This is a genomic window from Dyella sp. SYSU CM1112, assembly GCF_058216415.1.
This window is the reverse complement of sequence record NZ_JBZEGI010000014.1, coordinates 1-115343: the sequence shown is the minus strand read 5'-3', so window position 1 is coordinate 115343 and position 115343 is coordinate 1. Positions and strand designations below refer to the sequence as shown.

Sequence of the window (115343 nt, the reverse complement as noted above, 5' to 3'; positions counted from 1 at the left end):
TACCTGTCTTGTCGACCAAGCGCTCTGTCGTTCCAAAGAAAAACCACTCGATTTCCCTGGCGGTTTCCTTGATAGCGCGAAGGATCTGCCTGACATCGCCCTGGTGATTCATGCCCCCCATATAGGCGACACGTAGCCGCTCTCCCGGCTGGCGTGATCTTGGCTCGCAAAAATCGACTTCACTCACCCTGTTGCGAAGTATCCGCACGTCCTTGACATCGGGTGCGAATACCTTGATCTGTTCGGCCAAATAAGGATTAGTCGTCACAACGTGGCCGGCCAATGCGAGGTTAATACGCAGAGCCTTGCGTTGTTCGCCCGACATGCGGAAGCACGACTGCTCCGGCCCATGCCAGAGCAAGTCATCGATATCCATCACTATGTAAAATCCGGCGTCCCGGTATGCTTTCATCCACTGAACCTGATGCGGCTCATATTGACGCTGCGTTACGATGGCCAGGCAGCGCTCACCCGTTTGCGCCTCGCGTTTCCTGACCCAATCCGGGTTGCCGGGAATCTGGCTATTCATCCAAAGGCCCTTTCCCTTTTGGAAAAAAACACCGGAAGGCACGGCCATGCGGTAATACCCGCAAGCGTCGCGCCCTGCCGGTGCAACCCAGAGATATTCCCTGGTTGTGCCCGCCGGGTGGCCATCTGGCACGCAAGGCTTTTCCACGTTACGCATGCTCCTTTCTCTTATCCGCAATGCCGCAGCGCCTGCGTATCCTCACTGTGATGCTCAGGCCCATTGGCATGCCGCCCGCATCTTCATCTTCCGAGCTGTCGCAGCCACGTCTAGCGTTTTCTGGGCGACCTGGTGTTACGCATGGATGTTTTTTTTCTGCCTAGTGACGCCGTCACCTGCTGCGGTGGACTGCCACCCACAGGAAGCGGCGGAACCGTATCCAGGGGAATGGATCCATCCTCACCAAGAATGAATGAGTAGACCGGTTTGTCAATGGCGATCCCTCCGCCGGTAACATAGTAATCGGCCATGAACGTGCCCATCGTGCCGTCCCTGGATTCGTCATAGCCGTGGAAGTTGCTTACGTCGAAATGAAAAACGTGCAGTTTTTCGCTGGCAAGTCCGATCGTATAAGGATCGGATGTCACCCTATGCCCAAACGTGGTCGCCGTACCAGGCACAAAAGCATTGAGATAAAGATTCAATACAATGATCTGACCTGGTTTCAGGCTAACGCCTTCATGAGGATTATTGGCGATAAGAACGGTTACGTCCAACCCGTCTTTCACTGCATTCCAATCGATTTTGTCCGTGTCGATAATAGGTGGCAGGAAGTAACGGTATTTATCCGGATCAGGATACGGGCCGAACTCACCTTCGACAAGAAGACCAAACGCGTTGGAATGGGTAATCGCTATCCCATTAGAATTCGATGTGAATACCCAGATATAGTTGTCTGCGTTCGGACCTGTAGCAAGCGTCGTATCAATATTGATGGTCTCGTTTCTTTGCAGAATGGACATGGATGAGTCCTTGGCCAACGTATAATTTATGCCCTGCGCCCCCTTATGCTGAGTAATGATGCAAGCCGGCTGGAACAGGAGATTTGTTGGCACTGTGCGAAGATAGAGACCCAGCGCACTATTCTTGTAACTGTTGAGATCAAGCACGCCATTGGGTGCATCCGGAACCACCAGACTGCCGAGCGACCCGCCCGTACCCGGCTCAGGCATGTTCAAAATATAAAAATAGCGCTGACGTGGTGGAAAACCGGACACCGAAAACGATGCGTTGATCCAGTTCTGTGCGTTGATTGCGCTTGAAATAAAAGCAAACGCGCACCTTCCATCTTCGTCTGGATAAACTTCGTACGCCTTCGAGCCATCCTCTACCTCGGTGCCATCGGCGCCGACGGGCTGGTCTTCGACAAGTACGTAAGTGGTTACAGGCTCCAATGGCTTTGATGCAGCACCAAATGGCACACCATTGAACACCTGGGCGGCACTCGGATAAAGCACGCGAACCGAGGCGGGGAAGCTCACTACTTCGTCCGGATAATTGCGTGCGCGGAGCTGAAAATTGAAATCGGCTACCTGATTGTCAGGCGCGGGCTTGGATCCATCCCATACATTTACCAATCGACGCAAGGAAAAATACTCCCCATCGTCGATGTCCCGCGATGTGTAGTACGGTGCACTATCCGGAATCTCCTTGGTGTCGACAAGTATCGTGCCCTGATACAGTTCCGCTTTAATCCGGAAGGTCTGCGAAGACGCAGGGTCTGTTTCACCATCGATGCTGCATTCAACCCATGCCGTCCTTTTTAGATTGCCATTCACAAAACCGGTATATAACGGCGCCGGGTTTTCAGGTCGCGACACCGATAACGCTATGTCCGGGGACGATGGGGTTGCATCGATAGAGAATTGCACCGCCCAGTCTCGCGTGTCGTCGACGCCTACTACCGTAGCTTCAATAATGAAGTAACCCCGCTCTCCGGCAGGCAGCAGCCTTCCCGCAAAAGGGACAATGGAAAGCTGCTGTCCCACGAAATGATAAACACTGATATCGGAAATCGCGCCCGGCATAAGCTGTCCCTCAAGTTCCAAGAGCCATAACGTTGCCAGGCATGCCTCCACCCACGGGAGATCTTTGCCTGGGTTCAGGCTTTTTGACAGGAGTCAAAAAGCTCCAGCGGCCTGGCAAATGCCAGGCCGCTTCCAGCTCGCCAGTTAGGCGGCTTGCTCGGCATTCTCACGCATTAACCATCGCCCGGAATGGTATTAAGGAGGAGACTTCCATTTGCCCCAAGCACCTTCGAGTAAACGTTGAGGTTTGATTTAAGTTGATAATCCGCGAAGAAGTATCCCGGATCACCACGAGTGGAAAATGCATAATTGATCAGGAGATGCTGACCGATATGGAAGACATACTGCAAGTCACCCGATTGAATGACGTAATCCATCGGGAACACATTTCCCTTGGGTTGGTCCGTTCCAGGAACATAACCATCCAGATAGATATTCAATAATACCGTATCGCCCGCTTTAAAAATTTGAGGGTCGAACGTGACCGTGACATCCAGGCCGTTCCTTACCGAATACCAATCGATGGTACCGGAAACGGGAATCGTCGGCGCGTCATAGGTACGAATGACATTCGGCAACGGCCTTGGTACAAAAGTACCTTCTGTAGTGAGGGGCCACGCGTAACTGTATTTAAAGGCGGTGCCCAAGGTATTGGCCCGCTCTACGAGGCGAATATAGTTCTCACTTCCTAACAATGCTGTTAATGGCACAGGGACGCTATTCAGATACGTCGACATGACATTCGGACCAGCCCCAAGGCTCATAGCGCCATCGGCTGTCTGAACGATAATAACCCCAGCATTGGACTGGTCGCCTTCAAGAATATCTGGTTTTTGGACGTAAACATAACTATCGGGATACGTATTTAAAACGATATTACTGCTGCTGACGTTAAGAGTTCCCAGCGTTCCTCCTGATCCAACGCCCAAGGGTTTGAAGAACAGAAAATCAGCACCGCTGCGATCATTGGATGCAAAATTTACCGAGAACACACCACCTTCGGCTGTCATCCATATACTCACTTTCATTTGTCCCGGCGATATCGTGTAGGTCACTTGACCCGAGGCAGCATTCGTTTCCGCCGTATAAACCACGCCCATTTCTTGCGTCGTGAGTTGGGTACCGTCCTGCCCAAGGAAGTTAACGTCATTCGCCTGGGAGAAAAGCGCCGCGGGTACCCGCGTCAACTGGGCGACAGTGGTATCGGCATAGACAATCGGCAAGGTAGGTGGATTTTGATCTGCTTCGTTGATGGGATTAATTACACGCAGATAGGTCTGGCACTGAATTTTCTGGCCGTAATCGGATGCCTGCGTCACTTCATAGAAATACTTGACCGATTGATTGGCGGGCGGAGGATTAGAGGTGCCATCCCAGGCGTTCTTCAGTATCTCGCTGGAAGGACTCATGGACGTGCTGTAGATCTTCGAGCCGTACGCTGCCGTGGTGCTCAAAGGCGCGCCTACGTTCACATTATTTTTCTTCAACTGTGCGGTGATCTTGAAAGATTGGGTCCCGGTCGTTTCGCCCACAATAATGCAGTCGGAATAATAAGCGACAATGTCCGAATCGCTGATTGTGTCATGCCCGGAGACGGGTGACCCGCCTCTGTTCTGGACCAGCGCTACGGTTGGCGTTCCCGACACGGGCGTAATGGAATATTCAACGCTATAGGTGTTCAGCGGATCCGTATCTGCGTTAGTGAGTGTAACTTGCACGTAGATGGGAACATTGTCATCGGTATCACTGGTTGCCGCGGGTAGTTGCACCATCCCGCCACCGGTAAGGCTAAATTCCTGAAGCAGAGGAAATCCAGCAACCTCCGGATAGACCTGTATGGTTACAAGCGCATTGTTAGGCATTTCTGATCTCCCATCCCTAATGAATAATTCGGATAAAAGGGAGACCTCACTGAAGACCAATCAGTGGCTCCCGTAAGGCATGTTAGTCCTTGGTTCATTGCGGTTATAGGCTGAAATCCGGGATTAATGCTCTCATCGATCAGGCGCATGAGCCGGCCTCAATGATCGTAGCGTGGCCTGCCCATACACACACCACGGTAGCTAGTGAAACCGGCAAGCTTGCGCTTGTGATACGCAAAACGCATGACATGCATGGCGAATACATCTCTCCCCACGACAAGTCGTCCGGTTTGATCGCCGCGCTCAAGATTTCATGTTTATTCCGGCAACGATAAGGCACCGGGCATGAGGCTGGCGCTGGCGCTGTTGCTCTAGCGCATCGGGATGAAGTGGCGACTGATGTCCGCGATGGATGTTAGAAGCGAAAATAGTCAAACTCGCCAATCGCGCTCGCGCTGGTGACCGTGCCCGGTCCGGCTTTCTTCGATTGGCTCCAGGGCTCTTCCCTGGCTTTCACGGCATGCGCGCCGGTCTTTCCGTGCAGGGACATGCGCGGGCTACTACGCAAAAACGGTCAATAACGGCGCAAGGGTGCTGGACGATGATGGGAAAATCCATGCGTCGCTCGCACGGCATCTCTACCCTATAGCGCCATATTGTTGATGCGGGGCGCCATGATCCGCTTTCCATCCGCGCAGTGGCCCGCTGCTTCTCACGGACGTCCTGAGCGAGCTACTCATACGTCATGCTGAATTCGATAGCTCCCACGATGCCGCCCGCCTGGACACTGCCCACGTGTGCCACGGCCACCCATAAAGGCAGCCCTGCCTTTCCGCCGTTTACCGCCACAGTCTTGAGGCTCTTCTGATCACCATTGGCGTGAATGAGCCCGCTGTCATCCTGACTGCTGCTCAGCGCGATAGCGATGCCCTGGGCGGTGCCTGTCTGCTGAAAGTAGTTCAGGTCGCCGGGCGCCGGGTTGGCCTTGAAGGAAAAAGTAGCTGAACTGATGCTGTTGCCGCAGCCATCCAGCTCCAGGGTTACCGGTTTCGCCTTGTCCCAGTCGACAGCTCCCATGGGCAGGTTCGCAATGCTGGACGACAGCGCATCCAGGGACACTGGCTTGGGATCGATTGTAATCTGGCAAGTGGCCTCGGTAAGGCTGAAGAACAGGTGCATGTGCACCGGCGTGCCTTCATTGGGAGAAAGCTGCTGTGCATGGAGGCCTGGCATGCCTAGCAGCAGGACTCCCAGCCCAATGCACCCGCGCATGGCGCGGCGAAAAAGCGTGCGTTTCATGGCGCGTGGCTCCGATCAGTAATAGAAATTTTCGACGGTGATATCGGCATGCCCGGCTCCGCTTTGCAGCGGGCTGTTGTCGGGGTGCACCAGCCTGGCCTTGAAGGGATATAGGGCGCCCGCTCCGCTTTTCACCGGCATATCGAGGGAGTCGTTGGGTTTGATCTGGATGGGCGCGGGGGTCGTGCCGTTCCAGTCCAATTCCACGCCCAGGCCGGTGGAGGTGACGTTGTCTTTTTCATACGTTGCGAACAGGCTTGGATCACCCGGGTAGCTGTTGCCCTGGAAGGTGAGCCGCATATTGCTGACGTTGCAGCTTCTGTCCGCGACCAGGTTGACATCGTAGTAGGCCGATGCGGTACCCGCGGTAGCGAAATCCGAGGGCGCATGGTTGCCGAGGCTTTGGAACACGTCCGGCACGAAACCGCAGGTCGGCGTAACGAAGGCCAGTGGTGAGTCGAACTGTATCGAAATATGTCTGAAGGCCGCGTCCGCCGCCAAGTTGGTCTGGCCGAACCGGATGCCTTGGCCACCCAGAAAATAATAATTGTCGCCATCAACCAGGTTTGCACTGGTGCCAGGGGCGACCGGGGCGACAAGGTAGGGACGCACCCAGAGCTGGGCATAAAGTTTTACTGGAGAGATGCCACTCAGGGTGGGCTTCCAGGCCGTGGTATTGAGGCAGGTTTGCGTAGTGGCGGCGGTCGGCGGATTATTGTTGGCGCTCAGGGTCAGCGCCAGGGCAACCGCTACAGGGCTGTTCCCACCGCCGCCGCCATACTGCTGTACATATTCGAGACTCGCGGTACGGCCATTGCAACCCGCCTCTGCAGCAGAAAGGGTTGCCGCCACAGCTGATGCAAGCTGCATTTGTGTGTAGATAGGGCCCACTGGGCACTGGCCAATATTCACTGTCGCACTCTGCTGCCACGGCCCCAGAGGTATGGGCGCCCCCACACTGGGATTGGCGACCACCGCGGTAGCCCGTGTGAATACGGTTACCTTCAAGGGAATGTTTAAGTTGGCTGCGCATGTTGCCGCCGCCTTCGCCGTATGCACGCCGCATCCCATCAGGAACAGCACGCACAGGAGTTTCATCCACGTTTTCATGCCATCACCTCTCGTTGATCAATTGGGGGCTTGATAAGCGCGCGCCGAAACGCGGCTTTCATTTGCATTTTTGTCCCGCGACTGCGCTTGCGGAACCACTGAAGCCTGCTTCGGCACTTGGGGTGGCGCGTCCTTTTCGGCCATCATGCCGCCACCGATACATGTTGCATGCATGCGTACATAACCCGGTTTGCCGTTTGCCTTGGGTAGCGTGTAATCAATGCTGCAGCGCTGGTTATCGTTGCTGCCCCAGACCACAGTCAACTGACCATGATCGGGGAGATCGTTGGCGACAATCTGGCTATCCTGTCCCACCGCCGCCACACTTTGGCCCTGGGCATCGAGCACGTTTGCCGCAAACGGCAGAGGCTTGCCGTTATCGCGGGTCACGTCCATCAATACAGGACGGCCACTGTCCGTACGGTAGTTCAACAGCACCACGGCGCCAGCACGCGGCACGGCATATTCCTTGGTGTCTTTCAATTCCACGCCGAAAGGCAGGCCGGACGGATCCAACGTGAAGGAATCGATGCGATAGGGCCGCACATAGGGCACCACCGCATAGCCATGGCTATCCACCTTGACGGTACCGCCCATTTCATTGACGGATGCACCCTTCGCATGCGGCGCATGGATAAGGGCGACGCCATCACCCGTCAATTGCTGGGTAAAGGTGACGCCGCCGGAATGAATCACCAGGCCACCCGTCGCATGCAAGCCGAGCGTGCTGGAGCCGCCGCTCTGCCCCCAGGTAGCGCCAATGCTGCCATCACTGCCCTGATACGAAGCATTGAGACTGTAGTTGTTGGCGCCTTGCGACAGCGATGGCGACGCCGATACGCCATAATTGAATTGGTTATTACTGCCAAGACTGCCATACAGCGCAGCCTGCAATGTTTTTCCGTATTGGCTGTCATTGGTGAATTGCGTGCTGAGCGACATCGGATGCCGGTTGCTGCCAAGCGGCACGGAGATCTGCACCATGAACTGGGTATCGGCGCGGCCCCGCCCTTGCCATGTCTGCGATGGCCAACCGGATGGCGAGAAGGCATTCGCAAATGCATTGCCGGCGCCAGGAATATCGTAAGTGCGCTGGGCTGAAATCGAATATGAAATCGATTTGTACGAATTGCTGTAACCCAGGCTGTAAGTGATGTCTTTGCTTATATTCCAGTATTGGGTGTCCGAACCGGAGAGGTAGATCGAACCCCAATTGCCACCTAGCGGCTGATTGATATCAAGGTTGAGACTGCTGCGTTGCCGGGCGATACCGGCATAATTGCCTTGCTGCCATGCGCTACGCATCATCATGGCATCGTTTAGCCCCAGGTATCCGCCAGTGGAATACCGGTAGGCCGCCAACGAAACATAGGTGTTGGACGGCTCGAAGGTCTTGCTGTAGCCGAGGCGGAAACTGCTGCCCTGCATGCTTAGTCCAGACAGACTGGTATGGGCATGGGTGATGTCGAAGGTGATTGCACCGGCGCGCGTGTTCAAGGCGGTACCTACCAGCGCAGCTTCGTAGCCCGTTGCAGCCGTCACCCCGGCATAGCCGGTCAGCATGTTGCTGAAACCATGCTGCCAGGTGGCTTGAAGAATCTTGGGCGCATGCCGGAATGGCATGCCGATTACCTGGCCTGCACCGATGCGATAGCGTGTGATGCCTGGACGCAGCGATTCGGGCGTCACGGCAAACGGTACTAAGCGTGTTCGGGTGGTGCCGTCGGCTTCTGTCACGGTAACGGTCAAATTTCCGGAAGAACCGGTGGCCGCCAGGTCACTGATCACGAACGGGCCCGGCGGGACATTCTTCTGGTAAATGATCTGGCCGTTCTGGCGCACCGTGACCAAGGCATTGCTCGCAGCCGTGCCGCGAATGACAGGTGCGAAACCCATCTGCGAATCCGGCAACATGCGATCGTCGGACGCCAGGGACACGCCGCGAAACTGCACGCTGTCAAACATGTCGCCCGGCGTATAGGTATCGCCCAGCGTCAACTGCGCACGCAGCGGCGTGACATCATGCTGGAGATAGGCGTTGGCACTGTGATACGTGACATGTCGCCCTGTACTCCATTGCACGCTCCCTTGCTGGCGAAGCCGCCAGCCACCTATGTTGAGACCTGTGTTCAACCCCAGGAATGCATTGGTGCTATCCACGCCGCGGCTGCGCGAGGTGAAGGAATCGAAGTTGTAGGAGGCCATGCCGGCCGTGATGCCATTGCTCCATTGCGAGGGATCGGCCCAGTTGAGATCCTGATGCCGTACGTAAGCCTGCGGAATCGTGACATTGAGCTGCTGCTGCGAAGAGTCGTACGTGACCGTTGCGCCGGGCACCAAAGAGCCGATGTCATCGCACACCATGCCGGCGGCAAGACGCTCTGCCGTGTTGATGGGCAAGCCGGCAGCGGTTTTCACCTGCGCGAGCGAAGACCAGTCCACGCCCATGTGCGTCAACAAATCCTTGGTGTAGCAAGGTATCGCAGAGCCGCCCTTCAGGGGCACGCGAAACGTCACGTCCGCATCGCCCTGCCAGCCTTGCTCCACAGAAATGGTGACGTGATGAACGCCCGGAAAGACCACGTCACCATGATCGAAGCGCGTGATATCCAGATGAGAGCCTGCGCTGCCGGCCAGGAAGGATGGGTCGAATTGCACATCCGCGGGTGCGCCACCCGCAGCTGCCGCCATGGCACGATGAGTGCCCAAGGCCAGCATGAGGGCCACAGACACCGCCTTGAGGCGCAACGTCGATGCGTGTGCTGGGCTTGTTTTGCGCGCACTATGCATCTGGCGAGGTTGTTGAATTGTGCTCATGGTCAGATCTCAGGCAAAAGATCCCTGTGCCAGCCAAGAGCCAGCTGCGTAGTCGTGCTTGAGGTGGCAAGCGCGGCTAAGGCGCTTGCCGATCAGGGAAATTGAAAAACCGGTGTGGCGTTATGGCGTGACGTATTGCTTGAGGGCCACCGTACCGCCGTAATCATTGATGGCGTTGGCGTCCACTTCTATCGGACCCGCCGGAAAATGACTGGCGTCTTTTATCTGGAAGCGATAATGGTCACGCGGCGCCACCATGCCACCGCCGCATGGATAATCCTTGCCATTCGCATGCAAGGTCACCTTGGCGAAGGATACGTAGTACTGCGAGGGGTTACTTACTTCAAGCGCCTCGCCCTTGTCGGTAGGAACCACCGACCAATGCAGGCCCTTCATGGCATCCTGCACCGAGCCCTGCAGGCCCGTGGGCCGGTAGAACACCTTGATCCGCGTGCGGAAAGCAAACTGCAGGTAGTTCTTGTCCGTATGATTTTTGGGCTTGGGTGGAATGTCGAGCAAATTGAAATAAAACACGCTTTCACGGTCGGAAGGCAGTGGCTGAGTACCTGTGAACGCAAGACGCAGCACGTAACCTTTGCCAGCCTCAATGCGCGCCACTGAGCGGGATAGCGTGAAAGGCACCTTGATGGTGTCGGGGCTCGCATCGGGATTGCCATTGTCGAGCCAGGCTTGCACCAGCGCCGGTTCGGCGCCGCGATTGGTCAATTGCACGGACACATCGGGCTTACCGCTCGGATAAATAATACGGGTTCCCGCAATGACGACATTGGCACTGGCCGAGAAACTGGTCACGGCCGCTACAGTCAAGGCTAGTGATAAAGCGATCGAACGGACTAAACGCGTATTCATGCTCTTCTCCTGCGCTCCTTGATGAGGTGTTCCATGGCATCAGCCATGGAACACCGTGGCGTCGACGGATTACTGGTAGTACAGGTCGTACGTGATGGAGGAATCCACCTCACTGGGACCAACGTTGCCAGCGCCGGACTCGACATAGGCCACCTTGTAGTCGAGCGTAGCGGCATTACCGGTAATGGTCTCGGCCGTTTCGTTGTAGGCGGCGTTGCCGAGATCAATGAGCGCATCGCCGTTCTGTCCGTCCAGCAGTGCGTAGCCCAGATTGGCAAGCCCACCATTGGCAGTGTTCTTCAGGAAGTTGGTGCCAGTCTTAATGTTGGCGCTTTGGCGATCGAAGTGTGCGGCGACCGACGTCGCACTAGCCAGGCAAGCGCTCAACTTAATCGACACATCGCCCTGCTTCGTGGGCAGAGGGGTGCCTTGGGTAACCGTGAAATCCGTCACAAACGCATCCGGCATCTGAATCGTTGCATCGCCAGTACCGTCACCATTGACATTGACGGTGCACGTTTCCGTACGCACCTGACCGTCGATGGTAATGGTGCCGCCGGGATCCGTGTTTGCTGCCATCACCGAAGCCGAAGCCATGGCACCCACCACCAGGGAAAGCACGGCACCAGCAAGAATTGAACGTTTCATCTTCATTTCCTTGTTTGCTGAATAAAGAATTGGCAAGAAAGACTGAGACACACTCCGCCTCGGAAAGCACCAAACCTGCTTTTGAAGCCGGCACACGGATCTCAACGTGATTGATGAAAGCCGCCGTGGCACGGATAGCCATGTCATAACGGCCATGCCCACGAGTGTGCGAGATGTGCAGCGGAAGGGATGCCGAGGTGCGCTTACGCAGGGGGCACCGGCAAAGCCCCTTGCCTTGCACGCCGGAAAGTATGGGAGGCTTGCCGCAGCGGTCCAATTGGATTTGTCTCAAATGGAAAGTTGTAGCTCAAACCTTGATGAAGAGCAGAGAACCAAAGCAGCAATCATGGCTGCCGCTCTCACATAGGTGAAAATAGTGTGATTTTCCGGGAAGACGAACACGCGCCACAGGAATGGCTGACCCGGACTCTCGTTAAGGAATATGCGGGGCAGCCACACATCAGCCTGCAAAAGCGCGTCGTACCCCTATGCAAGCCAGGCCAGCAGAGCAGCCGCTATACGTGAGCGCTCAACAGGCTGAACCACACGATGATGCTTGATATCCGCTTACAGCACGTCAGATCGCCCCAGGCGAAAAAGTCGCCCTGATGATCGTGTAGCGGTCGCAAGTGTGTCGGGCCGAGCACTAGCCGCTAAACATGCTGGACTGTCGCTATTCGGCTGAATGGCTTATGCGAACGGTAGAACCTGAGACTTGACACAGGCGATTGACGATGTGCGTTGAGATCGACTCAGCCAGCGGTATCCAGGGCCGACCAGCCCATGTCAAGCCGGCCAGAGTTTTTGAGGAAGGCTCTTCGCGGTTTGCAAACAGAAACGACGCACAGCCTGTTGCGCAAAGCTCAGTACAGCTTCGTCACCATGTATAACGCACGCCAACCTGGCCACTCGCAGCGTTGCGCCTTGTATAGGCTGTATTGCCTATCGCCCGTTGATAACTCAACCCACCATATACTGCAAAATGCTTTTTCAGTTGCCCAGTGATGCCGGCGCCCAACTCTACCCGGCTGGCCTGTGCTAATAGCGGAACACCTTGTACGCCGCCATATACTGTCTCTGCGCGTCCACCCCAATCGCGCCACACGTTCGCAACCACATACGGCTCCCAGTGCTCCCCATCCTGCGTCTGCAGGTTCCAGCGGCCACGCAATCCGACACGGCCGCTTCCAGCGTGACTACTGCCCAACGCCACGTCGCCCAAACCGTCGTTCATATCGCTGAAACGCACTTGCTGCCAAATCCCTTGAAGCTGGGGTTCCAGCGCGAAATTGCTACCCAATTGAGGAAGCGAGAACGGATAACCAAATTGGAGGGACTCGAGGAAACCTTCGCCTTTGACGGGTAATCTTGCATCCACCGTGCTGGCCGTGCCGTTGTAAACACTTGCCTGCATGGCAGCATCCACGTACCAGTCGCCGGGGCCGTAATGCGTCCAATACGCTCCCACTGATGTCTGGTGTAACACCAGCGAGCCCGTGGAAGTCATGGTATAAGCCGTCGCGCTGTTATTAGTCACCAAGCCGCGCACATTAATGTCGGCATTGGTATAGGACATGTAACCGCCCCATCGCTCGCTATAGCCAGGGGACCACTCACCCTGCCAGATATCCGCACCCACCTGAAGCCCGGACAGATTGCCGTTCGCACCAGGTTCCGCATAATCCTCATAGCGATTATTCACATTGGTGGCATATAAGCGTGCCCAGGCTGAAGGACCGTGATCGGTCTCCACGGGGCCGGATGCCATTGGCCCACTGTCGCCCCAACGTTCTTGCATCGTACCCAGCGACAGCATGCTCATTTGCTGTGCAATCGGTTGTACCACGCTATATGTCGCGACCTCCGGGCCAAGGATGGGGTATTGGCCCGGCGGCAACACGCTCGGCGGCGGCGCGTCGGGCAGATTGCCCGTACCTGGAATGAACTGCGGCGTTGGAGTGGGTGCAGGCGTGGGAGTTGGTGCGGGTGTAGGCGTGGGAGTTGGTGCAGGCGTTGGAGTGGGCGTGGAAACTTGGAACTCGTCGCGCAAATACCAGCTATCCGTATTTGTACCGTCTTTCGACCCGCGGAATAGCCGATAGTCTATGGCGCCTTCGCGAACTTCCGATGCCAGACTGAACGCATCGGGAGTGGTAACCGCTCCATTGATTGCCGACACCACCAATATGCCGTTGCCGGAGGTTGGCTGGAACTGTCCGGCGGAGGTGGCATGGACCATTACGCTAGTGTGGCCGCTGACCGCACCGCCATCTACCGTAAGCAAGCTGCTATATGAATTATCCGTTCCAAAAAACGTGTTGAGCGCCAGTATGCCTCCCTGCCCTACGTAATTGCCGCGAATGGTCAAGTTGCCATAACTCGTGTCGCCTTCGACGGCATGACCGGGCGAGAGCGTTCCTTCATTGGTGACGTTGCCTTGAATGACGCCAAAACCGGAAAGCACGGCGCCAGGGCTGATCGTGGTGTTGGATTTAATGTTGCCGTCGACGATCAACGTGCCCTGGGACACATCGGTTGCGCCGGTATAGGTTTGCGCGCCGTCTAATTGCAATGCGCCGCCGCCGTCCTTGATCAAGCCGCCGCTACCCGAGATGGTACCGCTGTAAGTCGTTTCGCCGGATTGATCGACCGTCAAGATGCCGGACCCCAGCGAAACCGCGCCAGCACCCGACAATCCACCCACCGTAATATCGAAGTTGCTCAGATCCGCTGTCGCACCTGCAACGATGTTGAGTGTGCCTGTTCCGAAAGCGCTCTGTCCTCCCGCTGCCACGGTGCCGGACTCGATGTTCAATCCGCCTGAAAAGGTACTGGCACCAGCTAGCGTGAGCGTGCCATCGCCGATCTTGGCGAGAGCACCGCTGCCGCTGAAAGGCGACGTAGCCGTGACGTCGAAGTTCTGGGTATCCAGGGTAAGCCCGCCGGATTCAATATTAAGTTGTGTGCCGGAGAACCCTGTGACGAAGGCAGAATTGCCGGCTATTGCGCGCAGGGTGCCATGATCGAAATCCACTTGTGCTGAACCGTCACCGCGAGTTAACGACAATGTCTCCAGCGTGCTGTCGCTAAGAGTGAGCTGCCCCGTCGCACCAGAGGCGCCTGCCACGGATATTCCTCCCTGCGCATCCACCGTCGCTCCATTTTGGATCGTCAGTGTCCCGTCGCCGCCGGCGGAAAAACCCATCGTAAGCAGACCAGCGATACTCCATTCGGAACCGCTTCCAGAGACAAGCGCACTGGCCATCCCATTCTCACCAACGTGGGCGGATGCCTCGCTTGTCATGGTGCCGCCATTCAATAGGTTCAACGCGCTATTGTTGGTGCCTATGATGGTATCGCCATGCACCACGACGGTTCCGCCATCCGTAACGGTGAGCGTGCCTGTTCCCTGAGTACCGACAATAAGACCAGTACTGCTGAAGCCATTGGCATTCATAATCCATGTCGATCCCGCGCCGGTGACGGTAGCGTCGCCACGCGACGTGGCATACGTGTCAGCCAACCTGACGTAATCGCTACTGGTAAGCGTGCTGCCATTCTGAATAGTCAAGCTTCCCTGCGAACGATCGCCGTTTCCAAGAAAGAGACGGGCGCTTACGGCACTCACAGGACCCGTAACACCAATAACCGTGGGATTTGGCGTCGTCGTGAGAATACTTACGTTAAAGCCTGACGGTACAGAAAAATTATTCCAGTTACGACTATTCATCCAATCGTCACTTGTCGCCCCCGTCCAGGTCTGCGCCACAGCAGAAGATGGAAGCAAGGTTGCGAAAGTCTGCGCCACGACCAAAGTGATCATCCAAGATAAAGGCCTGCAAGCCAGAGGCCTGGTCCGTGCAGGCATGGTTTTGAACGCTGTTGCCCTGGACTTTCGCAATTTTCTGCGCACGGATTGCGCCCCGTTTGATGTGAGTAAATCTAATAAGCGTGGAAATGGCCACATTGCCGCGGACAAACGGGCCAGCCACTACCGGTTTCAGCCATCGCGGTACTGTATTTCGCCATTACGACAGTCAGAGCCATCTCGGCATGCATTGCCTGAACCTAGAACTCTCATCTTCAAGCATCCTTGAACGTTCACAACTTGATGCCTTGATGTCGTCGCCGTTCGACCGCGATAGGCAATGCGCCGGCATGCCAACTTCTACTCACCCGCAGATGCTTCTATGGAGATATTTGCTCCAGCCCAGACTTCGGACAAGACGGACAAAAAAACTTTGGTCCATCTATCCGTATGGATATCCATACGAAATAGCTACGGCGAACGCTACTGCTTCCCCACAAAGTCCGGAATAAAATAAAGCTTCTGGACTAGAATTTTCAACCGACCGAATTTTAGTTCACGCTGGCAAAAGCCAGGCCGAGTTTTCCTGGGAACACTGGTTCAAATGCGCGCGACAAAATTCCAGCAGACTGCGCACCGCCTGATTGACCGCCCTGCTGGAGAGCGTGAGGGCGTACAAAGGCCATGGCGGCGACTCAAATGTATCGAGCACCACCTGCAGGCGCCCCTCATTAATTTCGTCCCTGCAGGCATAAAGGGGCAGTTGTGCCACGCCGAGTCCAGCGCATGCCGCCCCCACGAGCGCCGGTAGATTATCGGCCAACGAAGCGCACCGAGGACCATGTGGCATATCCTTGAGACGCCACGAATAATTGCCCGAGTTATCGGTATAACCCAGGCAAGGCCATTGCTGTAACTGGCTGGAATGCTTCAACGCCTCGCGGTGGGCCAGTAATTGCGGGCTAGCCACCGTGACCATGCGTACATAACCCAGCTTGCGGGCCACCACGTCGCCGTTGTTAGGCAAAGAGCTGCCCAGCACGAAAACCAGATCTGCGTGTTGTTCAAGCAACGCGCTCACTCCCCCTTTTTGCACCATGGTCAGCTGGATACCGGTCTCGGCAGCAAAAGTAGCCAGTGCTGAGGGAATGATGCCCATAAGCAAGGCGGAAATATCTACTCGTACCAACCCACTAGGCATGTGCGTTGCCTCCTGGACGACCGACTCGACCGCTTCCGCTGCCACCCGCATCGCCAAAGCTTGCCGATAGACTTGTTCGCCAAGCGGTGTTACGGAGAAACGCCTCGCGTTTCGATGGAGAAGACGCGCACCAAGCTGCTGCTCCAATTCGATGATCCGTCTGCTCAGGCGCGACCGGGGAATGCCCGTCTGCTGCGCCGCTGCAGAAAATCCTCGCGCCTCAATAACCCGCGTCAGCAGATAGAGGTCGTCGAAATGATTGATCAAGTTCATCGCCACCTCTGCTTGCCCTGTCTACCGGATGTCTAGCGTGGAACGACCGCTATGACCGCTGCCTGGACCAACTCAACATATGAACGGCTTAATGCACGTTTTCCTCATACGCCGGGTGCTTTGCGAGCGAAAACGTGTTCTCAAGGCGAATCAATACCCTTGGCAGCTCTTGAAGAGAGACAGCGGTCAACCGGCCGCAGATCTGGTGCACGGCAGATCGTTACCAATCTTCAAAGTTGCTGACGATGGGCGTCATGAACGTCTTGCCCTTCCGCAGCCACAGCATAAGCACGTTTTTCCATGTCGGGCTTTGATGGAACGTACAAATTCTTTGAAAGAAAGCCTCCCGTTCAAAGTTATCAATTTTCGGATAGTGCAATCTGGCTCTGACACACGGAATTTTCAGTGGAAAAGAAGTTGGGCGGCGCGTCGATATACAATCCAGCATATTGCGACATGTGTGGACAGACGGGTTCGGACCTTCCGGCCATTCGGACCAGCTGCCGACCAGAGGCATCACCCCGTCGAACCATCAACCAAGGACAGACAAAGACAACCATGCCTGCAAATATGCAAGGAACTCAGTCGGGATAAGCGAGGGGTGTGTTTGGGGACAGTATGGGCGGCGTACTGACCTCACCTTAGTTTTCCATTGCCACTGCATAGAGTGGCATTGAACGGCGTGAAGAAAACGTGTAAACACCGATGGCCATGCCAGAGTTTGGCGGCGTAAGTCGACGATCAACGGCACACTACCCACCCTACCTTTCCATCTAGAAGGACCTTTTCATGACCAAGGCTAACGACGAGCGGACCTACACGCTCCTGCACGTACGCTCCCCTGATTACACTTCAGCAGTGGCTACCGGTGTAATCGTTACTGGACCGACTGACGACGGTTTCGTTCACCTGCATTTTTTTCGCGAGACGCAGCGTATTCTCAACGAAGACGTCCCCGTATTAGACGCCGACGATAACAATCTCAAGCTCAATCGCGCCGAGGCCAGACTGAAGGTCAACCTGCAACGCGAGGAAGTTTCGACCATTTCCATTCCCGACCAGGTATTCGCGGAACTCGCAAAGGGATTGGTGCAGGTATCAAAAACCTTGCCCTAGTCTGCTTGACAGGCTTACAGCCAGGTTTGGCCAGCCATGGTTGGACATCCCCACTCATACGGCGGCTTGCCTTCATAGCCGAGCCGCAACCAGCCGCCGTCGATATCCCATCCCCTGATGAAGGCTAGCAAATGGGATCTGGAAACGTGTGCTGGCCCAGTCTGAGAATGGCGCGAACAGCACACGCGCCCGCTCAAGCTAAAACCATAACTACGAGTATGGTCACCCCACCTGAAAGCCGTCGTCTGTCCCTCGAAATACACACAAGTAATTGTTCGCAGACATAACCCATAACGCCGGACCAACCTCGCTCTTGGCGTTAGTTATAACTTTTCCCGAACGCCACTGCGTACCGTTGTAATCCGAATAATACAAATTCTGGTCGTCAATGGAGCCATGCATTGTTCCCCTAAAAGCCATTTTCTGGCTCGATAAACCCGACACAGATGCATTGTCATTGCTCACATTGTCTCGGTTGATAAGAACGGGCTGCTTCCATCCAGAACCAAGCCGTGGATTCCACCACCTTGTGGTCCATAGATAGATCGTATTGTGGTCGCGGTATACGCATAATGGAAATTGATCCAGATTATTATCTACCGTGTTGCACATGCTCGGCCCGGCGGAGGACGATTGGCTGTACTCGAAGGGTGTAGGAGCTGTCCAAGCTCCGTTCAGATATTGTGTGTATTTAAGCGTGCCATCAGCCGCGGTAAACGCGCATAAAGGCACTCTGTAAGTTCCTGAGGACGCTATGCAAACCGTGGCTGCCGGTTCAAAATTACTGGTGCAATTATTGGGAAATCGTTGGGCGGCATCCCAATTAATACCGTCCGCTGTTCTTGTCCACCAAAGATTGTTATCGCCGGAGGTGCCTACATACACGCAATACAGATAGTCTGTGTTGTTGATCGTGTTCTTAAACAAGGCAGGCCCTCTGACGGTCGTTTGGCTCGGGATCGTCAGCTCATCACTCCACGTGTCCGAGGTAAATTGATACTTGGTGTAGCAAATCGCATTATTGCTGTAGCCGCCTCGGTATGCGCAATAAATCGAGCCTCCAAAGGATAGGAGAGATGGCCGATTAGGGCTCGTAAACTGAAAGGGCAACGGATTCGCGGTGCCAATCTTTCTCACATCGCCCCATATGGGCCAGTTGTCGCTCGTAAATCCATCCGAAACGGTGTAATAGATCGTTTGAGGAAATTGAACGGGCTCCATCGAAATTCTCCTAAGCTCCAAAGCCACCGACCAATGGTTGTTTCTATTCATTCATTATCTTACCGCGCCAGGCTGGCAGCGATTTGCTTGTCATTTTCGCAAGATGAAAATCCAGCTCGAACGTTATTCAACTATTAACTCATTAAAATCAATAATATATACTTATCCGCTCTTGCGAAAAACACAAAAAATAATCCCGGCAGTGGTGCCACTGGTATCCGTGTATTGGACTTCAGCCAACCCTACGCCAGTGTCGCTCTCACATCCTGGCAGTTTTACCCGGGTAGCCCAGCCATCATCGGTGTTATATGCCCACCACAGCTGAGTATCAGCTTCGCTGCCCAGGAAAACGCATAAATAAGTGCCTCCAATGTCGGAGAGATTGACGGCGGCTGGCGCACCGGAAGTTGACAGTCCGGAATCAGGCGGTGGGACGACCCAATTTTGATCATTATATGAAGCGGCATGTATTTGCGAGTCACTCTCCGTCCCACCGCGATAGAGACACGAAAGGAGATCGTTGGACCTGACAAGGGCTGGTCCCTGCGTACTGATCGCCCTAACGCCAGTGGAAGGGTCAGTGATGATGTACGGCCAGCCCCAGATCCTCTGCCCATCGCTGGATGTCGTGCAGTACAAGTTGGGGTTATCTCCTCCACCCCGGTATACGCAGAACAGCTGATTCTGGTGAACAGGACCGTTATAAGAAACCACCAGACTCGGCGATTCAGAGCTACTCTGTATATTGGTACTGACACCGCTCTTCATTATCACACGATCACTCCAGCTTTTACCGTCGCTGGTTGACGTGCAGTAAAGAGTCTGATCGCTTCCCGTACCGATATAAACACAGTACAGCTTGCCCCCGTATACAGCCAATGCGGGCCCGGCAGAGGAACCTTGTCCGGGAATGAGCGTGTCCTTACTCCATCCGTCATTGAAATCAAAGGACGTGTACCACAAACTTTCGTCACCCGCGCTGCCACGGTGTACGCACCACAACTTACCCTGAAAAACGGCAAGGGCGGGCCGATCTGCGCTGTAGTGATCCGGGAACGCGATGGGGGAGCGCCAATTGAAATTGGGATATGAGGCGCTATACGCCGCCGTCCAATAAAGAGCATCACTCATTGAATTCTCCTTGACATGAGTTACCGATACAAAATCCAGATTGATGCATTGGCTTATGTTACCGTCGACGCCTATCTTACATAAGTGCGAATACTCTGACTTTTAAATCCCATATTTGCGACGAAAGCGCTTAGTACATACTAACTGTTCGTAGTCAAAACATTTTTTCACGTCAACAAGATACTTTAATCTACTATCTTTAACTTCGTACATGCTGCTAAGCCAGACAACCTAGCGCAAGTATGGATGCCGTCACATAATTGATTTACATCACGTAAGAATACCCATCTAAAAATCTCGAGTGATAAGCATATATTGTGTCGTTCATGCGATAGACTTCGCTCGTAGCGATACGCGACGAAGGTAGAGAACCATGCGCAACACGCTCGGTTATACGGATGCTTACATTGATCCGCTGATACCGGGCTATCCTCTGGGGAATGGTTACTGATGCTACCTACCATCCCTCATGCGCTTTAACGCGCCAGATAACCTAAGCCGTTCAATGCAGGCGGGCCAAATGCATATACTTACTGCGCTTGCGATCCTGTGAACCGGAATGACCCACGGGGCATGTTTCCTTTATGGCATTGGATGATCTACCTTTGGATGCGACGAAATTGGCTGCGGGAGGGCATTAATTCGGAGGCTCGGACGGTATCGTTGAAAATAAAATCCATTATTGGGTCGAAGAGAGTAAGGTCGCCCCCGTCGTTTTGAGCGGTTTTTCAGGCAAGAGCTATGCTGACACCGAGCATCTTAAACATAAAATCGTCGATCTTTTTAAATCGCATCCTTATCCCGGGTTCATTGCTTGTGTCACGACACCAGGAATTTGTCTTAGCTATGAAATTGCCAAGCGTTATGACATGCCTACCCTCGGCATCGTCGGGAAACTCATACATGCTAAGCGCGCTCAAATGGGGACGTGGCGCTTTCTACGCAATAGGTGGTGGCACGGTCACCGTTAGTGAGGTGACGGAAGCCATAGAACGCAAATACGTCCTTTTAAGCTCATGGCGAAAAGATATTTTTCCTGACTTTGAGCCAAATCCGACGATGTTTGCCAAAGATATGGCAAGACTATTGCTGAAAGAACAGCGAGACTTCGATCCGACACCGCTACGTACATTTGCGCAGGAGGGCATGTTCCGCCTTGGAAGGACACTGATGACGAGCACTAGTTATCGATACTGGTAGGATGGCTAGGTATGCACCAAGGTCGTCTTGGATGTAGCAGCACATATGCAGTGAAATTTACCGGCTGTCACCCTCCTACGGTGTAGCAAAGACCAGTGCCTTCCCGCGGGCAGCTTCTAAAATTGAGACCTACTAAGCAGGTCGTGTATATCCGGTAGCCGTCCTTATGCTTACTCATCACGGTCGCGAGAATCACATGAACCATACCTCTGCCATTAGTTTTACGGGTAACTATCTGGATTCGGTTGTTGAAGGATATCCTCTAGGCAGCGGTTACCGGTGGTACCTGCCCCCGTTGATGCGATTCAATACCGCCGATGACCTGAGTCCATTCAGCACAGGAGGCCCCAATCCTTACGCTTACTGCGAAGGCGATCCCATCAATTTCGATGATCCGACCGGCCATATGATGAGTCCACCGGACCCCGAAGTTCTAGAAGAAGTCCCGCATGAAGTCGCAGCGCTAGGAGCACCTACGTCGAGCGCTACTGCCGATGTCCCTATCGCTACTCATCGCGCCGCCCAGGGTACCTACCCGGACGAGGCGCAGCCAAGCACTTCTGCAGGACCCTATCCCGCTCACCTTCAGTTACAACGCACGCGATCTATTCAGGTGGGATTCCAAGCAAGAGCGAGCAGGTTCCTCCATCAATTACCCGATTACTATCATATATTGGAGACGGGTAAAAAAATGGATGAAATAACTGGAAAGTTGGACCGTAATATTGCTCGCAACATGGATCTCAATTATCAAGAGCCTAATATTATGGGAAAGTCCATCCAAAAAGTTTTTGATAAAAAGGAAAAAATACGCGTATTGCTTGGAAAGTTGGATAGCTATATAAAATCCAATAGGACTGATAGAGAAACCAAAAACTGGGAGTTTTTCTCAAGTGAATACAAAACACTTATGGTAAATTTTGATAAGCACGATCGATCAGTAAATAGCATGATGGCAAGCATACAAAACCTATTACGGGCGCGCTTTACACTGCGTCGAACCAATGATACAGAGCCCCCTCTATAACAGGTGGCCGGCCCCTCTGATGTCGATGCAACAACGACCAACGCGTAAGTATTCAAGCGCGAAGCCTGCCTTTCTTTCAGCCTTTCGATGATGGAAGCAGTACGCCGCGCTAGCAGCGATAGCCGGTACCTAATGCGTAGGCAGACGTAATGGAATCCCGATGAAACCCCGTACAACCCTGGCCGAAGATCCTGAACATGGGAGATTTCTATGTCATGTAAAATGCGGATACGGTGCAGGAGTTCTGATGATTGGCGTAATAGCTTCGTCCTGAAATCTTGACGCCTACCCGCCATGAGTAGGCGGGTGCACTATTGGCCGCCCCCCTATTGGGGAGGTTGCTGAATACCTAAAATATAAGCATTGTGTTCAAGACTATCATTGGTAACACTGATCCGTCTATGCAATGCCCACAACTCTCGGTGGAGGTTGCGCATCCCCGGCCCGTTCTCACCTTGCATAAAGACATTTTCTATAGTCGACCTTACATTGTTGTAGTCGGCAAAAATTGGATTAAGTCGAGCAATATAATTATTTATGCGAATGTTTGAATCTAAAAACATATCGTTTGATATAAGCCCTGTCTCATTAAAGATCATATTATCAAGGTCATCAAGTTGGGCATTCAAGGCTCTTATACGCCCCATTCCCCAGTTTTCCCATAAAGGCGGCACATTGCGCACATTCGGGGGCGGCTGAATTCCGACGTTCCTATTTAAGGCAGCCACGACCTCATCGTAAGCGGGCGGCGGTGCGATGGGGACCGCCGGCTGGGGTGAAGTCTCCGGTACGCCCCTGGCGGCTGCCGCGCTTGTGCCAGGTCCGCTCCTCATCCGCTTGGCTGCGGGACTCCCCTCCTCCACTCGGCTTGTCGAGGGTCCTTGCACTTCAACCCTGTCCATCGCCGCGCCAGATGCCTTCTCCGCTTGCACCACGGTATCCGGGGCATCCGCTTGCGCCGCTACGCGCTTAACCATGTTGTTCACGAGGTCGCGAACGATGGCCTCGTCCTCCAGCACCGGGGAAATTACATGTCCCGTAGGGTCGCTATAATTGATGGGGTCGTTGGCACAATAAACGTACGGATTGATCCCACCAAATCCGAATGGGCTGAAGCCGTCCACAGCATTAAAACGCATCAGGCCCGGGAGATAGCAGCGATAGCCGTTACCCAATGGGTAGGCGAATGTGATGAAATCCTGATGAGCCCCGGTAAAGCCCTGATCGAAGATCCTGGACATGAGAGATTCCTATATAGCGTCGCTGCTAATGACCCGCGAGAATCAGCATAGTGATTGGGTGCGCCTGCTTATAGGCTCCATACTGATCACACTCTCATACAGATCGCCTTAGGTGGAAGCACCACTCCTATGAGCTCTAATCAGCAAGGGCACGTTAATTCCACTCTACTTTTCATCTCACCAGGATTTGATAACCCGCCGACGCGTCGCCCACGCCGCCACTGTTGGTAGCGGTGATAGTGAACCCATATCGCCCGGCTCGCATAGGCGTGCCCACGATCCCACCCGTGTCCTGATTCAGTTGGAGGCCTGGCGGCAGTGTCCCCTCGGTGACCGCAAAACGAAGGGTGGCCGGCGTATTCGAGACAATCTTTGTTTCGTACAGCACTCCGTAAGGCGCGTAAGACTGAATCGCTGAACTGAGCTGCGGCGTTGGTGCCGACACAATCTGGGGGTCGCCGAAAGGAGTGCCCTCAGCGGTCAATTGCTGCAATGACCAGCTCTTCCCGGCTTGGATGACTGCTAGAGTCCAATAAGTACTCGGATCACGCAGCGCGGCTTTTTGAGCCTCTGTAAATGCGCCAAGATTTCGAGCTGTTTCCCACTGCTTGATTCTGTCAAGCATTCCTTCATTCTGGCTGTCCACGTTCCATACGCCCATACCGGCATTAAGCCCCGCGCCTAAGGCCAGCCAAGACTCAATATCCAGCATAGAGCTCAGCCTGCTGAAATCGATCCAGCCCAACATGCCCGGCAGATAATTAGCCTGATAGTAGTCATTATTGCGGATTAGCTGCATCTTGCCCTGCGCGTCCAGGCTGGAGCCCCAGCTTGCCCTCGTCAAAGTATCCCAGGCGTTGGACGTCATTCTGCTTGTCTCAGTGATGTATCCATCATGCTCCGCGTGCGCCTTGTAAGTGCCGTTCACCAACCGGGCAATACCATAACTCCCCCACCCGGAATCGCTCGCGGATTCAAGCCCGTCGAAGGAGTTGGCACGGATACCAACAGCGTTGCGTATGACGCCAAATCGAATAGCGATCTCGTCAATAACGCTAAGTCCGCCGACAGGGCCGCGATACTGGTTGACGATGACCCGCTTAACAAGTGTGCCAACCGGGGCTGTTGCTCCGGAGGTATCCCATATCGCTCTGGTGACTCCAGTTACTTTCCATTCGGAGGCATTTATCTGCTGCACGTTCTGTTCAAAATATCCAATAAATTCATCACCAATAAGCAACACTGAGTCATAGCCCGACTGATCCCCTCCATCTACAAGAGGGAGCCCTTTCAGCACTGGCCACGCATCGCTCAGATAGAGCTCTGTGTCCGAAGCCCCCAACGGCCTACTCAGAGGGCTCTCTCCTCCCATCGCCAAGGAAGCCTGCTCCGAAAGATAGGGGTCATTGTCGGCGATGAAGTCCGACATGGTATGAACACCTACGTGGATACCGACTGCTCCGGCTTTATCCACAACAAGTGCCTTAGCCTGGTTATCGCCACCACCAAAATCTGAATTGAACGCATAGTGGCCCGTGGATTGCCAAGGACCGCGATAACCATTCAGCGCATAAATGTAATTAAGTCCAGCCGACTTGGCTGCTTGAGCGGTCGCGTCAACACTGTTGCTACCTAGATAGGTTGACACAATAAAAGACTGGCTGCTGGCTTGAGCCGCTTTTTGCCACTGACCATTCTGAGTAGGGTAAGGAAGATTTTCACCGGAAGCGATGAAAGACAACAGGGTAGTGACGAGCTCCGGGCTGCAGCCAAACAGTGCGATTTTGGATCCAATGATCTCCCCTCCCGAACTGAGCGGCCCCACAGGAACAGGATACCCATTAGCGTTGAGCCGACGCCTCTGACGGGTATAGTCGAAAGTAAAGGCACGGAGCATTGACCCCCACGAGGTTTTTGCCGCAACACTCCACTGCTCCAGGGCGGGATCCACGTTCTGGCCATACGGATTAGGATCGACGTCTTCTTGCCATCCATATTGGGGGTAATCCCTGGGCCAACCAGCTTCCGTTCGGTCATTGAGCAACTTTAGGCCTATGGCGAACGCCTGATCGTGCACCACACCCGCTGATTCGCCTATCGCACCGGAATTTCCATTTGAACCATCACCGACGGCCACTGCGGTAGGCAACGGCCCCCACAAAAGTGCCTGAATGTCAAACTCATCTCCAAGTCGATCACTCGTATTGGCAGGCCCATCAATTTGGGTAACCTCAAACGTGACATATCCATTTTTTGTAACGACCTGGACGTCGATCTGAAATCCGAACTTCTCATCTTCGTTTATAAACGCATAAAGGTCAGAGGAGACAGCATGAGCCGTGGTAGGCATTATCTGTTGTCCATTGATTACCAGGCTGACGAACGGCGCAGATTTGCCGGCTGGCATATAATTTCGACCGCTACGGGAGTCAGTCAGGCTAACGATGGAGCCGGTAGCATCCAGGTCAAGTGACAGGTAGCCGGCTTCAAAATATAACGCTTCCTTCTGTGTAGTCATGGCCTTTCTCCTTATAAAAAGGCAGTTTTTTTCAAGAAATGCTCTTTGACTTCCAATAGATAAAGATGGTAAAGGAAGCCATACTATTGGCTCCATGCTCGTTATCACCGAGCATCGCTCTCATTAGAAAGCCGCGAGATCTTTGTAAGTGCTTTTTAGCTTCTCTAATACCGCGATTTCGGAAAGTGCCGTAGGTGTAGCCCATCGCACCATGTCACTGCCACCGGCCAGCACTCACGGAATGAGCAAGTATCTTTGCCAAAAGTACAGCAAGCCATCTTTGACTCAATAAATAGATTTTATATTTGAAAAACGCCAGTTATAATGTTCAACCACTGAATCTGGCGGATCTATTGGAACTTGCGTCCATACAATGTAACCCCAACCATCAGAAGAGGATGATGCAACTGGGCTTGCATAACATCCGCCGTCATCATGGCGCGCCAAACGAAAGGCGTTTTCCGTCCATAACGGTCTTAGAACATAGCTACGAAGATATGGAGGATTGCCATTGTTTCCATAAGGATAGGCAACTATGACCGCATAATCTCCGTCCCATATGTGTCCCCAGTAATTAGCTATCACACCGGAGAATGATGGCGTGTATAAGGCTATATCCGTGTTCGGAAGCACCCGACCGGGCTTAACATTCCATCCACTATTGCTCCATATGCTCAAGCGCCATTGATACCTGTCAAGAGTTCCATGTTGGCCATCCCCCACTATCACTGGCAAATCCGTCCCCTGGTATCCCTCTCCGGTGCATGCCCAAAGCTTGTAACCTGGGCAATATAGCCAACCATAATCCTGCGATGACGAGCCAGGTGTACCGACATAGCTTGGAATAATGATGTCATAGAAATAGCTCAATACCTGCTGACCAGAACCATCATAAATGGGCACAATGCTTCTCGATCCCTTTTGAACAGACTCATTGGGATCGTAGCTCTTTGGATAATACGTTTCAGGGAACTTGAAATTTAAATAGAACTCACCCGGATTGCCATACTGGTCATGAAATTTCACATGGCCTTGTAGATTATAATTTCTTCCAGATGGCGTTTGACAAAACGGACGTACAAGATTAATGAATGTCATCAAGATAATGACAATCGATCCGTCGTCGCGACCTGTCGGTATAATAGGATTATCATCAAGATCGTCCCACAAAGGAATAGTCACGCCTGGCGTGCCGCTCCAGTAAATATAGGCATCCGTGTTGTAATAGTTGTACTGGCTCGTGTAATAGTAGGCATCGAGCGGATCGGAAGGTTGACCTTTCGCAATGGATGCCCCGTCCAAGCTCCAGTCCACCATCTTCTTGACTGCGCCATAGCCATTAATGGGAGAAGTTTTATTGTCAATGGAAATTTGGTAGTTATCTTGCCGCCAGTAAAATTCAGGTGGCAAAGGGTCACAATCAACATGGGTAAGACAATAAGTATCCATGTCCAGATTCTGCGACGACGGCGCACGAGTGGGACTGATAGCCAGTCCTCCGCTTGCTCCGGCTGCGTAGGCATTGGATGGGTACCCCGTCACCTGGATCGGCGAGGCGGTATACGTCGATACGACATCACCAAATTTCGCAACCGTACTATCCGGCAGGGTCAACTGGCCCTCGATCGTGATCTGGCCCGGCACCGTACTGGTGAGATACAACAACGGGCGCCACCCACCGAGCACGCTCTCGGCGGGACCACCCTCTTCCTCCCTTTGCGGCACGGCTTCCGACGGAGGCACGATAATAACCTCGGTGTAGGCCGTGGGCGTTACCGAGCTCGCCCATCCTTGCGGAAGCTGACTGCCATCGTTGAGCGCCAAGGTCGGTACCTTCTTCTCCCATCCCCATGGCGGGGAAGTGATGCCCAGCAGCGTCTCCATATAGGCTTGGAAGCGGGTGGCCGCCGGTGTCTGGGTAGGGGCAATGATGGTGTTGTTTAAATGCGTACTGATGGGATCAAAATACATCCGCATGCCTACACAATGGTTGCCGTTGGCGTAGATGCCTACATTAGTGATCCGCTGGGCATTGCCGTCGAGGTAAAAGCCGGTGTTCGTCACATCATCCCAGGCATGCGCCCAGTTACCGTTTGCGTCGGCGATACCGAGTGTGGGCGGGAGGCTCGCTTGAATATCGGTCACGCCATTTTCATTGATACAGATGTAGTAGGCCCCAATCACATAGCCACCGGTCCCGAAGAAAATCTCCGACCCATCTATTTGATAGATGTCCTGAAACTGCGCCGTTGAATTGGCAGTAAACGAATAGGGCTGGTCGAAGGAGCTGGTGGTCGTTGCCGCGCCGGTTTGACGCTTTGCCATGGTCTTGCTCCTTTGATTGCATACTGATGGAACACTCCGCTCCGTGATGCTCAGAGCATCACGGCGATCGGGTTTCAGCATAAGTTCGTTTGGCTACTCGTAGTTTTGATCGCGCGTACAAATGCTTTGCAAGCGCGCATCCGAAACAGTGGTTGTTGGGTTGCTACGGCCTGAAAAGTGGCGGATTTTTTTCGCTTCGATTGCGGAATCATTCCGATCGTTCACGCGTTGTATCTTTTGAGGGAGGCTTTGGTTGGCCGCCGCCATAAACATGAGACTGAAAAAAAGCAAGACATCCTTGCCTTGAGGCTTTTTCCTGGCATCACGCGTCAATATGAGAGCGTTCCCACACTGGCGAACCTTACATATACCGATAACTTGTACTTGCGGACAGCTCCCTGCCAAGACGGAACATTTCTTCCTGCGCAAAGGTGCGTAACGGTGTCGGATCGAAATCACGTTGTTCTTGCAGCGACCGCTTCGCCATCTGTTTCGCAATCATCGAAGGATTGGGATCAAAGTCGGGGAAAATATAATCGCGCCAGGATTTTATAGGGATATATCCGCGTGTTATTCCCTCTGTCACCTCACTCACCGTAACTTTGCCGCCGCCGATGGCGTATATAGCGCCCTGGCGCCATTTGAGGGCACTCAACATATACGAGTTGCCTTGGGGGGATTTGACTTCCCACACATCTTTCGGAGTGGGAACGTAAATTACGTGATCACAGAAGGGCGATATGTCATCAGGATACTTCTCGGCCTCTTTCGATACGATTCCGAGCGTGGGTATGTCGTAACGCTTGGCAATTTCATAGCTTAGACCGATGCCGGACTTCGTCGTGCCGGCAATAAGCCCGGGACGGTGATGCGCCTCGAAAATCTGGACGATCTTCTTTTCAAGAAGGCCGGTATCAGCGTAACCCATGCCTGAAAAGCCGGTCATAACAATGGGTTTGACGTTCTCACTTTCCACCCAATGATGGATCTGATTTTCCACCGGATCGTCCAGGTGCTGAAATGAATGCCCTGCCTCAGCCCAGCTTTCCGCCCCCAGAGACAAATCAGTCAAGGAAACATGTCCAGTGGGGTCGCTCCTGTTCACCGGATCCGCCATGCAGTAAATGTATGCATTCAGTCCGCCGATACCGAACGGGCTCAGGGTATCCTGCGCATTAAAGCGCATCAGCGAAGGCAGATATCGCCGATACCCGTTTCCCAACGGATAACTGGGGATCACTGGATCGTTGTAGGCAGCTGCATAACCAAACGCAGTAAGCATGGCAGTTTCCCCGTGTCGGTTTACGAGCCTGGCTCGCCGAGACTCGGTCAATCAACCAAACGTCACGGATGCACATGACGGGCTCAGTGGTCCGCGCACACATCCAAATCAAACCAACAATGGCGGAGCCTCGGCTGCAAAGAGCCTATATTGGTCATGGATAGACATCAGCAAGAAGACTGATCGATAACGCTCCCCTCTCCGCACGACTACGACCAAAGCGCAGCGTACTGAGCAGGGTATCCGGGACGCACTGGTAGGGTAGCCGCTCGAAACATTGGTATCGCCGGATGTGACTCCGGATGTGCCGAAACAAGTACCGGATCGCTAGGCTGAGGAAAGCTGTATGCGGAAGGATAAAAACTTCCCATGGCCGTGGCCGCCGTCGGTTCGACCCCTGCCAACCGGGCCACAGGCGGCGGCTTCAATTGATTTTGAAACGCCGCCTTCATCAAAGGAGGAAGACCATAAAAGAGGCCTACGTTCAATGCCTGACTGATTCCTTGACTGATTGCAGCGCGAGCGATATAGCTACCTATAGTCGGTCGCTCCAGTGGTTTGCTCGCCGCCTTCAATCCCGCCTTCTCGGAGGCCTTAACCGCATCAAGATAGGTATCGACAGCTTCCGCATAGGTATCAGCAGCTTCCCCAAAGGAAATCATTATATCCGCTATGCTCGTGTAAAACGAAATTTTTCCCCAGACGCTGGCGGCGTGTTCATGTCCTTCCGCAGAGTTCACAGTGGAAACAACGCTCGTGGCACCGGAAACAAATGCAAGCACAGCCGCTCCTCCTGCCCAAAGCGTGAGGCCGCCTGCAATCCCAATGGGGGCGATAATCCCAATCGCGGTGAGCTCAGCAGTCAAGGCAATACTGGCCCCCACCTGGACTGATTTCGGAAGCGTGACGAGATCCTGGTTTATCCAATTGGGCAACGCCAATCCCACCGTAATGCCTATGGGCGGCACGGTAGCCGTCAATACCGCCGTCAACATCGTATCGAACGTCAAGAAGGCACTGCGAAGGAAATTATGGCCCGTTGGGTCAAAGCCATTGATCGGGTCACCTTCGCAATAAGCCATGGCGTTCATGCCGCCAGTACCATACGGGCTGTAATCATCCAGTGCCGTAAAGCGCATTGAACTGCGATCGTACATGCGATACCCGTGGCCAAGCGGATAATTCCGGGTCACGGGATCTTGATAGGCACTGGTAAATCCCTGCATCGTCATGATCTATGGTCCTTCCGGCTGGTTGGGACGTGCCCCATCGCCAAGCGATAGGGCACGTCGATGTGGCGGGTGGCGCGTCGTCTTCAGCTACCCTTTTTGACGGGTTCCTCGCCGTAGGCGGAATAGGCACGCTGTTCCAGCTCCTTCGCGTTGCCGTTGCTGGCGTTGATAACCGAGCCGAGCCGATCGGTGCCCAGCAGCCATGCACCCGCTTGATCGCCACTACTGTTGTATTGAGCGACCGGTGTGCCGGAGAGCGAACGCTGCAGGCGCACGTTGTTGTTATCCCCCTGGATCAGATTCACCAATTCACTCGACCGGTAATAGAAATAGGTCGGCGAATTGGCCGCATCAGAGGATGTCGTCACACCTTGACGGCTTAAAGGGTCGTAACCGTACGTCCCGCTAAGACCGGTCAGATCGCTCTGGGCAGTGGCCACGCGGCCTAGCGTATCGTACGTCAACGTGGTCCCCTGGCCATCCTTGGTAATGCGACCGGCGTTGTCGTATTCCACTGTAAAGTTCGCCGGTCCGGCATCGGTATTGGTATTACTTCCACCGAGCAGACGACATGGATCCGTCGAGTAATCGAATTTGAAGGTGGCCGTATTGGACAGGTTGGTGCTGCCCGATGCCATCTTTTTAAATTTTGTTGTAACGGCTGTAATGTTGTTCAGCGCATCGAACGTGAATGATTGCTTCGTCAGGACATTCCCAAACCGGTCGCAATACCAAGGTAGATTCTTGGAATCATTTTCGCCGTCCCAAACGGTGAGCCGATTACGGGCGTCATAGCTATAGATCTCGTATCGTTGACTGTCCGAATTTTGCTGAAAGTGACGCTGCGTGACCAGATCGTTCTTCTGCCACATCGTCTTGTCTTGAGTGATCGTCCAGGTGTCCGTGCCATCGGTGATAATGCGCTTCATCTCCCGGCCAAAATCGTCCAACTGCAGCGTCGTGGTAAGGGTACGATTACGCCCGCTGTCGGTCGCCGACCAGCCCGTCAAGCGTCCTGCCGCGTCATATTGGGGGGTGACTGACACGGCGCTATCCGAGACGTTTTTGATGCGTCCCTGGCCATCACGCGAAACCGTGCTAGTGGCTCCATCCACGTGCACATAAGTCCTCATCGCACCGCCGACCGTGTACGCGTAGGCCGTCGATTTTTCCAAGGGTGCCTTCACATCCCCCGCCTGAGCGGACGGAATCGGATAATCGATCTTTTCCGCTTGCAGACGCCCGGACGGAAACGGGGTGTATGTAAGCAGGCTGGTGTTTGTCACACCCTCTTCCGTGGCATCGGCCTGGGCTGTTTTGATGATGCCGGTCACCGGCTCATAATCAAAATGATGCACATGGTCCTGGACCGAAGCCGTACGCACTACCTCGCCGAGCTCGTACACGTAGTCGTATTGGCGTATATAGCCGTCGGGTGCCTTGGCCGTATCGGGCTGCGAATAGCCGTCGCACACCTTGCTGTCGTAGGGGTAGTGGTACGTCCACGTATACGTACCGACCGTCTTGCTCGTAACCCGGCCCAGGCTGTTGAACTTTCGCTCGCCGGCTATACAGGTTCCCTTGAAGGGCGTCCCTTGCCCAGTCAACCATCCGGTTACCTGGATGCTATTGACCCACGCCGCGGGTGACTTCGGGCTATAGCCCCGATGCACTACCGTGGCCGGCGCGATACTTGTCTTATCTGGCAACGCGGTATCAGTCACGCGCCCCCACGGGTCGTATTGATAGGTGACCATGCGGCCAAGCTCGTCCGTGTCCGACATGGCCCAGGACAACCCGTTGTATTGCCGGCTGCGTGAACTGTAGGCTTGCGCCGTACCCGGTGTCGCAGCGCTATAACGGCGCTCGATGGTGATAGCGCGCCCCCTAGCGTTGTAGTCGTACGTCGTAACGCTCCAGGCTGTGCCTAACGTCGGCGTGACCGGTGGGATGGCCTGCACATTTACCGTAACACCGCTGCGGGTACTGCTGACGGTTTTATTCACTGGATCGTGAACTGTTATATCCGCCGTACCATCGTTATAAGCCACTTGATAGGTGTTCCCCCAATCATCGTATGTGATGAGGGTGGTAGCTAATGTATAGGTTTGGGTCGTATTGCCATTGGTATCCACGTCATAGTCAAAGACACTGTGACTGGCGAGACGACCCATGTCATTGTAAGCGCGCTCCTCCATCTTCCACCACGAGCCTGCTCCATTTGTCACATCCACCGCATTGACGTCACGGCGGATCATGCGGCGCAAGCCATCCAGGGTATAACACACCGCATTATTATTGGGATCCGTTTTCGTTACCTGGAAAGGATAGGTATTCTTATCTCCCAGCAATGTTCCCTGGATTGCGTACGTATATTTAAATACGTTGGTATAGCCGTCGCTGCTCGTTGCATTGAGGGTACGCTCAGTCACCCGGCCCAAAATATCGTATTCGTACTGCGTGACATTGCCCAGGGTGTCGACATCCTGTTGGACGCGGCCACTGTAGATCGACACGGAATGCGTGTTTTGTACCTGCAAGTAGCCCGCTGGATGTCCGTTTGTCGCGTCTGCCTGCACGTCCGGATCGTTCGCCACCAGTTTGTGCGTGGTGGTCAGGACATTGATGGCTTGCGATCCCGGGTAGGTAAATGTCCCGGTGGTATAAGTCAGCGTCTCGGTGCTTTGGTAGCTCTCGCTCGACTGGGAGGTTTTTCCATTCGGATAATGTGTCAGCACCTGCTTGGTCAGGCGGCCGGCATTCAGGCCGCCTCCCGTGTCATAACTATACGTGGTATCCGACAGCATCATGCCGTTGACTAAGTCGTTGCCAGATAAGGTCCCACCACTTGTATGCGATGCGTAATTTTTTAGAACCAGGCTATTCACATAAGGAGACTTTGACGTAATCGCGGCTGGCGTTGCTGCCGCGTAGGTGTAGTTAGTCTGTTGAATGGGCGCACCCGGCACGATGAAGGTTCCCGTGACGCCACTGGGATCGGTACGCTTCCATGCCACGAAGCGCGTAAAGCCATTGGGGTCTGCAGGGCATTGAGAAGTGCTCTTGGTGCCATCGTAGTACGACCATTGCGTAAATAAGCCATCGGGCTCTGTTTTCTGCAACGGATTACCGAAATCGTCCCAACCGTAGGGTCCGCTCGTCAGGCTTTCGCCGTATGTGGTTGTTTCGGTGTAGTGAGGATCATTGACGGGATCAACGCCATCCACCCAAGTCACCGTTTTCTTTAGCGGGAGCTGGAAGAAGGCATGCTGCTGCTGGTCGAAAGTCTGCGCATCGCCTGCGTAATAGCTTGTGGCCGTCACAACCGTCTTTCCGTTGTCTTTAACCGAAGAGTCAGAATTATATTGAGTGACCGTTTCTGTCGTCAGCAAATGAAATTTATTGTAGACACGTGTAATCACCCGAGTACGCTTGTCACCGGCTTCCGTCGAGCGGCAGGTTTCCGTGGAGCTATACGCATAAGCCTGGTTGTAATCATAAAGACTATCCCTATTATTTACCCAGTTTGAAATACCGGTATTGCCGCCGCCGACAAAGTTATGCCCAGCCATATCACCCTGCTGTTGCTGGGACGTGTAGGTATATGTCGTCGTAATCGCAGGCTGTCCGCCTCCAGGATTGCGGGTGTACGACTGCACAGCTGGCATGGGTGTGGAAGAAACCGTGGCCGACGTAGGAAATGCATGCGTGGGCGCGTACTGCACACTTTCAGTCGCGCCACCCGGGGACGTCAAACCAGTCAACCAGCCCGGCCAGGCATCGTTCCCCTGATAATTACCGTAAGTCAACGTCCAGGTCAGCCAGGCATCCTGGCTAAAATCATTGCTCTTTTTAACATCCACGCTGGACAACTGGCCCGCTGTTTTATAGTTGAGGTTCGCCACATAGCTTTCCGGTGTATTCGGAAAGAACGTAAAAGTCGCCATATTGAATGACGTGGCCAATAGCTTCGTGCCGGTATCGTCCAGGACACCGACGAGATTGGTCGATTGCCAGTTGAATGTCAGCGCCAGTCCGGCCGGATTAATCATCAAGAGTGGGAGCTTAAGACTGCCTCCCATGTTCTTTCCTTGCAGAACCTCGATCTCACCCGATTTATGGATCACCTTGTAATATTGCTTAAGGGTGCTTGGAAATAATTGCCACGTGATACTGCCGTTGTCGTAGCGCTTGAATTGGATGGTACGCAACGAAGACTGCACCAAGGGGATCAGCAACCCGCCGTCGGTGTCAGTCGTAGCGTTAGCCTCATCGACGAGATAGCGCTCCCCCGTCGAAAGCACGAGCATATTATTGGTGCTGTCATACATGGTTATGTTGAGCGAAATGCCAGAACCCAGGCCCAGGTCAGTGAATTGATCGCCCTGGGCAGAAGCCATGGGACTGTAGTTCAGTGAGACAGGCCAAATTGGGCCCGCCCCCTGATTACCGATAATTTTCCCCAGGCTGATATTGGCGCCATACATGCCTGTGCGCGGATCGACCTGGCCCGATACGGCGCTACTGAAATTACCTGCTTGACTGACGAAGGTTGGGGCGTTGCTCATCGTACTGACTCCTAGATTGATGATCTATCCGAAAATACCTTGGAGTAACTGGCATATTTTTAACAAAAATCCATAATAATCATCCATCCAATATGATGACGTAAATGTCTTTACGCATCAAAATATAACCGTGTCGCCTCTGACGTAGAAGATACGCGGACCAATAATGGAACATGCATTATGCATTTCACGAATTCCTTTCTTTTTACGCGTAAAATTTCGGAGCCATGCATGGCGTCTACGTAAACCAGCCTTTACCTTAAGTCTTTCTGTTTACCCTGACTTTTGATGCAGCGCTCGAATTCTTTGAAAGACTGCATCCAGTGCACATCCTCAAGCAGCATTGCCAGAATGGCTCGTCAATTCTATAAAGCGATAACGCGTACGGCGATGCCGGGAACGCAATAAGCTGTTTTAAGAAGAAGTTGAGCCAACATCAGCGTTTACCTGTCATGAACAATCGATGTTTGCAGCGAATCATCACTTTTCGCGCAAAAAAATTCCATAGCAAACGAACCCACTTATGCCCCAGCATAAGATAGACGATCCCGGTACCCATGACCAATCCTGGCATAACGCTTTAAGAGAACTGGACACTCGTTAAATTAACGAGTGTCCAGAAAAATAAGCCGTCAAAAATTAACTAATATATGCCATTCGGCGTCTTTACAAATCTAAAAGACGCCCATGTCGCTCCTGGCCCTGGAGGCGCACCAACAGCATATTCCATATATATGGCATTTCCACCATCACTATGTGTTTGATCCGGCCACAGGTATTCGCTCATATTATTGTTATCTTTGTGCCATAAACGAAAACCATTTGATGTCCAAATCGGCCTCAAATAGACGTACTTTGAAGCATTTCCATCAGCTTGAGCCAAATAGTCCTGTCCGTATGGAGCGCCCATCGCTTCAGAAATACCCACCCACCACGAAGAGTCGCTCGCCGACGAAGGAGTGGTATTCCAATGAGCAGCATATAGACCCTGGGCTCCATTAGGTATAAGTCTCCCGGACTCCCCTTGAAGGCTAGGTCCAAAACGCCATGGATTACCCATTCCCGGACCCATTAATACTGTATTATAGTATCCACTAGGAGGATTATTCCAATCCTTTGGATTAACCCATCCCCATTTTTGAGCATCCATACTATACCAATAGGCGTAATACTGACTGGATGAATTAGGCGTACCGGCATAATTTTGAATAATGATGTCATAGAAATAGCTCAATACATTCTGGCCAGAACCATCATAAATGGGCACAATGCTTCTCGATCCCTTTTGAACAGGCTCATTGGGATCGTAGCCCTTGGGATAATACGTTTCAGGGAACTTGAAATTTAAATAGAACTCACCCGGATTGCCATACTGGTCATGAAATTGAACATACCCTTTAATGCCTAACAATCCATTTCTTCCAGATGGCGTTTGACAAAACGGACGCACAAGATTAATGAATGTCATCAAGATAATGACAATCGATCCGTCGTCGCGACCTGTCGGTATAATAGGATTATCATCAAGATCGTCCCACAAAGGAATAGTCACGTCAGGCGTGCCGCTCCAGTAAATATAGGCATCCGTGTTGTAATAGTTGTACTGGCTCGTGTAATAGTAAGCATCGAGCGGATCGGACGGTTGACCTTTCGCAATGGATGCCCCATCCAAGCTCCAGTCCACCATCTTCTTGACTGCGCCATAGCCATTAATGGGAGAAATTTTATTGTCAATGGAGATTTGGTAGTTATCTTGCCGCCAGTAAAATTCAGGTGATAAAGGATTGCAGTCAGCGTGGGTAAGGCAATAAGTATCCATGTCCAGATTCTGCGACGACGGCGCACGAGTGGGACTGATAGCCAGTCCTCCGCTTGCTCCGGCTGCGTAGGCATTGGATGGGTACCCCGTCACCTGGATCGGCGAGGCGGAATACGTCGATACGACGTCACCCAGTTTCACGACCGTACTATCCGGCAGGGTCAACTGGCCCTCGATCGTGATCTGGCCCGGCACCGTACTGGTGAGATACAACAACGGGCGCCACCCACCGAGCACGCTCTCGGCGGGACCACCCTCTTCCTCCCTTTGTGGCACGGCTTCCGACGGAGGCACGATAATAACCTCGGTGTAGGCCGTGGGCGTTACCGAGCTCGCCCATCCTTGCGGAAGCTGACTGCCATCGTTGAGCGCCAAGGTCGGTACCTTCTTCTCCCATCCCCATGGCGGGGAAGTGATGCCCAGCAGCGCCTCCATGTAGGCTTGAAAGCGGGTGGCCGCCGGTGCCTGGGTAGGGGCAATGATGTCATTGTTTAAATGCGTACTGATGGGATCAAAATACATCCGCATGCCTACACAATGGTTGCCGTTGGCGTAGATGCCCGCATTGGTGACCCGCTGGGCATTGCCGTCGAGGTAAAAGCCGGTGTTCGTCACACCGTCCCAGGCATGCGCCCAGTTACCGTTTGCGTCGGCGATACCGAGTGTGGGCGGGAGGCTCGCTTGAATATCGGTCACGCCATTTTCATTGATACAGATGTAGTAGGCCCCAATCACATAGCCACCGGTCCCGAAGAAAATCTCCGACCCATCTATTTGATAGATGTCCTGAAACTGCGCCGTTGAATTGGCGGTAAACGAATAGGGCTGGTCGAAGGAACTGGTGGTCGTTGCCGTGCCGGTCTGACGCTTCGCCATGGTCTTGCTCCTTTGATTGCATACTGATGGAGAACACTACGGTCCGTGATGCTCAGAGCATCACGGCGATCGGGTTTCAGCATAAGTTCGTTTGGCCGGTCAGACTTTTGATCCAAGGTAAAAATCCTTTGGATGAGCTGAACTTGACAAGGAAATCCAAGTGACGATGGCGCCTATGCTGACGTCCTAGGCACTTAACAATACTTTTTCTTGATGAAACACATCGACATTATGACGGTTCCGTCATCTACTCAGCATTGACCACACACTTGCTTGTCTGGCGCGCTGGGTGATTACAACCGTAAAGTCGATCCATTATTGCCCCTGCGTGTAGTCGTCCATGCGCCAAAGCAGGTCAATGCAATAAAGAGGTAGACCCGTGTGATTCGAGGCGACAGTGGGCCAGCCATGGAACCAGGCACGCAATTCGATCGTCATCGCACGCAACCGCCTTTTGCGCCGATGGAAGATCAGAAACGAATAGCGGTGGCGGTCTCCAAAAGATTCGAGCGCTCTTGCTCGTGCGAAATACTTTGATAGTTTGCGGCGACAAAATAATTGCCGTTGATCGTGAGCGCACCTTCCTGGTATCGGTCGACGTAGTACAGGAACCGATAACGAGGTATTTTCCCTGGGTGAAGCAGGACAGCGCCACCTTGCATAGCATTATTGGAAAGGTATCCTCCCGCTCTTTCCGGCGCCAGCGCATCAGGTCCCGCATCGAGATAAAGCTCAAATCGCTTGTCCGGCTCGATGGCTCGATTTTGGGCCGCCTCATCCAGGCCGGAGGTCTCATAAAGTTTCACGTAGCTTGAATCTTCGGGACGGAAAATCATCCCATCCAGGAAATAGATCGTGGGATCTCCGTCCTGACCAGGAGGCAGGATGCCGCCTTGCTGAAATAAAGTCTCAGGTAACAGGTCGGTGGGGAAAACGGCCTTCTTGTGATAAGTACGCAACATCTTTTTATCGACGGACCTCATTTTGCTGATGCCAAGACGCCCCTGCCCCTCATCCATCAACTCGACCACCGATACCTCATGCTTTGGGTCGTGAACATGCATGAAATCGTTGAGCAGGGCACCGGTATCGGAGGCGCTGGTATCAGCAGCGACCGAACGCAACTCGGCTGTTTCGCTGGATCGAAACATCGCGCGAAAGAAAGATGTGAGCGCTTCAAAAGCATGGCCTGACGGATCGACCTTATTGATAGGGTCCGCTGCGCAGTAAGCGTAGGGGTTCAGGCCGCCGATCCCGAACGGACTAAAGCTATCCGGCGCATTGAAACGCATGAGAGCAAGTAAATATCCGCGATACCCATTGCCTAATAAATAAGCTGGAATGAAGGAAGCACGACATGCTCCGGTAAAACCACATACTTGAACAAAAGTCATATATCTCTCCTGATAGGGTCGCCCTTCAAGGAAAAGCTCTGCGAATGGCAGGATACAGAAATTAGCATGTTCCTATGTGGTTACTCTCTCACTCTCATCGCGCACAACAACGTGGAAAAGAAATATTATGCCGTTTATTCCATATCTCTAGAGATAAACCACCGCCAAATAATTTACCAGAGACATCCGCTCCAAGGCTTCCAGCATTACCGTATTTCAATAACATGTGGTGGATATCGTCCAGCGACTGTTCCTGCACGGACCACCTTTTACTTATATTATTTATTGAATCTTCTACCGCACCTAAAAGTCTAAGTATTCTTCGGATTTCCAGATTGTGCTGAAAATTCATAGGATCAGGCACCAATCACCCATTCATCACGCGGGTGTTGGCTGACGATGGTTCGTTAACGTGCGTATTTAAGGATTCTTCATGAGCATTTGGAGTGTCAACCCACAGGGGAATAACACGATTGTTGTCGTCAAGGACATGGACCCTTACCGAAAAGACTGTGGCTATCGCGAGCGTTAAAACGCATCAGCGTCAGTCAAATCCCATCGATAGCCATTCCCCAGCGGATAGCAGGCCGCCGTCGGATCCAGATACCCCCCTTTAAACCAAGCAATGAACTGTCACTCATAAATTCTCCGTACGCATTAAGATTTACCATCCGCTGTCACTGCGTCCTCAGATGCGGCCATCTATCTATTACTGCTCCAAAACCAATAGCCGCGGTGGCCTCGCGGGCGCTTTACCAAGATTGCTGAGTGCTTCATTGTAAGCCACATGAAGAACTTCCAAGCGCTCACGCATCGAACTCGCTAAACTCGGAAAAAGACTGGCATCAAAGCCATTTCTATTTACCTTCCGGATAACTTTCATGAAATCGCTTGCCGATCCCAAGCTATGGTTTGCATATACATATACTTTATAAATATCACGCATATTTTGGTGCATCTCGGGATCGGTAACGAATGCCTCACCATTTAGATATTTTACTGGAACATATCTCATCGTATTGACGTGAAGTCCATAAACGTATCTACCTGTCTTGTATCTTGGATCCATCACGGGAATATCTTCGTACGGTAAAAAAGCGATGAATTTTGCTTCACCCATGCGCCATGATTGCATCAACTGGTTTGCCTGATCGATATAGAATTCCGCGCTGGCGAACAGTTCATCGATCGATTCATATCCTGTCGGAGCCTGTGGCTCCGACGGTATAATCGAAGAAATACCTATTTTTTCAGAATACTGGTTGCCACCATAGTTGACGCCAAGATAAGCATTATTGCTTTTTTTTGGAGTTTTTGTAGTTTTTGGAATGGAATCGTATGTATTCCACTTCCTGTTGGCGTCATAGAGCGCCGACGCACCTCTGATACCTTTATCGCCAGAAACAGCATCCACTACCTCTTTCACCGTGTCCCCTACGGCGCTGGCCTCGATCCCTATGTCATCGATCAGGAAGTCACTAACCATGTGGCCACTGGGGTCCGTGTGATTGACGGGGTCTCCCATGCAATAGGCGTAAGGATTGATGCCTCCTGGTCCAAATGGACTCAGATCATCACGTTTGTTATTACGTGAAAGCCAGGGAAGGTACACACGATATCCATTACCGAGCATGTATCCCAATGTGACCGAATCTCTATAGCCTCCGGTAAAACAAATATTAAAATCATTCATTTTTACAAATATCCGAATATAGATAAAATCCGTGGCTATCAACTTGAATAGCTTTTTTATGGTCATGGAACGGATTACCTCTCCATGATCTCCGGTTGGATCACACGCGCAAGCCAGTAGGCATTGCACTCTTCAAAATTTAAACCATGCCGTGGAAAAATCCTGCCCTAATGATGACAATAAATTTTCAGCGTGTGCGATATGGACTTCGATAAGCACCCTTCGATCATGCAAGGCACCCAAGTTTGTCAAGACCCGCATGGCGTTGCCGGCAGGGTCAGTTCCCCACCTATCTCGCCATAGCCTGGCCTCCGGGTCAGCATAGGGCTCCGTTGCCTGCTGGATGGGCAACGTGAGATCAGTGGAAAGCTGATCGCTATCGCTGATAAGGGTATTGAACACTTGGCTGGCGTTATGCAGCGCCAAAGTTAGCGTATGTGCCGTATGTGGCGCAGCTTCCAACGCAATTGGACTTCGCAACTCTGCCAACTGCCTTTCCAAGTTACTCAAGCGACCGTGCAGAAAATTGATACTTGCTTGCGCGTGGATATCCCAATCAATTTGACGTAATGCGCTTGATGCATTCTGCCGCCCCGATTGTGGGTGGCTGGGACCAGGCTGATCGTCTAAACGGGATCTTTTTTGCAGTGGGCACATAAGCTTCTTCGTTCCATGGCCTGCGAGCATCCATTATCGAAATCCGCCCAGATAAATCGATATTGGACGGCGCAGAGTAGGCACGCCGAACCTCAATGGGGTGATCTGCCGGCCCCATCGAAGGTGCAAGGCGAATGTCATTCGTGGCTAAATCGAGTGCGTCGAGTGCCCCCCAGGGGGCATGCCCTGAAGGGTCCGTGCGATTGATGGGATCTGCCTTGCAGTAAGCATAGGAATTGATACCACCAAATCCAAAAGGGCTGAAGCTATCTGGCGCATTAAAGCGCATGGGCGAAAGTCGGTAGCGCCGGTATCCATTTCCCAGGGGGTAATCGAGTGTGACTCGGTCGCAGCTCGCCCCTTTATAACCCAGTGTGTGAGAGCTCATGACATTCTGCATCGCCCTTCGAGTTCCGGCTGCTGTTGTATCGATGCAACAGACTCAGTCGTTTTTTGAATAGCCAACGACCTATACGTTGCTTTCATTACCAGCTTTTTTGTCCTGTCAAAGCACTGGCTGCGCCGATGGAGGGATACTTGTTCAAAAACATCTCTTTCCGCTACGTTATCGCTCGCTTCCACTCGATCAGCATGTTTGACGAGTCCACTTCTTGCCATCCGTCAGGGTCCAAAAAGAAAGCGTAAAAGACTGGTATGGACCTGGTCTTGCTGTTCAATGCCTGGTCGCAACGTCCCCCTCTCTACCAGCATTCTTCTATAGGCCGGGATGTTCATCAAAGCCGTTGCGACAGACCTGGTGCTGTTTGCCCGCATCTGATCAAAAATGGCTGGGTCCAAATCAAAATCGCGCGCAAAAGCCGCCTCTCCCGGGAATCCCTGCAAATCCGTGACGGTAATTTGCGGAGATCCCTGAAGTGGGGCATTGTTCCTCGAACGTGCGGCGGTTACGTCATCCAGATCCCTGCCAAAGGTAAATAGACGCAGCATGCCTTCATAGTTGCCATCGCCAGGCCTGGCCACAGAAAGCCCGCCAAAGGCTCCCCAGGCGCGTTCGACTTCAGCGCGGCTGGAGCTCGTTGCGAGCTCGTTTTGCGTACGCCTAAAAAAAGTCTCATAACTCAACAAGGGCACACTCGGGCCGGTTCCGGGCGCGTACCTGGCCACCGGTCTGGGGAGATTGGCTGGCTCTTGTTGTGTCGGGCTCGATGCCGGCCTTGCTCTTTCCATCGCAATAGGCTCGACTTCCCCGTGCGAAGAAACTGCGCTCGCTTGTGATAAGGGACGTTCTTCATTTGCAGCAACTTGATCCACAAGGTCGCGGACAGCTGCTTGAACGTCGTCGTCGATCTCCGCAAGATCGATCCCAATATGGCCGGAGGGATCGCTACGATTGATGGGATCCGCTCCGCAATACGCATAAGGGTTGATACCCCCCGGCCCAAAGGGGCTGCGGCTGTCCTGCTTGTTGAAGCGCATCACTTCCGTCAAAAGCCACCGATAGCCATGACCAAGCGGATAGCCAGATGCAACGAGGTCTTGATAATTCCCGGTAAAACCTAAGATATAGCTCATTTGGCGTAGTCCTTATGAGATTCCGGCATTGCGCAAAGATATCAACGCTCTCATGAGACCTATTTTAGATTTATCTATAAGCCTGGCGCGTTGAACACATTACAGTGCAGGATGTCGGATCGATCAAATCCCTGCGGATTAAAAAAACAATATAGCCAAGTCGCATTTTTTTATGCCAAAGTTTTTCGGATCGAAACACTGTTGAATTGAAGCGGACAGCTACTTCTTTAATAATACGCAAGAGATGAATGGCGCCATTGCATCTCATCACCTAATGCAATGAATTATTTTAATGCGCGACACGATAAAATCGTGCCGAGATACGAGTTCAGCATAAGATCATTTTTCTACCCGTATTTTTGATGCAGGGTATGAATCCTTTGGAAGAAGGCGTCCGATTCATAGCTTCATGCGACACACCCCATCCATAATCTCTGCCCTGAAGCAGTCTCGTTTCTTCGTGTGGTCAGGAGTAGAGATGAGGGTCGGAGGCGCCGTGTTCCATCTCGCTAGGATATGCCGCATGCTGGACGTGACGGGCGGTGGCTACTACCCATGCCATGGCTCGGTCATCCTCCCACCACTGGCCCGCAACCCAGTTATGAGTCGAGGTGGCAATGGTTGGGATAACGCGGTCGCCGAATCGTTCTTGAGGGCCTCACGTCTGCAAGCCTGTCAAGACCCGCGTTGACCTGTGCCGGCGTCTTCGACTACAACGCAGCCCTCTACGATCGGTTGCACTGCCACGACCATCACCATCTCGGCGGCGTCAGTCCATAAGCTCTGTGAAGGCCCTTTCTGGGGCGGCCAGTGCCTTATTCCAGGACAATCCAGAACGAGACGGCCGCAAGCGGATTCTGGTGGAGGTTGCCAGAACGAAAAAAGGGGCTTTCGCCCCTTCTTTCAAGGATCTGCGGCCTCAACGACGCCCACGGATCAAAATTTGGAGCGGGAAACGAGACTCGAACTCGCGACCCCGACCTTGGCAAGGTCGTGCTCTACCAACTGAGCTATTCCCGCATCGGAGCCGCGCATTTTAGCGGCTGAAACGAAACCGTCAAGCGTTTCCATCGCGCTTCGGCGAGAGTGCCGGATGCTCTTCATGCAGCGCAGGCCAGGCCGCGCGCAGGTAATAAAGACCGGACCAGATTGTGAGTATGCCAGCCAGCACCAACAAGCCTTCGCCAATGTGATAGAGGCGCAATGCCTCGGCATCTTTTTCATGCTGCAGAATCAGCACAATCAGGGCGATCATCTGCATGGCCGTTTTCAGCTTGCCGAGGAAAGCCACCTTCACCGTGGCCCGCATGCCGATTTCCGCCATCCATTCGCGCAAGGCCGAAATGCTGATCTCACGCCCGACGATGATGGCCGACGTAATCGCCATGACGATGCCGGACCAGTCCCCGCGATGCGAAGCCACCAGCATGAACAGCGTGACTGCCACCATTAGCTTGTCCGCTACCGGATCAAGGAATGCTCCGAACTTGGAGGTCATGCCCAGGCGCCGGGCAAGGTAGCCATCCAGCCAATCGGTCGCGCCCGCCAAGGCAAACACTACGGCCGAGGTAATGTTGTGTCCACGGAACGGTAAATAGAACACCAGCACCATCACCGGCAGCAGCGCTACGCGGAACAGCGTCAGCCAGGTCGGCAAATTGATGCGCATGATCTCCTTCCGGTTTCAAAAGCACATGGGTTGACTCGATAAAGCGCGCCGACGCCCTCTGTTCGCAGCCCCCGGGGCCACCGGCAAAGCAGATGGGATATCCGCCGAACCGATGCTGCGGGAAATGCGGACAAACAGGACGGGTTCCAAGGTAGCGCCCGGAAGACGTGCTGGCCGCACAGAACGAATCAGGCCGCGGCTAGTGTCGCACGAGTGAATGTGATCAGGCATGCAACGCGTCATAGATACGTTCTGCGAGGCCGCGATCGATCCCTTTGACTTGCATGAGTTCCTCGATGCCGGCAGCCTCCACGCCTGCCAAGCCTCCAAAAGCCTTGAGCAGTGCCGTGCGACGGCGCGCGCCCACACCCTGCACCTCTTCCAGAATGCTGCGCTCGCGCGCCTTCTCCCGACGCTTGCGATGCCCACTGATGGCGAAACGATGGGATTCGTCCCGCACCGCTGCGACCAAATGCAGCGCAGGCGAGGTAGGCCCCGGATGAATTTCACGGTTCGACCCGGCCAGCACCAGGGTTTCCTCGCCGGCGCGACGCCCTGGCCCCTTGGCAACACCGACCACTTCGATGCCGGTTATGCCGAGTTCGCGCAGTACATCCAATGCCTGCGCCACTTGCCCGGCGCCACCGTCGATCAGCAACACATCCGGACGTGCGCCCTCGCCTTCCGCCACTTTGCGGAAACGACGGGTAAGCGCTTGATGCATGGCGGCGTAATCATCGCCGGGCGTGATGCCGGTGATATTGAAGCGGCGATAGTGGGATTTCTCGGGGCCTTCCTGCCCAAACACCACGCAGGAAGCGACGGTCGCTTCTCCGCGTGTGTGGCTGATATCGAAACATTCAATCCGGCGAGGAGGCTCGTCCAAACCGAGCAGCTGTTGAAGATCCTCGAAGCGCGTGCCCAGGGTTTGGCGGCTGGCGATACGCGACGTAAGCGACGCCTGTGCATTGCGTTCGGCCATCTGTAGAAACTGAGCCCGCTCGCCACGCACCCGGCTCTTGATCTCGACGGAGTGCCCACATTGCTGCGCCAGCATGTCACTGAGCAGTTGTTCGTCGGGGATGGCTTCGCCGAGGATGATTTCCCGCGGCACAGGGCGGTCCAGATAGTACTGGGCGACAAATTGGGCCAAGACGTCCGCTGGCTCGGCATCCAGCGGTAGGCGCGGAAAATAATCACGCGTGCCGAGGCTGATGCCGTTGCGGAAAAACAACACGCTGACACATACGATGCCTGCTTCGATGCGGCAGGCAATGACATCCATGTCGGCGGTGGCGCCTTGCACATGGTTCTGTGCATGCAGCTTGCGCAAGGCTGCGATCTGGTCACGCAAGGCCGCGGCACGCTCGAACTGGAGCGCGGTACTGGCCTGCTCCATCGATGCGGCCAGTTCGTCGATGACCGCACTGCTGCGACCATCCAGAAACATTTCGGCATGGCGCACGTCGCTGCGATATTCCTCAGCACTGATCAGGGCGACGCACGGAGCGGTGCAGCGGCCAATCTGATACTGCAGGCAGGGACGCGAGCGATTACGGAAATAGCTGTCCTCGCACTGGCGTACCTTGAACAGCTTTTGCATCAGATTGAGACTTTCACGCACGGCGAAGGCGCTGGGAAACGGCCCGAAATACCGTCCTGGCTGATTGCGCGCACCACGGTGGAAAGCCAACCGGGGATAGTCCTCGCCGCCGGATAGATAGATGTAGGGATAGCTTTTGTCGTCGCGCAACAGAATGTTATAGCGCGGCTTCAGGGCCTTGATCAGCTGCGACTCGAGCAGCAACGCCTCCCCTTCTGTGCGCGTGACGGTGATTTCGCAGCGCGCAATCTGCGACACCATGGCAGCGATGCGCGGCTCCATCCGCGGCTTCAGGAAGTAGCTGCCAACGCGCTTCTTCAGATTGCTGGCTTTACCCACATACAGCAGGTCGCCATCTTCATCGAAGTAACGATAGACGCCGGGCGACGTGGTGAGCGTGCTGACAAAGGCCTTGCCGTCGAAGGCCTGGATGGGGGGGGGCTGCATAAGGCTAATTTTAGCCCGGTTCGCGACACGCGCTACCTCACCTCCTGCAGTCCGCGTTCAGCCCCGACGCAGACGTTCGATCAGCCCCCGCACGCCTCGCTCGGCAAGGGTGACGGCATGTGCAAAGCCGGTGAGTTCACCATAGTACGGGTCGGGAAAATCGCGTGGCGGCATGGTACCTGTCCATTCCAGAAACAAGGCTTGCCTATCCTGCGCCTTGCCGCCGGATAGGCGCAGCATGTCGCGCAGGTTGGCGCTGTCCATCGCTAACAAGAGATCGTAACGGTCAAAATCTTCAGCGCAAAGCTGGCGTGCGCGATGAGCTTCCAATTCGTAGCCGGCACGCGCCGCCGCCGCGCGCATGCGCGGATCTGCCTGTTCGCCGGCATGCCATCCACCGGTACCGCACGACGCCACCTTGATAGCCCATCCCTCATTCACCAGGTGATGACGTGCAACCGTTTCAACCAACGGCGATCGGCAGATATTGCCGAGGCAAACGAACAGGACGCTACGCGGAGTTAAAGTTTGGCTACCCATGCCTCGGCCCGCTGCAGGTCAGCCTCGGTGTCGATGCCGGGCGGGAATGGTTCCGGCGTCAACCGGACGGCGATAGCAAAACCGTGCTCAAGCACGCGCAGCTGTTCCAACGACTCGGCCTGCTCCAGCGACGTGCGTGGCAGACTGGCATATTGCTGTAAGAAACCGGCGCGATAGGCGTAGATGCCGATGTGCCGCAGAAACGGTAAATCCTCTGGCAGTACATCTTTGTTGACCGAAAAGGCATCCCGCGCCCAAGGTATTGGCGCACGGCTGAAATACAAGGCACGGCCATGTGTCGACCGGACCAGCTTTACCGTGTTTGGATCGAACAGTTCATGCACATCCGAAATCGGTGTTGCCAGGGTGGCCATGGGCGCATCGTCCTCGGCCAGCGCGCGCGCCACTTCCCGAATACCTGCAGCTGGCGCAAAAGGTTCATCGCCTTGCAGATTTACAACGATGGTTTCTGGCGACCAGCCATAGTAAGCGGCACATTCGGCGAGGCGATCGCTGCCCGAAGCATGGTCGGGGCGCGTCATGCATACCTCCACGCCTTGCCCTGCCAGGGCATCGGCGATGCGCTGGTCGTCCGTCGCTACGATAACTTGCGTCGCACCAGCCTGCAGCGCGCGTTGAGCCACACGCACGACCATGGGCTGTCCTGCAAGGGCACGCAAAGGCTTCCCCGGCAACCGGGTGGAAGCATAACGAGCAGGTATGGCGACAATGAAGGGTGGAACAGGAACGGACATGCGTCACTCGCGGCAGGCCTTCGAAACGAAGGCGTTAGCTCAGCACGAACCCACAACGGTTGGCCAGATCGAAAAAGCCGGGAAACGAGGTAGCGACATTAGCGCAATCGCGAATGGTCACGGCATCTTTCGCCAGCAATCCTGCCACCGCAAAACTCATCGCGATACGGTGATCGCCATGGCTATCCACGGTGCCACCACCTATGACGCCTCCATCGATGATGGCTCCGTCCGGTGTTTCTTCGATTTGAATTCCAAGTGCGCGCATGCCGGCTGCCATCGTAGCAATGCGATCTGATTCTTTGACGCGCAATTCGGCCGCGCCGCGCACCACTGTGCGTCCCTGTGCCACCGCGGCTGCCATAAACAGCACCGGAAACTCGTCGATCATGTCCGGCACCACTATCTCCGGCAGCTCGATACCATGCAGGGGAGCGTAACGCACGAACAAATCCCCTACGGCTTCACCGCCGCTTTCGCTTGGGTTTTCGATGCGAATATCGGCACCCATCAGCTGCAAGGCTTTCAGCAAGCCGGTGCGACGTGGATTCAAACCGACAGCCGGAAGCCGAAGTTCAGAGCCGGGCACGATGCTGGCGGCCACTAAAAAAAACGCAGCCGAGGAGAAGTCGGCCGGTACGACGACATCCGTCGCACGCAAGCGATGACCACCTTCAAGCCTGGCGTGGCCGGGTGCAAAGACGATAGGCCACCCGAAGGCGGCCAGCATGCGTTCGGTGTAATCACGGGTGGGGTGAGGCTCGATGACCTCTGTGACACCTTCGGCATAGAGACCCGCCAAAAGCAGTGCCGATTTGATCTGGGCACTGGCAACTGGTAGCTCATAACGAATGCCATGCAAATGTTGATTGCCGTGCACATGCAAAGGCGGCAGCCCCTCATGGGTGTCGATCTTCGCGCCCATGTTCGCAAGAGGATCGGTGACGCGACGCATGGGCCGCTTGGAGAGTGACTCATCGCCGATAAGCACGCTATCGAATGATTGCCCCGCCAGCAAACCAGTCAGCAGTCGCATGCCGGTACCAGCATTACCGCAATCCAGCGACTCATCTGATCCACGCAAGCCGTGCAATCCAACCCCGTGCACAATGCGCTCGCCCGCCGTCGGAGCTTCAATCGATACACCCAGTTGCGCCAGCACGGCGGCCGTGGCGCGCGTGTCTTCGCCCTCAAGGAAACCGCGAATGCGCGAGGTTCCTTCGGCGATGGCCGATAGCATCATCGAACGATGCGAGACCGACTTGTCACCCGGCACGAAGACATTGCCATGCAAGGGCGAGGCAGGTCGGCTAACCCAATCCAGACGTTGCGCACCGCTCATGGCAGTGCCACTGGGTAGGAACCAAGCACTCGCACTTGCGTAGCCATCGGCCCCATGTCTTTCAGGGCTGCCTGCAATGGCGCATCGTCGATATGACCCGAGACATCGATAAAAAAGGCATATTGCCATGTGCCGGTATGTGCCGGCCGTGATTCAATGCGATTCATGCTGACGCCATGCTTGGCGAACGGGCTCAGTACGTCGTAGAGCGCGCCCGGTTTGTCGTTGACGCTGATCAAGAGCGATGTGCGGTCATTGCCTGACGGAGGAAAGAGCGAGCGGCCAATCACCAGGAAGCGGGTCGTGTTGTCGGCCCGGTCCTCGATGGCCTGGGCAACCACTTTCAAGCCGTAAATCTTGGCGGCTGTTGCTCCGGCAATGGCCGCCGTATCGTCTGCATGGCGGGCCAGCCGCGCACCTTCAGCATTGCTGTGGACGGCAATGCATTCCGCATCGGGCAGGTTCACGCGCAGCCAGGTTTTGCATTGCTGCAGGGACTGCGCATGGCCATAGACGCGCTTGATGCCTTCAAGCGAGCTACGTTGTGAAAGCAGGCATTGATGTACGCGCAACTCCACTTCACCGCAGATACGCGCATTGGAGGTGAGGAACATGTCCAGGGTCATTTGGATCATACCCTGACCGGAGTTTTCTACTGGCACGATACCGAAATCTGCGTGACCTGCGGCGACTTCCTGGAATACTTCTTCAATGCTGCCCAGCGGCAGGCCATACGCCGCATGTCCGAAGTGCTTGCGCACGGCTTGCTCGCTAAAGGTGCCTTCCGGACCGAGATAACCTACCTTGAGGGGGTCCTCCTGTGCGAGACAGGACGACATGATCTCGCGGAACAGGCGAACCATTTCCGCATCGGAGAGTGGCCCATGGTTACGGTCCACGACCATCCGCAGCACGTGTGCCTCGCGCTCAGGGCGGTAGTAATCAATAGCCGACAAGCCCTCACCTTTTACCTTGGCCACTTCGCGGGCCCAGTTGGCGCGCTCGGAGATCAGCTCCTGGATCTGCCGGTCAATGCTGTCGATGCGCTCCCGCACCTGCACCAGCGACAATTTGGGCTCGTTCATGTGATGGATGTCCAAACGTAAAGCAGTCTATTCAAAGGACAATAGTGCCCGAAATTCACAGGTTTGTCTGTTTTCGGCATCACCCGTGGCGAAGTGCAAAATCCTGCATGAAGGCAACCAGTACCTGCACCGCCTCCATGGGCACGGCGTTATAAAGCGAGGCGCGCATGCCCCCCAAAGCCTTATGCCCCTTGAGCGCAAGAAGCCCTGCTGCCTCGGATTCCTGCAGAAAAGCAGCATCGAGCGCGCTGTCGTGCAGCGTAAAAGGCACGTTCATGCGTGAACGGACCGGCGGATCGATCGGATTGCTATAAAAACCTTCGGAGTTGTCGATGGCCGCATAAAGCAAAGCGGCTTTTTCGCGATTGCGCTCGGCCATGGCGACAAGCCCGCCATGCTCCTTCAGCCATTCAAAGGTGAGTCCTGCCAGATACCAGCCCCAGGTGTTGGGCGTGTTAAGCATCGAATCATTCGCCGCATGCTCTGCGTAGCGAAAAATTCTCGCCATCGAACGCCCCTGCCGCTGCAGCAGATCACGGCGAATGATCATAAGAACCAAGCCGGACGGTCCGATGTTTTTCTGTGCGCCCGCATAGATCAAGCCGAAGCGGCTGACGTCGATGGGGGCGGATAAAATGTCGGAGGACATATCCGCGATCAGCGGGACGTCACCCGCATCGGGGATCTCCTGGAACTGCACACCGTGGATGGTTTCGTTAGTGGCGATGTGCACGTAGGCAGCATCGGGATTCAACCTCCATGTTTCGCGTGCCGGCATGCGCAGGTAGTTTTCGCCCTTGCTTGTCGCCGCTATGTTTACATGGACGTACGGTGCGGCCTCGCTCGCCGCCTTTTCGCTCCAATGCCCCGTAACGATGTAGTCCGCGCTCTGCCCTTCTTTTGCAAGATTCATAGGAATCTGAGCGAAATGCTGGGTCGCGCCGCCTTGCTCAAACAATACGGCGTAGTCGGAGGGAATGCCCATCAGTTCGCGCAGGGTGGCTTCAACCTGCTGAGCCATGGCAATGAACCGCTTGCCACGATGCGATTGCTCCATCACCGAAGCACCGCTGCCGTTCCAATCCAGCAGCTCGCGCTGCGCACGCTCAAGCACCGGCAACGGCAATGCCGCGGGACCTGCGCTGAAATTCCATATCCTACTCACGCGTCGGCTCTCATCTTGGGAGATCGGTGCATTATGCCGCGACGCAGCAACAACGCGTCAATCGCAAAAACAACATCTCGGTGGTGTCAGAAGTGCAGTAACAAAAGTAAGGCAATGCCTAGTGCAAGCACCGCCGCGGTGGCAATCAGCCACCACACTTCGCCCCGCGGCCCCGCAGCTTCCTCGGGCAGAGGCTCAGGCGCCGGAGGAACGATGATCTCGGGTTCCGGTTCCAGCCCTGGGGCATCGACAAGAAAACGATGCATACCGATACCGAGCTGATCGCCAGGAAGTAACGTCGTCTGCTCCACGACGTTTCCGTTGACCCGGACCGGATAGCGTGCATCACCTTTCTGACTGCTCTCCAAGCACAACCGATGATCGCGCCAAAAGACCGTCAGGCTGGCGACTTCGCCTTGCGGAAGATCCAAGGGCACTCGTGCTTGCGGTCCCAGTTCCAGCCGATCCGATAGCGGAAATACCCGACCGGACAGCGGGCCGGCCACGGCACGCAAGGCAACCGTGCAATGTTCCGGTTCTGGTGCATCAGGCAAGATTCGCCCCGCAGGCGCTGCATCCGCGCAAAGAAGCATGCGGCAATCCCCCAGACTGAGTGTATCGCCGGGATACAGGATGGCACGTTCGCGCACCGGTCTGGCGTTCACGTAGATGCGGGTGGCGTCAGGCAACACATCAAGCACCCAACCACGACGGTCCAGACTGATACGCAAGTGATGAGGTGCTGCCTGGCCAGATGCCAGTATAAGGTCGTTGTCAGGATCACTGCCCACGCGAAGCAGTGCCTGGTTCCAATGGAATACCGGCCGGTTGGATTGGAAAAACTCAATGCGCATGGAGTGACCAACGACGTGACGGCGCGACTCTAGCAGAAGCGCGGGAATGATCGGCAGGAATTGCGTTTATCATGCTTGGTTCCTTCCGTTGAGCACTGCCATGCCTACCATCGATGTTCGCCGTCCGCATCAACTTTCTCCGGTGGAAGCCCATGCCGTGATCGACAAGGTCGCCGCACGGATGCGAGAGAAATTCGAGGTCCAGACGCAATGGCAGGGTGAAGTGCTGGTCTTTCAGCGCCCGGGGATCAACGGCAAGATTGCGATCGATACCGATGAAATCCATGTGAGCGCCCAGCTCGGCATGCTTCTTTCTCCACTCAAAGGCATGATCGAGCAAGAAATCCGGCGCAAGCTGGACGAGCATTTCAGCTGATGCTTCTTTGACCGATCGCGGATACGTGGCATAATCGACGGCTTACGCGGCCATGGTGGCCTACGCAAACTCTCCGGAACGCATGGCCAAAGACGACGTCATTGAAATGGAAGGCACGGTGGTGGAAACCCTGCCCAATACCATGTTTCGCGTGCAGCTGGAAAACGGCCACATTGTCATCGCCCATATTTCGGGGCGCATGCGCAAGCACTACATCCGCATCCTGACGGGTGATAAGGTCAAAGTGGAGATGACTCCCTATGACCTGACCAAAGGCCGGATCACTTACCGCATGAAGTGACAGGTTGGGTAAACCGTTCCCAGATACATGAAAAAGCCGCGCATTGTACGCGGCTTTTTCGCTCTCTCGCCCTGCTTCCGATCGATATCAGGAAACCGCTGCAGGTACCGGCTCAGCGGCCTCGGCAGTCACCTGCAACTCGCCATCGCGAACACTTAGCATCACCTTGCCGCCTTCGGCGAGTTTGCCAAACAGCAATTCGTCCGCCAGCACGCGCTTGACCTTCTCTTGAATTACGCGCGCCATCGGGCGTGCGCCCATTTGCGGGTCGAAGCCATGCTCGGCCAACCAGCGGCGGGCGTCGGCATCGACATCCAGCGCAACGTGCTTCTCGCTCAACTGCGATTCCAGTTCGATCAAGAACTTGTCCACCACACGCAGAATATGGTCGAAGTCCAATGCATTGAATTGGATGATCGCGTCCAGGCGATTGCGGAACTCCGGCGTAAAGCTGCGGCGAATCACTTCCATCGCATCCATAGAATGGTTCTGCTTCACGAAACCGATACCCCGGCGAGACGCCTGCTGGGCGCCGGCATTGGTTGTCATCACCACGACCACATTCTTGAAGTTGGCTTCCCGTCCATTGGTATCGGTCAAAACACCGCGGTCCATCACTTGCAGCAGGATATTGAACACGTCCGGGTGCGCCTTCTCGATTTCGTCGAGTAACAACACGGCGTGCGGGTGCTTGGTCACCGCCTCGGTCAGCAGACCACCTTGATCGAAACCAACGTACCCCGGAGGTGCGCCAACCAGGCGGGAAACAGAATGCGCTTCCATGTATTCGGACATATCGAAGCGGATCATTTCGATGCCCAATTGCATCGCCAGCTGTTTGGTCACCTCGGTCTTGCCCACGCCGGTCGGACCAGCGAGCAAGAAGCAACCGATTGGCTTGGACGGATCGGCTAGCCCCGAGCGTGCCATCTTGATCGACGCCGCCAGCGCCTCGATCGCAGGATCTTGCCCAAACACCACCATCTTGAGGTTGCGCTCGAGGTTCTTGAGCACGTCGCGATCCGACGCCGATACCTGCTTGGCAGGAATCCGCGCCATCTTCGCAACGATGTACTCGACTTCCGGCACATCTACCTTGCCGGTGCGCTGATCGACTGGCAGCAAGCGTTGCCGCGCGCCGGCCTCGTCGATCACGTCGATGGCCTTATCTGGCAGCAGGCGATCGGGAATATGTTTCACCGACAAGTCGACCGCGGCCTTTAGCGCTTCGGGTGTATAGGTCACACCGTGGTGCTCCTCGAAGCGGGACTTCAAGCCCTTGAGGATTTCCAGGCTGTCGGCCACGCTCGGCTCCACCACATCGATCTTCTGAAAGCGACGCGCCAGCGCCCGGTCTTTTTCGAAGATGCCGCGGAATTCCTGGAACGTGGTGGATCCGATGCAACGCAACTCACCCGACGCAAGCATAGGCTTGATCAGGTTGCTCGCATCCATGGTGCCTCCCGACGCCGAACCGGCACCAATGATGGTGTGGATTTCGTCGATGAACAGAATGGCGCCCGGCTGCTTCTTCAGCTGCGTGATGACGGCCTTGAGCCGTTTTTCGAAATCGCCGCGATACTTGGTTCCCGCCACCAGGGCACCCAGATCGAGCGCCCAGATAGTTGCGTTCTCAAGCACTTCCGGCACTTCGCCGTCCACGATTCGTTTGGCCAGGCCCTCGGCCAGCGCGGTTTTGCCGACCCCAGCTTCACCGACATAAAGCGGATTGTTCTTGCGCCGGCGACAAAGTACCTGGATGGTACGTTCGATCTCGTCCTGACGGCCGATCAGTGGGTCGATCTTGCCCTCCAAGGCCAGCTCGTTGAGATTGGAGGCATATTCGCTCAGCGGATTACCTTTACCCTCGCCGCCTTCCTCTGCCTCTCGATCAGCCCCGGACGCCCCGCTGGGGGACTCGTCGCCGATCTTGGCGATGCCGTGCGAGATATAATTGACCACGTCCAGCCGCGTGATTTCCTGCTGGTGCAGGAAATACACGGCATGCGAATCCTTTTCACCGAAAATGGCGACCAACACGTTGGCGCCGGTCACCTCTTTACGACCCGAAGATTGCACATGGTAGACAGCGCGCTGCAGGACACGTTGGAATCCCAACGTGGGCTGCGTATCGCGCTCATCACCGTGCGGAAGTACCGGCACGGTTTCGGCAATGATCTTTTCCAGCTCGTGGGTTAGGCGCGGAAGATCCGCGCCACAGGCGCGCAGCGCACCAAGCGCCGATTGATTTTCGGTAAGGGCAAGCAGCAGGTGCTCCACGGTCATGAACTCGTGGCGTTGCTCGCGGGCCTGCTTGTAGCACTGGCCGATGGTAACTTCGAGATCCTTGCTGAACATCCGGACCTACTCCACTGCAATAATGGGCGGCTTTACCGCGATGGATGCAAGATGGGGGCCAAAAAGGAGGGGATCAATGTCTTCGCGCTCGCCGGCTCCGCCAAAACGCTTTAGACAAGGTCTTACACCTTTTCCATCGTGCATAACAGAGGATGCTGATTGGCTCGTGAATATTCGTTCACCTGGGTGACCTTGGTTTCGGCCACCTCGCGCGTGAACACCCCGCACACACCCCTACCGCGGGTATGTACGTGCAACATGATCTGTACGGCCTTCTCCTGGTCCATGCCGAAAAACGTACGCAGCACCTCGACCACGAAATCCATCGGCGTGAAATCGTCGTTCAATAGCAGCACCTGAAACAGAGGCGGCCGTGCCACCTCAGGCTTCGATACCTCGACAGTAAGTCCGTGTCCACTACCGTGTTCTTGTTCGGATTCGTTCGCCATGTCTTACGGGATTCGTACCTGTTCGGTTGCAGTATACGCCCAGCCATAATTCTGCTCCCGGGCGGCCTCGCTTGAGGTAATGGCACAATAACGCTATTTCCAGTGCCTACCCCCGGCCTTTTGACCTCAGAATGAAAGTATTTGAGAACCCACGTAACGAGGTGTGGCGACCACATGTGACAGTCGCATGTATTGTCGCAAGCGGCGATCGCTACCTCATGGTTGAAGAAGATGTCAACGGCCGTGTCGCCTATAACCAGCCAGCCGGCCATTTGGACGACGGAGAGAGTCTGTTACAGGCTGCGGTGCGCGAAACGCGCGAAGAAACAGGTTGGATGGTAGAGCCGACTCATCTGGTTGGGGTCCATCAATGGCGCAGCGATGAGCACGGCGACATGATCGTGCGCTTCAGCTTTGCAGCGCGGCCTTTAAGCCACGATCCTCAGCAACCGCTGGATGTCGGCATTCGGAAAGCGCTGTGGATGACACGCCACGAAATCACCGAGCTAGGTGAGCAATTGCGGAGCCCGCTGATTCTCATGAGCATCGATGACTGGCTCGCAGGCCAAAGACTGCCACTGTCGGCGGTAACAAGCCTGCTATCCGGTGGTGACGCGGCATGAAGGTGATGCTGGGTATTTCCGGAGGTGTCGATTCGTCCGTCGCCGCCCTGCTGCTGCAGCAAGCAGGCTACGAGGTCGAAGGCCTGTTTATGCAGAACTGGGAAGAAGATGATCGCAGCGGCCCCTGCACCACCGACGCGGATCGCAAAGACGCCGTGGCCGTGTGCGGGCGGCTGGGAATCCCGTTTCATGCGCGCAATTTTGCGACTGAATACTGGGACGGGGTGTTCAAGCATTTTCTCGCCGAATATCGTGCGGGCCGTACGCCGAATCCGGACGTGCTCTGCAACCGCGAGATCAAATTCAAGACCTTCCTCGACGAAGCACACAGTCTAGGCGCCGAGAAAATCGCCACCGGCCACTACGCGCGCGTGGATAACCTGGAAGGCCGCTTCCGCCTCTTGCGTGCAGTCGACGCCAGCAAGGATCAGACTTATTTCCTGCATGCGCTTGGTCAGCGACAGCTCGCCGCCACGTTGTTTCCCGTTGGAGAGATCGAGAAATCGAAGGTCCGTGAATTGGCACGCAAAGCGGAACTGCCTACGCATGCCAAGAAGGATTCGACTGGCATCTGCTTTATCGGAGAGCGCGATTTTCGTCAGTTTCTGACCCAATACATCCCGGCCCGGAGTGGCGAAATGCGAAGCCCGGATGGACGCCTATTGGGCGAACATCAGGGCGTAATGTATTACACACTCGGCCAACGAAGCGGTCTGGGTATTGGCGGGCGTCAAAAAGCCGGCGGCGAACCGTGGTACGTGGTAGGAAAGGATGTGCCACGCAATATTCTTTACGTCGCCCAGGGCGGCGAAAACGAGTGGCTTTATTCGCAACATTTGGTAGCCGAAGCGGTAACCTGGGTGGCTGGCGCTCCTCCGGCCGCTACATTTCATTGCACCGCCAAAACCCGCTATCGGCAACATGATCAGGCCTGCACAGTGTCCGTGTTGGCGGCCGACCGTGTCGAGGTCCGTTTTGAGGAACCTCAGCGCGCCGTCACACCCGGACAGTCGGTGGTTTTTTATGCCGGCGAAGAATGTCTGGGCGGCGCCGTGATCGATGCGACCGATGCCGCCTACGGCGGCCTTCCCCACATCCCTGCAGAGAGTGTGACATCGCGTGTTTGAAACCTTTGCCATCACCGAGGAACGCATACTGGCCCTGGCCGGACTGTTCCAGGCCTCCTCCTTGGCGCAGCAATTGGCCAGCGAGGGGCGCTGTGACGATCTTGCCCTGGATGCCAGCCTTGCCAGCGTGTTTCGCATCGATGCGCCTTCGGTCGTCGGCGTCTATGGCGGCGTGTCAGGCGTCCGTCTCGGACTGCGTGCGCTGATCGGCCAACTGGACGAAAGCAATCGAGACATGGCCGTTACGCGCATGGTCGTTACGGTGATGCGATTGGAGCGCAGCCTTTCGCGCCGCCAGGACCTGCTTGATCACCTGCAACAAGGCATTTTGGCAACCAAGCGGCAGGTCGAGCATTTCGGGCTCAACTCCCCCCAGGTTTTCAGCCGGCTCGCTGAGCTGTATGCCAGCACGCTATCGACCTTGCGCCCCCGTGTCATGGTTACCGGCAACCCGCAATGGTTGCAGCAACCCGCCTTGGTGGAACGGGTACGCGCCAGCCTGCTGGCATCGGTGCGTTCGGCCGTACTTTGGCGTCAGATGGGCGGACGTCAGTGGCAATTGCTGTTGTATCGGCGCCAATGCAGCATGCTGGCGCGTGGATTGCTGACAGGCACCACGCTGGATAATCGCTAAGTGCTTTCCATCAACCGCAAGCCTGGCCGCTGTCTGGCCAGCTTGCGCAGCAGCAGGGCGAAGGCCCGAAGGTCGCTATGCCATGGCGATGCCTCACGCCAGTGCAACGCGATGTCCCGTCCGGGTGACGCGCCTTTGATTTTTGCCAGCACGATGTCCGGCATCGAGGCGAGCCGGTCATGCGCCAATGCAGGTACCAGCGCATGCCCACCCCGCAATGTCACGAGCGCAGCAAGACTTTCCAGACTGACGTCTTGCACATAGCCTTCGTCGTCGGCATGGCTTTCTGCCATCAAGATCGCTTGGCCTGCATCCAATTGATCGAGCGAGATCACACGCTTGCCTGCGAGCGGATGATCGGCTCGTAGCAAGACCTCCCACGGCTCGAAAAATAACGGGCACATAGCCATGCCGCTTAGCGATGACGCCGGTGGCGCCAGCACTGCATCGAGCTCGCCCTCATGCAGGCGACGCAGTAAGCCGCGCGGCTTTCCTTCAGACAGGCTCAGGCGTGCACCGGGGAAGTGCTGCGGAAACGGTTCGATCAGGTGCGGTAAGAGATAAGGCCCCAAGGTGGCCAGGACACCCAAACGCAGTTCACCGCCAAACGCTGTTTCGCCGGCACGTGCGGTTTGCTGCAAATGCTCGGCTGCCATGAGTACAGCATCGATCTGCTCTAGCAGACATCGACCGCCTGCTGTAGGCACCACACGTCGGCCGCCACGTTCAAACAAAGGAGCGCCAAGCGCCTGCTCCACCTTCTGCACCTGATGCGACAGACCGGATGGGCTGATATGCATGGCCCTGGCTGCACTGTTGAAACTGCCATGGCGATGCACGGCCTGGACCAGGATCAGATCACGCAGCGAAACGGCCGATAAGTGAGTAGAAATCATCGTCCAAGCATAAACGACCCGGCACACAGCCACCCCCTTTCTCTGTCGGAAAGTGAGCCGAAGCGAGAGGATGGTCCCGCGAGAAGCGGCGGATAGACGTGCTTCTTGTAAGGTTCAAGGTCGACCTTGGCCCTCACCGTACCCTCCCCCCAGCAGGGAGAGGGTACGCATGGCGCGTGCTTAGGCTTCGACGGTGTCAGCGACATCCTTAAAGTCGGCGATCTGATCGAAGTTCATGTAACGATAGATCTTGTCGCCATTCGCATTGATCACGCCGATATCGGCCAGGTATTCCTGCCTGGTCGGAATACGGCCCAGTCGCGAGCAGATGGCAGCCAGTTCCGCCGATCCTAGATACACGTTGGTGTTTTTGCCCAGGCGGTTCGGAAAGTTGCGGGTGGAGGTGGAGAATACCGTGGCACCTTCGCGCGCCTGCGCCTGATTGCCCATGCACAACGAGCAGCCCGGCATTTCCATGCGTGCGCCCGCCGTGCCAAGCACACCGTAATGACCTTCCTCGGTAAGCTGCTTCTGATCCATCTTGGTCGGCGGGGCGACCCACAGGCGGGTGGGAATATCACGCTTGCCTTCCAGCAGTTTCGAGGCTGCGCGGAAGTGGCCGATGTTGGTCATGCACGATCCGATGAATACCTCGTCGATCTTGGCACCCGCCACGTCCGATAGTGTCTTGACGTCATCCGGATCGTTCGGGCACGCCACGATCGGCTCATGCACGTCGTTGAGGTCGATCTCGATCACTGCAGCGTATTCGGCATCCTTGTCGGCTTCGAGCAGTCGCGGATCGGCCAGCCACGCTTCCATCGCCTTGATGCGGCGCTGCAAGCTGCGCACATCCTGGTAGCCCTGAGCGATCATGTACTTCAACAGCGTGATGTTGCTGTTCAAATACTCGATGATGGGTTCCTTATTGAGCTTGACCGTACAGCCTGCAGCGGAACGCTCGGCCGACGCATCAGACAACTCGAACGCCTGCTCCACCTTGAGGTTCGGCAAGCCTTCGATTTCCAGAATGCGACCGGAGAAAATATTCTTCTTGCCCTGCTTGGCCACCGTGAGCAGGTCTTGCTTGATCGCATACAACGGAATCGCATTCACCAAGTCACGCAGCGTGACACCCGGCTGCAACTCACCCTTGAAGCGCACCAACACCGACTCGGGCATATCCAGCGGCATCACGCCGGTGGCTGCGGCGAAAGCGACCAGGCCGGAACCCGCCGGAAACGAAACGCCGATCGGGAAGCGCGTATGGCTATCGCCGCCGGTACCGACCGTATCGGGCAGCAGCATGCGATTGAGCCAGGAATGGATGACGCCATCACCCGGACGCAGGCTGATACCGCCGCGGGTGGAAATGAAGGCAGGCAGGTCATGATGCGTCTTGACGTCCACCGGCTTGGGGTAGGCAGCGGTGTGGCAGAACGACTGCATGACCAGGTCAGCCGAGAAGCCGAGGCAAGCAAGGTCCTTCAGCTCATCACGGGTCATCGGGCCGGTCGTATCCTGCGACCCCACGGAAGTCATCTTCGGTTCGCAGTAGGTGCCAGGACGTACACCCTTCCCTTCCGGCAGGCCGCAGGCACGGCCTACCATTTTCTGCGCGAGCGTATACCCCTTGCCGGTATCCGCCGGGCTCTGTGGCAAGCGGAACAAGGTGGACACCGGCAAACCCAGCGCCTCGCGTGCCTTGGTAGTCAGGCCGCGGCCGACGATCAGCGGAATACGGCCGCCGGCGCGCACTTCGTCGAACAGCACGTCGGACTTCACCTTGAACTCGGCAACCACCTCCCCGTTCTTCAGCGCCTTGCCGTCGTAGGGGCGCAGTTCGATAACGTCGCCCATTTCCATCTTCGAGACATCCAGCTCGATCGGTAGCGCACCGGCATCTTCCATCGTGTTGTAGAAGATAGGCGCGATCTTGCTGCCCAGGCACACGCCACCGAAGCGCTTGTTCGGGATGAACGGGATATCTTCACCCGTCCACCAGAGCACGGAGTTGGTGGCCGACTTGCGGCTAGACCCTGTGCCGACGACGTCACCGACGTAGGCCACCAGATGGCCTTTTTGCGCGAGATCCTGGATCAGCTTGATGGGGCCGCGCTTGCCATCTTCTTCCGGCTGGAACGGCGCGCCTTCGCGCTTGTTCTTCAGCATGGCGAGTGCATGCAACGGGATGTCCGGACGCGTGGTGGCATCCGGTGCCGGCGACAAATCGTCGGTATTGGTTTCACCCGGTACCTTGAACACGGTGATGGTGAGGCTCTGCGGCACCTCGGGGCGACTGGTGAACCACTCGGCGTCAGCCCAGCTCTGCAGCACCGCTTTGGCATAAGCATTGCCCTTGTCTGCCTTCTCCTTGACGTCATGGAAGGCATCGAACATCAGCAGCGTTTTCTTCAGCGCTTCGGCCGCGATGCCACCCACTTGCGCATCATCAAGCAGTTCAATCAGCGGATGGATGTTGTAGCCGCCCAGCATGGTGCCCAGCAGTTCGGTCGCCTTTTCGCGGCTGATCAGCGCGCACTTTTCCGTACCAAACGCCACTGCGGCAAGGTAGGAAGCTTTGACCTTGGCCGCATCGTCGACACCGGCTGGCACGCGATTCGTGATCAAGTCGACCAGGAACACCTCTTCGCCCGCTGGCGGATGCTTCAACAATTCGATCAGGTCGGCGGTTTGCTGGGCCGACAGCGGCAATGGGGGCACACCCAGCGCAGCGCGCTCGGCGACATGTTGACGATAGGCGTTGAGCATGGGTCAGATCCTTGGGGATGACGAAGTTGCCGTGATCGGCTCCTCTCGGTGAGGAGGAGCAGTGAAGCCGCTTATTTTGCCAGCCACCCTGGAACACCAGCAACGAAAACGTGTTTCCGCCAGCATTCGAAATCTTGCAATGCTGACATGGCGAAATAGACCCAAAGTGGCTTGCATGGGCCCTGGATTGGCTCAAACTTGCGCACTATCCCCTGAAGAAAGACCGATCACATTGCAATTCCCCTAACGTTCGCTGCATTAGCATGTTGCTGCTACGCCGCGCGCGTCCGCCAGACTTCAAGTAACAGGAGCTATTCCCATGCTGGATTCATTTGCCACCCGCGACACCCTTAAGGTCAACGGCAGCTCGTACCAGATCGCCAGCCTGACCAAGCTTGGCCAGCGCTTCGATCTCAAGCACCTGCCCTACTCGATGAAGATCTTGCTGGAAAACCTGTTGCGTCACGAAGACGGTGTCAACGTGACCAAGAAAGAGATCGAAGCCGTCGCCAATTGGAATCCCAAGGCAGAACCGGATACTGAAATTTCCTTCATGCCAGCACGCGTGGTGCTGCAGGACTTCACCGGCGTGCCATGCGTGGTGGACCTGGCCGCCATGCGCGATGCGGTGGTGAAGCTAGGCGGCGATGCCAACCAGATCAACCCGTTGGCACCGGCCGAACTGGTGATCGACCACTCGGTGCAGGTGGACGTCTACGGGTCTGAAGCGGCTATCGACAAAAATGTCGAGATTGAATTTGAACGCAATCACGAGCGCTATTCGTTTTTGCGCTGGGGCCAGAAGGCCTTCAATAACTTCAAGGTGGTGCCCCCGCGCACCGGTATTGTGCATCAGGTCAACCTGGAGCATCTGGCACGCGTAGTGTTCACAGGCAAAAAAGACGGTGCCGATTGGATTTACCCGGACACCGTTTTCGGGACCGATTCGCACACCACAATGGTCAATGGCCTCGGCGTGCTCGGCTGGGGTGTAGGCGGCATCGAAGCGGAAGCCGCCATGCTCGGCCAACCCTCTTCGATGCTGATTCCGCAAGTCGTGGGCTTCAAACTCATCGGCAAGCTTTCCGAGGGCGTCACTGCGACCGACCTCGTACTTACCGTCACGCAGATGCTGCGTAAGCTCGGTGTGGTCGGAAAATTCGTGGAGTTCTTCGGCGACGGACTGAAGCACCTGCCGTTGGCGGATCGCGCCACCATCGGCAACATGGCGCCGGAATATGGCGCAACCTGCGGCATTTTCCCGATTGATCAGGAGGCCTTGAATTACCTGCATCTCTCGGGTCGCAGCGAAGAGCAGATCGAACGGGTGAAAGCGTATGCGCAAGCCCAAGGGCTGTGGCACGATGAGCACACGCCACATCCGCAGTTCTCGGCTACGCTGGAACTCAATCTTGCCGACGTCAGACCCTCGCTCGCGGGTCCTAAGCGTCCGCAAGATCGCGTCCTGCTGGAAGACGTAAGGAAAAGTTTCCACGAGAGCCTCAGCGTGCTCACTGCCGGTCGCAAGAATGGCAGTGAGGCGCGATTTGCCAACGAGGGCGGCGGCACCGCTGTCGGACACGATTCCAGCGCGCTTGGCCAAGGCCAGCATGTATCAATGAATGGCGAAAGTTTCCATTTGCAGGATGGCGCCGTGGTGATTGGAGCGATCACCTCATGCACCAACACATCCAACCCGGCGGTGATGCTGGCTGCTGGATTGTTGGCCAAAAAAGCTGCCGCAAAGGGATTGAAAGCCAAACCATGGGTTAAGACCTCACTGGCTCCTGGTTCGCTGGTGGTTACCGATTACCTGACCAAGACTGGCTTGCTGCACGAGCTGGAAAAGGTAGGTTTCTTTCTGGTCGGCTATGGCTGCACAACCTGCATCGGCAACTCGGGTCCGCTGCCACAGGAAATCAGCAAAGCGATCGGCGAAGGCGATCTTGCCGTGGCTTCCGTGCTTTCCGGGAATCGCAACTTCGAAGGACGTGTGCATCCGGAAGTAAAGATGAACTACCTTGCTTCACCGCCATTGGTGGTGGCTTATGCGTTGGCCGGTTCACTGGACGTGGATCTTTCCGAAAAACCCGTCGGTACCGGCAGCGACGGAAAACCGGTGTATTTGAAGGACATCTGGCCGAGCAACAAGGAAATCTCGGATATCATCGCCGGCGCCATCAGCCCAGAGATGTTCACTAAGAACTACGCCGATGTATTCAAAGGCGACAGCCGCTGGAACAGCATCGCTTCACCTGAAGGCTCAGTCTATAAGTGGGCCGACTCCACGTACATCAAGAATCCGCCCTACTTCGACGGCATGACGATGGAGACGGGCAAGATCGACGATATCCACGGCGCGCGTGTCCTCGGCCTGTTCGGCGATTCCATCACCACCGATCACATCTCCCCCGCAGGTTCGATCAAGAAAGACAGCCCTGCGGGACGCTTCCTGATCGCCAAGGGTGTTGAACCGAAGGACTTCAACTCTTATGGCTCCCGCCGGGGCAACGACGACGTGATGGTACGCGGCACCTTCGCCAACATCCGCATTAAGAATCTGATGCTGGACGGCGTAGAAGGCGGCTACACGCTCTACGTGCCGAACGGCGAACAGATGTCCATCTACGACGCGGCGATGAAATACAAGGCGGACAAAACCCCGCTGATCGTGCTCGCTGGGAAGGAATACGGCACTGGCTCTTCGCGTGACTGGGCGGCCAAGGGCACGCTGTTGCTCGGCGTCAAGGCCGTGATCGCGGAGAGCTTCGAGCGCATCCATCGTTCGAATCTCGTCGGCATGGGCGTATTGCCGCTACAGTTCAAAGACGGTGAAAATGCAAAATCACTGGGTTTGACCGGCAAGGAAACATTCGACATTACCGGGCTGCGTGATGGCGAGTCGAAGGAGGCCACGGTTGTGGCCAAGAGCGACAAGGGCGAAAAAACCTTTACCGTGAAGGTGCTATTGCTTACGCCGAAAGAACGGGAGTTCTTCCGCCATGGCGGTATCCTGCAGTATGTGTTGCGTCAGCTAGCGAGCAAGAAGGTCGCCTAACCGTAACTAAGCAATGTGGAATCGAGATGGGTGTTCGGCGTGGTCGAACACCCATCTGCGCCGCAGGCCCTAACCTTGCGAGGCTGCATCCCCGGTCAACCTTGCCCATGGCGGACAGGTCATCTTCGTAGTCGCCCGCTACGGTGGAAGCGCACCGATGACGATCGCCTGAGCCCGCATAGCGTTTAAAGTTGTTGCTTCCAAGTGGCGTTGTAGCACTGCCAGTCATGCCCTTCCTTACGCCAGGCCGTTTCTACCTTATAGACACCCAGTTGCGAGGGAAACAGTTTCCCACCGCTGGTCAGCGTCACCGTGAAATTGGCTACATACCGCTCACCTCGCGGCTCTACATCCACCGGGCCTAGTACCGCATGCAAGGTCTCGCCGCGAAATTTTGCTGCGTGTAGCAGATTGCCGATGTCCCCGCGGGTCATCGTACCGTCGTTCCCTTCGAAGTCGTCGGTAAGCGGGGCAACCACTGACGATGCATCGAGGTGTTCGGTTGCCTGTGCAGCCTTGTCGATGGCTTGCTGGATCAGCACCTCGTCCGGCGCGCGATGGCATCCGGCAACCCCTATTGCCAGCAGAATCAGTAACAAAAACAGGAATGGATATTTCATGACCGGCGTCCGATCACCCCTCGATATATCGCTGCAACGCGGCTTGCTGCTATACGCTGGCGTATGCTCCAATGCCTCGTCCACATGATGCACGATAGGCGCCGTCGCCACCATCGGCATGTACTTATGGAGCTTGGGATCGAACATGAGCAATCAGCGCCCGTGGCTGAGTCATTATCCGGTTGGCGTACCCGCAGAGATCGACATCAGTCAGTACGCTTCTGTTGTTGCCGTGCTGGAGGAGGCGTTTGAAAGCTTCCGCGAACACGATGCTTTTTCCAATTTTGGAAAAAAGCTGACTTACGGCGAAGTCGATACGCTAAGTCAGCAATTTGCCGCATACCTCACCGGGGAGCTCAAGCTTTCCAAAGGTGATCGTGTGGCGATCATGTTGCCAAATCTGCTGCAATATCCAATCGCACTGTTCGGTGCACTGCGGGCAGGCATGGTGGTGGTGAATACCAATCCCATGTATACGGCGCGCGAACTCAAGCATCAGCTGGAAGATTCAGGTGCAGCGGCGATTGTCGTGCTCGACAACTTTGCCTCAACCCTGCAACAAGTCGTGACGGAGACCGGCGTCAGACACGTGATAACGACGGGCATCGGTGATTTGCTCGGCCTCAAAGGCGCACTCATCAACTTCGCGCTCAAATACGTGAAGAAGATGGTGCCACCTTATTCGCTGCCGCATGCAGTGCGTTTCAGGGATGCATTGGCCGCTGGCGCGAAACACGAAACTCCGAAACCTCTCATTACTCACGATGACATTGCCTTCTTGCAATACACCGGTGGCACGACCGGCATCGCCAAAGGCGCCATGCTGACTCACGGCAACATGGTGGCAAACATGCTGCAAGCGAGTGCATGGATCGGCAGCAACCTCAAAGCGGGTCAAGAAGTCATCATCACAGCACTGCCGCTGTATCACATCTTCTCATTGACGGCTAATGGACTGGTATTCATGCGGTTAGGCGGCTTCAACTTGCTGATTACCAATCCGCGGGACATGCCGGCTTTCGTCAAAGAGCTTAGGCATTCGGGCTTTACGGCCATCACCGGCGTCAACACGCTGTTCAATGGGCTACTCAATACACCGGGTTTTGCAGAGGTCGATTTTTCGCATCTGCATCTAAGCCTTGGCGGCGGCATGGCAGTGCAACGCGCAGTAGCCGAACGCTGGAAGAAGGTAACGGGTTGCACCTTGGCCGAAGCCTATGGCCTTACGGAAACCTCGCCCGCGGCCTGCATCAATCCGCTTGATTTGAAGGAATACAATGGGTCGATTGGGCTACCCATTCCTTCCACCGATATCGCCATCTGGTCGGAAGACGGCGTGCCGTTGCCTTATGGCGAAGTGGGCGAATTGATGGTGCATGGCCCGCAGGTGATGAAGGGTTATTGGAAACGTCCCGATGAAACCGCCAAAGTGCTCGCAGATGACGGTTGGCTGCATACCGGCGACATAGCGAAGATGGATACGAACGGCTATATCTACATCGTCGATCGCAAGAAGGACATGATCCTGGTATCAGGCTTCAACGTGTATCCGAACGAAGTCGAGGATACGGTGATGAAGCACCCTGGCGTGGCGGAAGTCGCTGCCATTGGCATGCCAGACGAACATTCGGGCGAAGTGGTCAAGCTGTTTGTCGTGCGCAAGGATCCGAATCTTACGGTGGAAGAACTCAAAGAGTTTTGCCGCGAAAACCTTACAGGCTACAAGCGGCCGAAAATCATCGAATTCCGCGACGCATTACCCAAGAGCAATGTGGGCAAGATTCTGCGGCGTGAACTGCGCGACGAAAAGAAGCAGCAGGCTTTACCGGGCTAAAGCATTCTCTCATGTGGGCGCCGTCAGTTGCGCCCTACGGCACGGCATCAATCGTCGTGCCACATTTCCAGGATATCGGCATACCCGCCTAGCAGGTTCCATAGTGGAACCTGCTTTTCTTCGGGAATGCGGGTATAGGCAAAACCGATATGTCGCTCTGAGACGCGTGCTACTCTCGCTTCGAGGTGAATGTGCAGGTCCTCGCCGAAAATCATGTCGAGCACCCAGCTCTGTCCAGGCTGGCCGTTCCATTCCCGCGGACGTCGAACCAACGCACCCGTGGCTGAAATATCGATCAGATCGCTTGGGTGCGATTCACCGCCATGACTCATTAAGACAGTTGTCTTGATGCGCATGCGGGCGGGGCGCAAATGCTCCTTACCCGAGCCATCCATGGTGTCATCACCCATCGTTGTCATGTATTTCTCTCCCTACCCGCACAGCAGGTCACTGCGCGCCCAGATCCGACCTGTCCAGCTCTCCAGCGTGCCTGGGGCTTCTGCTACAGAACACGCCAGCATCGGCACGCAAAGCCGATGTCCCCCGGATATCGGCATATGATGAAGCAAGCCACATGCCACTGCTACAAGAAGGTTTCAGCCGAATCATTCGTCGTATCCGGTCACTTGTACCGTTCGCCATAGACACAATAGGTCACATCCTGCCGTAGTTCAGGACGAGCAGGATTCACGACCCTCTACGGTTGCTGAAGCGTTCGCTGGACATGCTGGGGGACTGCAGCTAATCTGTCATCTGTGTGTGGAGCCAGGCACGGATGATCGCCGGGAACCCCGGTTGGAATGGCCTTCACCCGATGTATCCAGCCGACCTTACGAATCGCGGGCGACGCCAGCGGCGTCATACTGGGTTTCTGCCTGATCGCTTGGTCAATCGACCTGGCAGCCGGTGACCGCCAACCTGATCGAAACCACGCCGTGTGACTTCATCAGGATCGCAACCGCACGTTCGGGGAAACATCGTGCAGCGTGGCTTTATGGGAATGGCCTCAAGCATTCAGGCATTCCAGGCATGGATTCTTCTTCGATCCAGTGGTCAGGAGAAGGATTCTGATCGTCAATAGAACCTACTGCCAGCCCAGGCCGGGCCGGCCGATAACATGATTGATGAGCACTGAGCCAACCGAGTCTCAGCCTGTCCAAGCAACGCATGACGCGTTTGCCGGGGTTCCGCAGCAGCAGGAAATGCCGCTGGCGATCGTTCGTGGCGAACCGATCCTGCAGATGCCGCAGGACCTGTATATTCCACCGGACGCGCTGGAAGTCATTTTGGAGGCATTCGAGGGACCGCTGGATCTTTTGCTATATCTGATTCGTCGGCAAAACCTCGACATTCTCGATATCCCGATTGCCGAAATTACCAGGCAATACATGGAATATATCGAGATGATGCGTGACGTGATGCGGCTGGAGCTAGCGGCAGAATATCTGTTGATGGCTGCGATACTGGCCGAAATCAAATCACGGCTGCTGCTGCCCAGGCCTCCTTCGGAGGAAGGTCTGGAGGAAGATCCACGTGCGGAGTTAGTCCGGCGCCTACAAGAATACGAGCGTTTCAAGAAGGCGGCGGAAGACATCGATACGCTGCCCCGTCTGGAGCGCGATACGGTGCTGGCGCAAGCTGACGTGGGTGAGCGCAATGTCGTCAAGCTGCCACCGCCGTTGGATTTGAAGGAAATGTTGTTGGCCCTCAAGGACGTGTTGCATCGGGCCGAATTGTTTGGGCATCACGCTATCAAGCGCGAGGCGTTGAGCGTGCGGCAACGCATGGGAGAGTTGCTGAGCCGCTTGAACGATGACCAGTTTCACCGCTTCGAAAGCCTGTTCGACGTCAACGAGGGAAGACTGGGTGTCGTGGTGACCTTTCTGGCCATGCTGGAGCTCGCCAAAGAATTTCTGATCAACATCGTGCAGGAAGAGCCGTTGGCACCGATCTATGTGAAGGCCAATGCCAATTCGGCCGAGGAAGAAGCTGAAGTCGCCGCCGGTGACGACGCTATTGAGGAACAAGACGCCGCCTTCGGTAATGAATGAGCGGCCGTTTTCTATAAGGACGCGTAAGCGTCATGGACATCCGATCCTAAGCCTATGCAGATCGAGCAACTCAAATCGATTATTGAAGCGGCGCTGCTCGCGGCCAGCCAACCTTTGAGCGTGGCGCAGCTTGGTGAGCTTTTCGTCGAAGAGGACGAAGTAGACCGCGCGCAAATCGCCATGGCGCTCGAAGCACTGGCCGAGGATTGCGCCAATCGTGGCGTTGAACTGAAAGAAGTCGCCTCGGGGTTCCGTTATCAGGTCCGCCAAGATATGCACCCATGGGTGTCGCGTATGTGGACTGAAAAACCAAGCCGATACTCGCGTGCCCTGCTCGAAACACTGGCTTTGATCGCGTATCGGCAACCCATCACCCGACCAGAGATTGAGCAAATTCGCGGCGTGGTGGTCTCCTCCAACATCGTCAAGACTTTGGAAGAGCGCGAATGGATCCGCGTGGTAGGCCACCGCGACGTGCCAGGTAAGCCCGCGCTGTTTGGTACCACACGCGCCTTCCTTGATTACTTCAACCTCAAATCATTGGATGAATTGCCTCCGCTTTCTGAAATCCGCGACATGGAAGACCCTCAACTAAGATTGGATGAAGAGTCGCTTCCGCCCCGCCCTGTCTACAACCTCCCCATCGATCCAGAAGCGGAAAACTCCGAAGATGGGGATAAAGATGAAGACGAAATGTCGATAGATCAGGCACCTGATTTCATCGCACAAGAAGAAAATGTTGTCCTTGATCAGGATGAAGCGCTAGGTACAGATGAACACCTCGAAGACCTCTTCGATGCATCGTCGACAGACGACTCTCCACCTGACGATCGCGAAGAACTCAAGTCATCACCTCTCATACAGCACAATGACGACATGTCTCGTGGCGATAAAACCGCCGCCGATACACACGCTGTCGTAGAACCCCTTCCTTCCACTGCCGACGAGGCAGCGGACCACACGGACGCTAGCGAGCGCACCGCCGAGCAAGACACCGAGGAGTCCCGCGCATGAATGCGCCACAAAAATCCGTATTGAGCCTCAAGCGTTCCACCCCTTCCGAGAGCACGCCCCAGATCGAAGAGCGCCTGCATAAAGTGCTCGCCAATGCCGGGCTGGGCTCGCGCCGCATGCTGGAACAACGTATCCAGGCCGGCGAGGTCGACCTCAATGGAAGCCCAGCCAATATCGGCGCCAGCGTACGAGCTGGCGACCGCGTCATTGTCGACGGCAAGCAATTCGTCGTCGCCACCGATAGCCGTGACGATGCAGAGGTGTTGGTTTACCACAAGCCCGAAGGCGTGGTAACCACTCGCGAAGATCCGGAAGGTCGACCCACCGTCTTCGAACAGCTACCTCGATTGAAAGGTGCGCGCTGGGTAGCCGTCGGCCGTCTGGACATCAACACCACCGGTTTGCTGCTGCTTACTACCGACGGTGAACTTGCCAACGCCTTGATGCATCCGCGCAGTGGGCTGGAGCGCGAATACCTTTGTCGCGTTCACGGCGAGGTACCCGATGAAATTATCGAGAAACTCAAAGCGGGTGTGGAACTCGAGGATGGTCCTGCCCGCTTCGACGAAATCGCCGTCATTAGCCGCGGCGGCAGCCACAGCTGGTTCCGAGTGGTCATCCGCGAAGGTCGCAATCGCGAAGTGCGTCGCCTGTGGGATTCACAGGGATTTCTAGTGAGCCGGCTGAAGCGTATTCGCTATGGCAATATTGAACTGCCGCGCATACTACGCCGCGGCGACTGCGAAGCGCTGGGTGAGGAAACCGTCAAAGAGTTGCGCAAGGTCGCTGGCCTGGGAGCGCCGCAACCCGTCTTGACCTTGAGCCCTGTTCTGCATCAGCGCCGGGCGCCGCGCAACGTCACCGAGTATCGTCCCGAGAAAGGCACTGCTGTTTGGAGCGGTAGCTACCACGATGAAGCGCGTGAATTACGCGCCTTTGATCGTATTCGCGAAGAACCTGCGCGTGGCAAGCAACGTCGCCGCGCCAATCCGAATCGCGAGGTCAACGGCAATGTCGCGCGCCCGGAACGCCCCAAGACTAATCGGAAAAAAAAGCGCGGTATCGCCCCCGGCCAGGAGCTTCCCCCAGCCCGCACGTGGTTCGCTGGTGAAACACGTGAAGGTGGTGGTGGCGGACGCGGGTCCTCGGACGGCCAAGCCCAGGGAAATCGTCGCGGTGGCAGCGCTAACCCTTACGGCGGCTTCAATGCCGGTGGTAATGCCAACCGGAATAACCGCGGCAACCGCCCGAACCAGGGAGGCCGCCCACAACGTGGCAATCGCCCACACGGACAAGGAGGCGGTAGACCTCCCGGCGGCGGCGGTAACCGTTCGGGTAATCGCTGAGCGGGCATGATTCGCATTTACCACAACAATCGCTGTTCCAAGTCGCGCAGCGCTCTGGCGCTGTTGGAACGGCACAGCAAGCCATTCGAGATCGTCCATTACCTCGAAACACCACCTACCTTCGCCGAATTAAGAGCGCTGCTGCATTCATTGGGAATCAGCGCGCGGCAATTATTGCGAACCGGAGAAGAGGCTTATCACCGGCTGGGATTGGACGATCCGTCCCTCAACGAGGACGCGCTTATCACGGCGATGACGACCCACCCGCACCTCATCGAGCGTCCAATCGTGACAAATAACGGAAAAGCCGTCATTGGGCGCCCACCGGAACGCGTACTCAAGATTCTCTAGTCGCGGTCCACAGTCCATATGGCTGCAAGCAGCGGATAATCGATTTAGGTCTAGTCATGAGCACCGTCTTCTCTACGAGCGAATGCGAGTTGCATGGCATGGTCCCGTATGTCACTCGGCCAGTCGGCGATAAGCTCACCAAACTTCGCGCTCTCATTGGCAAATAGTGCGCGTACCGCCTCTTCGAAACCAGGCATGTCGCCTACCATGGCAGCCATGAAGTGATAGGCACGCTCCTGCCTTTCGCGAATTTTGTCTTGCTCGCTTTTTGCGCGCCTTGCTGCCTCTACCAGTTTGCGCAAGGCCACCGATGGCCCGCCGGGCTGGGATGCCAGCCATTCCCAATGCCTTGGCAACAAGGTGACTTCTCGCGCTACAACTCCCAACTTCGGCCGGCCGCGGCCTCGGGGAAGACTTGAAGACGTCTCCGCAATGTCCTCCATGGGCGAAGACGCCGTGGCATATCGGGCCTGGATCTCCTCTTCCGTGCCTCTTGTATCGATGTCAACCTGCCGCCCGGTATGGTCGTCGAAAATCAGGACAGGCGCTTCAATGACGCCCTCCGTGGCGCGCTTGGCTGCCAAGGCGACCATAGAAAGAGGTCCGGAGAGAAGACGTCGCTGCCCCAGGAAACCAGTAAAGAAATGCTGCGTTGACATAAGAAGAGCCCATCCAAAGTAGCGAAAATAATACCCGGGTAAAATACTTGACGCAATATTACCCGGATAATTATCGCTACACCGACTGAAAGGGCAGCAACCCTTCGCCCATAAAAAAACCCCACGTCCCAAAACGCGGGGTTTGTCAGCAATCTGAGGCGCCTCAAAGAGGCAGTCTTTGTTTGTTGAAAGTCTTCAGATCCGGCTTTGCGTCGCGGGATCCCCGACCTTGGCTCCCGCATCGCCGCGTGGTGGTGGAGGCGGTACCGACGGCCCCGGTGATGGAGTCTTGGACCAATCCGCAGGTGGTCCCGGTACGCGCCCAGCCATGATGTCGTCAATCTGGCGTGCGTCGATCGTCTCGTACTGCAGCAACGCATCGGCCATGACGTGCAACTTGTCGATGTTGTCGGTCAACAATTGCTTACTGCGTGCATAAGCACGATCAAGGATCTCGCGTACGACCTCGTCGATCTTACGTGCGGTTTCATTGGAGACGTTTTTGTGCTGTGTGACCGAACGCCCGAGGAATACTTCATCTTCTTCCTCGCCGTAAGTTACTGGACCAAGTTCATCCGACAGGCCCCACTTCGTCGCCATGTTGCGCGCCATCTTGGTGGCACGCTCGATGTCGTTGGAAGCACCAGTCGTAACCTTGTCCGTGCCGAAGATAAGCTCTTCAGCCACGCGGCCGCCGTATAGCGAACACAGCTGCGATTCGATCGCGGTTTTGTTCATGCTGTACTTGTCGCCTTCCGGCAAGTACATGGTGACTCCCAGCGCGCGCCCGCGCGGGATGATCGTGACCTTGTAGACCGGATCGTGCTCCGGCACCAGGCGACCAACGATGGCATGGCCCGCCTCGTGATAAGCGGTGAGTTTCTTTTCATCCTCGCTCATCGCCATCGAGCGCCGCTCAGTACCCATCAGGATCTTGTCACGTGCCTTGTCCATGTGGCTCATGCGTACTTCACGTGCATTTTCCCGCGCCGCAAACAAAGCAGCTTCATTCACAAGGTTCGCCAGATCGGCGCCCGAAAAGCCGGGCGTGCCGCGTGCGATCACCATCGCGTCCACGTCGCTCGCAGTCGGCACCTTCCGCAAATGTACCTTGAGAATTTGCTCGCGCCCTTTCACATCCGGCAAACCGACCACCACCTGGCGATCGAAACGGCCCGGACGCAACAGCGCGGGGTCGAGCACGTCCGGACGGTTGGTGGCGGCAATGACGATGATGCCTTCCGTACCTTCGAAGCCATCCATCTCCACCAGCAGCTGGTTGAGGGTCTGCTCACGCTCATCATGTCCACCGCCGAGGCCAGCGCCACGGTGACGGCCTACGGCATCGATTTCGTCGATGAAAATAATGCAGGGAGCGTGTTTCTTGGCTTGGTCGAACATATCGCGCACGCGGGACGCACCCACGCCAACGAACATCTCGACGAAATCGGAACCGGAGATCGAGAAGAACGGCACCTTGGCTTCGCCGGCGATCGCCTTGGCAAGCAAGGTTTTGCCGGTACCTGGCGGACCGACCATCAGTACACCGCGCGGAATCTTGCCACCCAGGCGCTGGAACTTGCCCGGATCACGCAGAAACTCCACCAACTCGCCCACCTCTTCCTTGGCCTCATCGCAACCGGCAACGTCACTGAAGTTGACCTTGACCTGATCCTCGCCCTGCAACTTGGCACGCGAGCGGCCGAAACTCATGGCCCCACGACCGCCGCCGCCCTGCTGCATCTGGCGCATGAACCATATGAAGACGCCAACGATCAGGATCACCGGTAGCCAGTTCACCAGCAGGCCGATCAGCGAAAAGCCGGTGCCGGAATCCTGCGTGACGGTCACGTTCTTGTCCTGCATCTGCTTGACCACCGCATTGGTGGAAAAACCAAGCACAGGAGCGACCGTACGGTAGTTGCTGCCGTCCTTCAATTTGCCGCTGATAGTGGCCGGGTTCTCGGCACTGATGGTGGCAGTAGCGACATTGCCGCTCTCCACACTCTGCACAAAGCTGCTATATGGCAGATCCGATGAGGCGCCACCGTGCGGGTTGAAGCTCTGGAACACGGTGATCAAAACCACCGCAATCACCAGCCAGAGCAACAGGGTTTTCCATGTCTCGTTCATGCGCGGTTCTCGCCAGTTTGCCGTCCACCGGGTCTGAAGCCGGTGGCCAGCGCATACACCTCACGCGAACGCGCGCGGGAGGCCTTTGGTTTACGCATACTTACGCGCGTGAAGTCCGCACGCAAGCTGCGCAGGTAATCGTCGAAGCCTGTTCCCTGGAATAACTTGATTAGAAACGCTCCGCCCGGTTTGAGCCAGTGTCTGCTGAAATCAAGCGCCAGCTCCGCTAAATCCATTGCCCGGATCTGATCGGCCAGTGCTACACCACTCATATTGGGTGCCATGTCCGACAGAACAAGATCGAGCTTCTGGCCATTTAAACGTTCTTCCAACTGCCGCAAAACGGCTTCTTCACGAAAGTCACCCTGCAGGAAATCGACGCCGACAATGCCCTGCATAGGCAGGATATCCAACGCCACCACGGTACCACTATCGCCTAGGCGCTGACGAACCAGCTGCGACCAGCCGCCGGGGGCAGCCCCCAGGTCGACTACCCGCATGCCCGGCTTCAACAACTGATCGCGCTCGATCAGCTCTTCCAGCTTGAAAACCGCACGCGAACGCAACCCTTCAGCCTGGGCTTTCTTTACATAGATGTCATCGAAATGCTCCCGCAGCCAGCGGGAACTACTCTTGCTGCGAGGCATGGGTCGGCAAAGGACCGGGAACAGGAAGCAGACATGATACTCTTTACGATTACCTTGCAGTGCATCCGAGACTGAACGCATGGCTATTTCCCCCTCTCAGCGACGCTACCTGCGCAGCCTCGCCCACGACCTCCATCCAGTGATCCTGCTGGGTGCCAAGGGGGCCACCGGGGCGGTGGTGAAAGAGCTCGACCTTGCGCTGTCGCACCACGAACTTGTCAAGGTGAAGCTCTCGGGAGGAGACAAGGACGAGCGCGAGGAACAGATTCAGATTCTGATCGAAGGAACCCGGGCTGAAAACATACAGGAGATCGGGCACGTCGTCGTGCTGTTCCGGCGCAATGAAGAAGACCCGCGACTGGCGCTGCCCCGGTGAGGAGAAACGAGGATGGATCTCTCCCTCGACCGTCCCGGTGATTACCTGTTCGTACGTCGTGTCACCGAACGCGCCATCATGATCGTCGATCGCGAATTGACTGCAAGTTTCCTGCTTTCACCCCAGCGGGCGGTAGAAGCGTGGCCGGTGACCAGTGCCCTGGCGCTGACTGACTCCCATGTCAAAGACGTACTTGGCCTTGAGCCGGAAGTTGTACTGCTTGGCACCGGCGTGCGCCAGCAGTTTCCACCGGCCGCGTTCATGGCAGCTTTCCTGCGCAAGGGCATCGGCGTGGAAGTAATGGACAATGCGGCGGCCGCACGCACTTATGACCTGCTCGCCAACGAAGGGCGACGCGTAGTAGCGGCTTTCATCCTGCCCGGGATTTAAGTTTTCGCCTTTCCCGCATCACTAACCGGTTTGCATTCGCGCACAACATCATCTGTCGTCATTCACGCTTGTTCACGAATGACGACAAGCAAACCTGACATCCGGCAGTTGAACCGGCGCCATAAACTCAGAGCAGCACGTCGTTAGCGCGACGGTAAATACGCAAGCGGATCGACCGGACTGCCATCTTTGCGAATCTGGAACTGCAACTCGTCACGAGGGCTGCCACTCGATCCCATTTCTGCGATCTCCTGCCCCGCTTTCACTTGCTGCCCTTCCGTCACCAGACGTTTGCGGTTATGACCGTAAGCAGAGAGGAAGCTGTCATTGTGCTTGATGATGATCAGCTCACCGTAGCCTACCAGGCCATTGCCGCTGTAGACGACCACGCCATCGGCGGCGGCCACGACAGGCTCACCTTCTTTACCCGCGATGTCGATACCCGGAATAGCGGCATTGGCCTGGAAACGGCTGATCACCGAACCGGAAGCTGGCCAGCGCCATTTCACGCCAGCCACTGTTCGCGTAGATCCGTTCGCGGAAACGGGGACCACGGTTGTGGCGGTTGGCGGAGGACTGACGGAAGTGTTACTCGGCGGCGCCACGGATGCGGCGGTTGCCATCGAGCTGGCATGCACAGGTTGCTGGGCCGTGGTAGTCGTATGAGCCGCGGACACCGTCTGGAAGACCGGTTTCCGCTGTGACACCTTGACCACGGGTGGCGGCGCTGCATGTGTGGCCACCAAACCGTGGCCGGGAAGCTTTAGAACTTGCCCGGGCCAGATCGTGTATGGCTGGGCAATATTGTTTATCCGGGCCACTTCCCGGAAATCAGTGCCGTTACGAAAGGCAATTGAATAAAGCGTGTCGCCTTTGACAACCGTATAAGAAGCCGCTGCCGCTGCAACCGACCCGGGATGGGAGCGTCCGGCCGCCGTAGGAGGCTGTTGGACCACGACCGTGCTGCAGCCGGTCAGGAAGAGAGCTATCGCGGTAATTGCAGACCATCGCATCAATCCTTTCATGCGCATCAGCATAACGGGGTCGCGCGCAGTTTTCATGCGGACCACGCGTAAGTCCCCCCAGCCTTCAATGCTTGATCGCCCACCATCCAGCCAAAACAGCCAATACCGCCAACGCAGCCCAGCCTATCCACTCGATATGCTTGTGCAGGATCCGTTCGGCACGCTCGCCGAACAGACGAATCAACAGCGCCAGCAACCATACGCGCTTGCCACGCCCCAGCAAAATGCACACGAGGAATGGAATCACCGGCACACCGACAATCCCCGATGCCCAGGTGACGAATTTCATCGGTACGACGGGCTGCAGCGCGGCAAGCGTCAAAACCAGCAGCAGTTGTACCCAATGCTCCTGCATCTGCGTGCGCAGGTTCTCCACCCCACGCTCGATTGAATCGTAAAGATGCAACGATTGCAGCAACGGAGTCAGCGCGTGGAAAGCCCAATGCCCCAATGCATAGCCGACTAATGAGCCGAGCAGCGAGAACAACAAGCTGATGTTTGCGTAGAAAAAAGCCCGATGCCGCTTGCCAAGCATCATGGGCGCCAACATGACTTCTGGCATGACCGGAAAAATGAAAGCTTCCACGAAGCTCAACCCGCACAAGTAATACACCGCGCGACGATCGCGTGCCCACACCAGAACGCGCGCATAAAGCTTTCCGAACAAGCGCATCAGCCGATGCCACCCAACAAAGGTACAAAACTGACCGCTGCCAATTCTTCCTGCATGAAATCGCCTTTTCCATCACCGCGCATGCGGATTAACGTTTGACTGCTGGGAGAGCCCACCGGGGCTACCAGAACGCCATCGGGGCTGAGCTGATCAAGGACCTGTGTCGGAATCGCATCGCCCGCCGCCGTGAGGATGATGGCATCGAACGGAGCTTCCGACAGCCACCCGAGCTTGCCATCGTCATGGCGCGAACGAATGTTGTCGATACCAAGCTGTCGGAAACGTCGCCGTGCCTGGCGGAGCAACTCTTCGATGCGCTCCACCGTGTAGACCTGGGGCACCAAACGAGCGAGCACGACTGCCTGATAGCCAGAACCGGTCCCGATCTCCAGCACCTTTTGCGGCCGCCCCGATTTTGCTTCAAAAGGTTCCAGCAAAGCTTCGGTCATGCGCGCCACCACCCATGGCTGCGAAATAGTCTGGCCATGACCAATCGGCAATGCCGTGTTCTCGTAAGCGCGAGAATGCAAGGCTTGGTCGATGAAATGATGGCGAGGCAGTTCCCGCAAAACATCGAGTACACGCTGATTCCGAATACCTTCTTCTTTCAGCTTGGCAACCAGGCGATCACGGGCACGCTGCGAGGTCATGCCCTCGCCTTTCAAGGCAGATGGCGGCAATGGATGCACGTTCACTTCACGCTGCTTTGCCATTGGCCTTGTCACTCATGCCATGGGTCAAGGCTCGCACCCAGGTACTGACTTTTTCCAGCGCTTGGAAGCGAGTGAGATCCACATGAATCGGCGTCACTGAGATGTAGCCACGGTGGACTGCATCGAAATCGGTCCCTGGGCCAGCATCCTCCACATCGCCCGCCGGACCGATCCACCAGATCGGCTTGCCACGCGGATCGGTTTGCTTGATACAGGGAGCGGAGCGATGGCGCTTGCCGAGCCGAGTGGTTTCAAAACCGAGAATCTCGCCCCACGGACGGTCGGGCACGTTGACATTGAGAATCGTATCCGCAGGAAGCGGATCGATCAGCAGGCGCTCCATCAACAACACTACCGCCTTGGCCGCCGATTCGTAGTGCTCGCCACGATGATCCTTGCTGACCAGCGACACAGCGATGGCAGGCAGGCCCAGAAACCGTCCCTCCATGGCGGCCGAGACGGTACCCGAATAGATCACGTCATCGCCAAGATTGGCAGAATTGTTGATGCCCGAAACGACTATGTCAGGCTCCTCCTCCAGCATGCCTGCCAGCGCCAGGTGCACGCAGTCGGTTGGCGTACCCGCTACGCGGTAATAGCCATTGTCCATGCGCGCTACGCGAATTGGCACGTCAAGCGTGAGGGAATTGCTTGCGCCGGAACGGTCCCGGTCCGGCGCTACTACCGTCACCTCGCCGACCGCACTGAGGCGCTCGGCAAGCACGCGGATACCGGGTGCGTCCACGCCATCATCGTTGCTGACCAGAACTCGCATCTTCACCCATTCGAAAACGTTGGAGGGATGCGCGAGACAGCTCCGGTGAGCCGAACGCGCTTCCTGAACCCTGGAGTCTAACCGAGCAGGCTGCGTGTTTCACCGCTGTATCGCCATACGCAGCAGCTCGTCGTCACACCATGCCATTCGCTAGGATGCACTCCATGAAGCACCGTACTCCTGCCCCCGTCAACGATGAGGATAGTCGCCTGTTTCGCGAAGCCATCGGCGAAGTGCGGCGGCTTGATCCGGTCGCACCGCCACCTGCGATGCCCAAGCCGGCACCGCATCCACACATGCTGGAGGCTGATGAAGCGGCCGTGCCTGGGGAATTGTTGGACATGGCGTTTGACCCAGCACTGATAGAAGTGGGAGAGGAACTGAGTTACTTGCGCGACGGGTATCCTCCCAAGTTATTGCGGCAGCTTCGGCGCGGACAATACAGCGTACAAGACGATATCGACCTGCATCAGATGAATGTCGCCGCGGCGCAAGCCACCATCGTCGCCTTCCTGGCGCAAGCGTCCGAACGCGGGCTGCGTTGCGTACGTATCGTTCACGGCAAAGGTTTACGTTCCAAAGCTGCCGGCCCGGTCCTGAAAGCACTCACAGATCGCATGCTACGGCGTCGCAATGATGTCATCGCCTTTGCTTCTGCCCGTCCGGTGCAAGGAGGCACGGGCGCTACCATCGTGTTACTGAAGGGTTAGCTGGGGAGGGCTGGTACAGCAACACAGAACAAACGCATGGAGATGTCGGCGTCTGCTGGCTCACCAGGCCACTCAGCACCGTGCGGTCAGTGTAGCTACCGGGCAATCATCCGCTATACGTTTTCAGGCACCCTGCGCAATCAGCTCTCGCACGACTACCGTCGCATAAGCACCCGCGGGTAGCTCGAAGCTGAGTTCAAGTGATTCGCTGTCCAGCCACTGCCATATCAAGTCCTTTGGTAACAAGCGCAGAGGGCGGCGCTCCTGCTCCATTCGCGCCGCAACCAAGCCTTGTGCGAGATCGGCATGTGCTTCTGCCACGCTACGTTCAAGCTCGGCCGCGATATGTTGAGTTGGCAGCTCACCTTGGCCCCACAATGGCCCGGATGGATGGATATCACCTTGCGCAAGACGCGTGGCAAGCGCCTCGTCAAAGGACTCCGGTCCGAACCAGGAGCGCGAACCGGCCAGCGACCAAACATCGCCGTCCAAGGGACTGTCCCACGCCCCGCGCTCGACACGAATGGCCAATACACTGTTGAAAATCTGTGACCTGGCTGCAGAAAGCAAGATTGAGCGCTTGTCTCGATCCACGCGTCGACCTGCAAACATCGCTCGGGCTTGTGCGACATTGCCGCCTTCTCGACCGAAGCGCTGTTCGCCAAAGTAATTAGGTACGCCGCGGCGGGCGATAGCGCGCAAAACCTCCTCGGCAGCACGGCGATCACCGCTTACGTTGCGCAATACCAACACAAACCGATTACCCCGCAACGCCCCGCGCTTGAGCTTGCGCTTGTGACGTGTGCTGGCAAGTACTTTGACCTGTTCATGCGGAAATGTCGTCCAGTCCGGCTCCCCTCGACCGGCCAACTGCACCGTGAAGGCCTGACGCGTCACGGCGTGTCGATCCTTCAAACCTGCATAGCCGACCTGCATCGGCGACACCCCGGCAAACCGTGCCAATTCGCGTGCCACCCAATCGGTATTGGCGTCCCGCTTTTCCACCGACAGCAGAACATGCTCGCCTTCGCCTTCGGCCTCATATCCCAAAACTTCGTCAACACGAAAATCTTCCGGCAAAACACGCAACTCACCGGACAATGGCGGCTGACCATAGGCATACGGCAACTCGTAGTCTGCTGTCGTCATGAATGCACTACCTGCGTACCCTTTCTGATACGGAAAGGGGGGATGAGAAACGGGCGCTAAGGATTCCCGCCGCTAGCGCTGGGAACCGGCGCGGTGCTTGCCGCATTAGCCGGCTCTTCGACAACCTGGTAGAACGTTTCGCCCGGCTTGATCAACCCCAACTCGGCACGTGCGCGTGCTTCCACCGCTTGCTCGCCATGTTTGAGATCGCTCACATCCGCAGCAAGCGCCTGGTTCCGCTGCGTGAGCCTGCTGTTCTCGTCGGTCTGCTTTTTCACCATCGCGCGCAAGCTGGTCACCTCGGACATACCGCCGTGACTGGACCACAGTTTGCACTGCAGTCCAATCAACAAAAGCAGCAGGATCAAGGCGATCCAACGCAACATGGGCGCCCGATAACCTCGCTCAGCCGGGTAGATGGGTCAGGTTCGGAAAAGCATCGCGACCAGCATAACGCGCCGCAGAGCCAAGCTGTTCCTCAATACGCAACAACTGGTTGTACTTCGCCACACGGTCAGTACGGCACAACGAACCGGTTTTGATCTGGGTCGCCGTGGTAGCCACCGCAATATCCGAAATAGTCGTGTCTTCCGTCTCGCCTGAACGGTGCGAGACGATCGCCGCATACTTGGCGGCATCCGCCATGGCGATGGCTTCGAGCGTTTCCGAAAGCGTGCCGATCTGATTAACCTTGATCAGGATGGCATTGGCGATCTTCTTCTCGATGCCTTCACGGAAAATGGCCGGATTGGTGACGAACAGATCGTCGCCCACCAGTTGCACCTTGCTGGTGAGTTTGTCGGTAAGCAGTTTCCACCCATCCCAATCGCCCTCGGCCATGCCATCCTCGATGGTGACGATCGGATATTGCTGTGCCCAGCTTGCCAGCAAATCGACGAACTGTGCTGGCGTATAGGCCTTGCCCTCACCTTCCAGATCGTACTTGCCATCCTTGAAGAATTCGGAACTTGCAACGTCCAGGCCGAGCAAGATCTCGCTACCAATCTTGAAGCCGCTCTTGTTCACGGCTTCCAAAATGGTATCCAGCGCCTCGATGTTGGACCGCAGGTTTGGTGCAAAGCCACCTTCGTCACCGACGGAGGTATTAAGTCCTTTGCCCTTCAACACGCCTTTCAGCGCATGGAAGATCTCAGCACCCGCACGCAGCGCTTCCGCGAAATTCGGCATACCCACTGGCAACACCATAAACTCCTGCACGTCGACATTATTGTCGGCGTGAGCTCCGCCATTGATGATGTTCATCATCGGCACCGGCAAAACGCCGGGCTTGCCATTCGACAAATACTTCCACAGCGGCTCGCGACGGGATGCAGCTACGGCGTGCGCAGCGGCCAGCGATACCCCCAAGAGCGCATTCGCACCCAAACGCCCTTTGTTCGGGGTGCCGTCAAGGGCGATCAACTTAGCGTCGAGACCTTTCTGATCCGCCGCATCGAAACCCTTCAGCGCGTGAGCGATTTCGCCATTGACGTGGCCGACTGCCTTTCTTACGCCCTTGCCCAGATAACGGGACTTGTCGCCATCGCGCAACTCCACCGCTTCGCGCGTACCGGTCGAGGCACCGCTAGGAACCGCTGCGCGACCCCATGCGCCGTCGGCAAGTGTGATCTCCGCCTCAAGGGTGGGATTGCCGCGAGAGTCGAGAATTTCACGGGCATGGATGCTGGTGATGGCTGTAGTCATGATGTTCCTGCGTGTTCAAGAAAGGTTGAAAAGTAACTGATTACTTCAAGCTTGCCGATACAAAATCCTCTCTCATTCCACGAGAGCGACTGGAATGAGAGCAAGGCTTGCCGAACACTCCATTGTTTGCTGCACACGCTGTTCCTTGCGCTGTTCCGCGCAACAGCAGGTCACGCAAGCGTGTCCTTCTCCTCAGCACTGGATCAGGTCCACGCAGGTTCTCGTCCGTGTTCCCCTAAATTGCCATCCATGACGACTCCCCGCATTCCGAATGCGGAGAGAAGCAGCTTTACTGCTGTTCAAGAAAACCGTGCCGCTTGGTCACGGTATCCAGCTCAAGCAGTGTTTGCAGCAAGGCTTCCATTTTGCCAAGCGGCCACGCATTAGGTCCGTCACTGAGTGCCTTATCCGGATCCGGGTGCGTCTCCGCAAACAAGCCGGCAATGCCCACGGCTACCGCCGCACGCGCCAGCACGGGCACGAACTCCCGCTGTCCGCCCGAACTGGTGCCCTGCCCCCCCGGCAGTTGCACTGAATGCGTCGCGTCAAACACGACAGGACAACCGGTTTCGCGCATCACGCTGAGCGAACGCATGTCCGAGACAAGATTGTTATAGCCAAAGCTGGCACCACGCTCGCACACCATGATGTTTTCGTTGCCGACGGCTTTGGCCTTGGCTACGACATTTTTCATATCCCAAGGCGCAAGAAACTGGCCCTTCTTGATATTGACCGGCTTACCGGCCCTGGCCACGTTTTGAATAAAGTCCGTCTGGCGGCAGAGAAAAGCCGGCGTCTGCAGCACATCCACCACGGCCGCCACCTCATCCATCGGTGTGTACTCGTGCACATCGGTAAGCACTGGCACGCCCACCTGACGCTTCACTTCCGCCAGCACACGCAACCCCTCTTCCATACCCGGACCGCGAAAGCTGCCGCCTGAGGAGCGGTTCGCCTTGTCGAAGCTGGATTTGAAGATGAAATGGATGCCGAGCTTGCGAGTGATGTCCTTCAGAGTGCCCGCAGTATCGACCTGCAATTGCTCGGATTCGACGACGCAAGGGCCGGCAATCAAGAACAAAGGTTGGTCCAGCCCGATCTCGAAACCACACAGCCTCATGCGACCGACTCCCTCGCCAGCTTCTGGCCATCGCGCACCGCCTTGTATTCGCGCGCGGCGCGAACGAAGCCGATGAAGAGCGGATGGCCATCACGAGGCGTCGAGGTAAATTCAGGATGCGCCTGGCAGGCAAGAAACCACGGATGCTTTTGCAGTGGCAATTCGACAATCTCGACCAGCAGATCGTCCATCGACTTACCGGAGATCACCAACCCCAGATCCTCAAACGCCTGGCGATAGCGATTATTGAATTCGTAGCGGTGACGATGCCGCTCACGCACGATGTCCTGCCCGTACAGCTGGCGCGCCAGCGTGCCGGCTTTGAGACGGCACTCTTGCGCACCCAGCCGCATCGTGCCACCGAGATCCGAGCGTTCACTGCGCTGCTCGACCTCACCGGTCGTCGTGGTCCACTCCGTAATCAAGGCGATCACGGGATTCGCCGTATGCCGGTCGTTTTCACTGGAGTCCGCATCGGCAAAACCCGCGACGTGCCGTGCGAAATCCACCACGGCAGCATGCATGCCATAGCAAATGCCAAAATAAGGAACGCCATGCTCGCGCGCGTATTTCGCCGCTAGAATCTTGCCTTCGAAGCCGCGCTTGCCAAAGCCGCCAGGGACGAGGATGGCGTCTACCCCTCCCAGCACCTTGGCCGCACCTTCGGCCTCGATCTGCTCGGAATCGATCCATTGCAAATTGACACGTGCCTGCTGCTTGATGCCGCCGTGCCGGAGTGCTTCGCCCAGGGACTTGTAGGCGTCCTTGTGCTCGACATATTTGCCGACGATGGCCACATTGACCTCGTCCTTTGGATGCTCGACGGCGTCCACCGTACGCTGCCAGGCGGAAAGATCGGCAACCTTGGCGTCCAGGCCCAACCGCTTCACCACGATGTCATCCAGCCCCTGCTGGTGAAGCCAAAGCGGCTGTTTGTAAATGATGTCCACATCGGCGGCACTGATCACCGCCTGCTCGGGCACGTTCGTGAACAAGGCGATCTTGCGGCGCTCGGTGTCCGGCAGCGGCTGCTCGCAACGGCAGAGCAGGATGTCCGGCTGGATGCCGATGGAGCGTAGTTCCTTGACCGAATGCTGAGTTGGCTTGGTTTTGATCTCGCCAGCGGCCTTGATGTAGGGCACCAGGGTGAGGTGCATGAACACGCACTTCTCCGGACCGTGCTCGATCCGAAGCTGACGGATGGCCTCAAGGAACGGCTGGGACTCGATATCACCTACCGTACCGCCGATCTCGACCAGGGCGACGTCGAAACCACGGGTGGCCTCATGGATACAATGCTTGATCTCGTCTGTGATATGCGGAATGACCTGGACCGTCGCCCCCAGATAGTCCCCCCGGCGCTCTTTGCGGATCACCGACTCGTAGATCTTGCCGGTGGTGATGGAGTTCTTGCCGGTCAAGCGGGTGTGGACGAAGCGCTCGTAATGGCCCAGATCGAGGTCAGTTTCAGCACCGTCATCGGTCACATAGACCTCACCGTGCTGGAAGGGGCTCATCGTGCCCGGATCCACATTGATGTAGGGATCGAGCTTCATCATGGTGACCGAAAGGCCGCGCGCCTCAAGAATGGACGCAAGCGACGCCGCTGCGATGCCCTTGCCAAGTGAGGACACCACACCGCCAGTGACGAAAATCAGGGGGGTCATGGAAAGAAGCCGTGCTGGAAATCAGCATTTTAGCGGCAGATCGTTCCAGCTGCGAGATGCCAGCATCCCTAGAATTCGAAAAAATTCAGTCCGCACGGCCATGCCTCATCCCGTCCAGGATGATCCCTGACGCAGACCAAGCGCAGCATCCAGCGACGCTTTAACAAAAAAAGCCGGACGCCAAAGGCACCCGGCTGGTCTGATCCCCGCTTGTGACGGCGGGGCTCAAAAGCTGTCTCAGCCGATGCTCGAGGACATCGACTGGGTAACGGGATGCATCATGTACGTATTCATGTTGTGCATCACCCACAACGAACCCACCACGATGATGGCAATGATCAGCAACGTGAACACGCCAATGGACAGATTATTGCGCTGACCCGGCTTGGTGCTCAGATGCAAGAAGAACATCAGCTGCACCAGAATCTGGGCCACGCAGAGGATCATGATGCCCGGCAAGATCAGATGATGCGGCACGGCACCGGACATCACGCAGCCGAACGACATCAGGGTCAGGATGATGGAGAGCGCGAAACCGACAATGTAAGACTTCAGCGTGCCGTGGTCGGCGTGCTGATGGTCCGTGCCATGTGCATGACTGAGGTGGGCTGACATCAGAGCACTCCCCGCAAATAAACAATGGTGAACACGCAAATCCAGACCACATCCAGGAAATGCCAGAACAGGCTGAGGCAGGACAGACGGCGGGTGACGGCATCGGTCAGGCCGAAGCGCCGCACCATGTCTATCATCACTACGATCCAGATCAGGCCACAGGTCACGTGCAGCCCATGGGTGCCGACCAACGTGAAATAAGATGACAGGAACGCGCTGTGGTTCGGGCCGGCACCTTCATGAATCAGGTGCGCAAACTCGCGCACTTCCATCACCACGAAGCCCAAACCAAACAGGAACGTGATGAACAGCCAGCCCATCACCTTGTTGCGCTTGCCGGCATGCATGTTCAGCATTGCCACGCCGAACGTGAAACTACTGACCAGCAGCAGCATCGTTTCACCCAGCACATAAGGCAGGTCAAACAGCTCCTTGCTGGTCGGGCCACCCGCGGTGGCATTGCACAACACAGCGAATGAAGCGAACAACGCCGAAAAAATCAGGCAGTCGCTCATCAGATAGATCCAGAACCCCAGCAGGGTCTTGGCTCCGTCGTCGTGATGTTCGTGATGCCCGTCTACGCCGTGCGCGACAACGTCATGATTAGCGGTAATAACGGAACTGCTCATGGCTTAAGCAACCTTCTGGCCGGCCGATGCCGGATCCACGTTTTCGATCAGCTTGTGCAACGGCACCAGGCGTGCGCGCTCGATCTTCTCGACTTCGACACCGGGCACGTAGTAATCCACATCCGTGTCATAGGCGCGGCTGAGGAACGAACCGATCATGCCCACCAGGCCGGCGATGGCGAGCCACCAGATATGCCACACCATGGCAAAGCCAAGCACGGTACCGAACGCAGCCATGAACACGCCCACGCCCGTATTGCGCGGCATGTGGATGTCCGCATAGTGCTCATGACGCTTATAAGCACGCTTATGTACCTTGTCGGCCCAGAATTGATCCAGTTCTTCCACCTGTGGCAACACGGCAAAGTTGTAGAACGGTGCCGGCGAACTGGTGGACCATTCCAGCGTACGACCGCCCCAGGGATCACCCGTCAGATCGCGGTTCTCCGCGCGGTTGCGCACGCTCACCACGAACTGCAGCACCATGAAACCGATACCCAGCGCAATGATGCCTGCGCCAGCGGCCGCTACGATCAGGTAGGGCTGCCAGGCTGGGTTGGCGTAGTGATTCATACGGCGCGTCATGCCCATCAGGCCCAACACATACAGCGGCATGAAGGCCATATAGAAGCCCACCACCCAGCACCAGAAGGAGGCTTTGCCCCAGCGCTCTTCCAGCTTGAAGCCGAAAGCCTTCGGGAACCAGTAGTTGATCGCCGCAAAACAACCGAACAGCACACCGCCAATGATCACGTTATGGAAGTGCGCAATCAGGAACAGGCTGTTATGCAGTACGAAATCCGCACCGGGCACGGCCATCAACACGCCGGTCATACCACCGATGGTGAACGTGACCATGAAAGCTACCGTCCACATCATCGGCAAGGTGAAACGGATGCGGCCGCGATACATGGTGAACAGCCAGTTGAACAATTTCACCCCTGTCGGCACCGAAATGATCATCGTGGTAATGCCGAAGAAGGCATTCACGTCAGCGCCCGAACCCATGGTGAAGAAGTGATGCAGCCACACCATGAAGGAGAGCACACCGATGGCGGCTGTGGCCAATACCATCGATTTGTAGCCGAACAGCGGCTTGCCCGAGAAGGTCGCAACCACCTCCGAGAACACACCGAAACACGGCAGGATCAGGATGTAGACCTCCGGGTGACCCCAGATCCAGATCAAGTTGATGTACAGCATGGCGTTACCGCCAAGCTCGTTGGTGAAGAAGTGCATGTCCAGATAACGGTCGGCCGCGAGCAACGCCAGCGCCACCGTCAATACCGGGAACGCCGCCACGATCAGGATGTTGGTGACCAGCGCCGTCCAGGTGAACACCGGCATCTGCATCAGCTTCATGCCGGGCGTGCGCATGCGCAGAATGGTGACGATGAAGTTGATGCCACTGAGCGTGGTACCCAAACCGGAGAGCTGCAAGGCCCAAATGTAGTAGTCCACGCCTACGGTAGGACTGAACTTCAACTCCGACAGCGGCGGGTAGGCCAGCCACCCAGTAGCAGCAAAGTCACCGACAAACATCGACAACATCACCAGCACTACGCCAGAGGCGGTAAGCCAGAAGCTGAACGAGTTCAAGAACGGATAGGCCACGTCGCGCGCACCGATCTGCAACGGCACGACCAGATTCATCAGGCCCACCACGAATGGCATGGCGACGAAGAAGATCATGATCACGCCGTGGGCGGTGAAGATCTGGTCGTAATGGTGGGGCGGTAGATAACCAGCCGCATCCGCCGAGGCAATCGCCTGTTGGGCGCGCATCATGATGGCATCGGCGAAGCCGCGCAGCAGCATGACCAATGCCAAAATCACGTACATGATGCCGATGCGCTTGTGATCCACCGTGGTGAACCATTCGCTCCACAGATAGCCCCACTTGCGCTGGAATGTCACCCAGCCAAGCAGCGCCGCACCGGCAAGAGACACCATCAGCAAGGTGCCCATGATGATCGGCTCATTGAAAGGAATGGCCGATAATGAAAGTTTTCCGAACATGGCCTACTCCGCAGCCTTGGCGTGATCGTTGTGCGAGGGAATCGCGCTCGCTTGCGCAGGCGGGGGCGTGGCGCCGATCTTGCCCATCGACATGTCGCCCATGTACTGATTGATGATGCTGCTGAACATGCCCGGGGTGACGTTCGCGTAGTACGACACCGGCACTTTTTCGCTGGGCTGCGATAGCGCGTGGTAGGTCTGGTCATCGAGGCTGACCGAGCTGGCCTTGGCCTTATTGATCCAGTCCGCAAAGCCCTGCTGCGACGTTGCTTCCGCAATGAAATGCATATCGGAGAAACCGGGGCCGCTGTAGTTGCTCGAAAGGCCGGTGTAGTTGCCGGGCTCCTTCGCGATCAAGTTAAGCTGCGTTTCCATGCCGGCCATCGCGTAGATCTGGCTACCGAGCTGCGGAATGAAAAACGCATTCATCACCGAGTCCGACGTGATTTCGAAATGCACCGGCACGTTCGTCGGGAAGGCGATTTCATTGACGCTGGCAACACCGTAATCCGGATAGATAAAGAGCCACTTCCAGTCCATCGCCACCGCCTGGATGGTGATCGGTTTTGCCGCGGACTTCAGGGGCTTATAAGGATCGAGCGTATGCGTGGTGCGCCAGGTAATCGTCGCCAGGATGGCGATGATGATGCACGGGATGGTCCACACCACGGCTTCGATAGCCGTCGAGTGGGACCACTTCGGCGCGTAGGTGGCCTTGGTGTTGGAGGCACGGTAGCGCCACGCAAAGATAAGGGTCATGGCAATGACCGGGATGACGACGAGCAACATCAAGCCCGTGGCAATCAGGATCAACGACTTTTCCTGCATACCGATGTCACCTTTCGGCGACAGGACTTCCATATTGCAACCGCCGAGAAACACGGCGAGGCCTGCGCATGACCAGCGCAAAGCGGAGACGAGGGAACGCTTGTTCACGAACGACTCTTAGGGAGGCTGACGGGATGTTGTCGTGGGGACGACCTGCATAGGATATCGCGCTGCAGCAAGCCATGACTAGTCCGAGACATAATGCCGCGCTAGCAACGCGACATCCTTCCTCGTTCCTCAAGACCATCTAAGCGTCAAGAAAGCAAGCCACGCCGCCCAGCGGTCGTACCTTACGGAGCATTGCATTTTCAGCACTGAAGCGCTGGCGATATTGCCTGCTACCATGCGCTGATGAGCACTCCGATTCCCACCCGCATCGCTGCCCTGCGCGAAGCCATGAGCAAGCATGGCGTGGCTGCTTGTATCGTTCCCACAGCCGATCCTCATCTTTCCGAATATCTGCCAGCGCACTGGCAAGCCCGTCAATGGCTTTCCGGATTCGATGGCTCGGCGGGTACGCTGCTGATCACGGCCAAAGAAGCCGGGGTGTGGACCGATTCGCGCTATTTCTCGCAAGCAGAACAACAGCTAGGCGGCAGCGGCATCGCGCTGATGAAGCAGCGCATCGCCCACGCTCCGGAACATCTGACATGGCTGCAGCAGCATCTGCACCAAGGCGACGTGGTAGCTGTCGCCGGCGACAGCGTGTCAGTCGCGGCACAGCGACAAATCGAACGCCTGCTCAGCAGTGTCGGCGCCGTTCTCAGGGCGGATCTGGATCTGCCCGGCAAGATCTGGCTGGACCGCCCTGGTTTGCCCAACGCCCGCGTATTCGAACATCCACTCCGCTACGCTGGGCTATCGCGTGCAGACAAATTCGAGAAACTGCGCCAGGCGTTGCGCAGGCAACACGCTACACATCATTTGGTATCCAGCCTTGACGATATCGCCTGGCTCACCAATCTTCGCGGCAGCGATGTTGAATGCAATCCGGTCTTCCTGGCACACCTGTTGGTCGAGGCTTCCGGGCAGGCAACACTGTTTGTGGAGCGCGCCAAGCTCAACGATGAACTCGTCGCATCCCTGACTCGTGATGGCATCCGCACTGCCGCCTACGCCACGATCAATGACGCCTTGGGTGAGCTCGGCGCTGGCGACACTTTGTTATTCGACCCCGGCCGCGTAGTCAGCGACGTCCTGCGGACGCTGCCCTCGCAAGTTACACGTATCGAAGGTCCGAATCCGTCCATCGCATTCAAGGCAGTCAAGAGCGAGGTGGAACTGGATCATATCCGGGAAGCCATGCGTCGCGATGGCGCCGCACTGGTACGTGCTTTTCGCCGCCTGGAAGAACGCCTCACGGCTGGCATGACGCAAACCGAGCTGGACGTCGACGCGCTTCTGCGGGATGAACGATCGGCACAGCCCGATTTCATCGGTGAGAGTTTCGCCACCATTGCCGGTTACATGGAAAACGGGGCGCTTCCTCACTATCGCGCCACGGCGCAATCGCATAACACACTGCAACGGCATGGCTTGCTGCTGATTGACTCCGGCGGCCAGTACCTGGGCGGTACCACCGACATTACGCGGGTGCTCGCCTTGGGACCGACCACTTCTGAACAGCGGCGCGACGCCACCCTGGTGATGAAAGGCATGATCGCCTTGTCGCGCGCACGCTTCCCTAAAGGCGCCAGCGGCCCCCAACTGGATGCACTGGCTCGTGCACCCCTCTGGGCCAGCGGCATGGACTACGGCCACGGTACCGGCCATGGTGTGGGTTATTTCCTCAATGTGCACGAGGGCCCGCATGGCATCCGCCCCCCGGTATCTGGCAGCACACTGGTTCCTCTCGAGCCCGGCATGATCACGTCTATTGAGCCAGGCTTATATAAGCCGGCACGACATGGCATCCGGCACGAGAACCTTGCCGTGGTGGCCGAAGCCGAACAAACCGAATTTGGTGAGTTCTACGCTTTCGAGACCCTGACCCTCTGCCCCTTCGACCGCCGTGCATTGGAGCCTGGGCTATTGAGCCCTGATGAACGCGCCTGGCTGGACGACTATCACGCTACGGTACGCGCCGCACTGGCGCCCTTGCTGGACGACGCAGATTTGGCTTGGCTGGAAAAGCACTGCGCCCCGCTCTAGCTTTCTTTCCCCTCCCTTGCCGCAAGCAACAGAAGAAGCAGGCATCGCAAGCTCTTGACCTTCCCGGCTTACCCGACCATCCTCCCGCGGCTAACCCCGTATCAAACACACACTAGCCACGCATGAGCAGTCGCTATAACGCCGCCGATATCGAAGTTCTCTCCGGTCTTGATCCGGTCAAGCGCCGTCCGGGCATGTATACGGATACGACGCGCCCCAACCACTTGGCGCAGGAAGTCATCGACAACTCGGTTGACGAAGCGCTTGCGGGCCACGCCAAATCGATCGAGGTGATCGTCCATGTCGACGGCTCAGTGGAAGTGAGCGACGACGGACGCGGTATGCCCGTGGACATCCATCCGGAAGAAGGCATTCCCGGCGTGGAATTGATCCTGACCCGCTTGCATGCAGGCGGCAAATTTTCCGGCAAGAGCTACAACTTCTCCGGCGGCCTGCACGGCGTGGGCGTGTCCGTGGTCAACGCGTTGTCGAACAAGGTGGAAGTCACCATCCGTCGCGACGGCAACGAATATCGCATGACATTCGCGCATGGCGACCGCGTCAGCCCGCTAGAGACCATTGGCACCGTCCCGAAGAAAAAAACCGGCACGACCGTACGCTTCTGGGCCGACCCCAAATACTTCGATACGCCGAAGATTTCGCTGCCGAAACTCAAGCACCTGTTGCGCGCCAAAGCCGTGCTCTGCGCCGGTCTCAACGTCAAACTCGTTGACGAAGCCAGCGGCGAGGTCAGCGAGTGGTACTACGAAGACGGCCTGCGCGATTATCTGCGTGGTGAACTCGACGGAGCCGAATGCCTGCCCGCCGATCTGTTCGTGCATCACGTCGCACGCGAAACGGAAGGGCTCGATGTAGCTTTCACCTGGCTGCCGGAAGGCGAACTGGTGCAGGAAAGCTACGTCAACCTCATCCCCACCGTGCAAGGCGGCACGCACGTCAACGGGCTTCGTACCGGCCTCACCAACGCCGTGCGCGAATTCTGCGATATCCGCAATCTCTTGCCGCGCGGCGTCAAGCTTGCGCCGGAAGACGTATGGGAACGACTGGCATTCGTGCTCTCGGCGAAACTGCAAGATCCACAGTTCGCCGGGCAGACCAAGGAACGCCTTTCCTCACGTAATGCTGCTGCACTGGTGGAAAGCGTGATACACGACGCTTTCAGCCTGTGGCTGAATCAACACGTCGATCTCGGTGAACGCATCGCGCAACTGGCCATTGAACGCGCAAGCGCGCGACTGAAAGCCGCCAAGCAAGTCGTGCGCAAGAAGATTACGCAAGGACCGGCCCTTCCCGGCAAGCTTGCCGACTGCACCGCCACCGATCTCACCCGAACCGAGCTTTTCCTGGTGGAAGGCGATTCCGCTGGCGGCAGTGCCAAGCAAGCACGCGACAAGGAGTTCCAGGCAATCCTGCCGTTACGCGGCAAGATCCTCAACACGTGGGAAGTGGAATCCACGTCGGTGCTGGCCTCCGAAGAGGTGCACAACCTGGCCGTGGCGATCGGCTGCGATCCCGGCAAGGATGATCTAAGCGGGCTGCGTTACGGCAAGGTGGTCATTCTTGCCGATGCCGATTCCGATGGGCTACATATCGCCACCCTGCTTAGCGCACTTTTCCTTCGCCACTTTCCCGCCCTCGTGCGCGAAGGACATATCTTCGTGGCGATGCCGCCGTTATTCCGCGTCGATGTAGGCAAGCAAGTGTTCTACTGCCTCGACGAAAATGAAAAAGCCGCCATGCTCCAACGCGTCGAACGCGAGAAGATGAAAGGCCAGGTAACAGTCACCCGCTTCAAAGGTCTCGGTGAAATGAACCCGTCGCAATTGCGCGAGTCCACCATTTACCCGGACACCCGCCGCCTCGTGCAACTGACCGTGGACGACAGCGAAGGCACCGCCAAGCTCATGGACATGTTGCTGGCGAAGAAACGCGCCAGTGATCGCAAAAACTGGCTGGAAGAAAAAGGTGACCTGGCTACGCTGGAAGTTTGAAATCGATACCTGCTTTTGCAGAAAGCATGCAGGTGTGCGGAGACCCTACTGATGAGCCTGCCTCCTCCCATTAACCTCCAGCGCTGGATCGACGAGCATCGCCATCTGCTCAAGCCGCCCGTCGGCAACAAATGCATTGTCGACGGCGACTTCATCATCATGATCGTCGGCGGTCCTAACGCACGCACGGACTATCACTACGACGAAGGTCCGGAATTCTTCTACCAGATCGAAGGAGAGATGGTACTGAAGGTGCAGGACGATGGCGCCGCTCGCAACATTCCCATTCGTGCGGGTGAACTGTTTTATCTGCCACCACGCGTCCCTCATTCTCCGCAGCGCATGCCCGACTCCATCGGCCTGGTGATCGAGCGCCGCCGACTTCCGCATGAAAAAGACGGGTTGCTGTGGTTCTGCGAGCAGTGCAACCACAAACTTTACGAAGAATATTTCACCTTGCAGAGCATTGAAGCGGATTTTCCGCCCGTTTTCGATCGCTTCTATGCGTCGAGGGACGCCCGTACCTGCAAGGCCTGCGGACACCTCAATCCCGCTCCTGCACGCTATGGTTGATAGCGGTTTTCCGCGCTCAGCCATTTGCAGGCCATGCGGCGCAAGGATGTGTCGGCGCTCAAGTCGTTCGCAATATCACGAATCGATTTCCAGGCCAACGCCAACGATTCATCGCTGACGACAAAGCATTCGTCCCTTATTGCTCGTACCACGAAACGTACATCGTAATGCCAATGCGCGGACTCACTGCCGCGGGCGGGAATAAGATGGCAGTCAAGGTCAAAAATGTCGCCTTCGACGCGCAGGTCTTCGATACCAGACTCCTCCTCCGCCTCGCGCAAGGCAACTTGGGCAAGATCTTCGTCGCCATCAGCGTGACCACCTAATTGCAACCATCGGTCAAGCTTGCGGTGATGCGTTAATAACGCACGCTCACCGTCCGCACTCACTAGCCAAGCCGATCCCGTGAAGTGTCCCGCCGCATGCTCGCGCATGAAAACAGCCGGGGCGGAAACGAGAAATTCAAGAAACCGATCGCACGTCGCGGTCTCTTCCGGGCGGCGTGTTCGGTAGCTTTGTAGTGACTCGAACAGCGAAGCAGCGTTGGACATGACTTGTGACACAGGCGCCGGACGAAGTTGCTCATCATAGCTGCGTCGCAGCTTGTACCCCTCCATCTGCTCCGCTATGGTTGAGCGTCACCTCGGTTCGATGCCATGGCCAGCCCGGCTCTGGACAGATGTGACGCCTGTTTCCAGGGAGCCCCTACATGCTTTTCAAGCGCGTCAAGCCACTCGACCAGATTCTCGCCACCGCCGAAAAGAAGGCACTTACCCGACAGCTTGGCGCGTTTCAGCTCACCATGCTTGGCATCGGCGCCATCATTGGCACCGGTATCTTCGTACTCACCGCCGAAGCCGGACAGAAAGCCGGTCCCGGCATGATGATTTCTTTCGTGATCGCCGCGATCGTCTGCACGCTGGCAGCGCTAGCTTATGCAGAGCTGGCGTCGATGGTTCCGGTCGCTGGTTCCGCGTACACCTATACCTATGGCGTGCTTGGCGAAGGTTTGGCATGGGTTGTCGGCTGGGCGCTCGTACTGGAATACACGATCGCGGCCAGCACGGTATGCGTCGGCTGGTCCGGCTACGTCAACGGCCTTCTCGCGCATGCCGGATTCGGATTGCCTGGTTTCCTGCGCACCGGTCCCATGGACGGCGGCACATTTAATCTGCTCGCGTTTCTCATCGGCCTGGTCATCACCTTCCTGCTGGTGATCGGCACATCCAAATCAGCCAAGGTCAATAGCCTGCTGGTGGTGGTGAAGATCATTGCGCTCACCATCTTCATTTTCGTTGCGCTGCCGGCGGTCAAGGACCCCAATTTCAAGCCTTTCGTTCCTAACGGCTGGGGCAGCCCGATGGGCGGCATTGGTGTACTTGGCGCAGCCGCTTCCATCTTCTTCGCGTACGTCGGTTTCGATGCCGTATCCACGGCGGCTGAGGAAACAAAGAATCCGAATCGCAACATCCCGATCGGCCTGATCGGTTCACTAGGTGTTTGCACTGTCTACTATCTGCTTGTGAGTTACGGAGCCATCGGATCGATCGGTGCCCAACCCGTCACCGGTCCCGGTGGCATGGCGCTGCAACCCGGCACACCCGAAATGGCCGCCGCTTGCAAAGCTTCGCAAGCCCTCGTGTGCAGCAAAGAGGCGCTGGCACATGTAATGCGCGTGCTCCATCACAATGAGCTGGGTAATCTGATTGGCCTGGCGGCGGGCATCGCCCTACCCTCGGTCATTCTCACCATGACATATGGACAGACGCGCATCTTCTTTACGATGGCGCGCGATGGATTGTTGCCCAGCTTTCTTTCCAAGATTCATCCACGTTTCCATACACCCCATGTAATCACCCTGATCACCGGCATCTTCGTCTCCATTTTCGGGGCCATCTATCCGGTTGGGCAGCTCGCCGATATCACCAATTCCGGCACGCTGTTTGCCTTCATGATGGTAGCCATCGCCGTGATGGTTCTTCGCGTCAAACAGCCTGATCGCAAGCGTCCGTTCCGTACACCCATAGTGTGGGTAGTGTGTCCGCTCGCAGTGGTCGGCTGTCTTCTGCTGTTCGTCAATCTGCCGCTGAAGACACTGGAAGTGTTCTTTGGCTGGGGCATCGTGGGCCTGCTGGTCTATTACCTGTATGGCTATCGCAAGAGTCATCTGGCCAATGGCACTGAACCGGCCTGAGACACGTTCGAATTTTTGGCACGACATCGCCCGGCACGGTGAATCACCGTGCCGGCGCTATTTCAGGGAACCCTATGCTGAAACAGCTGTTCGCCCGCAAGACTGATTTTTCCGACGACGAAAACTCGCACGGTCCAAGCCTGCGACGAACGCTGGGACCCTGGGGCATCACCGCACTGGGTATCGGCGCGGTCATCGGTACCGGTATCTTCGTCGTAACGGGTCAGGCGGCGGCCGAGCATGCCGGTCCGGCCGTATTGATCTCTTTCATACTCGCCGCGATCTGCAGCGGCTTCACAGCGCTTTGCTATGCCGAGTTCGCCACGCTCATTCCCATTTCAGGCAGCTCCTATTCCTATGCGTATGCCACGCTCGGCGAATTGATAGCATGGTTCATTGGCTGGAACATGGTGCTCGAATACGGCATTTCCGCTTCCGCCGTTGCCGCCAGTTGGACGGGTTATTTCACCAGCTTGCTCGATCACATGGGCATCGACCTTCCGGCCTCGCTGACCGACGCGCCCTTTGCCTATACGAATGGCGCACTGGTCGCCACAGGGCACCTTATCAACGTACCGGCCGTTGCCATCGTGCTGGCATTGACCTGGCTGTGCTACATCGGCATTCGCGAGTCAGCCGGCATCAACTTTATGATGGTGCTGCTCAAGGTTGGCCTGATCGTGGTCGTCGTCGTGGTGGGTTATCGCTACGTGAATCCTGCCAACTGGCATCCCTTCATTCCGGCGCCGCAAGGCCATGACAAGTATGGCTGGGAAGGCATCATGCGCGGGGCGGCCATGGTGTTTTTCGCCTACATCGGATTCGAGGCCACCTCGACCGCCGCACAAGAATGCAAGAACCCGCAGCGCGATCTTCCCTTTGGCACACTGGTATCGCTGGTGATCTGTACCGTGCTGTACCTGGCGATGGCGGCAGTACTGACGGGTCTCATTCCTTACACACAACTTGGCACAGATGAGCCTGTCGTCACGGCCATCAGGGCGCATCCTGAGCTGGGCTGGCTACGCCTGATCGTAGAGATCGGCGCTTTGATCGGCCTGTCATCGGTCATCTTGGTCATGATCATTGCGCAGCCGCGCATCTTCATGATCATGGCGCGTGACGGCCTGCTGCCGAAGGTGTTCAACCGCATTCATCCGCGCTATCGCACGCCTCATTTGAATACGCTCATCACCGGCGCGGGCATCGCGATACTCGCAGCGATATTCCCGCTCGACTTGCTGGCGAACCTCACCTCCATGGGCACGCTGATCGCTTTTGTCGCCGTTTGCGCAGGCGTTCTGATCCTGCGTTACACCTCTCCCGAACTGCCACGCACTTTCCGTGTTCCGTGGGCGCCCTTTATCTGTGTGGCGGGGGTCCTCAGCTGCCTGGCCCTGCTGGCCACCATGGACTGGTTCAACTGGGCGCTGATGGTCGTCTGGACCTTGTTCGGGTTTGCGATTTATTTCTCCTATGGGATTCGCCATAGTCGCCTGCGTATTGCCAATCGTTCAATAAAGTCGTGAACAGCAGCGAAAAGCGTCAAAAAGTCGACATCTAGAGGCAAATCGGCACGATCTACGCGCTAACGACAGCTTAATAAATCTTGTAAACCGCCATCAATTCTTCTTGCAACTATTTGAAAATAAACAAGAAAATTTTTGTGCGTCAGAATTTTCCAACCGCGATCCGCCTCAGGCTAGTCAACCGGAGTATCATCATCAGCCCGTGGGTTGATCACTTGGCAGTGGGCCCCGGATCGCGACCCGGCGCGTCAGGTCACAGCTCCTCGACCTGGCGCGCTCGGGTAGCACTTCTGCAACACCCCTTCGTTTTTTATCAAACGCCTGTCCTGTACAGGCGTTTTCTTTTGCACACAGCAAAGAGGCCGGCATCGGCCGGCCTCTACGCGATCCACCCATGGGTGCGAGACTTCAAGCCTGCTTCGGCGTGTGCGATATGCACCAGCCCTTCGCGCTGACCGCTTTACCCGGAAACAACTGGCAAGGTCCAAAACCGGTGGGACCGCCGGAGTAAAACTGGCAGTTGGCGCACGCATCGCCAGGCTTGTGCTTGGGATTTGTGGTCTTCGAAGCATCTTCCACGTATCCCAAGGCCTTGGCCGTCGGATCGCTTTCGGACACATGGGGCAAATCGTCCGCGCGGGCGACACGCGGCAATCCGCCCACTACCACCACCGCCGCAGCGGTGCCGGCAGCAAGCTTCAGGAAACGACGACGCGATTCGTTATTTTCATGTGCTGACATGACTATCCTCATCACAGTGCGTCTACTGCAGGAACGCAGCGACTCTCCCGAAATCGTAACTCCGCCGGGTGCATGAAAGCCCTTTCGCGAATAACTCGCATTTAGCACTTCCATCGCCATGTTATAGTTCCGCTCTGTTTGGACGTCCATTTGCCATGAGTCAAGACCTGCCAGCCTCTATCCCTGCCGCGTTATTTCACGCACGCGCCGACGCGATTGCCAATGCTGCGCGCGAATTTGCGCAGCAAGGCTGGACTCCGGCCACCAGCAGTAACTTTTCGATGCGCCTCAATGCCGATCACGCCGCGATAACCATTTCCGGGCGCGACAAAGGCAAACTCGGCCGCGAAGACATCATGCTGGTCGACATGGATGGCAAGGCCGTCGGCACAACATCGCGTCCCAGCGCCGAGACGGCATTGCATACCCAGATCTATCGCCGCTGGCCTGACATGAATGTCGTGCTGCACACGCATTCCCGTATCCAAAGCGTGGCATCGCGGTTCTTCGCGGCCGACGGCGTCATCCGCCTCGAAGGCTGGGAACTGCAAAAAGCACTTCGCGGGCACACCACGCACGAAAGTACGCTGGACATTCCTGTCTTTCCCAACACCCAGCATATGCCCGAACTGGTAGCGCAGGTCGACGCATGGATCGACGCAGGCAAGCCCCTGCACGCCTACTTGATCAATGGGCATGGCATCTATACGTGGGGACATGACATGGCCGAAGCGCGCCGGCACCTGGAAGCGTTGGAATTTCTGCTCGGCTGCGAACTCGACTTGAGGAGATTGAACGCATGAGCCGCCTACGCATTTTTGACACCAGCCATCCCGAGAATCCGCTATCGATCCATGAAGATCACGCCGGCATTGCCCGAGAACTGGGAGAGGTCGGCGTACGCTTCGAACAGTGGGAGGCGACCCATCCGATTGCTCCCGGTGCCAGCCAAGACGAAGTAATCGCCGCTTATCGTGACGACATCGATCGGCTGATTCGGGAGGAAGGCTATCAATCCGTCGACGTTGTGAGCCTGCAGCCCGATCACCCGGACCGCGCCGCGCTTCGCCAGAAATTCCTGAGCGAACACACCCACAGCGAGGATGAAGTTCGTTTCTTTGTGGCCGGTGCCGGCCAGTTCACCTTGCACATCGAAAACAAGGTTTACGACGTGCTCTGTGAACAAGGCGACTTGATCGGCGTGCCCGACGGCACCCGCCACTGGTTCGACATGAGCGAGGCCCCCTACTTCGTGGCAATTCGCCTGTTCACCAACAAAGAGGGCTGGGTCGCTCATTTCACCGGCTCGGACATCGCCAATGGCTTTCCCCGAATGGTGCCGCTCGTCACAACAGCGTAATCACCCCTGGATACTCCGTCGGGCGAAGATCAGGACGCCTTGGACCCGATCCAAGGTCAAAAGCGACGCTCAATCTCTCGACCTCCACGGCGAAAATCTGCCGCGGTATTCAGTTTCCATCGTTCTATACGTCGACCTGAGACGGCCGCCGCTTGCACCTGTGCGGGTGCAGGTTAAGCTTGAGAACCCGATTCGCCGTTTATCCTCATGACCCTCATTCGCGCCATCGTCACAGACATCGAAGGGACCACCAGCTCGATCAGCTTTGTGAAGGACGTGCTGTTTCCCTACGCTCGCAAACGTCTTCCCGCTTATATCGAAACCCACTCCGACCACCCCGACGTGCAACATTGGCTGCACGAAGCGGCCAAGGAAGCCGATATCATCGAGGCCAGCCGCCAGGAAATCATCGAGCTGTTGCTGCGCTGGATCGACGAAGATCGCAAGTCCACTGCACTAAAAGCATTGCAGGGCATGATCTGGAAAGAGGGCTATGAGACTGGCGAATATCGTGCCCATATCTATCCCGAAGTAGCCGCCCGCTTACACACATGGCGAGGCGAAGGGCTACACCTCTATGTGTACTCCTCGGGTTCGGTGCAGGCGCAGAAACTATTCTTCCGCTATAGCGATGCTGGAGACCTGAGCCATCTGTTCGCCGGCTATTTCGACACCGAAACTGGCCCCAAGAGGGAAAAGGCCTCCTATATTCGCATCGCCGATGCCATCGGCGAACGCCCCGAGCACATCCTTTTTCTCTCCGACGTCATAGAAGAACTGGACGCCGCACGTGACGCCGGCCTGCGGACCGGATGGTTGCTGCGGCCGCCCCTGGAAGTTCCTGGACAGCCACGGCATCCGGCTTACACCAGTTTCGACGCCATCCAGCCCTGAGCAACTTGTATGCGTCTTCTACTGACCGCCCTGCTCGCCTTCGCTGCTGGCGTGTTGATGATGTTGCTGATAACCGGGCATCGCACGCCAAATAGCGAACAAGCGTCGATGGCAACCGCCAGCAGCACGGCGCCCGCGCCAAACGCCTCCACCACCGATGCGGATGACAATGCCGAGGGCGACGACAACTGGCCAAACCAGGGACCTTCGCCGGAACAAGTCATCTATGGACAGCCGACGATGGTGCGTCAGGCAGTAGCCAAGCTAAACCCGCGCGTTCCCGGGAAACCCAACCTTTATCTCGTCACCTTTGCCGGCGACGGCAGCGAAGACGTTTTCCGTAATGAGGCTGAATACGCCGCGCAACTCTTCACCAAGCGTTTTGGTCCCACGGCACATGCCCTGGTGCTGGAAAACAATCCATCCACCCTGCAAACCTACCCGCTCGCCGATTGGAGTAACCTCGAACAGACTCTGGACGAACTGACAAACGTGATGGATCCGAAACAAGACGTCCTAGTGCTCTACATGACCTCTCACGGCGACGAAGATCACAACCTGCTGGTCGATATGGATCCGCTGCCGCTCGATCAGATCGGCGCAACGGATCTGGCAGGCATCCTGAAAAAACGCGACTTCAAATGGAAAGTCGTGGTAGTGAACGCCTGCTATTCCGGTGGTTTCGTGCCGGACCTGCGTGGTCCCGGCACACTCGTGCTGACTGCCGCACGCACCGATCGCAGTTCGTTCGGTTGCGGCAGTGATTCCGATATCACCTATTTCGGCAAGGCGTGGCTGCTTGACGGCTTGAACAAGACCGACAACTTCGTCGACGCGTTCCAGCTCGCCAAGCGCGACATCCGCCAATGGGAGCAACAAGACAAGCTCACACCCTCCGAGCCGCAGATGGATGTCGGCACCGGAATCGCGCAACAACTGGCACTATGGCGCAAGGATGTCACACCAGGGCCAGCCGTACCGTTCGCGCCACCTCCTCCCTCAGCAAACAGCGCGGGTCCGACAACGCAATAATGAAACTGAGTACGTCTGTTTCTTTATTCTTTAAAAGAGATGGAACAACGTAGGGCCTGATTACAGGATTCGTGTGGCCTGCGCCGGGATCTGCCTGGTCGCCAGCCAGGGAAGCGTGAGGGAGTGTACGTTCGTACACGACTGAGCGATGCCCCCGGACGATGGGCAAACCCCGCCATCTAGCCCTCCAACGACGGCAACGTTCGGCGGTGCCGTGGCACTAACCATGCCGATCCAGCAAGACCCGCGTCACGTCGGCAAACCCAAATCCCCGTGCACGAAGCAGTACGGTAAGGTGAAACACCAGATCCGCCGCTTCGTTCAAAAGCTCGTCGTCACCCTGCGCCACCGCTGCCAGTGCGGTTTCCACACCTTCCTCGCCCACCTTCTGGGCAATCCGGCGCGTGCCCGCCTGAAAAAGCCGGGTGGTGTAACTGCCCTCGGGCATCTGAGCTTTTCTGTTTTCCACCAGCGCATCCAACTGCGCCAAAAAAGCCAGAGGGGGACGTACGGCATCGCCAAAACAACTGGTCGTACCGAGATGGCACGTAGGGCCGTGTGGATCAGCCAGAACCAACAAGGTATCGCCATCACAATCTACGTGGATGGATTTCAAATGCAGCACATGGCCAGAACTTTCGCCTTTGGTCCACAAGCGTTGCTTGCTGCGGCTGAAGAACGTCACCCGACCGCTGGTCTGCGTCAAGGCAAGTGCCTTGTCGTTCATGTAACCAAGCATCAGCACCTCGCCCGTCCGCCAATGCTGAACAATCGCGGGTACCAATCCATCGGACTTATCCCAGTCGATATGGGATAGATCAAGAGGATTCCGCCCACTGGTCGTGTCATTCATGGCTGGCTGTCTCTTGCAAACGAATCACGACGCCCTCGCTTTGAAGGTAACGCTTGAGATCAGGAACGGCGAGAACACCACTGTGGAAAACACTGGCAGCCAAGGCACCATCCACCCTTGCCTCCGTAAATACATCGCGAAAATGCACCATGGTTCCGGCACCACCCGATGCGATTAACGGTACTTTGCATACCTTCCTGGCCGCCGCGAGCTGTTCCAGATCATAGCCTTTGCGCACACCGTCGTTATCCATGCAATTAAGTACGATCTCTCCCGCACCACGCTGCTGCACTTCAACCATCCAATCGAGCGTGCGCCGTGGCAAGCACCGCGTCTTGGACGGATCGCCGGCGTATTGCCGAACGCGCCATTCGCCATCGGCCTCGCGCAAGGAATCGATTCCCACCACGACGCATTGCACCCCGAACGCAATAGCCAGTTCGTCCACCAACTCCGGCCGCTCCAATGCTGGCGAGTTCACGGAAATCTTGTCCGCCCCCGCATACAACACAGCGCGTGCCTCGCTCACCGAACGGATACCTCCCGCCACACAGAACGGAATGTCGATCACTCGCGCTACACGCTCCACCCAGCTGCGATCTACGCTGCGTCCTTCCGGGCTGGCGGTAATGTCATAGAACACCAGTTCATCAGCGCCTTCGTCACGATAACGTAAAGCCAGATCCACGATCTCGCCCATTACGACGTGATCGCGAAAACGCACGCCCTTCACCACTTTTCCTTCACGCACGTCCAGGCAGGGAATGATGCGGCGGCTCAGCATGTCAGAGCCTCTTCCAACGCGAAACGCCCTTCCAGCAAGGCCCGCCCGAGAATGACGCCACGCGCTCCGGCCTCACGTGCCGCACGAATATCCTCTATCGAACGCACGCCGCCGGACGCCTGTACTGCAAGCTGCGGCGCGATCTGCGCCAGATGACGATAAAGGTCGAGATTGAAACCAGCCAGCATCCCATCGCGCTCGATATCGGTACACAGCAGGTGACGCGCGCCACGCGCTGCATACCAGGGCGCCAATTCATCCAACGTGCGCGACTCGCTCTCCGTCCAGCCTGCACTGGGCAGGCTCCAGTCTTCTCCATGCCGGCGCGTATCCAACGCAATGGTGAAACGGTCCGCACCCTGCGCCGCAAGCCATGCAGCGACACGCTCCGGTTCACGAATCGCCGTACTACCCACCACGACACGCGACACCCCGGCATCAAAAAGACGGCGCACATCTTCTTCCGCACGCACCCCGCCGCCGGCTTGCACCCGCATGCCAGCCTTCGCAAGCGCTTCAATCACGGAAAAATTAGCAAGATCTCCCGCACGTGCTCCATCGAGATCCACGACATGCAGCCAGCGTGCTCCCGCCTGCACGTAACGCGCCGCCAGTTCGGATGGCAGGGTTCCATACCGCGTCTCCTGCGCATAATCACCCTGCCGCAAGCGGACCACTTGTCCACCGCGAAGATCGATTGCAGGTATCACTTCGACATTCATTCCGTCTGTTCCCAAAGCTTTTTACTTTGTATACGCGAGCTGTGCCCCGTCTGGCTCGTATCCGCTCAAAGCTCAAGAAAATTCTTCAGTAATTTCGCTCCCACCTGTGCTGAACGCTCAGGATGAAACTGCATGCCATGGAAATTCCCGCGGGCAATCACCGCCGAAAAGGCACCGCCATAATCGCTGCTTACAAGCGTGTAGCTGCCCATCGGCACAGCATAGCTATGCACGAAATACGCCCAATCGCCCTCTTCCAGATGCTTCAACAACGGATGCCGTTTTGCTGGCGACAGCCGGTTCCAGCCCATATGCGGCACGCACAAATCCTGTGTTTCCTCGAAGCGCCGAACGCTTGCAGAGATCACGCCGAGACACGCCGTGTCGCTTTCTTCGGAATGCTCGCAAAGTAGCTGCATGCCGAGGCAGACACCCAGCACAGGCTGCGTCAGCGACCGAATCACCTCGACAAGTTCCAATTCGCGCAGTCTCGCCATGCCCGGACCGGCCGCACCGACACCCGGCAAGATCACCTTGTCCGCCGTGCGGATCCGATCTGCATCGGACGTCAATGCAGCATCGACCCCAAGCCGCTGTAATGCATACTGCACCGAGCCGATATTGGTACCACCTGCATCGACCAAGACCACGCTCATCACAAGGCTCCTTTCGTGCTCGGCAATTCATCACCCTCTCGCCGGATCGCCTGGCGCAGTACGCGCGCCGTTACCTTGAAACAAGCCTCTACCATGTGATGCGCGTTTTCTCCCTTCACGCTCAAATGCAAGTTTGCACCGAGGGTGTCACACAATGATCGGAAAAAATGGGGAACCAATTCGGTCGGCACATCACCGACCCGCTCCCGCGGGAACTGCCCCTCGAACACGAAATACGGCCGTCCGGACAGATCGAGCGCCGCGCTGGCCAAGGACTCATCCATCGGCAACGTAAAACCATAACGACCGATACCACGCTTGTCGCCCAATGCCTGGCGCATGGCCTGACCCAACGCAAGCCCACAATCCTCGATCGTATGATGCTCATCCACCCGGGTGTCGCCGTCACAACGTAGCTCTAGCGCAAAACCTCCATGCTTGCCAATCTGCTCAAGCATATGGTCGAAGAAGCCGAGCCCGGTATGCGCGACAGGTTCAGCCACGCGATCCAGATCGACGCGCACCGTGATCCGCGTTTCCTTGGTATTCCTCGCCACTTCAGCAACACGTGGCCGATCCAACAAATGATGCGCAACCTCATCCCAACTCACGCCATGAGGGCCAACGCGAAAACCGCGCACCCCCATGTTGGCGGCAAAACGCAGATCCGTCTCGCGATCCCCAACCATGGCCGATTCCGCACGCGTCCAGCCGTCGTCGGCCAGATACTGCCGCATCATGCCAATGCCAGGCTTACGGGTATCCAGTCCTTCATGGGGAAGGCTGCGATCAATCAGCACCTCATGGAATCGCACGCCTTGCGAGGCGAGAATACGCATCAGTAGATGGTGCGGACCATCGAACTGCGCCTGAGGGAAACGCTCCGTACCCAGGCCGTCCTGGTTGGTCACCATCACCAATTCGTACCCTGCCGCCACAATGCGTTGCAACGCAGCGATCACGCCCGGCAGCAGCGACAGCTTTTCATAGCTGTCGATCTGCTCATCGGCGGGCTCGTCGATAAGACAACCATCCCGGTCGACAAAAAGAATCTTGCGGCTCATGAGCGTTGTTCCGATGCCGATCCCTGGATGGCACCCCGATCGTTCGTGATCGTTTTTTTCAAAACCGTCAACACACGGTCATTTTCGGAAGGCGTACCGACAGTGATGCGAAGTGCGTCCTGCAAGCCGGGATAGCGGCGTATATCCCGCACCACGATGCCTGCCTTGATGAGTCGCTGGTAAATCTCGCCGGCATCATCGAAACGCACCGCGAGAAAGTTTGCATCCGATGGAAGAATTTCCCGCAGGCCGGAAAGCCCGCTTAATGCATGGCGCATCATCGCGCGCTGCTCCCGCACGGTAGCGACATGCGCGCGCGCGGCCACCTGACCATCAGGAGACAATGCCGCCAGCGCAGCCGCAACACAAGGCAAGGGCAGCGGGTACGGCGGCATGATGCGTTTGATCAAGGCAATGACCTCGCGATTCGCCAGCAAGCTACCGATACGTGCGCCAGCCAGCGCCCATGCCTTGGAAAGCGTTCGCAATACCGCGAGATGCTCATAGTGATCGATCAGGTCAGCCACGCTGGGTTGATCGGAAAACTCGATATAAGCTTCATCGACCACGACCAGCGCCTTCCCTGTCAACGCTCGCACGACCTGCTCGATCGCTTCGCGCGACATCGACTTGCCGCTGGGGTTATTCGGCGAACAGAGAAATACCAGCTTCACCGCTGGCGTCACCGCGGCAAGCAGGGCTGGAACATCCACGCTGAAGTCCGCCTTCAAGGGTGCTTCCAGCACCGCTGCTCCCTGGATGCGCGCACTCACTGCATACATCCCAAACGTCGGCGGCTGAATCAGCACGGCGTCCTGACCCGCACGGCAAAACGCACGCACCAACAGATCGATCGCCTCATCGCTGCCACGACCGACGAATAGTTGTTCGTGACGAACACCATAGAGCGCCGCCAGCGCCTGCAACAGCGCCTCCGGCTGGGGATCGGGATAGCGATTGCAACCCAGACCCGCATCCCCGACCGGCTCCCAGGCCGATTCGTTCGCGTTGAGCATAATCTGCGCGGCACCGGCTTCCATGCGCGCCGAGGAATAAGGTTGCAGCGTGCGAAGATCCGGCCGCGCAAGGTCGAGCACGCTCATAAGCGTACCCCTAGCGCAGCAAGTCGCAACGTCACCGCGCGACGGTGCGCTTCAAGCTGCTCAGCCTCAGCCAAGATTGCCGTGCAAGGACCGATAGCGCGCAATCCATTGGGATCGAGTTCCTGCACGGTGATCTGCTTCTGAAAACTAGCCACCGAGACACCACTGTAGCTGCGTGCATAGCCGTAAGTGGGCAATACATGATTGCTGCCGCTGCAATAATCGCCTACCGATTCGGGTGTCCACGCGCCGACGAATACAGAGCCTGCACTTTCAACCTGTGCGAGCAGATCGCGGGCACCACTTACCTGCAGAATCAAATGTTCTGGCGCATAGCGATTGCTGACATCCACCGCCTGCTCCATCGAAGCGACCAGGATCAGGCGGCTCTGCGTCAAGGCCTGCTTGGCGATGGCGCCGCGCGGCAAAGCAGCGCATTGGCGATCCACTTCGTCGGCGACCTTATCAAGCAAGCTGGCTGACGGGCTCACCAGGATGACTTGCGAATCCGGACCGTGCTCGGCTTGCGACAGCAAATCGGCAGCGACGAAAACCGGATTCGCCTCCGCATCCGCGATCACCAATACTTCGGAAGGGCCTGCCGGCATGTCGATCGCCGCACCACCCGGATCGGACGAGACTTGCAGCTTGGCCTCCGTCACCCAAGCGTTGCCAGGACCAAAGAGCTTGTCACAGCGAGGAACGCTTTCCGTACCATACGCCATCGCGGCAATCGCCTGCGCGCCACCGAGCTTGAAAACGCGGTGTACCCCAACCGTGCGTGCTGCAAACAATACGGCTTCGTCGCAACTGCCGTCCGCACGCGCCGGTGAGCACAGCACCACTTCGCGGCAACCCGCGAGGCGTGCCGGCACACCCAGCATCAATGCCGTCGACGGTAACGGTGCACTGCCGGCCGGCACGTACAAGCCGACCTGATGGATAGGACGCAGCATGCGTTCCACCCGCACACCAACGGCGGTATTCACACCTACCGGCTGCGGCGCGGTGGCGGCGTGAAATGCCTCGATGCGTGCAGCAGCCTCACGAATGGCCGCCTTGAGTTCGGGTGCCAATATCGCTTCTGCCGCAGTGAACTCTGCATCACTGACTTCCAGCGTATCCAGCGTGCAATGGTCGTAACGCGCCGAAAGTTCACGTAACGCTGCATCGCCGTGAGCACGCACCTCGGCAACTATCTGCGCAACACCCTGCCGCAACGCATCAGCGCGCGACTGCGCCGGACGTGCCAGGGTCGTTGCGCGTTCCGCATCATTCAGCGTATTCCAATCCATCCGATTCATGCCGTACGTCTCAAGCGAGCATTTTTTCGACCGGCAACACGAACATCTCACGTGCCCCGGCTTTCTTGATTTCTTCCAGCTGGCGCCAGCTCACTTCGCCTGCGCAAAGTGCCTGCAGCATCAGCTGATCGGGTTGCCCTGCCACCGGCAGCAAGGTCGGTTGCGGACCGCCGGGCAACAGGCGTGTTACCGCTTCGAGCGACGTGCGCGAAGTCTGCAACAGCAGCAAACGTGATTCGCGCACCTGGATGACGCCATCCAGGCGCTTCAACAACAGCTCAAGCATGTCACCGCGCTCATCCGTAGGGAGGCTGCCGGGACCCGCCAATACCGCTTCGCTTTGCAGCAGCACGTCGGTTTCGCGCAATTGATTGGCGACCAGCGTGCCGCCGCTCTGCACCAGATCGCAGATCACATCCGCGGTACCGAGTTTCGGCGCGATTTCTACCGACCCGGCCAAAGTAACTACGGCGGCATCCACCTGCTTCTCACGCAGCCACGCGCCAAGTAACCCCGGATACGATGTCGCAATGCGCAGGCCCGCCAAATCACAGGGTTCGCGGTATTCCATCTCCTGCGGTACCGCGATCGACAAACGGCAGCGACCGAAGCCCAACGAGCGCCACTCGGTCAAACCGGGGGCATTATCGCCAGCGATGCCCTTGAACTCACTCAGGACATTGCGACCGACGATACCCAGATCACAAACGCCCTGCGCAATGAGCCCAGGGATATCGTCATCGCGCACCAGCAACAGATCGACCGGCTCTCCCTCGCCAAAGCAAAACAGCTTGTCGCGACTCTGCCGAAAGGTAAGTCCGCAACGATTGAGCAGATCCAACGCCGGTTCCGTCAAGCGGCCAGACTTCTGCATGGCGATGCGCAACCGGTCCCTCGGCTTCATGCCCGCGCCCTTTTTACCGCGGCCCGCCCACGCGAGGCGCGCGCCGCAGCGGCGAGATAGCCACCGCTACCCTGATTCAGATAACGCGCCACACGGCCAATAGTGGTGATGCTGACCGCCGTACGCTCATGAATCTCGCGATAGGACACGCCCTCAAGCAGATACGGCACCACGCGCCAGCGGTCCACCAGCACCTCCATCTCGGCGGGTGTGCATAAGTCGTTGAGGAACGCTTCCATCTCCTCCACGTTCTTCAGGGAGAGTAGCGCCCGGCAAAGACTGAGCTTGGCGGACTCATCGGGCATTTCGGGATCAATCGATCGACGCTTCATAATGTACTAACGCATTAACACAGCAGATGACATTGTATGAGACAAATTCCCTTCTCGCAAGTCGTCAATTGCGCCACATATTCCCACCCACGCGTTGCCATCTGCGCGAAAATTACTTGTATCCGGACCCGACGGCCAAGCTATCGACAAGCCTGACCGTCATCTTCGAAAAAAGGATCCTCATGACGACCGAGCTATCGCCCCGCATTATTCGTCCCGCCGGGCATCTCCTCCTCACCGCCGTGATCATGTTCACCTGCCTATGCGGTGCTGCTCAGTTCTGGCGCACAGATCTCGATCCCATTGCGATGCCACTCAGCATCTACCTCACCGGCCCTGGAGGGATATACGTGCGCGCCGCTTATTACCTGATGGCCCTGGCTTTGTTGGCCTTCGCCACAGGCAGCTACTTCGCTACGGCCGAGACCGAGCGCAGTGTATTGGCTTCCCTTTTGTTCGCCATTGCCGGGCTGGCGCTTCCCGTGGTTGCAGCAACCCCGCTCTACGCGGGAACACCGTATGAAAACCAGGCACGCCTGCTGCACGGACTTGCCGCCCAAGGAACGTTCCTCACGCTGAGCTTCGGCATGCTTCTGCTGTCGTACCGATGGCATCACGATCTTCGCCTCGGCGCCCATCCCCGCATAGGTATCGCCTTGGCATGGGCGGCAACGGCTGCACTGTGGCTGCAAGCCTTTGCTCAACAACTGCCGCACGGTTTGATGCAAAAGCTGCTGATCATGCTGATGCTGCTCTGGCTGGCCTGGGCGGCTCGTCGGTTGCTGCGTGCTGCTCAGTGGCTATCAAGCAAGCACTAACCACCAGCTCGCTGCATATCATCCAATAAAGAGATACGCGCCCCCCTCCATCCCGGGGAGCGCGAACACCTCAACGGTGATACCTCTGCACCCTGCCTTGCTATGCAGGGCAGCAAGACACTCAATCGCTAAATACGCGCTTCTGCATCAACTCGCATACGGTGTGCACATCGCTATCCATCGCACGATCGCGATGCATGAAACGGATGCGGCCACGCAGCGCCTCATGGGCTTTGCGTACCGCTTCGCCGGCATGGAATTCATCCGTCTTCGCCAAGGCAGCGGTCAACTGCTTTACTTCCTCGATGAATTGCGCGTAATGCGGGTGGTCCTCACGCGGCGCATTCGCCACCTTGGAAGCCAGCGCCTGCCAACCTCCGCGCTCGGCCAGACGGCGTGCGGCGTTCAACATCTCCTGGCGGTAATCCAGCGCCTGCGCCGCGGTATACAACTCCAATGCCAGCACGTGACCGAGATCTTCGGTCATCTCCAACACGTGCCGCGCTTCATTAGCGCCCATCGATACATGATCTTCCGCATTCGCACTGGTCGGCACCGAATACACGCTGGCCGGGTGGGCACGCGTCGCCAGGTCATTGACCAAGGCCGCGGCGGTGTACTGCACGATCATGAAACCGGAATCGGTACCGTCTTCATTGCCTGTGAGGAACGCCGGCAAGCCATCACTGGTAGCCGGATCGACCAACTTGTTGAGGCGACGCTCTGAAATCGATGCCAAGACAGGTATCGCCGCCTTCACATAGCTCATCGCCAACGCCAGCGGCATGCCATGAAAGTGGCCAGCGGAGATGACCTGTTCCTCGATATGCGCAGCATCATGGTTGTCCGGGAAGATCAGCGGATTATCGGTCACCGCATTCAATTCGATCTCCACCACGCGGCAAGCCTGCGCCCACGCATCGCGCACCGCGCCGTGTACCTGCGGCATGCAACGCAAGCAATAAGCATCCTGAGGCTGATGTTTCTTGCCACCCTTGAATGGCAAGAAGCGGCTATAAAACGCCTCGCGTCCGTGACGCTGATTGGCAGGCACCCAATCCCAGTTGATATCGAAGCTCAGCGCCTGATCTTCCGGCGTGCTCCATGCTTCGGCACTCCATGGCTTGAAGCGCGGCACCAGGTGATACGGGATATCCACCAGGGTCGAACCGCTCAAAAGCCCACGCACGTGATCAGCCACTTGCACCTGCCCAGGATGCGGGCGCAATGCATGCACCTCTGGGCGCAAGGCGCCGCTGCGTCCCGCAAATGCATCCAGCGTCATCGACGCGGCCAGATCCGCCGTATCCAATAAGTACTCCAAGGTATCCAGCGCCAGCACTGCTGTCGCCAGCATCTGTGCTGTGCCGTTGTTGAGCGCCAGGCCTTCCTTGAAAGAAAGACGAATCGGCTGCAGGCCGGCACGCTTCAACGCCTCTGCACCAGGCAGACGCTCACCTTCATAAAACGCTTCGCCGCCACCAAGCAACACGATCGCCAGATGCGACAGCGGCGCCAAGTCACCGCTTGCGCCCACTGAACCCTTCTCCGGCACCACCGGAATCACATCGCGATTGAGCAATGCCGTGAGCGCCTCCAGCGTTTCGACACGAATCCCGGAATGCCCGCGCATCAACGTATTGATGCGGATCACCAGCATCGCGCGCACGACTTCGGTTGAGAACGGTTTGCCCACGCACACTGCGTGGGTGGTGATCAGGTTGTGCTGCAACTCTTCCAGCAATGTGCCTTCCGGCTTGTGCGGATTGCCGCCTGGCAACTCGTCACGCAGACGATACGCACCCAGCAGCTTGTCCGCGTTGCTGCCGAAACCGGTGGTCACGCCATAGGTCGGCTCACCACAACTCACTTTCTCCGCCAGAAAATCCGCCGCGCGCTGCACGCGCTTCAACTGCTCCGAATCGAGCCGCACGCTGTAACCATGACGGGCAACCGCAACGAGTTGCTGACGGCTGAGGCTATGACCGTCGAGAAGAATGCTCTGGCTCACAAGGGCTCCAACGTAGGTTTGATAAGTTCAATTCGCCATGGCTGGGGGAGGCTATGGCGATGAGATGTGCGTCCAAGCGCCGAGCACCATTCCATACGAACCATGCCCTTCAACGCTTCATTCCTGGGCGGCGGTCACGACGATCAGGAACACTGCACGTTCCGTCACAAGAATGGGACGGCCTCTAAAGGCATCATCCCATTACCGCTGCCTGCTCCAACTCCACCCGCAGCGTCTTCACCAACTCTGTGCGCGCCACCTCGAACTGGTCCTCGCGACGCAGATCCTTCACAGTCACAACGCCCTTCGCCAATTCATCCTCGCCCAGCACGATCACAAAGCGGATGCCGGCACGATCGGCATACTTGAATTGCTTGCCAAGCTTGCCGCCATCCAAGACCACTTCGGTAGCAATCCCAGCCGAACGCAATTCGTTCGCCACGGCGAGGTACGCCGGTAGCTGCGCCGCATCCATCTGCGTCACCAGCACATCCACCGTGCTGTGGGCAGTGCTTACCAGGCCAGCCTCGCGTAGCTGCCAATAGAGGCGCGTCAAGCCGATGGAAATACCCACGCCCGGCAAGTGCGACTTGGTGTATTGCCCCGCCAGGTTTTCGTAGCGACCGCCCGAGCAGATCGAGCCGATCTGCGGATGATCGTTGAGCGTGGTCTCGTAGACGGTGCCCGTGTAGTAATCCAGGCCGCGCGCAATCGACAGATTCAACGCGTAATGCGTTTCCGGTACGCCGAAGTCGCGGATCAGGCGCAATACCTCTTTCAATTCCTCCCGCCCCTGCTCCATCGTCTCCGGCCCCGCACCGAGCGCATCGAGCTTGTCCAGCGCGTCCTGCAGCGACGTGGAACGCACCTGCACGAAATCGAGGATCTTCTGCGCCACTTCGGCACTCAGCCTGAATGCCTCACTAGTAAGTGTCTCGCGCACATAATCGGCGCCGCGCTTATCGAGCTTGTCCACCTCACGCAGCACCAACGTCTGCTGCTCCGGATCGGACACACCCAGGCTTTCGAAAAACCCGCGCATCAATTTGCGGTTGTTCAGCTGAATGGTGAACGCGCCGATGTTCAGCTCGCGGAACACGCTATAGATCACCGCCGGCACTTCAGCGTCGTAGCGAATCGACAGGCTATCCTTGCCGATCACGTCGATATCGCACTGGTAGAACTCACGGAAGCGCCCGCGCTGCGCACGCTCGCCGCGATAGACGCGCTGCATCTGGTAACGGCGGAACGGGAAGCTCAGGTCATGCTCATGCTCGGCCACGTAGCGGGCGAGCGGCACGGTCAGATCGAAGCGCAGCGCCAGTTCGGGCTTCTCGCCCTGCTCCAGCGAGCCGGTAGACTGCACAAAATACACCTGCCGCTCCGTCTCGCCGCCAGTCTTGGTCAGCAACACATCCGAATACTCGATCACCGGCGTCTCCACCGGCAGGAAACCGAAGCGTTCATAGTTACGACGGATCACGTCGAGCATGCGCTGGAAAGCAATCTGGTCGAGCGGCAACAGCTCGAGCACGCCGGGCATGGTGCGGGCCTGGGTAAGCGCCATGGAATCCTCTACTGACAATGGAAAATGCCGTTCAACGGCAGCCCAATAGCGTAGCAGATGCGCCCCTGCAGCCCCTTATCGCCAGCCGCCCTATAACGCCGGAAAGCCCTTCCCGGCCTGTTGCCAAGGTCAGCAGGGGCCGTTAAGATACGCGGCTCCCACGGGGTGTAGCTCAGCCTGGTAGAGCGCTACGTTCGGGACGTAGAAGTCGCATGTTCGAATCATGTCACCCCGACCAAATGCTTTCCAAGAAAGCCGCCGCAACAGCCTGTGTCAAAACTAGCTGCCGTGGCCAAGGAGGCGCCCTTCGCAAGAAGGGCGCCTTTTTCTTTGTGACGAGTTGAAGCGGGCGGATCAGATCGG

Annotated in this window: 94 protein-coding genes, 2 tRNA genes and 1 pseudogene (1 of these 97 running past the window's edge); 28 read left to right on the top strand and 69 right to left on the bottom strand. The window is 56.6% G+C overall.

What is annotated here, in order from left to right:
• From AC4HNJ_RS17790 to AC4HNJ_RS17740, 11 genes are all read right to left on the bottom strand, one after another.
• Positions 1–685, bottom strand: partial view of a glycosyltransferase family protein gene (locus AC4HNJ_RS17790; RefSeq protein WP_490480941.1) — the 5' portion only. The gene continues 443 nt to the left of window position 1, outside the view; 685 of the gene's 1128 nt are visible here — the first part of the coding sequence; the start codon lies at positions 683–685; the stop codon falls past the left edge of the window.
• 110 nt (positions 686–795) lie between these two features.
• Complete coding sequence (locus AC4HNJ_RS17785; RefSeq protein ID WP_490480940.1) at positions 796–2553, bottom strand: hypothetical protein; 1758 nt, start codon at positions 2551–2553, stop codon at positions 796–798.
• A 173-nt stretch (positions 2554–2726) separates the two neighbouring features.
• On the bottom strand, positions 2727–4415 hold the full coding sequence (locus tag AC4HNJ_RS17780; RefSeq protein WP_490480939.1) for a hypothetical protein: 1689 nt from the start codon (positions 4413–4415) through the stop codon (positions 2727–2729).
• A 415-nt stretch (positions 4416–4830) separates the two neighbouring features.
• Positions 4831–4965 (bottom strand): hypothetical protein, encoded by a 135-nt coding sequence (locus tag AC4HNJ_RS17775; RefSeq protein WP_490480938.1) that lies wholly within the window; start codon positions 4963–4965, stop codon positions 4831–4833.
• Between the two features lie 182 nt (positions 4966–5147).
• Entirely contained in the window at positions 5148–5714 is a 567-nt protein-coding gene (locus AC4HNJ_RS17770; RefSeq protein ID WP_490480937.1) for a fimbrial protein, read from the bottom strand.
• Between the two features lie 15 nt (positions 5715–5729).
• A complete protein-coding gene (locus tag AC4HNJ_RS17765) occupies positions 5730–6824 on the bottom strand; it encodes a fimbrial protein (RefSeq protein WP_490480936.1) in 1095 nt (364 codons plus the stop codon).
• Between the two features lie 18 nt (positions 6825–6842).
• Positions 6843–9641: a fimbria/pilus outer membrane usher protein gene (locus tag AC4HNJ_RS17760; RefSeq protein WP_490480935.1), complete on the bottom strand. Its 2799-nt coding sequence runs from the start codon at positions 9639–9641 to the stop codon at positions 6843–6845.
• A 120-nt stretch (positions 9642–9761) separates the two neighbouring features.
• The gene (locus AC4HNJ_RS17755) at positions 9762–10511 is read right to left on the bottom strand and encodes a fimbria/pilus periplasmic chaperone (protein ID WP_490480934.1); all 750 of its coding nucleotides are present in this window, start codon (positions 10509–10511) and stop codon (positions 9762–9764) included.
• 69 nt (positions 10512–10580) lie between these two features.
• Positions 10581–11159: a fimbrial protein gene (locus AC4HNJ_RS17750; RefSeq protein ID WP_490480933.1), complete on the bottom strand. Its 579-nt coding sequence runs from the start codon at positions 11157–11159 to the stop codon at positions 10581–10583.
• Between the two features lie 877 nt (positions 11160–12036).
• Positions 12037–14730 (bottom strand): autotransporter family protein, encoded by a 2694-nt coding sequence (locus tag AC4HNJ_RS17745; protein WP_490480932.1) that lies wholly within the window; start codon positions 14728–14730, stop codon positions 12037–12039.
• Between the two features lie 793 nt (positions 14731–15523).
• Positions 15524–16441, bottom strand: coding sequence for a LysR family transcriptional regulator (locus AC4HNJ_RS17740; RefSeq protein ID WP_490480931.1), 918 nt, complete (start codon positions 16439–16441; stop codon positions 15524–15526).
• A 789-nt stretch (positions 16442–17230) separates the two neighbouring features.
• On the opposite strand from AC4HNJ_RS17740, the gene AC4HNJ_RS17735 reads away from it, so the two are divergent.
• On the top strand, positions 17231–17557 hold the full coding sequence (locus AC4HNJ_RS17735; RefSeq protein WP_490480930.1) for a hypothetical protein: 327 nt from the start codon (positions 17231–17233) through the stop codon (positions 17555–17557).
• 222 nt (positions 17558–17779) lie between these two features.
• On the opposite strand, the gene AC4HNJ_RS17730 is transcribed toward AC4HNJ_RS17735, so the two are convergent.
• Complete coding sequence (locus AC4HNJ_RS17730) at positions 17780–18778, bottom strand: hypothetical protein (RefSeq protein WP_490480929.1); 999 nt, start codon at positions 18776–18778, stop codon at positions 17780–17782.
• 2034 nt (positions 18779–20812) lie between these two features.
• Here AC4HNJ_RS17730 and AC4HNJ_RS17725 point away from each other — a divergent pair.
• Positions 20813–21109 carry a hypothetical protein gene (locus AC4HNJ_RS17725; protein WP_490480928.1) on the top strand — a complete coding sequence of 99 codons (297 nt, stop codon included), beginning with the start codon at positions 20813–20815 and terminating at the stop codon, positions 21107–21109.
• Between the two features lie 196 nt (positions 21110–21305).
• The gene (locus AC4HNJ_RS17720; protein WP_490480927.1) at positions 21306–22136 is read left to right on the top strand and encodes an RHS repeat-associated core domain-containing protein; all 831 of its coding nucleotides are present in this window, start codon (positions 21306–21308) and stop codon (positions 22134–22136) included.
• A 326-nt stretch (positions 22137–22462) separates the two neighbouring features.
• Here the strand turns inward: AC4HNJ_RS17720 and AC4HNJ_RS17715 are convergent, their stop codons facing one another.
• The 22 genes and pseudogenes from AC4HNJ_RS17715 to AC4HNJ_RS17610 all read right to left on the bottom strand — a co-directional run bounded on the left by AC4HNJ_RS17715 (position 22463) and on the right by AC4HNJ_RS17610 (position 52734).
• Positions 22463–23377 carry an RHS repeat-associated core domain-containing protein gene (locus AC4HNJ_RS17715; protein WP_490480926.1) on the bottom strand — a complete coding sequence of 305 codons (915 nt, stop codon included), beginning with the start codon at positions 23375–23377 and terminating at the stop codon, positions 22463–22465.
• A 172-nt stretch (positions 23378–23549) separates the two neighbouring features.
• Complete coding sequence (locus AC4HNJ_RS17710) at positions 23550–25895, bottom strand: Ig domain-containing protein (RefSeq protein ID WP_490480925.1); 2346 nt, start codon at positions 25893–25895, stop codon at positions 23550–23552.
• 285 nt (positions 25896–26180) lie between these two features.
• Complete coding sequence (locus AC4HNJ_RS17705) at positions 26181–28220, bottom strand: hypothetical protein (RefSeq protein ID WP_490480924.1); 2040 nt, start codon at positions 28218–28220, stop codon at positions 26181–26183.
• 361 nt (positions 28221–28581) lie between these two features.
• Complete coding sequence (locus AC4HNJ_RS17700; RefSeq protein ID WP_490480923.1) at positions 28582–29502, bottom strand: RHS repeat-associated core domain-containing protein; 921 nt, start codon at positions 29500–29502, stop codon at positions 28582–28584.
• Positions 29503–29711: 209 nt separating this feature from the next.
• Positions 29712–30734 (bottom strand): RHS repeat-associated core domain-containing protein, encoded by a 1023-nt coding sequence (locus AC4HNJ_RS17695; RefSeq protein ID WP_490480922.1) that lies wholly within the window; start codon positions 30732–30734, stop codon positions 29712–29714.
• 83 nt (positions 30735–30817) lie between these two features.
• Positions 30818–35302: an RHS repeat domain-containing protein gene (locus tag AC4HNJ_RS17690; protein WP_490480921.1), complete on the bottom strand. Its 4485-nt coding sequence runs from the start codon at positions 35300–35302 to the stop codon at positions 30818–30820.
• Between the two features lie 643 nt (positions 35303–35945).
• Positions 35946–37997, bottom strand: coding sequence for a hypothetical protein (locus AC4HNJ_RS17685; protein ID WP_490480920.1), 2052 nt, complete (start codon positions 37995–37997; stop codon positions 35946–35948).
• A gap of 470 nt (positions 37998–38467) precedes the next feature.
• A complete protein-coding gene (locus tag AC4HNJ_RS17680) occupies positions 38468–39391 on the bottom strand; it encodes an RHS repeat-associated core domain-containing protein (RefSeq protein WP_490480919.1) in 924 nt (307 codons plus the stop codon).
• A gap of 94 nt (positions 39392–39485) precedes the next feature.
• A complete protein-coding gene (locus AC4HNJ_RS17675; protein ID WP_490480918.1) occupies positions 39486–39743 on the bottom strand; it encodes a hypothetical protein in 258 nt (85 codons plus the stop codon).
• A gap of 357 nt (positions 39744–40100) precedes the next feature.
• On the bottom strand, positions 40101–41084 hold the full coding sequence (locus AC4HNJ_RS17670; RefSeq protein WP_490480917.1) for an RHS repeat-associated core domain-containing protein: 984 nt from the start codon (positions 41082–41084) through the stop codon (positions 40101–40103).
• Between the two features lie 132 nt (positions 41085–41216).
• The gene (locus AC4HNJ_RS17665) at positions 41217–41771 is read right to left on the bottom strand and encodes a hypothetical protein (protein WP_490480950.1); all 555 of its coding nucleotides are present in this window, start codon (positions 41769–41771) and stop codon (positions 41217–41219) included.
• Positions 41772–41934: 163 nt separating this feature from the next.
• Positions 41935–42129: pseudogene (locus tag AC4HNJ_RS17660) on the bottom strand (RHS repeat-associated core domain-containing protein); the annotation flags it as partial.
• 233 nt (positions 42130–42362) lie between these two features.
• On the bottom strand, positions 42363–43274 hold the full coding sequence (locus AC4HNJ_RS17655) for an RHS repeat-associated core domain-containing protein (RefSeq protein WP_490480916.1): 912 nt from the start codon (positions 43272–43274) through the stop codon (positions 42363–42365).
• Between the two features lie 944 nt (positions 43275–44218).
• Positions 44219–44294, bottom strand: a tRNA-Gly gene (locus tag AC4HNJ_RS17650).
• A gap of 37 nt (positions 44295–44331) precedes the next feature.
• A complete protein-coding gene (gene pgsA / locus AC4HNJ_RS17645) occupies positions 44332–44943 on the bottom strand; it encodes a CDP-diacylglycerol--glycerol-3-phosphate 3-phosphatidyltransferase (protein WP_490480915.1) in 612 nt (203 codons plus the stop codon).
• A 223-nt stretch (positions 44944–45166) separates the two neighbouring features.
• Positions 45167–46993 (bottom strand): excinuclease ABC subunit UvrC, encoded by a 1827-nt coding sequence (gene uvrC / locus AC4HNJ_RS17640; RefSeq protein ID WP_490480914.1) that lies wholly within the window; start codon positions 46991–46993, stop codon positions 45167–45169.
• A gap of 57 nt (positions 46994–47050) precedes the next feature.
• Positions 47051–47533, bottom strand: coding sequence for a low molecular weight protein-tyrosine-phosphatase (locus tag AC4HNJ_RS17635; protein ID WP_490480913.1), 483 nt, complete (start codon positions 47531–47533; stop codon positions 47051–47053).
• Positions 47515–48288 carry a 3-deoxy-manno-octulosonate cytidylyltransferase gene (gene kdsB, locus AC4HNJ_RS17630; RefSeq protein ID WP_490480912.1) on the bottom strand — a complete coding sequence of 258 codons (774 nt, stop codon included), beginning with the start codon at positions 48286–48288 and terminating at the stop codon, positions 47515–47517. The genes AC4HNJ_RS17635 and kdsB overlap by 19 nt, the downstream gene beginning before the upstream one ends.
• A gap of 34 nt (positions 48289–48322) precedes the next feature.
• Positions 48323–49630, bottom strand: coding sequence for a 3-phosphoshikimate 1-carboxyvinyltransferase (aroA, locus tag AC4HNJ_RS17625; RefSeq protein WP_490480911.1), 1308 nt, complete (start codon positions 49628–49630; stop codon positions 48323–48325).
• A complete protein-coding gene (pheA, locus tag AC4HNJ_RS17620; protein WP_490480910.1) occupies positions 49627–50715 on the bottom strand; it encodes a prephenate dehydratase in 1089 nt (362 codons plus the stop codon). Before pheA ends, aroA begins: the two co-directional genes overlap by 4 nt.
• 79 nt (positions 50716–50794) lie before the next feature.
• The gene (gene serC / locus AC4HNJ_RS17615; RefSeq protein ID WP_490480909.1) at positions 50795–51880 is read right to left on the bottom strand and encodes a 3-phosphoserine/phosphohydroxythreonine transaminase; all 1086 of its coding nucleotides are present in this window, start codon (positions 51878–51880) and stop codon (positions 50795–50797) included.
• A gap of 86 nt (positions 51881–51966) precedes the next feature.
• The gene (locus AC4HNJ_RS17610) at positions 51967–52734 is read right to left on the bottom strand and encodes an FHA domain-containing protein (RefSeq protein WP_490480908.1); all 768 of its coding nucleotides are present in this window, start codon (positions 52732–52734) and stop codon (positions 51967–51969) included.
• Between the two features lie 100 nt (positions 52735–52834).
• Here AC4HNJ_RS17610 and AC4HNJ_RS17605 point away from each other — a divergent pair, with 100 nt between their 5' ends.
• Both AC4HNJ_RS17605 and infA read left to right on the top strand, forming a co-directional pair.
• Entirely contained in the window at positions 52835–53110 is a 276-nt protein-coding gene (locus AC4HNJ_RS17605) for a polyhydroxyalkanoic acid system family protein (protein ID WP_490480907.1), read from the top strand.
• Positions 53111–53192: 82 nt separating this feature from the next.
• Positions 53193–53411 (top strand): translation initiation factor IF-1, encoded by a 219-nt coding sequence (gene infA, locus AC4HNJ_RS17600; RefSeq protein ID WP_115476254.1) that lies wholly within the window; start codon positions 53193–53195, stop codon positions 53409–53411.
• A gap of 87 nt (positions 53412–53498) precedes the next feature.
• Here the strand turns inward: infA and clpA are convergent, their stop codons facing one another.
• Entirely contained in the window at positions 53499–55769 is a 2271-nt protein-coding gene (clpA, locus tag AC4HNJ_RS17595; RefSeq protein WP_490480906.1) for an ATP-dependent Clp protease ATP-binding subunit ClpA, read from the bottom strand.
• Positions 55770–55891: 122 nt separating this feature from the next.
• The gene (gene clpS / locus AC4HNJ_RS17590; RefSeq protein ID WP_490480905.1) at positions 55892–56218 is read right to left on the bottom strand and encodes an ATP-dependent Clp protease adapter ClpS; all 327 of its coding nucleotides are present in this window, start codon (positions 56216–56218) and stop codon (positions 55892–55894) included.
• A gap of 131 nt (positions 56219–56349) precedes the next feature.
• On the opposite strand from clpS, the gene AC4HNJ_RS17585 reads away from it, so the two are divergent.
• From AC4HNJ_RS17585 to hflD, 3 genes are read left to right on the top strand one after another with little or no spacing between them, the layout of a single operon-like run.
• A complete protein-coding gene (locus tag AC4HNJ_RS17585; protein WP_490480904.1) occupies positions 56350–56841 on the top strand; it encodes an NUDIX hydrolase in 492 nt (163 codons plus the stop codon).
• Positions 56838–57968 carry a tRNA 2-thiouridine(34) synthase MnmA gene (gene mnmA / locus AC4HNJ_RS17580; RefSeq protein ID WP_490480903.1) on the top strand — a complete coding sequence of 377 codons (1131 nt, stop codon included), beginning with the start codon at positions 56838–56840 and terminating at the stop codon, positions 57966–57968. Before AC4HNJ_RS17585 ends, mnmA begins: the two co-directional genes overlap by 4 nt.
• 10 nt (positions 57969–57978) lie before the next feature.
• On the top strand, positions 57979–58602 hold the full coding sequence (gene hflD / locus AC4HNJ_RS17575) for a high frequency lysogenization protein HflD (RefSeq protein WP_490480949.1): 624 nt from the start codon (positions 57979–57981) through the stop codon (positions 58600–58602).
• On the opposite strand, the gene AC4HNJ_RS17570 is transcribed toward hflD, so the two are convergent.
• Positions 58599–59498: a LysR family transcriptional regulator gene (locus AC4HNJ_RS17570; RefSeq protein ID WP_490480902.1), complete on the bottom strand. Its 900-nt coding sequence runs from the start codon at positions 59496–59498 to the stop codon at positions 58599–58601. The two genes, hflD and AC4HNJ_RS17570, sit on opposite strands and share 4 nt — an antisense overlap.
• A 180-nt stretch (positions 59499–59678) precedes the next feature.
• Positions 59679–62270, bottom strand: a complete 2592-nt coding sequence (gene acnB / locus AC4HNJ_RS17565; protein WP_490480901.1) for a bifunctional aconitate hydratase 2/2-methylisocitrate dehydratase — start codon at positions 62268–62270, stop codon at positions 59679–59681.
• Positions 62271–62589: 319 nt separating this feature from the next.
• Here acnB and acnA point away from each other — a divergent pair, with 319 nt between their 5' ends.
• Positions 62590–65328 (top strand): aconitate hydratase AcnA, encoded by a 2739-nt coding sequence (acnA, locus tag AC4HNJ_RS17560; RefSeq protein WP_490480900.1) that lies wholly within the window; start codon positions 62590–62592, stop codon positions 65326–65328.
• A 185-nt stretch (positions 65329–65513) separates the two neighbouring features.
• On the opposite strand, the gene AC4HNJ_RS17555 is transcribed toward acnA, so the two are convergent.
• Positions 65514–66095 carry a hypothetical protein gene (locus AC4HNJ_RS17555; RefSeq protein ID WP_490480899.1) on the bottom strand — a complete coding sequence of 194 codons (582 nt, stop codon included), beginning with the start codon at positions 66093–66095 and terminating at the stop codon, positions 65514–65516.
• On the opposite strand from AC4HNJ_RS17555, the gene AC4HNJ_RS17550 reads away from it, so the two are divergent.
• Positions 66094–67782 carry an AMP-binding protein gene (locus AC4HNJ_RS17550; protein ID WP_490480898.1) on the top strand — a complete coding sequence of 563 codons (1689 nt, stop codon included), beginning with the start codon at positions 66094–66096 and terminating at the stop codon, positions 67780–67782. The genes AC4HNJ_RS17555 and AC4HNJ_RS17550 overlap by 2 nt on opposite strands.
• A gap of 47 nt (positions 67783–67829) precedes the next feature.
• On the opposite strand, the gene AC4HNJ_RS17545 is transcribed toward AC4HNJ_RS17550, so the two are convergent.
• Positions 67830–68201: a PilZ domain-containing protein gene (locus AC4HNJ_RS17545; RefSeq protein ID WP_490480897.1), complete on the bottom strand. Its 372-nt coding sequence runs from the start codon at positions 68199–68201 to the stop codon at positions 67830–67832.
• 705 nt (positions 68202–68906) lie between these two features.
• Between AC4HNJ_RS17545 and AC4HNJ_RS17540 the strand changes: the two genes are divergently transcribed.
• The 4 genes from AC4HNJ_RS17540 to arsC are packed head-to-tail and all read left to right on the top strand — an operon-like array spanning position 68907 to position 72544.
• Positions 68907–69833 carry a segregation and condensation protein A gene (locus AC4HNJ_RS17540; RefSeq protein ID WP_490480896.1) on the top strand — a complete coding sequence of 309 codons (927 nt, stop codon included), beginning with the start codon at positions 68907–68909 and terminating at the stop codon, positions 69831–69833.
• A gap of 54 nt (positions 69834–69887) precedes the next feature.
• The gene (scpB, locus tag AC4HNJ_RS17535; RefSeq protein WP_490480895.1) at positions 69888–70847 is read left to right on the top strand and encodes an SMC-Scp complex subunit ScpB; all 960 of its coding nucleotides are present in this window, start codon (positions 69888–69890) and stop codon (positions 70845–70847) included.
• Positions 70844–72193, top strand: a complete 1350-nt coding sequence (locus AC4HNJ_RS17530; protein WP_490480894.1) for a pseudouridine synthase — start codon at positions 70844–70846, stop codon at positions 72191–72193. The genes scpB and AC4HNJ_RS17530 overlap by 4 nt, the downstream gene beginning before the upstream one ends.
• 6 nt (positions 72194–72199) lie before the next feature.
• Positions 72200–72544, top strand: coding sequence for an arsenate reductase (glutaredoxin) (gene arsC / locus AC4HNJ_RS17525; protein ID WP_490480893.1), 345 nt, complete (start codon positions 72200–72202; stop codon positions 72542–72544).
• A gap of 50 nt (positions 72545–72594) precedes the next feature.
• Here arsC and AC4HNJ_RS17520 read toward each other — a convergent pair whose 3' ends face one another.
• From AC4HNJ_RS17520 to rlmE, 3 genes are all read right to left on the bottom strand, one after another.
• Positions 72595–73203, bottom strand: coding sequence for a DUF2239 family protein (locus tag AC4HNJ_RS17520; protein ID WP_490480892.1), 609 nt, complete (start codon positions 73201–73203; stop codon positions 72595–72597).
• A 195-nt stretch (positions 73204–73398) separates the two neighbouring features.
• Positions 73399–75336: an ATP-dependent zinc metalloprotease FtsH gene (ftsH, locus tag AC4HNJ_RS17515; RefSeq protein WP_490480891.1), complete on the bottom strand. Its 1938-nt coding sequence runs from the start codon at positions 75334–75336 to the stop codon at positions 73399–73401.
• Positions 75333–75983 (bottom strand): 23S rRNA (uridine(2552)-2'-O)-methyltransferase RlmE, encoded by a 651-nt coding sequence (rlmE, locus tag AC4HNJ_RS17510; RefSeq protein WP_490480948.1) that lies wholly within the window; start codon positions 75981–75983, stop codon positions 75333–75335. The genes ftsH and rlmE overlap by 4 nt, the downstream gene beginning before the upstream one ends.
• Positions 75984–76062: 79 nt before the next feature.
• On the opposite strand from rlmE, the gene yhbY reads away from it, so the two are divergent.
• On the top strand, positions 76063–76359 hold the full coding sequence (yhbY, locus tag AC4HNJ_RS17505; RefSeq protein ID WP_490480890.1) for a ribosome assembly RNA-binding protein YhbY: 297 nt from the start codon (positions 76063–76065) through the stop codon (positions 76357–76359).
• Between the two features lie 12 nt (positions 76360–76371).
• Complete coding sequence (locus AC4HNJ_RS17500) at positions 76372–76749, top strand: Mth938-like domain-containing protein (protein ID WP_490480889.1); 378 nt, start codon at positions 76372–76374, stop codon at positions 76747–76749.
• A gap of 143 nt (positions 76750–76892) precedes the next feature.
• Here the strand turns inward: AC4HNJ_RS17500 and AC4HNJ_RS17495 are convergent, their stop codons facing one another.
• The 4 genes from AC4HNJ_RS17495 to surE are packed head-to-tail and all read right to left on the bottom strand — an operon-like array spanning position 76893 to position 79935.
• Entirely contained in the window at positions 76893–77810 is a 918-nt protein-coding gene (locus AC4HNJ_RS17495) for a peptidoglycan DD-metalloendopeptidase family protein (protein ID WP_490480888.1), read from the bottom strand.
• Positions 77811–77838: 28 nt separating this feature from the next.
• Entirely contained in the window at positions 77839–78447 is a 609-nt protein-coding gene (locus AC4HNJ_RS17490; protein ID WP_490480887.1) for a YqaA family protein, read from the bottom strand.
• Positions 78447–79160, bottom strand: a complete 714-nt coding sequence (locus AC4HNJ_RS17485; RefSeq protein WP_490480886.1) for a protein-L-isoaspartate(D-aspartate) O-methyltransferase — start codon at positions 79158–79160, stop codon at positions 78447–78449. The genes AC4HNJ_RS17490 and AC4HNJ_RS17485 overlap by 1 nt, the downstream gene beginning before the upstream one ends.
• Positions 79144–79935 carry a 5'/3'-nucleotidase SurE gene (surE, locus tag AC4HNJ_RS17480; protein ID WP_490480885.1) on the bottom strand — a complete coding sequence of 264 codons (792 nt, stop codon included), beginning with the start codon at positions 79933–79935 and terminating at the stop codon, positions 79144–79146. Before surE ends, AC4HNJ_RS17485 begins: the two co-directional genes overlap by 17 nt.
• A 164-nt stretch (positions 79936–80099) precedes the next feature.
• On the opposite strand from surE, the gene AC4HNJ_RS17475 reads away from it, so the two are divergent.
• A complete protein-coding gene (locus tag AC4HNJ_RS17475; protein WP_490480884.1) occupies positions 80100–80645 on the top strand; it encodes a Smr/MutS family protein in 546 nt (181 codons plus the stop codon).
• A 123-nt stretch (positions 80646–80768) separates the two neighbouring features.
• Here AC4HNJ_RS17475 and truD read toward each other — a convergent pair whose 3' ends face one another.
• The 9 genes from truD to cyoA all read right to left on the bottom strand — a co-directional run bounded on the left by truD (position 80769) and on the right by cyoA (position 90409).
• Positions 80769–81794: a tRNA pseudouridine(13) synthase TruD gene (truD, locus tag AC4HNJ_RS17470; protein ID WP_490480883.1), complete on the bottom strand. Its 1026-nt coding sequence runs from the start codon at positions 81792–81794 to the stop codon at positions 80769–80771.
• Positions 81795–81850: 56 nt separating this feature from the next.
• Positions 81851–82180 carry a cell division protein FtsB gene (gene ftsB, locus AC4HNJ_RS17465; protein ID WP_490480882.1) on the bottom strand — a complete coding sequence of 110 codons (330 nt, stop codon included), beginning with the start codon at positions 82178–82180 and terminating at the stop codon, positions 81851–81853.
• Positions 82181–82199: 19 nt separating this feature from the next.
• Positions 82200–83498 (bottom strand): phosphopyruvate hydratase, encoded by a 1299-nt coding sequence (gene eno, locus AC4HNJ_RS17460; protein ID WP_490480881.1) that lies wholly within the window; start codon positions 83496–83498, stop codon positions 82200–82202.
• 289 nt (positions 83499–83787) lie between these two features.
• A complete protein-coding gene (kdsA, locus tag AC4HNJ_RS17455; RefSeq protein WP_490480880.1) occupies positions 83788–84618 on the bottom strand; it encodes a 3-deoxy-8-phosphooctulonate synthase in 831 nt (276 codons plus the stop codon).
• Complete coding sequence (gene pyrG / locus AC4HNJ_RS17450) at positions 84615–86285, bottom strand: CTP synthase (protein WP_490480879.1); 1671 nt, start codon at positions 86283–86285, stop codon at positions 84615–84617. Before pyrG ends, kdsA begins: the two co-directional genes overlap by 4 nt.
• A gap of 237 nt (positions 86286–86522) precedes the next feature.
• Positions 86523–86900 carry a cytochrome o ubiquinol oxidase subunit IV gene (gene cyoD, locus AC4HNJ_RS17445; RefSeq protein ID WP_490480878.1) on the bottom strand — a complete coding sequence of 126 codons (378 nt, stop codon included), beginning with the start codon at positions 86898–86900 and terminating at the stop codon, positions 86523–86525.
• A complete protein-coding gene (gene cyoC, locus AC4HNJ_RS17440; RefSeq protein WP_490480877.1) occupies positions 86900–87529 on the bottom strand; it encodes a cytochrome o ubiquinol oxidase subunit III in 630 nt (209 codons plus the stop codon). Before cyoC ends, cyoD begins: the two co-directional genes overlap by 1 nt.
• A 3-nt stretch (positions 87530–87532) precedes the next feature.
• On the bottom strand, positions 87533–89548 hold the full coding sequence (gene cyoB / locus AC4HNJ_RS17435) for a cytochrome o ubiquinol oxidase subunit I (protein ID WP_490480876.1): 2016 nt from the start codon (positions 89546–89548) through the stop codon (positions 87533–87535).
• A gap of 3 nt (positions 89549–89551) precedes the next feature.
• On the bottom strand, positions 89552–90409 hold the full coding sequence (gene cyoA / locus AC4HNJ_RS17430) for a ubiquinol oxidase subunit II (RefSeq protein ID WP_490480947.1): 858 nt from the start codon (positions 90407–90409) through the stop codon (positions 89552–89554).
• A gap of 318 nt (positions 90410–90727) precedes the next feature.
• Here cyoA and AC4HNJ_RS17425 point away from each other — a divergent pair, with 318 nt between their 5' ends.
• From AC4HNJ_RS17425 to AC4HNJ_RS17415, 3 genes are all read left to right on the top strand, one after another.
• The gene (locus AC4HNJ_RS17425) at positions 90728–92527 is read left to right on the top strand and encodes a M24 family metallopeptidase (protein WP_490480875.1); all 1800 of its coding nucleotides are present in this window, start codon (positions 90728–90730) and stop codon (positions 92525–92527) included.
• A gap of 122 nt (positions 92528–92649) precedes the next feature.
• Complete coding sequence (gene parE / locus AC4HNJ_RS17420; protein ID WP_490480874.1) at positions 92650–94539, top strand: DNA topoisomerase IV subunit B; 1890 nt, start codon at positions 92650–92652, stop codon at positions 94537–94539.
• Positions 94540–94590: 51 nt separating this feature from the next.
• Positions 94591–95112, top strand: a complete 522-nt coding sequence (locus AC4HNJ_RS17415) for a 3-hydroxyanthranilate 3,4-dioxygenase (protein WP_490480873.1) — start codon at positions 94591–94593, stop codon at positions 95110–95112.
• On the opposite strand, the gene AC4HNJ_RS17410 is transcribed toward AC4HNJ_RS17415, so the two are convergent.
• Complete coding sequence (locus tag AC4HNJ_RS17410; RefSeq protein WP_490480872.1) at positions 95103–95663, bottom strand: NUDIX hydrolase; 561 nt, start codon at positions 95661–95663, stop codon at positions 95103–95105. The two genes, AC4HNJ_RS17415 and AC4HNJ_RS17410, sit on opposite strands and share 10 nt — an antisense overlap.
• A gap of 158 nt (positions 95664–95821) precedes the next feature.
• Between AC4HNJ_RS17410 and AC4HNJ_RS17405 the strand changes: the two genes are divergently transcribed.
• Together AC4HNJ_RS17405 and AC4HNJ_RS17400 are read left to right on the top strand one after the other, a co-directional pair.
• Entirely contained in the window at positions 95822–97306 is a 1485-nt protein-coding gene (locus AC4HNJ_RS17405) for an amino acid permease (protein WP_490480871.1), read from the top strand.
• Positions 97307–97380: 74 nt separating this feature from the next.
• A complete protein-coding gene (locus AC4HNJ_RS17400; RefSeq protein ID WP_490480870.1) occupies positions 97381–98835 on the top strand; it encodes an amino acid permease in 1455 nt (484 codons plus the stop codon).
• Between the two features lie 408 nt (positions 98836–99243).
• On the opposite strand, the gene AC4HNJ_RS17395 is transcribed toward AC4HNJ_RS17400, so the two are convergent.
• The gene (locus AC4HNJ_RS17395; RefSeq protein WP_490480869.1) at positions 99244–99576 is read right to left on the bottom strand and encodes a high-potential iron-sulfur protein; all 333 of its coding nucleotides are present in this window, start codon (positions 99574–99576) and stop codon (positions 99244–99246) included.
• 155 nt (positions 99577–99731) lie between these two features.
• Here AC4HNJ_RS17395 and AC4HNJ_RS17390 point away from each other — a divergent pair, with 155 nt between their 5' ends.
• From AC4HNJ_RS17390 to AC4HNJ_RS17375, 4 genes are all read left to right on the top strand, one after another.
• Positions 99732–100379 carry a methylthioribulose 1-phosphate dehydratase gene (locus tag AC4HNJ_RS17390; RefSeq protein WP_490480868.1) on the top strand — a complete coding sequence of 216 codons (648 nt, stop codon included), beginning with the start codon at positions 99732–99734 and terminating at the stop codon, positions 100377–100379.
• A complete protein-coding gene (locus AC4HNJ_RS17385; RefSeq protein ID WP_490480867.1) occupies positions 100376–100936 on the top strand; it encodes a 1,2-dihydroxy-3-keto-5-methylthiopentene dioxygenase in 561 nt (186 codons plus the stop codon). The genes AC4HNJ_RS17390 and AC4HNJ_RS17385 overlap by 4 nt, the downstream gene beginning before the upstream one ends.
• A 207-nt stretch (positions 100937–101143) precedes the next feature.
• Positions 101144–101830: an acireductone synthase gene (gene mtnC, locus AC4HNJ_RS17380; RefSeq protein ID WP_490480866.1), complete on the top strand. Its 687-nt coding sequence runs from the start codon at positions 101144–101146 to the stop codon at positions 101828–101830.
• A 9-nt stretch (positions 101831–101839) separates the two neighbouring features.
• A complete protein-coding gene (locus AC4HNJ_RS17375; protein ID WP_490480865.1) occupies positions 101840–102862 on the top strand; it encodes a C13 family peptidase in 1023 nt (340 codons plus the stop codon).
• A 220-nt stretch (positions 102863–103082) separates the two neighbouring features.
• Here AC4HNJ_RS17375 and hisIE read toward each other — a convergent pair whose 3' ends face one another.
• The 9 genes from hisIE to AC4HNJ_RS17330 all read right to left on the bottom strand — a co-directional run bounded on the left by hisIE (position 103083) and on the right by AC4HNJ_RS17330 (position 110584).
• Positions 103083–103715: a bifunctional phosphoribosyl-AMP cyclohydrolase/phosphoribosyl-ATP diphosphatase HisIE gene (gene hisIE, locus AC4HNJ_RS17370; RefSeq protein ID WP_490480864.1), complete on the bottom strand. Its 633-nt coding sequence runs from the start codon at positions 103713–103715 to the stop codon at positions 103083–103085.
• On the bottom strand, positions 103708–104499 hold the full coding sequence (gene hisF, locus AC4HNJ_RS17365; protein WP_490480863.1) for an imidazole glycerol phosphate synthase subunit HisF: 792 nt from the start codon (positions 104497–104499) through the stop codon (positions 103708–103710). Before hisF ends, hisIE begins: the two co-directional genes overlap by 8 nt.
• The gene (gene hisA / locus AC4HNJ_RS17360) at positions 104493–105221 is read right to left on the bottom strand and encodes a 1-(5-phosphoribosyl)-5-[(5-phosphoribosylamino)methylideneamino]imidazole-4-carboxamide isomerase (RefSeq protein WP_490480862.1); all 729 of its coding nucleotides are present in this window, start codon (positions 105219–105221) and stop codon (positions 104493–104495) included. The genes hisF and hisA overlap by 7 nt, the downstream gene beginning before the upstream one ends.
• A gap of 65 nt (positions 105222–105286) precedes the next feature.
• Positions 105287–105877, bottom strand: coding sequence for an imidazole glycerol phosphate synthase subunit HisH (hisH, locus tag AC4HNJ_RS17355; RefSeq protein WP_490480861.1), 591 nt, complete (start codon positions 105875–105877; stop codon positions 105287–105289).
• Complete coding sequence (gene hisB / locus AC4HNJ_RS17350) at positions 105877–106941, bottom strand: bifunctional histidinol-phosphatase/imidazoleglycerol-phosphate dehydratase HisB (RefSeq protein WP_490480860.1); 1065 nt, start codon at positions 106939–106941, stop codon at positions 105877–105879. The genes hisH and hisB overlap by 1 nt, the downstream gene beginning before the upstream one ends.
• Positions 106938–108044: a histidinol-phosphate transaminase gene (gene hisC, locus AC4HNJ_RS17345; protein ID WP_490480859.1), complete on the bottom strand. Its 1107-nt coding sequence runs from the start codon at positions 108042–108044 to the stop codon at positions 106938–106940. The genes hisB and hisC overlap by 4 nt, the downstream gene beginning before the upstream one ends.
• Positions 108041–109348, bottom strand: a complete 1308-nt coding sequence (hisD, locus tag AC4HNJ_RS17340) for a histidinol dehydrogenase (protein ID WP_490480858.1) — start codon at positions 109346–109348, stop codon at positions 108041–108043. The genes hisC and hisD overlap by 4 nt, the downstream gene beginning before the upstream one ends.
• A 10-nt stretch (positions 109349–109358) precedes the next feature.
• A complete protein-coding gene (gene hisG, locus AC4HNJ_RS17335; RefSeq protein WP_490480857.1) occupies positions 109359–110252 on the bottom strand; it encodes an ATP phosphoribosyltransferase in 894 nt (297 codons plus the stop codon).
• A complete protein-coding gene (locus AC4HNJ_RS17330; protein ID WP_490480856.1) occupies positions 110249–110584 on the bottom strand; it encodes a YerC/YecD family TrpR-related protein in 336 nt (111 codons plus the stop codon). The genes hisG and AC4HNJ_RS17330 overlap by 4 nt, the downstream gene beginning before the upstream one ends.
• A 182-nt stretch (positions 110585–110766) precedes the next feature.
• On the opposite strand from AC4HNJ_RS17330, the gene AC4HNJ_RS17325 reads away from it, so the two are divergent.
• Positions 110767–111402: a DUF998 domain-containing protein gene (locus AC4HNJ_RS17325; RefSeq protein WP_490480855.1), complete on the top strand. Its 636-nt coding sequence runs from the start codon at positions 110767–110769 to the stop codon at positions 111400–111402.
• A 121-nt stretch (positions 111403–111523) separates the two neighbouring features.
• Here the strand turns inward: AC4HNJ_RS17325 and AC4HNJ_RS17320 are convergent, their stop codons facing one another.
• Both AC4HNJ_RS17320 and hisS read right to left on the bottom strand, forming a co-directional pair.
• Positions 111524–113413 carry an HAL/PAL/TAL family ammonia-lyase gene (locus AC4HNJ_RS17320; protein WP_490480854.1) on the bottom strand — a complete coding sequence of 630 codons (1890 nt, stop codon included), beginning with the start codon at positions 113411–113413 and terminating at the stop codon, positions 111524–111526.
• A gap of 193 nt (positions 113414–113606) precedes the next feature.
• Positions 113607–114980, bottom strand: coding sequence for a histidine--tRNA ligase (gene hisS, locus AC4HNJ_RS17315; protein WP_490480853.1), 1374 nt, complete (start codon positions 114978–114980; stop codon positions 113607–113609).
• Positions 114981–115141: 161 nt separating this feature from the next.
• Here hisS and AC4HNJ_RS17310 point away from each other — a divergent pair.
• Positions 115142–115218: transfer RNA gene (locus tag AC4HNJ_RS17310), tRNA-Pro, on the top strand.
• Positions 115219–115343: the final 125 nt, after the last annotated feature.

What these genes read in the sequence shown, in the direction of transcription:
- AC4HNJ_RS17785 (WP_490480940.1), bottom strand. Translation starts at nt 2,553, where the DNA reads ATGCCGGGCGCGATTTCCGATATCAGTGTTTATCATTTCGTGGGACAG.
- AC4HNJ_RS17780 (WP_490480939.1), bottom strand. Translation starts at nt 4,415, where the DNA reads ATGCCTAACAATGCGCTTGTAACCATACAGGTCTATCCGGAGGTTGCT.
- AC4HNJ_RS17775 (WP_490480938.1), bottom strand. Translation starts at nt 4,965, where the DNA reads ATGTCCCTGCACGGAAAGACCGGCGCGCATGCCGTGAAAGCCAGGGAA.
- AC4HNJ_RS17770 (WP_490480937.1), bottom strand. Translation starts at nt 5,714, where the DNA reads ATGAAACGCACGCTTTTTCGCCGCGCCATGCGCGGGTGCATTGGGCTG.
- AC4HNJ_RS17765 (WP_490480936.1), bottom strand. Translation starts at nt 6,824, where the DNA reads ATGAAAACGTGGATGAAACTCCTGTGCGTGCTGTTCCTGATGGGATGC.
- AC4HNJ_RS17760 (WP_490480935.1), bottom strand. Translation starts at nt 9,641, where the DNA reads ATGAGCACAATTCAACAACCTCGCCAGATGCATAGTGCGCGCAAAACA.
- AC4HNJ_RS17755 (WP_490480934.1), bottom strand. Translation starts at nt 10,511, where the DNA reads ATGAATACGCGTTTAGTCCGTTCGATCGCTTTATCACTAGCCTTGACT.
- AC4HNJ_RS17750 (WP_490480933.1), bottom strand. Translation starts at nt 11,159, where the DNA reads ATGAAACGTTCAATTCTTGCTGGTGCCGTGCTTTCCCTGGTGGTGGGT.
- AC4HNJ_RS17740 (WP_490480931.1), bottom strand. Translation starts at nt 16,441, where the DNA reads ATGAACTTGATCAATCATTTCGACGACCTCTATCTGCTGACGCGGGTT.
- AC4HNJ_RS17735 (WP_490480930.1), top strand. Translation starts at nt 17,231, where the DNA reads ATGACCAAGGCTAACGACGAGCGGACCTACACGCTCCTGCACGTACGC.
- AC4HNJ_RS17730 (WP_490480929.1), bottom strand. Translation starts at nt 18,778, where the DNA reads ATGGAGCCCGTTCAATTTCCTCAAACGATCTATTACACCGTTTCGGAT.
- AC4HNJ_RS17725 (WP_490480928.1), top strand. Translation starts at nt 20,813, where the DNA reads ATGCTAAGCGCGCTCAAATGGGGACGTGGCGCTTTCTACGCAATAGGT.
- AC4HNJ_RS17720 (WP_490480927.1), top strand. Translation starts at nt 21,306, where the DNA reads ATGAACCATACCTCTGCCATTAGTTTTACGGGTAACTATCTGGATTCG.
- AC4HNJ_RS17715 (WP_490480926.1), bottom strand. Translation starts at nt 23,377, where the DNA reads ATGTCCAGGATCTTCGATCAGGGCTTTACCGGGGCTCATCAGGATTTC.
- AC4HNJ_RS17710 (WP_490480925.1), bottom strand. Translation starts at nt 25,895, where the DNA reads ATGACTACACAGAAGGAAGCGTTATATTTTGAAGCCGGCTACCTGTCA.
- AC4HNJ_RS17705 (WP_490480924.1), bottom strand. Translation starts at nt 28,220, where the DNA reads ATGGCAAAGCGTCAAACCGGCGCGGCAACGACCACCAGCTCCTTCGAC.
- AC4HNJ_RS17700 (WP_490480923.1), bottom strand. Translation starts at nt 29,502, where the DNA reads ATGCTTACTGCGTTTGGTTATGCAGCTGCCTACAACGATCCAGTGATC.
- AC4HNJ_RS17695 (WP_490480922.1), bottom strand. Translation starts at nt 30,734, where the DNA reads ATGACGATGCAGGGATTTACCAGTGCCTATCAAGATCCCGTGACCCGG.
- AC4HNJ_RS17690 (WP_490480921.1), bottom strand. Translation starts at nt 35,302, where the DNA reads ATGAGCAACGCCCCAACCTTCGTCAGTCAAGCAGGTAATTTCAGTAGC.
- AC4HNJ_RS17685 (WP_490480920.1), bottom strand. Translation starts at nt 37,997, where the DNA reads ATGGCGAAGCGTCAGACCGGCACGGCAACGACCACCAGTTCCTTCGAC.
- AC4HNJ_RS17680 (WP_490480919.1), bottom strand. Translation starts at nt 39,391, where the DNA reads ATGACTTTTGTTCAAGTATGTGGTTTTACCGGAGCATGTCGTGCTTCC.
- AC4HNJ_RS17675 (WP_490480918.1), bottom strand. Translation starts at nt 39,743, where the DNA reads ATGAATTTTCAGCACAATCTGGAAATCCGAAGAATACTTAGACTTTTA.
- AC4HNJ_RS17670 (WP_490480917.1), bottom strand. Translation starts at nt 41,084, where the DNA reads ATGAATGATTTTAATATTTGTTTTACCGGAGGCTATAGAGATTCGGTC.
- AC4HNJ_RS17665 (WP_490480950.1), bottom strand. Translation starts at nt 41,771, where the DNA reads ATGCTCGCAGGCCATGGAACGAAGAAGCTTATGTGCCCACTGCAAAAA.
- AC4HNJ_RS17655 (WP_490480916.1), bottom strand. Translation starts at nt 43,274, where the DNA reads ATGAGCTATATCTTAGGTTTTACCGGGAATTATCAAGACCTCGTTGCA.
- pgsA (WP_490480915.1), bottom strand. Translation starts at nt 44,943, where the DNA reads ATGCGCATCAATTTGCCGACCTGGCTGACGCTGTTCCGCGTAGCGCTG.
- uvrC (WP_490480914.1), bottom strand. Translation starts at nt 46,993, where the DNA reads ATGCAGCCCCCCCCCATCCAGGCCTTCGACGGCAAGGCCTTTGTCAGC.
- AC4HNJ_RS17635 (WP_490480913.1), bottom strand. Translation starts at nt 47,533, where the DNA reads ATGGGTAGCCAAACTTTAACTCCGCGTAGCGTCCTGTTCGTTTGCCTC.
- kdsB (WP_490480912.1), bottom strand. Translation starts at nt 48,288, where the DNA reads ATGTCCGTTCCTGTTCCACCCTTCATTGTCGCCATACCTGCTCGTTAT.
- aroA (WP_490480911.1), bottom strand. Translation starts at nt 49,630, where the DNA reads ATGAGCGGTGCGCAACGTCTGGATTGGGTTAGCCGACCTGCCTCGCCC.
- pheA (WP_490480910.1), bottom strand. Translation starts at nt 50,715, where the DNA reads ATGAACGAGCCCAAATTGTCGCTGGTGCAGGTGCGGGAGCGCATCGAC.
- AC4HNJ_RS17610 (WP_490480908.1), bottom strand. Translation starts at nt 52,734, where the DNA reads ATGCGCATTGAGTTTTTCCAATCCAACCGGCCGGTATTCCATTGGAAC.
- AC4HNJ_RS17605 (WP_490480907.1), top strand. Translation starts at nt 52,835, where the DNA reads ATGCCTACCATCGATGTTCGCCGTCCGCATCAACTTTCTCCGGTGGAA.
- infA (WP_115476254.1), top strand. Translation starts at nt 53,193, where the DNA reads ATGGCCAAAGACGACGTCATTGAAATGGAAGGCACGGTGGTGGAAACC.
- clpA (WP_490480906.1), bottom strand. Translation starts at nt 55,769, where the DNA reads ATGTTCAGCAAGGATCTCGAAGTTACCATCGGCCAGTGCTACAAGCAG.
- clpS (WP_490480905.1), bottom strand. Translation starts at nt 56,218, where the DNA reads ATGGCGAACGAATCCGAACAAGAACACGGTAGTGGACACGGACTTACT.
- AC4HNJ_RS17585 (WP_490480904.1), top strand. Translation starts at nt 56,350, where the DNA reads ATGAAAGTATTTGAGAACCCACGTAACGAGGTGTGGCGACCACATGTG.
- mnmA (WP_490480903.1), top strand. Translation starts at nt 56,838, where the DNA reads ATGAAGGTGATGCTGGGTATTTCCGGAGGTGTCGATTCGTCCGTCGCC.
- AC4HNJ_RS17570 (WP_490480902.1), bottom strand. Translation starts at nt 59,498, where the DNA reads ATGATTTCTACTCACTTATCGGCCGTTTCGCTGCGTGATCTGATCCTG.
- acnB (WP_490480901.1), bottom strand. Translation starts at nt 62,270, where the DNA reads ATGCTCAACGCCTATCGTCAACATGTCGCCGAGCGCGCTGCGCTGGGT.
- acnA (WP_490480900.1), top strand. Translation starts at nt 62,590, where the DNA reads ATGCTGGATTCATTTGCCACCCGCGACACCCTTAAGGTCAACGGCAGC.
- AC4HNJ_RS17550 (WP_490480898.1), top strand. Translation starts at nt 66,094, where the DNA reads ATGAGCAATCAGCGCCCGTGGCTGAGTCATTATCCGGTTGGCGTACCC.
- AC4HNJ_RS17555 (WP_490480899.1), bottom strand. Translation starts at nt 66,095, where the DNA reads ATGTTCGATCCCAAGCTCCATAAGTACATGCCGATGGTGGCGACGGCG.
- AC4HNJ_RS17545 (WP_490480897.1), bottom strand. Translation starts at nt 68,201, where the DNA reads ATGACAACGATGGGTGATGACACCATGGATGGCTCGGGTAAGGAGCAT.
- AC4HNJ_RS17540 (WP_490480896.1), top strand. Translation starts at nt 68,907, where the DNA reads ATGAGCACTGAGCCAACCGAGTCTCAGCCTGTCCAAGCAACGCATGAC.
- scpB (WP_490480895.1), top strand. Translation starts at nt 69,888, where the DNA reads ATGCAGATCGAGCAACTCAAATCGATTATTGAAGCGGCGCTGCTCGCG.
- AC4HNJ_RS17530 (WP_490480894.1), top strand. Translation starts at nt 70,844, where the DNA reads ATGAATGCGCCACAAAAATCCGTATTGAGCCTCAAGCGTTCCACCCCT.
- arsC (WP_490480893.1), top strand. Translation starts at nt 72,200, where the DNA reads ATGATTCGCATTTACCACAACAATCGCTGTTCCAAGTCGCGCAGCGCT.
- AC4HNJ_RS17520 (WP_490480892.1), bottom strand. Translation starts at nt 73,203, where the DNA reads ATGTCAACGCAGCATTTCTTTACTGGTTTCCTGGGGCAGCGACGTCTT.
- ftsH (WP_490480891.1), bottom strand. Translation starts at nt 75,336, where the DNA reads ATGAACGAGACATGGAAAACCCTGTTGCTCTGGCTGGTGATTGCGGTG.
- rlmE (WP_490480948.1), bottom strand. Translation starts at nt 75,983, where the DNA reads ATGCCTCGCAGCAAGAGTAGTTCCCGCTGGCTGCGGGAGCATTTCGAT.
- yhbY (WP_490480890.1), top strand. Translation starts at nt 76,063, where the DNA reads ATGGCTATTTCCCCCTCTCAGCGACGCTACCTGCGCAGCCTCGCCCAC.
- AC4HNJ_RS17500 (WP_490480889.1), top strand. Translation starts at nt 76,372, where the DNA reads ATGGATCTCTCCCTCGACCGTCCCGGTGATTACCTGTTCGTACGTCGT.
- AC4HNJ_RS17495 (WP_490480888.1), bottom strand. Translation starts at nt 77,810, where the DNA reads ATGAAAACTGCGCGCGACCCCGTTATGCTGATGCGCATGAAAGGATTG.
- AC4HNJ_RS17490 (WP_490480887.1), bottom strand. Translation starts at nt 78,447, where the DNA reads ATGCGCTTGTTCGGAAAGCTTTATGCGCGCGTTCTGGTGTGGGCACGC.
- AC4HNJ_RS17485 (WP_490480886.1), bottom strand. Translation starts at nt 79,160, where the DNA reads ATGGCAAAGCAGCGTGAAGTGAACGTGCATCCATTGCCGCCATCTGCC.
- surE (WP_490480885.1), bottom strand. Translation starts at nt 79,935, where the DNA reads ATGCGAGTTCTGGTCAGCAACGATGATGGCGTGGACGCACCCGGTATC.
- AC4HNJ_RS17475 (WP_490480884.1), top strand. Translation starts at nt 80,100, where the DNA reads ATGAAGCACCGTACTCCTGCCCCCGTCAACGATGAGGATAGTCGCCTG.
- truD (WP_490480883.1), bottom strand. Translation starts at nt 81,794, where the DNA reads ATGACGACAGCAGACTACGAGTTGCCGTATGCCTATGGTCAGCCGCCA.
- ftsB (WP_490480882.1), bottom strand. Translation starts at nt 82,180, where the DNA reads ATGTTGCGTTGGATCGCCTTGATCCTGCTGCTTTTGTTGATTGGACTG.
- eno (WP_490480881.1), bottom strand. Translation starts at nt 83,498, where the DNA reads ATGACTACAGCCATCACCAGCATCCATGCCCGTGAAATTCTCGACTCT.
- kdsA (WP_490480880.1), bottom strand. Translation starts at nt 84,618, where the DNA reads ATGAGGCTGTGTGGTTTCGAGATCGGGCTGGACCAACCTTTGTTCTTG.
- pyrG (WP_490480879.1), bottom strand. Translation starts at nt 86,285, where the DNA reads ATGACCCCCCTGATTTTCGTCACTGGCGGTGTGGTGTCCTCACTTGGC.
- cyoD (WP_490480878.1), bottom strand. Translation starts at nt 86,900, where the DNA reads ATGTCAGCCCACCTCAGTCATGCACATGGCACGGACCATCAGCACGCC.
- cyoC (WP_490480877.1), bottom strand. Translation starts at nt 87,529, where the DNA reads ATGAGCAGTTCCGTTATTACCGCTAATCATGACGTTGTCGCGCACGGC.
- cyoB (WP_490480876.1), bottom strand. Translation starts at nt 89,548, where the DNA reads ATGTTCGGAAAACTTTCATTATCGGCCATTCCTTTCAATGAGCCGATC.
- cyoA (WP_490480947.1), bottom strand. Translation starts at nt 90,409, where the DNA reads ATGGAAGTCCTGTCGCCGAAAGGTGACATCGGTATGCAGGAAAAGTCG.
- AC4HNJ_RS17425 (WP_490480875.1), top strand. Translation starts at nt 90,728, where the DNA reads ATGAGCACTCCGATTCCCACCCGCATCGCTGCCCTGCGCGAAGCCATG.
- parE (WP_490480874.1), top strand. Translation starts at nt 92,650, where the DNA reads ATGAGCAGTCGCTATAACGCCGCCGATATCGAAGTTCTCTCCGGTCTT.
- AC4HNJ_RS17415 (WP_490480873.1), top strand. Translation starts at nt 94,591, where the DNA reads ATGAGCCTGCCTCCTCCCATTAACCTCCAGCGCTGGATCGACGAGCAT.
- AC4HNJ_RS17410 (WP_490480872.1), bottom strand. Translation starts at nt 95,663, where the DNA reads ATGTCCAACGCTGCTTCGCTGTTCGAGTCACTACAAAGCTACCGAACA.
- AC4HNJ_RS17405 (WP_490480871.1), top strand. Translation starts at nt 95,822, where the DNA reads ATGCTTTTCAAGCGCGTCAAGCCACTCGACCAGATTCTCGCCACCGCC.
- AC4HNJ_RS17400 (WP_490480870.1), top strand. Translation starts at nt 97,381, where the DNA reads ATGCTGAAACAGCTGTTCGCCCGCAAGACTGATTTTTCCGACGACGAA.
- AC4HNJ_RS17395 (WP_490480869.1), bottom strand. Translation starts at nt 99,576, where the DNA reads ATGTCAGCACATGAAAATAACGAATCGCGTCGTCGTTTCCTGAAGCTT.
- AC4HNJ_RS17390 (WP_490480868.1), top strand. Translation starts at nt 99,732, where the DNA reads ATGAGTCAAGACCTGCCAGCCTCTATCCCTGCCGCGTTATTTCACGCA.
- AC4HNJ_RS17385 (WP_490480867.1), top strand. Translation starts at nt 100,376, where the DNA reads ATGAGCCGCCTACGCATTTTTGACACCAGCCATCCCGAGAATCCGCTA.
- mtnC (WP_490480866.1), top strand. Translation starts at nt 101,144, where the DNA reads ATGACCCTCATTCGCGCCATCGTCACAGACATCGAAGGGACCACCAGC.
- AC4HNJ_RS17375 (WP_490480865.1), top strand. Translation starts at nt 101,840, where the DNA reads ATGCGTCTTCTACTGACCGCCCTGCTCGCCTTCGCTGCTGGCGTGTTG.
- hisIE (WP_490480864.1), bottom strand. Translation starts at nt 103,715, where the DNA reads ATGAATGACACGACCAGTGGGCGGAATCCTCTTGATCTATCCCATATC.
- hisF (WP_490480863.1), bottom strand. Translation starts at nt 104,499, where the DNA reads ATGCTGAGCCGCCGCATCATTCCCTGCCTGGACGTGCGTGAAGGAAAA.
- hisA (WP_490480862.1), bottom strand. Translation starts at nt 105,221, where the DNA reads ATGAATGTCGAAGTGATACCTGCAATCGATCTTCGCGGTGGACAAGTG.
- hisH (WP_490480861.1), bottom strand. Translation starts at nt 105,877, where the DNA reads ATGAGCGTGGTCTTGGTCGATGCAGGTGGTACCAATATCGGCTCGGTG.
- hisB (WP_490480860.1), bottom strand. Translation starts at nt 106,941, where the DNA reads ATGAGCCGCAAGATTCTTTTTGTCGACCGGGATGGTTGTCTTATCGAC.
- hisC (WP_490480859.1), bottom strand. Translation starts at nt 108,044, where the DNA reads ATGAGCGTGCTCGACCTTGCGCGGCCGGATCTTCGCACGCTGCAACCT.
- hisD (WP_490480858.1), bottom strand. Translation starts at nt 109,348, where the DNA reads ATGAATCGGATGGATTGGAATACGCTGAATGATGCGGAACGCGCAACG.
- hisG (WP_490480857.1), bottom strand. Translation starts at nt 110,252, where the DNA reads ATGAAGCCGAGGGACCGGTTGCGCATCGCCATGCAGAAGTCTGGCCGC.
- AC4HNJ_RS17330 (WP_490480856.1), bottom strand. Translation starts at nt 110,584, where the DNA reads ATGAAGCGTCGATCGATTGATCCCGAAATGCCCGATGAGTCCGCCAAG.
- AC4HNJ_RS17325 (WP_490480855.1), top strand. Translation starts at nt 110,767, where the DNA reads ATGACGACCGAGCTATCGCCCCGCATTATTCGTCCCGCCGGGCATCTC.
- hisS (WP_490480853.1), bottom strand. Translation starts at nt 114,980, where the DNA reads ATGGCGCTTACCCAGGCCCGCACCATGCCCGGCGTGCTCGAGCTGTTG.